We start from the raw sequence: 115343 nt of genomic DNA, 5'->3' as shown, positions 1-115343 counted from the left end.
TCGCCAACAACAAAGAGGACGTATACAAATACACTTCTAAAGGAAACTTAGTTGGTGTGATTTCAAACGGTACGGCTGTCCTTGGTCTGGGAAACATAGGTCCAGAAGCATCCAAGCCAGTGATGGAAGGAAAAGGAGTGCTATTCAAAAAATTTGCAGGAATCGATGTTTTCGATATAGAAGTCGATGAAATGGATGCGGATGAATTCATCAAAATCGTTAAGGCATTGGAACCGACTTTTGGAGGGATCAACCTCGAAGACATCAAGGCTCCCGAGAGTTTCAAGATCGAAACAGAATTGCGTGAGAAGATGAATATTCCTGTCATGCATGATGATCAACATGGTACAGCGATTATTTCAAGTGCGGCATTGCTCAATGCGCTGATCGTAGTAAATAAGAAGATTGAGGAGATCAAAATAGTCGTCAATGGAGCCGGAGGAGCTGCCATAGCCTGTACGGATTTGTATGTCAAGATGGGTGCCAAAAAGGAGAACATCCTGATGCTCGACAGCAAGGGAGTCATCAAAACGAGTCGTGAAAACCTCGATCCTATGAAGGCTAAATATGCAACCGAAACGGAATTGACCACATTATCAGAAGCAGTCAAAGGAGCAGATATGTTTTTGGGACTGTCTATGGGAGATGTGATGACAGCAGAGGACTTGCTGTCGATGGCAGACAACCCGATCGTTTTTGCATTGGCCAACCCAGATCCTGAGATTCCCTATGCTCTCGCGATGAAAACGAGAGAGGATGTGGTAATGGCAACTGGGCGTTCGGATCATCCTAACCAAGTCAATAATGTATTGGGATTCCCGTACATTTTTAGAGGAGCGCTGGACGTACGTGCTACGGCGATCAACGAAGAAATGAAGTTAGCGGCAGTTGAAGCCTTGGCTGAATTGACTAAGTTGCCGGTACCTGATGCTGTAGCCAAAGCATATGGTTCTGAGGTCATCAAGTTTGGTAGAGAATATTTGATTCCAAAACCGCTTGATCCACGTTTGATTTCCAGTATCTCGTCGGCTGTAGCGAAAGCAGCCATTGATTCGGGTGTAGCCCGTGCTACGATCAGTGACTGGGATGAGTACAAAATGAAGCTTGAAGAGCGACTGGGAATGGGACAACGTATCATCTCCCGATTGGCTTCACGTGCCAAGAAAGACCCTCAGCGTTTGGTGTTTACAGAAGGAGATAGATTGTCCATCCTCAAGGCAGCACAGATTGTGATGGATGAGGGAGTCGCAATTCCAATCCTACTCGGCAATGCAGAAAAAATACGAGAAGTCATCAAAGAGAATGACTTAGAACTCGACTGTGAGATCGTAGACACTTATTTGCAACGAGAGAAGAGAATGGAGTACGCTGACGTCTTGTTCGAGAAGAGACAGCGCAAAGGGATGACCCTCCGTGAGGCACAGCGATTGATGATCGATCGCAACTATTTCGGAGCGATGATGGTAGAGAGAGGAGATGCAGATGGTATGATCTCTGGTTTGTCCAACGACTACCCAAATACCATACGTCCTGCATTGCAAATCATAGGTACAGAACCAGGAGTAAAGCGTGTCGCAGGGATGTACATCATCCGGAACCAAAAGGGAACGTACTTTCTCGCTGACACTACGGTCAATGTGAATCCAGATACAGAGGCACTACTCAATATCATAGAATTGTCGAATCGTGCAGTGAAATTCTTTGATTTCGAACCGCGAATGGCCATGTTGTCCTATTCTACTTTTGGTTCGGCCAAGGGAGATACTCCTGCCAAGGGTGCAGAAGCTGTGGCATTGGCCAAGAAAAAATGGCCAGAAATGATTATCGATGGAGAGATTCAGGCCAATGTCGCCTTGAACCCTGAGTTGATGGCTAAAGACTATCCATTCAGCAAACTCAACGGAAAGGGAGCGAATACTTTGATATTTCCTAATCTTTCTTCAGGAAATATCGCCTACAAACTGCTGATGGAAATAGGGTCGAGTGAAGCGATCGGCCCAGTATTGATGGGGATGAACAAGCCCGTACATGTGTTGCAGCGCGGATCGTCTGTGAGGGAGATATTCAATATGGCGACTATCGCAGCTGTGGATGCGATAGAATCCAAGGAGCGAAGTAAAAAATGATATCGTATATCGAAGGAAAACTTGTCGAGATAGATCCGACATATATTATAATAGATAACGGAGGTATTGGCTATCATGTCAATATCTCCTTGAATACATACAGTCTGGTGAAAAACCTGGATCAAGCACACATTTTCACACATTTTCATGTGAAAGAGGATGCACAAACCTTGTACGGTTTTTTTGACCAAGACGAGAAGAAGCGATTCCAACAACTGATTTCTATTTCTGGAGTAGGCCCATCTACCGGTCTGATGATTTTGTCTTCATTGTCGTCGCAGGAGTTGCATGCTGCGATTGTCAATAGTGATGTCAAGACCATCAGTGGTGTGAAAGGGATAGGACAGAAAACTGCCCAAAGAATCATATTGGAATTGAAGGACAAGATGTCCAAAGAAGAATTGGAAGCGGGAGGCCCTCTGCTGACCTTGAAAAAGGAGCACAGTGTCAAGTCAGAAGCATTGGCTGCCCTCACTACTCTAGGGATATCCAAATCAGTCGCTGAGAAAACGCTGGATAAAATCATGAAAGATAGCGATGAAGATCTGGGACTTGAGGATTTAATTAAATTAGCGTTGAAAAGGGCCTAAACAATTTTTAAGAGTTTGATAAGAGTCAAATTCCACATACGTATTTTCCTGATTTTCATTCATGCAGTACTGATGAGTGAGAGCGTATCTGCTTTTCAGCAAATTCCAAATGCTGCAGATACCGTCAAAAAAAAGGAAAAGTATGAGCCTAGTGAACACTCAACTTATCAAGCTACCGACCGATACGGCGACCCTTTTTCGAATCGCCAAAGTCACTCCCCACTACTGCTCAACAATCCCTCCAACATGAACGTGGAAGTGGAGATGGATAGCAACATGAACTATACCATATCTGAGAAAGTAGGGGCATTGAATTATCGTCCCAAATCCACGATGACTTTCGAGCAGTTTCAGGACTATCAGGATGCTCAGATGAAAAAGGATTATTGGCAAGAAAGGTCAGCAGGATTGGATGGAGAGAGTGCGGTGAGTGGTAGACGCTTGATTCCCAAGATCTACATTAGTCCGATGTTTGATAGAGTTTTTGGGGGCAACTATGTGGATATACAACCCAACGGGTTTGTCAACATGGATTTCGGAGGGAGATGGCAGACTGTAGAAAACCCCCAAGTGCCAGTCAGGAACCAACGTACTGGAGGGTTTGACTACAACCAGCAAATCTCAATGAATGTCATCGGCAAGGTGGGGGAAAAACTTGCCGTCACTGCCAACTTTGACAACAACAACTCCTTCGATTTTCAGAACAACATGAAGATCGAGTATACAGGCTATGAGGAAGATATCATCAAAAAAATAGAAATCGGTAATGTGAGCATGCCGATCGCCAATTCGCTGATCACTGGCGGGCAAAGTTTGTTTGGAGTGAAAACTCAAATGCAATTTGGCAAACTCTATGTCACCGCCATAGCATCGAGACAGCAAGGAAGTGCTCAGACCAAGACCTTTACCAACGGAACGGAGGGAACCCCCTTCAATATCAGAGCGTCAGATTATGATCAATACCGCCATTTCTTTTTGGGGCATTTCTTTCGGGACAACTATGAAAAATGGCTTAAAAACTTACCAAACCTTGTGTCTGGAGTCAAAATCTCGCGTTTGGAAGTTTATATCGTCAAGCAACAGACCGAGACAACGGGACTGAGAGGGGTCATCGCACTTAGTGATTTAGGGGAGCCCGTACGCTTGGGCAACAGCACAGGGGTGGTGACAGTTCCTTCTTCTCCCAACGATAATGCTGCCAACAATATTTTTGCCTCGATCGTGGATGCTCCTGAGATCAGGGACATCTCTCAGGCAGGGAGCTACCTGGAGACTGGGCAGTTTCAGATGGTGGAGGGCCGAGATTTTGAAGCACGGCCAAGTGTACGAAAACTTGATCCCTCCGAGTACAAGTGGGATGATAAATTGGGGTATGTGACCCTCAACAGTCGTTTGAGAGAAGGAGAAGTGCTGGCTGTGTCCTATGAGTATACTTACAATGGAAATACAACGCCATACCAAGTAGGGGAACTCTCGGAGAACTATCAAGGGCGGCCTGATGAGGACTTGATCGTTTTGAAACTTTTGTTGCCAGCCAATAATACGGATGCAGATTTGCCGATTTGGGATTTGGCAATGAAAAATATCTATAATCTGGGAGGAGCGAGAATCAACCAAGAGGGATTTGAACTAAGGGTCAAATATCGAGATGATATCAACAACTACGATGCGCCCAATCTGAACGAAGGACAAAACACCAATAATGTGCCCTTGATCGAAGTACTGAAACTAGATCAACTCAACGTCAATGGGGATGATCAGCCTGATGGTAATTTTGATTTCATTCCTGGGATCACATTTGACGCGGATTATGGCAATGTGATTTTTCCGGTACTGGAGCCTTTTGGAACTACTCTAGACAATGCTTTTACGGCTAGTGAACAAGGACTCAAGGACAAGTATGTGTATCAGGAACTTTATGAACGAACCAAGACGCTCGCAGAACAGGTGTCTGCCAAAAACAAGTTTAGATTGGAAGGAACCTACTCCTCTAGTGCGCGAAATGTATACAATTTGGATGGGTTCAATATAGCGGAAGGTTCAGTAAGAGTGACGGCAGGGAGTACACTGCTTGCAGAAGGGACGGACTATCAGGTGAGTTATCTAGGGTCTGGCCAGGTGACAATATTGAATGAGGGAGTGCTCAATTCGGGTAAGACCATCAATATCAGCTATGAGGTAGATGACATGTTTAGTTTTCAGTCCAAGTGGTTGACAGGGACTCGACTGGACTATCAGTTCAGTGATAAGGTCAATGTAGGAGCGACTTTACTTCATTTGAGTCAGCGCCCAGGAGGAGTGTCTCGTTATAGTATCGGCAATGAGCCCATCAAAAACACAAAGTATGGATTTGATGTCAATTTTCAAGAGGACTCGCGCATGCTGACCAAGATGGTAGATGCCCTGCCATTGATTAGTACCAAAGAAAAATCAACGGTAACGTTCAATGGTGAGTTTGCTCAACTTATCCCTGGTACATCCAATCAAGTGGATGGAGAAGGTACTTCTTATATCGACGATTTTGAGAGTGCAGCTACCCCATATTATTTGGGGGGAAATCATACCGCTTGGAGTTTAGGTTCTACGCCACCGGAGTTTGTCCAAGGGACAGACCTGGAGGTAGGGTACAAGCGAGCCAAACTGGCTTGGTATGTGGTCGACAATACCTTCTATGGTAGTCAGCGTCCCAGCCAAATTGACAAAGATGGACTGGAAAACAACTATGTCAAACCTGTCTATGCACAGGATCTTTTTAGACTGCAGGATGTCAATGTGGTGAATGTTCCCTTGCGTGTTTTTGACCTGGCTTATTACCCTTCGGAGCGTGGAGCTTACAATTACAACAGTGCAGAACTGACTCAGGACGGTTTGTTGGAGAATCCACAGGATAAATTTGCCGCAATCACACGAGCTGTGCCGACAAGTGTTGACTTCACCAAAAATAACGTAGAGTATATCGAATTTTGGTTGATGGATCCATTTACAGATGACCCTGTGATGGATGGGATATACAATGTACCCAATGATGATTCGACAGGAGAACTGGTCTTCAACTTAGGGGATGTTTCGGAGGATGTCTTGGCAGACAAAAAGCAGGCTTTTGAAAATGGGTTGCCTGAGGATGGTGGAGACGAAAACACAGAAATCACCCCATGGGGACGAGTGACTACCAACCAGTTTCTGACGCGGTTTTTTTCCAATTCATCTTCTACTGCTCGGAACAATCAAGATGTGGGGCTTGATGGCTATAATTTGACCGGAGAGAGAGATTTTTTTGTGCCCCAAATGGATCAAACGGTGATCAATAGTCTCAATGCAAATGGTCAAAACCGTGTATTGAATGACCCCTCAGCGGACGATTTCAAACACTACCTTGATGAGTCTTATAACCAAAGCAATGCACAGGTACTTGAGCGATATAAGAATTTTAATGGACATGAAGGGAATTCACCGGTAGGCTCTACCAATGACAACTACAGTTCGTCAGCGACCAACGAACCCGAAAATGAGGATTTGAATGAAGACAATTATGTGAGTCAGACGGAATCTTATCTCGAGTACCGCATTCCGATCAACAAAAACATCTTGCATGCAGGTGAGGGCTATGTGGTGGATGAAGTAGAAGATATTGACGGAAGAGCCAAGTGGTATTTGTTTCGAATACCGATCAGCAGTGGGACAGAAGTAGGTTCTCCTGATCTGCAGTTTTTGCGGTACATGAGAATGTATATGACCGGATGGAGAAAACCAGTTGTATTGCGCATGGCGGAGTTTCAGATGGTGGCTAGCCAATGGAGAAAATACGATCAAGACCTGTCGGAAGCAGGACTGGGAGAAATACCAGAAGTGGTCTCTTCGGATTTTGAATTGTCAGTGGTAGGAATTATTGAGAATAGCTCATCGGATGGGGATAGTCCTCCGTACATGGTCCCACCTGGAATCAGTCGAGATTATGACAATACCACGGCTATCCCAGTTCGGAGCAATGAGCAATCATTGAGCCTGTGCGTAGAGGATCTGGAAGACGGAGATGCACGCGCAGCGTACAAAAATTCTTTGAATCTAGACATGATCAACTACGGGAAGCTTAAAATGTTTTTTCATGCGGAAGCCAACCAAGGAGAACCGATTGGAGACGATGAGGTGACAGCTTTCATTCGCTTAGGTTTTGATCAGACGCAAAACTATTATGAAGTAGAGGTCCCGCTCAAGATTACCCCAGACGGCTTGTCCAGTTATACGGCAGAGGACGTTTGGCCATCGGCCAATGAGATCAATATTGCTTTCAACGATCTATATGCTGTAAAGTCCGCTAGAAATGCTGAAGATTATGATGTGACTTCTCGTTATACGCCAAATCCAGATTCGTTGGGGCTGGACTATACAGTGACCATCATCGGTAACCCAAAGTTGAGTGGAGTCACCGATATGATGATCGGTATACGTAACCCGTCGACACCTGATCAGCAGTCCAAGTCAGTTTGTATTTGGGCCAACGAAATGCGTGTTACGGACTTTGACGATGAAAAGGGCTGGGCCGCCAACGCTCAGGTGAATGTGCAGCTAGCTGATTTTGCGACACTCAATGCTGCGACGCGATATACTTCGGTGGGCTTTGGTAGTATTCAGGACCAGATTTCGGAGCGTACCAGAGAAGAAACCTTTGAGTACGACCTTTCGGCCAACATCAATGTGGACAAATTGATTCCTGCAGAGACAGGAATCAAAATTCCGATGTTTGTGAGCACGTCTAAATCCACGCAGACTCCACGTTATGACCCGTTGGACAATGATATTCCTTTGGAGGCATCCCTTCAAAAATACAATACGCAGGAAGAAAAGGATGATTACAAGAAGAAGGTGATTTCTCAGACGACCAACAGAAGTATCAATTTTATCAATGTACACAAAGAAAAGGTGAAGGAGGATGCGAAGAGCCATGTCTACGATATTGAGAATTTCTCTTTCAATTATTCTTTCTCAGAGCAGAAGTCATCCAACGTCAATACAGCCAAAAAAGTAACCAAGCAGTACTCTGGGGGTGTGGCGTACAATTACACCACCAAGGCACCGAGTGTGGAGCCCTTCAAAAAATCGAAGGCCTTTAGTAGTCCGTATTTACAGTTGATCAAGGATATCAATTTTAGCCCCTTGCCTAACAGTTTCTCAGTGAGGGCATCTGTGGATAGGCGTTTTCAAAAGACACAGTTGAGAAATTCTGATTTAACCACTACGGGTATTGACCCTAATTTTGAGAAGTATTTTAATTTTGACCGAACCTATAACCTCCGGTGGAGCTTGTTTCGTAATCTCAGCCTCAACTACAACGCTACTGTCAGAGCTATCATTGACGAACCCGAGGGAGATTTGGACACCAAAGCTAAGAGAGATTCTGTGATCAATAACCTCAAGAGACTTGGGCGGATCAAGACCTTCAATCAAAACATCAGCCTCAACTATCGTTTGCCATTAGACAAGTTGCCTTTGACAGATTGGGTGAGTGCCGATTACCGATATGCCGTAGACTATTCATGGGTTGGGGGCAACATCAATCAAGTAGAGGAGTTTGGTAACGTGATTGAAAATCAGCGCACTCAGGACTTGACGGGGAAAGTCGATTTGGTGCGCCTCTACAATAAATCTAAATACTTGAGTAGTATCAACAAACCACAATCCCGCTCTCGTACTTCACGCTACGATACTGTGCGCACCAGTGGAGGGGTGGATGCGTTCAAGGGTATCCTGCGTATGATTATGGCTGTCCGTTCTATCAATATGACTTTTGGTCTGCGGGAGTCGACTTCTTTGCCAGGGATGTTGCCCACTCCGTATATGCTAGGAATGGACCGTGATTTTAGTGCACCAGGCTGGGGGTTTGTACTGGGAGACCAGGATCCGGACATTAGAATTCGAGCGGCTCGGCAGGAATGGCTAGTCAAAAATGGACTTTTCACTGCGCCTTTTGTCCAGACCAGAACAGAAGACATTAATTTGAGAGCGGCTATCGAGCCATTCAAGGATTTTCGTGTGCAGGTGGATGCCAAGCGCAGCAACAATGCCGAATACCAAGAAATTTATCGTTGGGACAGTACAACTGTCAATACCTACAACTCCCTTACGCCGACTCGATCAGGTAGTTATACGGTTTCATTCCTGCCGATCATGACTGCTTTTGACAAAGATGGCGCAGACAATGTGTCCAAGGTCTTTGAACAGTTTGTAGAGAATCGTGACATCATCTGGGACCGGTGGAGGAGTCAAGGGCAGGAGTATGATACAGGCTCACAGGACGTCTTGATACCGGCCTTTATCGCTGCTTATACGGATAGGAGTGCTCAGACGGTATCGATGTTGCCGTTCCCTAAATTACCGATGCCCAATTGGCGAGTAGATTATGCGGGACTGAGCAAACTAGCTGGGATCAAAGAAGTCTTCACCTCCATCAATCTGACTCATGCCTATACCTCTACATTTAGTATTACCAACTACACCAATTCGCTGAAATATCAAGACGTCAACGTGTTGGACTTGACGAACAATATCCTCGACTATCCGACAGCTACAGTCAAGGACAATGGGTCATTGGTGCCTGTCTATATTATCAATCAAGTAGATGTAATTGAGCGTTTTTCGCCGCTGATTGGGGTGAGTGTTCGGACCAAAGGAATGGTCACGGGTAAAGTTGATTACGCCAAGGAGAGGAGTCTCAAGTTTGATCTATCCAACTCCCAGCTTACCGAAATCAAGAGCAATAATGTTTCCTTTGATATTGGGATTACCAGAGACAAGTTCAAAATTCCTTTTAAAGTACAGGGTAGGACCATCGTCTTGGACAACCAGATTCAGTTTAGAATGACCTTCACAGTAAGAGATACCAAAACAGTTCAGCGCAAAATAGAAGATGTCAGCACGATCACAGATGGAAATATCAACTATCAGGTGAGGCCAACTTTGAGTTTTGTGGCAAATCAAAAGCTCAATTTGACCATGTATTTTGAGAAGAACATCAATGAACCCAAGATTTCTAGTTCGTACAATCGGTCTTCATCCGCATTTGGTGTTCAGATACGCTTCAGTTTGGCACAATAATAATGGATTGGGTGACGTAAGGATTCTGAGGGTGTCAAGCGAATAATTTATAATTAAGGCTTATTTTTGAGACCTTATTAATTGAAAAACAAAAACAATTCAAAAATGAATATTCCGGATCATTTGAAATACACAGCAGATCACGAATGGGTCAGCATAGAAGGGGATGTAGCCACTGTTGGGATTACTGATTTTGCACAAGGAGAGCTAGGAGACATCGTCTATGTCGAGATCGAGACCGAAGGGGAGACGATCGCAAAAGGAGAGCTTTTTGGAACGATCGAAGCGGTCAAGACGGTTTCGGATTTGTTCATGCCCGTATCAGGAGAGGTATTGGAGTTCAACGAAGAGTTGGAAAGTGAACCCGAATTGGTCAACTCTGACCCATACGATGATGGTTGGATGATCAAGATCAAAGTTTCGGATTTGGCTGAGGCGGATGATTTACTGTCTGCAGAGGCTTATAAAGAGTTGATCGGGCAGTAATTGGCACGGGTCAAGTCAAGATATTATAGCATATTATTTATAGGATGGACAGGTGCCATCCTTTTTTTGTTGTTGCGCAAAGATGATGGAGATCATGGTCTGTTGAGCCAAATCCCTCATTTTGATAAAGTTGTCCATTTTGGATTGTTTTTTGTCTGGGCGGCTCTCGGTCAAATCTCTCTATTTTCTCGGGCTACTTGGGGCCGGTTGTGGGTAGTTGGAGGCGTGTTTTTACTGGCCCTTGCTGGAGGCTCAGAGTGGTTGCAGCGCTATGTCGAAGGCCGACAAGCAGACTTCGCGGACTTCATCGTAGATGTGTTGGGAGGAGTAGCTGGAGCATACTTGACAAAGTATTGGAAAATAAATCAATAAATGTGGAATTCTGCATCTGTTGTGTATATTTGAAGTTACTTATTGTTAACTGAATTTGAGAAAACTAAATATAAGAGCATGGAGGTAAAAAAGAACCCGAAGATTGCCCTTGAGAGAAAGAGCGGGATGTTTTTTAACATCGGGCTTGCTATCAGTTTGTTGCTCATCATATCTGCATTCGAATGGAAGTTTTATGATGATGGCGAATTGGTCGACTTAGGGCAGGTGGATGATGATTTTGAAGACATTATGGAGATTCCTCCAACGGAGCAACCCCCTCCACCCCCACCGAAAATCGAATTGCCTAAGATCGTAGAGGTTCCAGATGAGGAAGAGATCGAGGAAGAGATCGAAGTGGAATTGGATGTGGAAATCACGGAAGAAACTGTCATCGAAGATATTGTATTTGAAGAAGAGCCAGAAGAAGAAGTGGCTGATGAAGTATTCGATATCGTAGAGGATCAGCCAGCACCTCCCGGTGGTATGGCGGCATTCTACAAGTACGTAGGTAAGTCTATGAAGTACCCTAACCAAGCGAGAAGAATGGGTATCGAAGGTAGAGTATTCGTACAGTTCGTAGTAGACAAAGACGGTACGATCACTGAGGTGAGAGCGATCAAAGGCATCGGAGCTGGATGTGACGAAGAAGCTGTGAGAGTATTGCAAGGTGCTCCAAAGTGGAAGCCAGGTAAACAAAGAGGTAGAGCAGTGAAGGTGAGAATGATTCTACCTATCACGTTCAAGCTGAGCTAAGGCATAGGCTAGTAAAGGCACAAAAAAAGTGCTGAGGATTTCCTCAGCACTTTTTTTGTGCCTTATTTTTCAAGACGCTAAAGATCTAGATGATATTGAGAACCTGCTCTTTAATTTTTTCAAGTTCATCTTTCATTTCCACAACGAGCTTCTGGATGTCAGAGTTGTTGGCTTTAGAGCCTATGGTGTTGATCTCTCGACCCATTTCTTGACTGATGAACCCTAGTTTTTTGCCTTGAGATTCATGTTCGTCCAACGTGCTGTGAAAAAACTGCAAGTGATTCTCTAGACGTACAATCTCTTCTGAAATATCAAGTTTTTCGATGTAATAGATCAATTCTTGCTCGAAGCGGTTGGGGTCAGATTTTTCTGAGGCGCTCAATTCTTTAAGTCCCTCGTTGATTCGCTCTTTGATGTGTATCATGCGCTCTGGATCTTTGATTTTGATAGCATCTAGACGTAGTGAGATGCTGTCTGCGAATGATTTCAGGGCGATCTCTACAGAGTTGCCTTCTTGTAGACGAAAGGCATCACATTGATCCAGTGCTTGCTCGACGAGGCGGACCATGGTAGCCTTATCTGCGATCTCTTTTTTGTTTTCTGGTTGCTCGTAGATATCTCCGGTTTTCATGATGCTGTAGAGGATGTCGGCATCTGAGAGCGTCATGTCTTGCGTGACACTGAGGATTTGCTCTTTGTAGTGACGAAACAGCTCAGGGTCTATTTTTGGAGCTTGGTTGAGCTTGGACTTGGCCGTGATGTCCACGTTGAAATTGACTTTTCCTCGGATGAGGCGATCGGAGATGATCTTTCTGAGGTCATTTTCCAAGGCTGATATTTCCTTGGGTATCTTGGCTCCAATATCTAAAAATTTGGAATTAAGTGTTCTGATTTCCACTTGTATGCTGATTTGATCGTTTTCAAAACTCGCATGGCCATAGCCTGTCATTGATTTCGTCATGTGCAAAAATCGAGAATTATTGGGAGGATAAAAAATGTAAAACAAGGCTTAGAAATCATACCCTAAGGAGAAGTAGAATTTCATGTCCTTTTGGTGGTAGTCTTCGATCGGTTTGGCCATGTCAAAGCGGAGGTAATAGCCGAATATCACAGTGCGTACACCAAATCCATAGCTTTGTAGCCAAGGGTTGCGGCTGGTTTTGATGATCGCCTCAAAGGGAGAGCCTGGCTCTTTGACGAGCTTGGTGTCTACGGTATTGTCTTCGTTGAAAGGAGAGAGTCCAGTCCAAGCAGAGCCTATGTCGTAGAACCCGATGAATTGTAGGTTTCTGAGGAAATTGGATTTGATGGTGCCTCGTGTGAAATACTTGATGACTGGGAAGCGAAGCTCTGCGTTGGCAGTGAGGACATTGTCACCATTGAATCTATTGAAATTGAAGCCTCTTAGGTTGACAAATTCGGCAAATAAAATGTCGGAGTTGTCTTTGTAGTTGCTGAAGTAGAGTGGGGAACTAGGTTGATTTGTATTGTCCTTGTCGTTGAACATCCAGTTGTCCATGCCTCCGAGCATGTACGTCATTGGGCGGTTGCCAAAGGAGGCGCCATAGTAAACACGCGTTGCGAGGATGAGTTCGCGGTGGATTTTTTGGTAGCGGCGCAAGTCTACGTTGAAATTGCTGAAGGAACGAGAGTTGTCATTGAGGGCCTGGTTGTGCTCAATCGAGACCTTGCCACGCATGCCCTCAAAGAGGTTGAGCCCATTGACTAGCGTGTTGTCAAACACCCACGCTGCTTTGAAGGAGGCATAGGTGTAGTTGGACCCGAGGATGATGCCTTCTGGTACGGGACGTGTGCCTAGGACATTGGGGTTGATGTTGTAGTAGTTGGTAAATATCATTCCACCGTTGATTTCAAATCGGCTGGATACAGATAGGGGTAGGGCCGCTCCTAGTATAAAGGAGTTGAGTTTGTATTTTTGCAGAATATCTCGGTCGTCAGAGGCGTTGGAATTGCGGTAGCCCTCTTCGTGTATGACGTGTCGGTCATACCGAAAGCTGAAATCTACGGTGTGTTTTAAGTAATCGTATTCAGCAAAGAAGTCTCCACTCTTGAAGTCTGTGATAGCAACAAAACCGCCGTTGAATTTGTGGTTTTCAAGTGCGTCGGTCATTTGTGTCTCGACGAGGATGCCAAAGCCTCTTAGTTGGTCAAAAGTAAAAGAAGTAACGAGGTTATCAATCGTAAAACTAGTTTCGTAGGGTAGAGGGCCAGTCACTGTGGGCTCTTTTTGGATTTTTTCGTAGATGGAGAGGAAGGAGAAGCGTTGGTTGCTGTCGTCAGAGCCTTCATCAGGGTCGTCTTCAAATTGGTAATTGTCTGTGTCGATAAACGCTTCATCCATTACCATTTTGGTGCTGTCGAGCGCATCGATCGAATCTTGTTGTTGCTCAGCGAGCAGCATGGCTTGTTGACGCTCTAGTAGCTCCTGTGTTGCACGCTCTTCTCGTTTCTTACGAATGTACTGGACCTGCTCCATCTGGTGTCGTAGTGTTGGTGGAGTGAAGAGTTGTTGGTTAAGGTCAAACTCTTGGTCAAGGTAGATTTTCGATTTTCCATTGTTGAGCATGAGGTAGGTCAAGTCTTTAGTGACAGGGTTGATGTCGTATTGCTGGAGGCTCGTACGAAAATTGGATACTTGATGGTAGAGGTTGTCACTAAAAGAGTATTCGTAGAGGTTGTTGATGCCTTTGAGGTCACTCAAGAAGTAGACTTTGTCTCTGCTGACAGGTACAGGTTGTGTCTCGCTGCTAATGGTGTTGGTCATGCGATGCAATACTTGGTCAGTCGTATCGAGATCGTAGGCAAATAGATTGAGTAGCTCGGGCATTTCATTGATCCCAGGCGTGGTGATGTTGAGGGTGTCTGTGGTTCGGTTTGAGCTGAATACAAAGGCATCCGTGCCTGGAATGAATTCTGGAGTGAGGTCATCCCAACTGTCTTTGGTCAATCGTTTGATGGCGTTTCTGCGCATGCTGATTAGGTACAGGTCTGTTTGACCCTTTACGTCTGCACTGATGATGGCCAATTTACCATTGTCGTTGAAATCTATATGATTGATTTGATTGAAGCGCACCATGGATTTGCGCTGTTTGGAGCGTGTGGGCAGGTCATAGGTTACGAGAAAGTTCTTGCCGTACCATGTTTGTACGATTCCAAGTTGGGTCTCGCTGATCCAGTCGATGAGCGGTAGTTTGTAGGAGACTTCTTGGTCGATGGAGTGATAGCCTCCTTTGAAGGCAACACGCTCTTTGTTTTTCTCGATGTCTCGAATGATGATTTTATATTTGCCTTTGTAGTTTTCGATGTAGGCCATTTTTGTTCCTTGAGGGCTGATTTTCAATCCAGTCAGTTTGGTGATATTTCCAGTCACGCCGACCAATTTGTTGTCTTTGTCAGGTTCAAGATAGCTGTCTTCGAGCTCTTCGTTGGGGATGCCATAGAATTCGGCCCACTCGTACATGAACTGCCTAAAAGAGATACCTAAGGTACTTGCCACACTATGTTCTGTGTTTCGAATGATCCGTGTGAGGTTGAGAATATTACTTAGGTTGCTTGGCCCGTACTTTACAGCGATATAGTTCCAAATGGATTGGCCAACGAGTGTGGCCATTTCCCCTTCGAGTTTGGAAAATTTTTTTATTTTTTTCTCTTTGAGATAGTCTCGCACATAGTCGTCCATGTTGACATCCCAACCGTAGGCAATGTAGTTGACTCCTCCGTCGATGAACCACTGAGGCAAGTTAAGCAGGTAGTTACTTTGAAACATCTCCGTCAAACTACCGCCAAACATCATGTCTTCCAGAAGCATCTTTGAGATTTTGTAGCGTAACTCTCGTTTGAAGTCCATCATATTGCCAGGGTAAGCAATCTCAACGTTGAGTTTGACGAATTTGGTTTCTCCCGCTATCGAGAAGGTAGGAGACCCCACACCAATGTTGCTTTGGAGTAGATCTGTGTGGGAGTTATAGAGGAAGATTTCACTCTTGGAGAAGGGGGCATAGCCAATCATATCGGTGATCACCTCAAATTCCGTTTGCAGATATTCTAGGGCTACTTCGGCGTACTCTTCTCCTTGACTATAGAAATGAATGTCGTAGTTTTCTGTGCCATAGTAGTACCATTCAAACTCTTTGTATTGCACGCGGTTTTGCCCAAAGGTTTGTTTCTTGTACTGGCTGTGAGCCGACAAAACAAACATCAAAAGACATACCGTAAGTAAACTGTATTTCATGCAAATAAAGTAATCTGTATTCTTATGAAGAATAGAGTGAATAGAATCGCGAAACATCGACATCTTGAGACATCGGTTGTTGGTCCTCTACAAACGCAATGAATCGGGATGTAAAATAAGGAATCAAGGATACACCTTTAGACCCAAACCCATTGAAAACATAAATATGTTCATATTCGGGGTGTTTTCCAATGATTGGTCGGCGGTCTTTTGTGGCAGGTCTCACTCCTGCGACAATGTCTATCACTTTTGTAGGTTCGTGGAGGAGGTTGTTCAGTTTTTTTGTGATTTCGGTTTGTGCTGCCTCGGTGGGAGATAGGTCATCGAAGTGGTTTTGATAGTTGGATCCGATTCGTACTTGATGATTTCCGATCGGGATGACAAACACTCCGCGGTTGTAGATGGTGTCTATTTTTTTATGCATCTCTGCTCGGATGATTTCTCCTTTGACGGGACGTAGGGGTATCCACCCAAAGAGCTTGCTTTCAAGGGCCGATACTCCATTGCAGTAGATGAGTTGTCGATAGGACTCTTTCCCGTATTGGACATGGTCTGGTTCGATGGTTAACTGACCTTCGTCAAACTTTTCTTCGCGGTAGCAATTCCGGGTGATCAAGTAGTCTCGACTATCTGCGAGTAGTTGTGGAATACGGATATAGCCAGCAGGCTGCAGATGGATGCCGCCGTAGGGGTCTTGGAGCTGGACGGCTTGGTGGCTTTCCTTATGGATAGATGAGATGAATGGGCGATACTTGCTATCGGACTGTTGGGCATCCCAGTCGTTTTGTTCTTCAAAACTTACAAACGGACGATAAATGCCTATATCGTACAAAAAACGACTGCCCAGTTTGATTTCAAGGGCGCGGTAAAAGGGCTCTATGACAGGAAAATGTTCGTCGGCCATCCAAGTTTTGACCATTTTTCGACCAGTGACGGGGTTGTATAGGCCTGCGGCTACTGTCGAGCTATGGTTGGATTGGGGGGTGTCTAGGACAGTGATTTGGAGGTTTTTGTCGAGCAAAGATTGAGACAATAGTGCGCCCGCCAAGCCGTGACCTATGATGAGGTAGTCCTTCAAAGTGTTAAGATTTTGCGATTGACCAATATTAGGTCAAATTTGCAGATATATAATCACATTTATGATCCAGATACACAATTTCGTTTTTAATCCCTTTTATGAAAACACTTACGTTGTCTTCGATGAGACCAAGGAGGCTTTGATCATCGATCCGGGATGTTATGAAGATACAGAAAAAGAGGAGCTCACGGCATATATCGAGAAGCATGGACTGAAAGTCACCCAGCTCATCAATACACATTGTCACATCGACCATGTCCTTGGCAATGCTTTCGTCAAGAAAAAGTATGGCGTGGAACTGTACATTCACCCAGAGGACGAAGCGACGTTGAGATCGGTGGAGGTTTATGCACCAGCATATGGGTTTACCGATTACCGTACGACCGAGGCGGATCATTTTATCAATGAGGGCGATAAGATCAAATTTGGGGATTCTGCATTGGACGTATTTTTCACTCCAGGGCATGCCCCTGGACATGTGGTGCTGACCAATGCAGAACAGAAAATATGCATTGGTGGAGATGTGCTATTTGACGGCAGTGTGGGACGTACTGATTTGCCCGGGGGGGATTTTGAGGTGCTGATGACGAGTATTCGGGAAAAGCTGTTTGTACTGGCAGATGACATGGTCGTCTACCCTGGGCATGGTGGCACGACGACTATTGGCAAAGAAAAGGAGTCCAACCCATTTTGTGGAGTATCCAAATGAGCATCCGCAATTTTATACCCAACCTGCTGACATGCCTCAATTTGATTTTTGGTTGTTTGGCGATGATAGAGATTTTCGGAGGAGCCTATGATCAAGCGATTTATTATGTTTTTCTGTCTGGGATAGCGGATTTTTTGGATGGTTTCGCTGCGAGACTGCTCAAAGCGACTTCCAATATCGGAAAGGATCTCGATTCCTTGGCTGATATGGTGTCTTTTGGTGTGGTGCCAGCTTTTGTGATGTACAAGATGATTGAAGCGAATACAACCATCGAGTATGTGCCTTATATAGCTTTGATCATCGTAGCATATTCGGCACTTCGTCTGGCAAAATTCAATAATGATGAACGGCAGACAGATACTTTTCATGGATTGCCTGTCCCAGCCAATGCACTTTTCTTGTGCACCTTGCCGTTACTTGCCGAAGAACCTATATTTTTCGATGTGTTGAGCAACCCGTGGTGGTTGGCGCTGATTTCAGTAGGAATGGCCAGTTTGTTGATCACAGATGTGAAATTGCTTGCCCTCAAGTTCAAGCACTTTGGATGGAAGGGAAATGAGGCGAGATACGTCATTTTGGGAGGAGCATTGGTTGCTCTGCTTACATTTCAGCTTTTGGCAATACCTTTTGTGATAGTTTTTTACTTTCTAGGCTCTATTATTGTCAATAGATTGGCAATCTCAAAGGATTGATAGTCAATTGGAAAGGAGTTTGTTTGGATAGAAACAGTAGGGTGAAAAAAAAGATAGAGTATATCGTATGGGGACTCTTTGTATCCATGGGCTTATCGATGCCCGTGCTAGCGCAACAGAATTCGGTGCTGAGCAAGGGGAATTGGTACCAAATGGCGGTGTTGGAAGAAGGAGTATACCGGGTAGATGCAGAGCTGTTGGATCAACTGGGGATTGAGAGGGGCTCTCTAGATCCAGACCGATTGGCAGTATATGGCAATTCGTACAATGGAACCTTGCCTCAAGCCAACGCGATGGATCGTCCAGTGGATTTGCTAGAAAACAGTACCTATGCGGTAGGGTTGGCTGATGGTCAATTCGACAGAGAAGACTACTTGCTTTTTTATGCTAGGTCTTCAGACTTGGTGTATTTTGACACCCTTCGATCTGTTTTTGCATTCGAAAATAATTTTTATAGTGACACTTCCTTTTATTATTTGACGGTAAAAGATGAGGCTGCCAAGCGCATGACTGAGAGGGCTGCGGGAACAGTGTCTGGCTCTGCTTCAGAGACGTATTGGAAACTGTCTACTCATGAACTCGACGACTCGAATCTCCTTAATTCTGGTCGGCTATGGTTGGGCGAAATTTTCAACAATTCGCAACCGAGTAGGACCATAGAATTTGATGCGACAGGTCTGGTACAAGGCTCAGACGCTATGGTACTTAGTGCTGTAGTGACTTATAAGGTAGTTACAGCCTCTTCGTTTCAGTTTGCACTCAATGGCCTGCCTATCGATACGATACAAATGATACCTGTCGGAGGAGGTGAGTATGATACGCAGGCTTTCATTGGCAGAGATACGATTCGTGTAGATGAGGTACAGGGAGACGCACTTTCTTTAGAAGTCACATTCTCTATTTCTTCTGGAAATGCTCGAGGGTACCTCGATTATGCGCATTTGATGAGTCTACATTCTTTGGATGTGCGCAACGGATTTTTGTCCTTTTATCCGAAAGGAGAACAAGCATATCGAATCATTTCTGGAGATGACCCTATGTTGATATGGGATGTGTCTACTCCGACTGATCCGATAGGTCAGCTGTATATGAAGCAGGGAGATGAGGTGGTTTTTGAACGCAGCGTTGGGTCTCGCCAATATGTAGCTTTTGAGGAATCGCAGATAAAGAGTCCCATAGCAGTAGGAGCAATTGCCAATCAAAATCTACACGGGTTAGGCGCGGCAGAGGTGATATATGTCACGACAAGGGCTTTTGAGACTGAGGTGCAGCGATTGGCCAACTACCGTACAGCCCGCGACGGTTTGCTTACCCATGTGGTGACAGTGGATCAGGTTTACCATGAATTTTCATCTGGAAGGCAGGACCTCTCTGCGCTTCGTGATTTTCTCAAGTATCAATACGATCAGTATGGCGTGTTGAAGTATGTGACATTGGTGGGAGATGGGTCCTACGACTACAAGGATAGAGTGAGAGGAAACAACAACTTGGTGCCAATCTATGAATCGCGCAATTCGATTGATCCAATAGATACATATTCCTCGGAAGATTTTTTGGGTTTCATGGAGGAGGATGAGGGCGAATGGGTTGAGTCCTACGGTGGAGACAATACTTTGGAACTTGGTATCGGTCGTATCCCTGCCAAGACAGTAAGTGAGGTCAGTGCCTATGTCAACAAAATCATTCGCTACGAAACGAGCAGCCTAGGCTATGGCAATTGGCGAAACAAATTGGTGTTCGTTGCGGACGATGGAGACAACAACATTCATCAGCGCGATGCAAATCGAATGGCAAATTATGTAGATACCGTCGGGGCTGAACTCAATGTTAGGAAGGTTTTTCTAGATAGCTATGAACAGTTTGGCTTGCATCCAAACCAACGCTCCCCTCAAGCCAATGCAGCATTTTTAGAGGCGATTTCAAACGGGACAGTGATTGTAAATTATACCGGTCATGGCAATGAACAACAGCTGGCTGACGAAAAAATCATGAGCATAGAGATTATAGAGGGATTGTCGAACCGAAATTTATTGCCTTTTTTCGTCACTGCAACCTGTGACTTTGGCAACTATGACAACCCCCTAGTAGTCTCTGGGGGTGAACAAATCTTGTTGAGTGCACAGGGAGGGTCGATAGGACTGCTGGCGTCTACTCGCCCTGTGTTGGCAAGTACCAATTATGCGCTCAACTTAGCCATGTATCAAGCACTCTTGGCAAAAACTCCTGACGGTTACTACCCACGACTTGGAGATATGATTCGAGTGACGAAAAACACCAGTTTGTCAGGAGTTCGCAACCGCAATTATGCGCTACTTGGAGATGCGAGCATGCGCTTGGCCTTTCCGGAGAGGACAGTCCGCCTCACACATATCAACGATAAAGCCCTCGGTGAGCTAGATAGCTTGGGGGCATTGGGCAAGTATAAGATCAGGGGGCAGGTATTGTCTGGAGACGTGACGGATGAGGGGTTTGACGGTCAGGTTACGGTGACGATTCTTGATAAGCCGACGGAGTTTAGAACCTTGGGAGATGAATCCAGTGCTCAGACATACAGTGAGCGAGATGTGGTGCTGTTTCAGGGGAAGGCGACGGTGAATGAAGGGGTATTTGATCTTGAAGTGATTATCCCCAAAAATATTGATTATTCATTTGGCGAAGGGAAAATTAGTTTTTATGCGGTGAATTCCTTCAATACACTGGATGGTCATGGAGTGTTTAGCGAAGTGATAGTAGGCGGGTCAGTCTCGGGGGCCGAAGAAGACCGTCGTGCACCAGAGATGTCGTTGTATCTTGGCAATACAGATTTTAGGGATGGTGGAAAAGTCAATGCAAGCACGATTTTGCTGGCCCGATTGACCGATGAAAATGGTATCAATACGTCCAAGTTAGGGTTTGGAAATGATATCGTTCTATACCTTGATGACAGTACTGGAATCGCCCTCAATGATTACTATACGGCGGATTTGGATACCTATCAGGCTGGTTGGGTGATGTACCCGATGGACAACCTGACCAAAGGGCATCATGAATTGACACTCGTGGCATTTGATTCGTACAACAACCGTGTGGAAGAGACCATCGGATTTTATGTTTCAGAGAAGGACGATATAGAACTGAGTGATGTCATGAACTATCCCAACCCTATGCATGAGGAGACCACCTTTCGTTTTAGTCACGATCGTTTAGGAGAAGATTTGGAAATTTCTCTATCCATTGCGAATTTACAAGGTCAGGTGATACTCTCCCAAGTGTATGATATCATAGACGCTCCGGCTACAATTGACGGCATTATTTGGGACGGAACGGGGGCAAATGGGAGTAAAGTGAAAAAAGGAATCTATATTTATAGCCTAAAAGTGCGAAGCAGAGTGGATGGAGGAAAAGCACAAGCGTTTCGAAAGCTCATGGTTTTGGACTAGTCAGGTCAACAACACAAGATATGAATACTAAAGGGATTATAGGGCTGATGGTGATAGCGACCATGATTGTGCAGTCACAGGGATTTGCCCAATCTGGGTTTTTGAATGGTCAGGATCCAGATCGTAGGGTGATTACTACAGCAGTGCCGTTTGTGGCATTTGCACCGGACTCTAGAGCGTCGGGCATGGGAGATGTGGGGGTGGCTACTTCGGCAGATGCCAATAGCGTCCACTGGAACAATGGGAAGCTGGCTTTCATCGAGACCAAATACGGAGGATCGATCTCGTATTCTCCTTGGCTCGCTACCATCACCAACGACATGTCACTAGTTTACTTGTCAGGTTACTATCAAATTGATCGAGTACAGACTATCGGAGTATCGATGCGTTACTTTGACATGGGTAGTATCCAGTTGACGGGAGATTCTGGAGAAATATTGGGAGAAGACAACCCACGAGAGGGTGCTTTGGATGCGACTTATTCTCGTAAGCTGAGTGAGCATTTGGGAATCGGCGTGTCGGCTAGATACATTTGGTCCAATCTCATAGGTAGTGTGTCTGGTGTGAGCCAAAAAGGGCACAGCTTGGCGGTAGATATAGGGACCTACTACAACAAAGATATTCGTCTCGGAGCGACCAATGCCAACTTGGCCTTGGGAGCACATATTTCCAACATCGGTCAGAAGGTAACCTACAGTACGGATGAATTCAAAGATTTTATTCCAATCAATTTGCGTCTGGGTACAGCACTTACTTTGGAGCTTGACCCATTCAATAGCCTGACCTTTGCCTTGGATTTCAACAAATTGCTTGTCCCGACACCTCCGCTCTATGAATATGATGATCAAGGCAACTATGTTTATGAAAATGGAGAAAGAGTGATTGACAAAGGGGATAGGCCTGGCCAAAATTTAATCAAAGGGATGATTGGTTCATTCAGTGATGCACCAGATGGGTTTCCAGAGGAAATGTCTGAGATCATGATTTCTGCTGGGGCAGAATATTGGTACAGAGAGTTGTTCGCTGCACGTGCAGGATACTTCTACGAAGCAGAATCCAAAGGAGGGAGACAGTATTTCACATTAGGGGTTGGTTTTAGATACCAAGTTTTTGGGGTCGATTTTTCTTATTTGATTCCAAGCAAACAGAACAATCCACTGGCAGAGACGATCCGTTTCTCTTTGTTGTTCAATTTTACAAAGCAAGAAAATAAAGAAGACTTGAATTGATGCTGGATAGGACAATTGCCCCTCTTGCAGGGGAGATAGCCTATTCGCCCTTGCAAGAGGTGACCGAGGATAGGACTATCAATGATATTCCATTGTATACGCTAGATGCAGGTGTACAGCCTGTATTCAAACTAGAGCTGCAGCTTCAGTCAGGGATTTGGTATGAGAGCCAGCGTGCGGTGTCTTGGTGCACGGCGAAGATGCTTCTTGAAGGCACTCCTCACAAATCAGGAAGGGAAATTTCGGAATTGTTTGATGCCTTGGGAGCTTTTGTGGAAGTTTCTGCGGGATTCGACGATGTGTCGATTTCTATCTATGGAGTCAACAAGACCTTTGACCAAGTTTTGGATTTGCTGATGGAGATTTTGACTGAGTCGAATTTTCCAGTAGAAGCGATCGAGAGACTGAAGTCCATTCGGATCGATCAACTCAAGGTCAATGACCAAAAGAATGATATGCTGGCATCTAAAAGGATGCGAGAAGCAGTGTTTGGTTTGGATCACCCATATGGGCATGCCTTGCAGGCTCAAGAGATTGAAGCAATTACTCGTGAAATAGTTGTGGACTATTTCGAACAGTCATTGTTCAACCAACCCAAGATTTATCTTTCAGGGCGTATTGACTCAGTAATGTGGCGAAGTGTCCAAGAAAAATTTGGTAGATTAAACGCCTTGCAAAACGATGGGGAGGTGTTTGTGAAGAAGGGTTCTCATGAAGAGCTCTTTGTGGAGAGGGAGGATAGTTTGCAGTCTTCATTGCGTGTGGCGTGGGATATCCCAGCCAAGGGATCGGAGGGGTACTTTGATTATTTACTTGCCAATACCTTTTTGGGTGGATACTTCGGTTCTCGTTTGATGAAAAACATACGCGAAGAAAAGGGCTACACCTATGGGATCAGTTCTTATCCGATTCATTTGAAGCACGCTTCCTTTGCAGTCATTTCGACGGATATCAAGGCCGAGCATACACGGGATACACTAGACGAAATCCGAAGAGAGATAGAGTTGCTAAGGACCAAAGGAGTATCTGAGGATGAAATGAAATCGGTTTCCAATTATATGGCGGGATCGTTTTTGGCTTCTATTAGTACGCCGTTTCAGTTGATGAAGAAGTTTCAGAAGGTGCATGATTTGGGGTTAGATTATGCTTACTACGAGTCTTATTTTGCCGCGCTGCGGGTAGTGACTAGCGAGCAAGTGCAGCACGCTATGGAGCAGTATTTTGATATGAACAAGCCTTTCCTCTCTATTGTAGGAAAGAAATAGTTTTTAGCTGTGCGATTATTCCAAAATCACTTGGCACAAGAAGCGCCCAGGCGATAGCTCTGCGATTTGCTTGTACTTGAGGGGGATTACATACATGCCTCGCTCATTCATCAACCCTTCTTTGCCTCTGCGGCGTACGATGAACAGCCCGTTGTGGGTTTCTGCAATACGGTCGTAGGATGGGCCGAGTATTTTTTGTCCACCTGCATCGAATAGCCCGTACTTTTGTGCTTGTTTCACCACGAAGAGTTGATGAGATGTTCGCCGTATTGCGTCATATTCTATAGCGACTTTGAGTTCCCCTTGGTCGTTGTAGATGCCATAGTGATCTTCTCTCTTGACGATAGACATATGGTTGGAGAAGTGAGAGACACTGTCTAGATTGGGCTGGATAAGAAGTTCTTCTTTGGGAGAGACAAAGCCCCAGTGTCCATTGAGCTTGACAGGAGCCAGCTGCCCCGAAAATACCCCCACACTGTCGTAACGATGAGCAATATGCAGTTCTTGATCAAAATTGATGAAGCCGTATTTGCCATTTTTTTGGATGGACAACATGCCTTCCGAAATGTCTAAAATGTCTTCAAATCGACTGGTGAAAGGAATCAAGTATGAACCGTCTTTGTAGGAGACAGCTATTTCGTTTCCTCTTTTTAGAATGATGAACTTGTCCTGGATCAAGTCCGAAATGTAGTCGTATTCGGGATGAAAGAGGGTTTTTCCTCGGTGATTCACCAAGCCTATTTTGTTGTTTTCTGTGACTTCCAGATACCCCATCGTGTGTGGTGCCAGGGTGTTGTAGGTTTGGAAGAGCGCGGCTCCATTGTTGTTGAGGATGTCGGTGCGACTTCTACTCCTTGTCACGGCAGTGTTGTTGTTTTTGACCCATATCGAATCATAAGACGCTTCGCCTACGACCTCTCCAAATTGATTGATGAGCTGCTGATAGCCGAGGTATTTGACACGAGCGATTTGACCAACGAAGGGAGTCACTTCATCATACTTATAGGTGATTGCTGTGTTGCCACGGTGGTCTAGGTAACCCCAGTAGCCGTTTCGCTGCACCGGGATCAAGTTGTTGCTTTCGGGAAGGATGTCTTCGATGGATTTTTCATTGAGCTGACGTCCAAAATTGTTGTAGATATTCCAAGCATGGTCCGAATATCCAAATAGGTAGTGTGTGTCTACCTTGATGCTATCAAAGCTCATCTGCGAAAAGGAGTGTTCAGAAGGAGAGATGATGTCGGAGCGATTGGGTCTCTGGAGTATGAGGTGCTCCTTGAAGGCACGAACACGTAGTGGTTGACGTCCTTCGTATATGGTTTCGTTTTGACTGTTTTTCACATCCATCCATCCGTTGGTGTATATGGCAATGAACCGATCTCCGATCCACTGTATAGAGTCCGCAGACCAGGTATTCAAGACTTGATCTGTTGTGTCTTTGATCTCATACTGTGCAAATGGGACGTAGTTGTATTTGTCTATGATAGTTTTGTAGAGGGGAGGCAGGATGACTTGGCCTTGAGCATCGAGCAAGCCTTCTTTTCCAGTACGGTAGGTTTTGATGTATTCTTCGTTGAGTAGGGAGAGACTGTCTAGTTCGGGAGGGAGTTTGATGCTGCCATTTCGGTGGATGACACCTGTGTACCCTAGCGTGTCGGTATAGCTGAATAGGTCACGATGCAGATGCTGGATGTGGTGGTACTGTTTGGGGAGGAGTTCTTGGTTGGATTGATTATAGAGTCCATAGTAGCGTTGGTTGTTTCTTTTTTCGGATAAGATGAGGAGGTCGTGATCGACCTCCAAAGATTGATTCTGAAAGTCAATGATAGTTTGACCCTTTGAATTGATCGTGCCATAGAAGAGGAGGTTGGAGAATCGGCCTTTGAGTGAAGCGATAATTAAGCCGCGATGTACGGCGCGAAGGCTGTAATATTTTGCAGCAGTCACTCGCTTGTTGCTGAGAGAAACAAGTCCCCAGAGCTGACCTTGTTGATACCCGATGACATCATCTGTCGAGAGGTCAGAGCCATCGCTCCAGCCTAGTTTGTCGTAGCGTGGAGTGATGAGGATTTTGCCTGATTTGTTCTTGAGGCCCATTTTTCCATTTTCTTGAAAAAAGGTGTAGGGACTCTGTGCATACAGGGTGAGGACTGAGGTTGGAAGAAAACATATCAATAGAGCCAAGACTCTACTTCTTCGTTGGAGTTTCTTCACTAGTTGTTATTTGTCAATTGTCTCTGTTTGCTCTAGGTTGAAGAGATCGTTGAGAACTTCGATGAGTGATTCTGCTTCTCCTCTTTTGCAAGCTGCTTTGAGTTGTAGGACGGGTAGTTTGATGATTTTTTGCATCATGCTTTTGGTGACCTTATCGATCAACTCAGATTCTTCTTCACTGACCTTTTTGAGGTGCCGGGCTATTTCGTTTTTGCGAATGTCTTCGAGGGCATTTTTGAGTTTATTGATCACAGGAGAGACTTCCATTTCTTGCGACCAATTGGCAAACTCAGAAAGGGCTTCTTGTATGATTTGCTGTACCTGTGGGATAGCAGCGAGCCTTTTTTCCAATGCTTTGGATGTTTTTGCCTGGATGTTGTCGATGTTGTAGAGCAGTAGTCCGTTTACCTTTTCGATGTCTTGCTCTATACTACGGGGGACCGATAGATCGAAGAGGTATTTGTGGCTAAGCACACTACGGTCAGCAAACAGCGACTTGGTGATCAGAGGTTCTTCTACATGGACAGAAGAGATGATCACGTCAGCATGACTGACTGCAGTTTGATATTCTCCAAAAGGAATACTTTGATATCCGAGTTCTTGGGCCAGAGCTGATGCCTTGTCTTCGCTGCGGTTGCAAATGAAGACCTCTTTGCTTTGAATTTTCTCTAGATTTCGAGCGACATCTTCTCCGATCTCACCCAGCCCGAGCACGAGGATTTTAGGAGTACCAATGGCTTGTGTGAGTTCGCTGATCAAGTCGACTGTCGCGTAAGAGACAGAGGCCGCCCCGTCTCTGAACGCCGTTTCTTGTACCACTCTTTTGTTGGTGAAGAAAATAGTGTGTAGCAGGCGGTGAATGAAAGGTCCTGCAAGGTTTTCGTCAGCTGACCATTGGTAGGCGTTTTTGACTTGATTGATGATTTGTAAATCACCGACTACTTGTGCTTCGAGACCTAGTGAGACGTTGAATAATTGTAAGACCGCTACATCATGATCCACATAGTTGATGAAATACTCTCGGTATGCACTGGTGTCAGAGATACCTTGTGCCACGCCCATTAATTTGAGAATCGTATCGAATTGATCATGAGCCGATGAGTAGTAAATTTCGGTCCGGTTGCAAGTCGAGATGACGAGTGCTTCAGATATTTCTGCATATTCATCAAGCAGGCGCAAAAATGCCTTGACGGCTTTTTGATCCATGGAGAAGATCTCTCGTACGTGGAGAGGGGTTTCCTTATATGATAATCCTACTGCTTTAAATTGATTGTGCATAGCTCACTAAACTGTTGGCAAAATTAAGGCAAAAAGGTAATTTTCAATGTCCTAGATGTTTCGAGACGTTTATTTATAATCATTACAAATAATTGATCGTTTTAGGACGAAAAATAATTGTCTATACGATAAAATATTGGGAGAAAATTGACGCGATTAGATGTTTACACAATAGTTTTGCACGGCAAATAAAAACACTTATTTGCCCATGCATTTCGACAGTTCTAAACTCGTTTTTGAGGCGCTCACATATGATGATGTGCTTCTTCTCCCAGGATATTCGGAGGTCTTACCAAGAGATACTGATACCAGTACTTATCTGACAAAGAATATCAAATTAAACATTCCTTTGGTTTCTGCAGCGATGGATACTGTCACGGATTCCGCTTTGGCTATTTCGATGGCGTTGGAAGGCGGTATTGGCATCATTCATAAAAACATGACAATTGAGCAACAAGCGGCTCAAGTGCGAAAGGTCAAGCGATCACAGAGTGGTATGATCCTCGATCCAGTGACTCTGCCTGAGTCAGCCACTATTGGGGACGCGTTGGCTTGTATGAAGGAGTATAAAATCGGCGGCATCCCAGTCATCGATAAGGATCGTAGATTGATTGGTATCGTGACCAATCGTGATTTGCGTTTTCAAAAGAATCCAAAACTGAGCGTGAGAGAGGTCATGACCAGTGAGAATGTCATCACGGCCAACGATGGTGTAGGTCTCAAAGGGGCTGAAGCGATTTTGCAAGAGCACAAAATCGAGAAGTTACCCATTGTCAATGACAAAGGAGTGCTGACAGGGTTGATCACATACAAGGATATTTTGAAAAATATCGACAAGCCGATGGCTTGTAAAGATGAGTTTGGTCGATTGAGAGTCGGAGCAGCAGTAGGAGTCACTCCAGACATCGAGCAGCGAGTAGAGAAACTCCTCGAAGCAGGGGTAGATGTCGTGTCTATTGATACGGCGCACGGACACTCCAAAGGAGTGATTGATACGTGCAAGAAAATCAAAGCGAAATTCCCAAATCTAGATGTGATTGTGGGCAATATTGCTACGGCTGAGGCTGCTGTGGCTCTAGCGGATGCAGGGGCTGATGCCATCAAAGTTGGGGTCGGACCAGGGAGTATCTGTACCACGCGAATCATCGCAGGAGTAGGTATGCCACAGTTGTCGGCTGTCTACGAAGCTGCCAAAGCAGTCGAAGGTCGGGGAGTGCCTATCATCGCAGATGGAGGGATTCGATTTTCTGGAGACTTTGTCAAGGCCATCGCTGCAGGAGCCAACTGCATCATGATTGGTTCATTGTTAGGAGGGACCGAAGAGGCGCCAGGTGAAGTGATCATTTACGAAGGACGAAAATTTAAGACATACCGAGGGATGGGATCTGTAGAAGCCATGGAAGACGGTTCGAAAGATCGCTATTTTCAAGATGCCGAGGACGACATCAAAAAGTTGGTTCCAGAAGGGATCGTAGGTCGTGTGCCATACAAGGGTATGGTGGCAGAGGTACTGTATCAGTTGACAGGAGGCTTGAAGGCAGGTATGGGGTACTGTGGAGCAGGCAATATTGAGGCGCTCAAAACTGCTCGTTTTGTCAAAGTCTCTGGAGCAGGAATGGCGGAATCTCACCCGCATGATATTCAAATCACGAGAGAGGCGCCAAACTACTCTCGATAGTTTTTGTCTAGAAAAAACAGAGGCCTTGTCAGATTATTTCTGATGAGGCCTTTCTTATTTTTAGAAGGGAGGCAATTTGACAATTCTTACTAAATTGCCTCAAATTCTTAATAAGCCTGTATGCTATCACAAAAAAGCATCACTAGACTCAGCGTAATTTTCGGATCTGTATTTTGGTCTCTATTGACAATAGTAGACTTGATGACGCTATTTAGCGAGCAGAACCAGATTGAGTTTGGCTTGCCTGGTTTTGTGGCTAACATGCTTTTGGCTTTCTTTATCATTTCTGTACTGACTTTCTATCGCTACAATATTGGCAAAGCGGAAAGCGTCAATTTTGTGGAATTGCTTTGGCGCGTCTTCGTCTTTGGTCTTATTGCGACATTGGTTGTACTTGCTATTGAATTTTTCCTTACTCTATTTGGGACGCACAAGTTTGCCCAAAATGCCCTCATCAATAATTTCTTTTATCACATCATTCTCGGGTTGATTATTGGGTTTTTGATCTCGACGTATGTCGTGTGGAAGAGATTGATTCTCTATCAAAAATCTAAGTCCTTACTTGCGGCATGGCAGATATTCGAGTACTGTTTGATGTCTACTCTTGCTTTCGATTTATTTACACATACGTATCAGGACACCTCTTTCTTGGTGGTGTATGTGATATTGGCTTTGATAGGCATTGTTTTGTCTTTCAATCTCAAGTGGATCGCGTACCTCAATTTCAAGCAGAAATGGAGAAGCTTGCTGTTCATCCTGTTGGTGGTGATTTATACGTGGTACTTCATTCGGACACTCATGTTTTATGCCGAGCACACGTCATTGGTCAGAGACTTGCTAGACAGTGTGTTTGTGTTGTCGGTGATTACCTTCATAGTCGTTTATGCTTTGATTTCCTTTTTGGTAATATTGTTTAATCTTCCGACTACATCAGTGTTTGAGCGCAAGATCAAAGAAGCGGTCAACTTTCAGCGCCTCAGCCAGTCTATCCCCGCAGGTGAGAGTGAAGAGAAAGTCTATGAAATTTTGCTGGATAGTGCGGTCAGTGCTGTGTTTTCAGATGCGGCTTGGCTGACCATCGATGATGAAGAAAATGGTGTCAAGCTGACGCTCACCTACGAACTACAACAAAAGCAAATAGTAGACCTAGAGAAGGCTCTGAAAAAGAGTCGGTTTAAGAAGGTCCTCAACTCTGAATTTGAAAAGAACATAGAGCACCCTAAGTTGTCAGCCAACCTCAAGAATGCCTTGTACAAATCGATTCTCCATTTCCCAGTCATGGTCAAAGGGAGAAAGATAGGAGATCTCGCACTGCTCAAGCAGGTAGATGATGGATTCAATAAAGAGATGATGGACATCATTGATACCTTTGTCAATCAAGCGAGCATTTCGATCGAAAATTTCCGTTTGCTCAATGAGGCCATCGTGACAGAACGCTACAAGGAAGAGCTCGAGATTGCTAATCGGGTACAGAGCAAGCTGATCCCGCAGCAGCTGGAAGCCAACAGTGCGTTTGATATACACGCCTTTACTGTCGCAGCTGACGAAGTGGGGGGCGACTACTATGATTTTTATCAATTGGATGAGCATAGAACGGCCTTGATCATTGGTGACGTATCTGGCAAAGGGACCTCGGCAGCTTTCAATATGGCGCAAATGAAGGGAATCTTTCAGAGTTTGGTACAGCTTGATTTGAACCCGAAGGACTTTCTTATTCATGCCAACAATGCATTGAGCCGCTGTTTGGAGACGACTTCTTTCATTACGGTTTCCTATTTTGTGATTGATAGCCGGACCAAGAGGATCAACTTCGCTCGTGCAGGACATTGCCCTTCGTTGTTTTATCATGCAGAGATCAAGACAGCAGATTATTTCAAAAATAAAGGACTAGGCTTAGGCATATTAAGAAACTCTAATTTTCATAAATACGTACAAGTCAATGATTTCGGGTATGAACAAGACGATGTCTTGGTGCTCTATACGGACGGAGTGACCGAAGCCTGCAATGCCGACAAAGAGCAATTCGGGACTGATCGATTGCTTCATGCTTTGACAAAACATGCCGACCAATCTCCCGCTGCTATCCAGCAGGGTATTATAAACGAACTATACGGATTCTGCGGAAAGCGATCATTGGATGATGATTACACTTTGGTAATCCTGAAATTTTATTAACAGCAATGGTAAATATTGACAAACATATAGACGAGGAAACAGGCCGCTATGAATTGGTCGTGACAGGTGAGGTAGACGCGTCATCTTCTATTCACTTGGACGAAGCACTGCGTGAAGCGATGGAGAGTAGTCAACAGATTTTGGTGGATTTGAAGGGGTTGGATTACATCTCATCTGCAGGCTTAGGTGTATTCATGTCCAATATTCAGAAGATAGAAACCGAATCGATTCGTTTTGTTCTTTACGGGATGAAAGACAAAGTCTTTGAGGTGTTTGAAATATTGGGATTGGATCAGTTGCTCGTGATCAGAAAAGAAAAGGAAGAAGCTTTAGAAGCACTAAAATAATGCGCCAGTTCAAAACATCATGTGCGAGAGAAAAACTCAAGGAAATCCGAGAGTTCGTGGCAGAAGTGCTCAGTGGGATGGGAGTGGAAGAGAAGGAGTCACACAAGATCATCTTGGCGGTAGACGAGGTCTGTGCCAATCTTATCATCCATTCCAACAAGTGCCAAGCTTCTGAGCGACTGGAGCTGTTTGTCGAAGATCATGGAGAGCATGAAGTGTTTTTCGAGATCATCGATTATGGTCAAGGGTTTGAGTATGACAACTACGAAGAGCCAGACCTGGAAGAAATCATCCGTACCCGCAAAAAAGGAGGCTTAGGCATTATGCTGGTTAGAAATATTATGGATAAAGTAGAGTTCAAAATAGAAAAGAATCGCAACATTTGCCGCATGATGAAGAAGTTCTAAATGTAACAATGAAAGTATCCATAGCCTTAATTTTATCCTTTTCCCTATCTCTATTTGATGTCTACGGACAGACTCCGAGCAAACTGCAAAATAAGACTTTGTTCCGTCTTGGAGACCAATCTTATGATTTGGGCACCTTCGAATACTATTTTCTAAAAAATGCTGACCGACCGACTAGTGACAGTGCTGAATTTAAAATCGATGAGTACTTAAATCTATATGTCAATTTTCGGCTCAAGGTGCAGGAAGCCTTGGATCGTGGAATGGACCAAGATCAAGCTTTCGTGCAAGAGCTCGACGGTTACAAGCAGCAGTTGATCGAGCCCTATTTGACATCTAGCCAGCTCAACGAAGGGCTGGTTGAGCAAGCATACGATCGCTTGCATTACGAGGTGTCTGCCTCACACATTTTACTCAAAGTGGAGGAAAATGCACTGCCTGATGATACGTTGCGTGTGTACAACCGCATAGCCGAGATGAAGGTAGATATTGAAGCTGGAGCCGACTTTGGTGAGATGGCTCAGCGGTATTCTGAGGATCCGAGTGCCCAAACCAACAAGGGTTATTTGGGCTATTTTTCTGCCTTGCAGATGGTATATTCTTTTGAGAATGCTGCTTTTGATAACCCGGTAGGGTCCATTGTCGGTCCGATCAAAACACGCTTTGGTTACCATTTATTGAACATTAGTGACAAGAGACCTGCACGAGGGCAAGTACATGTCGCGCATATCATGATTCGGGCACAGCAAGACACTGCATCGATCGAAAGGGCACGTCGAAAAGCCTATTCAGTTTATCAAAATTTGGAAGAGGGTAAGGCCTGGGACGAGCAATGTGCATTGTACTCCGAGGATCAGAGTTCGGCTAAGAATGGTGGGGAGCTGCGCTGGTTTGGTACAGGAGCCTTGGTGCCAGAGTTTGAGGATGCTGCATTTGCCTTGGAGGAGTCGGGAGATATCAGCGAGCCGATTCAGACACGTTTTGGGTGGCATATCATCTTATTGATAGACAAGAAGCCGCTCGGTTCGTTGGAGGAGATGAGAGCTGATTTAGAAAAGCGCATAGCGCGAGACAGTCGTGCACAAGGCACACGCAAAGAAGCTCTAGCAAAACTCAAAAAGGAACATCAGTATGAACCCAATGAAGCACAGAAGGTCAGCGCCTTGGGAGCGGTGGACTCGACGCTTAGTCTCGGCAAGTGGTCGTACGATACGACGAGTTTGGCTTTGCAAGAAGTGCTTTTTACTTTAGATGATCAGTCATATACGAGAGGAGATTGGTTTCACTTTGTGGTGACGAATCAGCGTGCTCGTAAATCCTCTGATCTCGTGGAATATAAAAAGCAGCTGTACGATCGCTTTGAAGAGGAGAGTGTGTTTGATCTTGAGATGCAGTACATAGAGCAGACTAATGTCAACTATCAGCGGATATTGGACGAGTACAGGAGTGGAATCTTGTTGTTCAACCTGATGGAAAAGGAGGTTTGGGCCAAGGCGCTAGAGGATACGGCAGGTCTGCAGCAGTACTACAAAGCGAATCAGGGAAACTACAGCAAAGGAGAGCGCATCAAGGTAAAGAAATATATATCGGAGGATTCGACGGTGATAGCCTCGGTCTGGACAAAACTCGATTACTCAAATTCCGAGTTGGATAGTCTTTTCAATACCCAAGAAGCTTTAGCTTTGCAGATTGAGGAGTTGACAGTAGCTAAAGGAGAGTCTGTTTTTGCCGACGAGCATTGGACCGAGGATGTCTTTGTCCAAAATGAAAAAGGGTATTTTACGCTCTGGGTAGTGGAAGAAGTACTGCCTCAGGGAGTGACTGAACTTGACAAAATCAAAGGGCTAGTGATTTCGGATTATCAAAATGAATTAGAGCAGAAGTGGTTGGATGCCTTGAAAACCAAGTATCCGTATAAATTGAACAAACAAGTATTGAAGAGTTTTGTTAAGACATTCTAGTAGTCATATTTTAATATTGGTTCTCGCCTTGTTGTTTGGGGGCTGTGACAAATGGTACGCGCCGCTCGAGGAAGAGGAGGAAGTGAAGCGTACGCCCATCGCTCGTGTCAATGATATCTACCTGTATCAGGATGATATCGAAGGTTTAGCTCTGAGTGGGATAGAGAGTAGAGACAGTGTGCAAATGGTGGAAAAATATGTCGATTCATGGATTAGGAAACAATTGACTATTTCTCGTGCTTCGACTGAGATTGATTTTGATGAAGCCAATATAGAACGCAAAGTACTCGATTACCGCTATGCGTTGATGGTTCATGAATTTGAGAAGTATTACGTTAACCAGCGTTTGGACAAAGAGATTTCGGAGGAAGAGATCAAGACTTACTACGAAGAGAAGTTTGAGAACTTCGTGTTGCGTCAAAACATCATTCGTTGCTTGTATGCTGTAGTTCCTGCAGAGGCTCCACAGATTGACAACTTTAGGAAACTCATTCGCTCTTACCCTCAGACAGACTTGGAGGAGATCCAGTCGTATTGCTACCGTTTTGCTAAGCAGTCCTCGCTTGAGACGGAGATGTGGTTGAATTTTGATGAGGTGATAGCCGCTACGCCTTTTGCCAATGTACAGGATAAGGTGACTTTTTTGAAGAACAATAGCTACATCGAGAGCTCGGATGAGGAGAATTATTACTTCATTCGCCTGATGGATTATAAAATTTCCAATCAAATATCGCCTTTGGAATACATCCATGATGATATAGAAAGCATTCTAATCAATAAGAAGAAGGTCGAGCTGCGAAGAGAACTGGAGGAGGACCTATTAAAGAAAGGAAAAGAGAATAATGAATTTGAGATATATTAAAGTATGCGTGGTGCTGGTGCTGTGTATGATGGGCTCTACGGCTTGGGCGCAGCAGACTGACAAGGGAGTGGTGATCGACAAGGTCATTGCCAAGGTGGATGATTATATCGTGCTCAAATCTGAGTTAGAGAAGGGGTACATAGAGTTTCTGTCTCGGGGGCAAATGGCCAACGGAGACGTCAAATGCCAGATTCTGGAAAGTCTAGTCATCAATAAGATGATGGTCGCCAAGGCAGAGATAGATTCGGTACAGGTCTTGGATATACAGGTCGAGCAGAACCTAGATCAGAGGATGTCCTATTTCATCCAGCAGATAGGCTCGGAAGAAAAACTCGAAGAGATCTATGGCAAGACTGTGGCGCAGTTTAGAGAGGAGCTGTTTGATCAGATTAAAGAACAAATGATCGTACAGAAAATGGAAGGGCAAATCAGTGCAGATGTGAGTATTACACCTGCAGAGGTCAAGACTTTCTTTTCTAAAATCCCTCAAGATAGTTTACCGTACTTTTCTACAGAAGTGACCGTAGGACATCTTGTCAAGATCCCCGAGCCAAACGACAAGCGAAAAGACGAGGTGCGTTTGGAGCTATTGGATATCAAGGAACGTATCGAAAGTGGGATAGATTTTGGGGTCATGGCAGAGCGTTATTCGATGGATCCTGGGTCCGCCCGACAAGGGGGGGAACTGGGGTTTTTCAATCGTGGAGAGTTGGCACCTGAGTTTGAGGCTGCAGCCTTGAGTATGAAGCCAGGTGAAATTTCAGATCCTGTCGAGACTCAGTTCGGGTTTCACATAATTCAGTTGATCGAGCGACGAGGGAATACCTACAATTCTAGACATATTCTAATCATACCTGCTCCGACGCAGCAGGACATTCAAGACACCAAAGATTTTTTGGACAGTTTGAGGACTTCGGTATTGAGGGATAGTATGCGGTTTGATATCCTAGCTAAGGAATACTCGGATGATAAGCAGACAAGCGGGAATGGAGGCTATTTTAGTGACGCCTCTGGGGCGATGCGTATCTCTGTAGAAGAACTCGACCCTACGATGTTCTTCACCATCGACACGATGAAGGTCGGTGAGATATCGAAACCTTTCGAATACAAGATGCCAGATGGGAAAGGTGCGGTGAGAATAGTATATTACAAGGCAAAAGTGCCACCACATCAAGCCAATTTGTTGGAGGATTATCAAAAGATACGGTCTGCGGCATTGGCCAACAAGCGGAATGGGATCATGTCCAAATGGTTTAAGGGAGCACAAGGAGAAGTGTATATCAACATAGATGAAGAGTACGAGTATTGTCGTATTCTGGTAGATTGACGAATAAATGAGTGAATTCAAAGATGAAGTAGAGGCAGCCAAGGCATTGCACCAAGCGTTTGCGGACCTCAAAGCAGAAATATCCAAAGTGATCGTAGGGCAAGATGAAGTGGTTCGCTTGCTATTGATCTCGATGTTTTGTGAAGGACACTCGCTGCTTGTGGGCGTACCAGGCTTGGCCAAGACACTTTTGGTGAAGACTATTTCTTCTGCGTTACATCTTGATTTCAATCGAATCCAGTTTACGCCAGACTTGATGCCGTCGGACATCTTGGGAGCGGAGACCTTGGACAAGGATCGAAATTTTAAGTTTATCAAAGGACCAATTTTTTCCAATATCGTCTTGGCCGATGAGATCAACCGGACTCCTCCCAAAACCCAGGCAGCTCTACTTGAGTCGATGCAAGAGTATGCCGTCACTGTAGGAGGGAAAAAATGGGAATTGGATAAGCCGTTCTTTGTGTTGGCTACCCAAAACCCAATCGAACAAGAAGGAACTTACCCCTTGCCAGAAGCGCAACTTGACCGGTTTATGTTTATGATCAGCTTGGACTACCCCTCCTACGAGTCAGAACTCAGTATTGTCAAGCAGGGAGGAGCTCCTATACCCGAGATCAAACCTATCCTCGATGCGAAGCAAATCATGGTTTTTCAGGCTTTGATCAGTAAAGTACCTGTGGCTGACAATGTCATCGAATATGCGGTCAATCTTGTACACAAAACACGTCCCAATACTGAGCGTGCGGCAAATGTCACCCAGTCATATTTGGAATGGGGTGCAGGACCTAGAGCCTCACAGTTTTTGATCAAGGGAGCACAATGTCACGCACTCATCAGCGGCAAGTACTCACCAGATATCGAGGATGTCAAAGCGGTAGCTGAGCCAATATTGAAGCACCGCATCATTCGCAATTTCAAAGCCGAGGCTGACGGTATGAGCATGAGCAAAATCATTGCTGAGCTGTTGTGATTTTCTGATAAGCAGGTCTAGATAGCATGAGTATCTCGGGTTAAAGTGTTTTAGTTCATGATTAAAATCATGAACGGCAGGATTTAATTGTGACTGACTTTTCGTTTTTTTATCTTTGATAGAATTAAACCTCAAAAATCCATGCGTTCACAGCAATCCATTGAAAGTCTCATCAACGAAAATTTTGTCTACGCCAAAGTGTTGGACTTTTTTGGTGTGGAGTTTTATGAGTCTCGTCACAAGACACTGACTCAGGTGTGTCAAGAAAACAATATCAAAGTAGAGACTCTTGTGTCTGTTTTGGAAAACAAAGCCAGCGATCAAGCAATTGATTTTTTAGCCCTAAAAAAGTTTCCCGTACGATTGTTGATCGAGTATCTCAAGCATTCGCATCAGGTTTTTATCAAAGAGTCCCTGCCTTTTTTGCTCAAGCTCAGTAGCAAGTTGGAGACTCCCGTTAGTACTGAGTTGCAGCGCGATCTCAAGGTGATCTTACCCATGTTTGTGGAAGATTTTATTCATCATATCTACGAAGAGGAGGATCGCTTTTTTGCTTACGTCTTGGAACTGGACAATTTTGTGAATCAGCGGAAGTATTCATCCAACGTGTTGTCACGACATGAGTCTTTCTCGATTCAGGAGTTTGCGTTGCATCATAGTGATTCGGACGATGAGATGGCAGGGATCCGAGGGATTACCAATAGCTACGATATAGACGCGGTGAAAGAGGTGCAATTGAGGGTTTTGATGCAAGAACTCAAGGCCTTTGATGACAAGCTGGCACAGCATGCGCGGATCGAAAACGATATCTTGTTTCCCAAGGCGTTGGAATTGGAGAAGGCATCCAAAGCACTGTTTCAATCCAAAGTCGCTATGAACTGATGGGGAGAATTTTGGCCATTGACTATGGCAAAAAACGAACGGGATTAGCTGTGACCGATCCGCTACAAATCATCGCCTCTCCACTCGATACGGTCCCTACCCATGAAGCCATTCGGTATTTGCAAAGCTACCATGAGCAAGAAGGGATAGAAATTTTTGTGATCGGTATGCCCAAGGATTTGATGAATAAGGATACAGATAGTACCGCATCTGTGCGGTCTTTTATAAATTTGCTTCAGAAAAAATTTCCTCAACACAAAATTCACCCGATCGATGAGCGCTTTACAAGCAAAATGGCCAAGAGTGCTATGCTCGCAGGTGGGATGAGAAAGAGTGAGAGGAGGAAAAAAGAGAATGTCGACAAATTGAGTGCGACGATTATTTTGCAATCGTTTTTAGAGTCTAATAGTTTATGATTTATCCGATAGTGGTGTATGGTGACCCGGTTTTGAAAAAGGAAGCCGAGGATATCGAAGAGGGAAGTATGGATGTCAAGCAGTTGGTAGCTGACATGTTTGAGACCATGGAAAATGCTAGTGGAATTGGCCTGGCTGCTCCACAGATTGGGAAGTCTGTTCGCTTGTTTGTGGTGGATGGCACAGTGCTCGAGGACGAAGAGGGAATGGAAGGCTTTCGGAAGGCATTTGTCAATCCAGAGATACTATGGGAAGATGGCGAGGAATGGGCTTTCACAGAAGGATGTCTCAGCATACCAGGGATCCGTGAAGAAATCATGAGACCTTCCCGTCTACGCATCAACTACTTGGATGAAAATTTCGTCGAGCACGAAGAAGAATTCGATGGCATGAAAGCTCGAATCATACAGCACGAATACGATCATATCGAAGGCGTATTGTTTACTGATTATTTGACGCCATTCAAAAAGCGTATCCTTAAAGGTAAATTGGCGAATATCAGCAAGGGGAAATGTGATGCGGATTACAAAATCAAACTTCCTAAGAAATAATAATTTAGATGGAGGACCTGACGATTGCCATGCTACAAGCGGACCTATTTTGGGAAAATGTGGATGGGAATCTAGCGATGTTCGAAGAACAGATTTGGAGCATTTCAGAAGAGGTAGATGTTGTTTTGTTGCCTGAGATGTTCAATACCGGCTTTTCTATGCGGCCAAAATTGCTGGCCGAAGTGCCCGGTTTGAAAACGCAGCGATGGATGCTGCAGATGGCTGCACAGCGCCAAGCATTGGTGGGAGGTAGCTATATCGTACAGCAGGGACAGAGGTATTTCAATCGGTTTGTGTTTGCCTTTCCTGAGGGCAAGATACAGTACTACGACAAGCGCCACCTTTTTTCGCTCGCACAAGAAGAGAATTATTTCGCAGCAGGTGAGACTAGACTTATCGTGAATTACAAAGGATGGAAAATCTGCCCCCTCATTTGTTACGACCTTCGTTTTCCGGTATGGTCGAGAAACCAAACTCGTGAGGGACAATGCGACTATGACCTCTTGCTCTATGTCGCCAATTGGCCCGAAACACGTATTCAAGCTTGGGACACACTGCTCCAAGCTCGTGCCATCGAAAACCAAGCATACGTCGCAGGTGTCAATCGTATAGGAAGAGACGGCAATGATCACTCCTATGTAGGGCATAGTGCGGTTTATGATTATGCAGGAGACTGTATGCAAGGGCTGGTAGAAGAGGTAGGGGTGATTGTACAGACGATTAGTCAAAGCCCGTTGCTGCAATACCGGGAACGGTTTGCTTTTTTGCAAGATGGTGATGACTTTGTCATAAATTAAGCCGCTAGGGCAGGGCGCCAATGCAACGACCCTTTTTTGCTAGAGAGACGCTTGATGTCTGCATCCAAACATTGGTTTGTTATCCGTTGGTCGGGAGATACTCGAACATGTCGGTAAGCTTAATGGGCGTGACCTAGGGGAAACTTGTCAATGGCCTAGCCGAAACCTCAATACATTACTTTAGGATCAGCTTTTGAGAGGTGCTACGCTTGCCGTCGCGGATGTAGGCGATGTAGAGCCCTGGCTGGATATTGGATAGGTCGATTGTGGTGCTTTCCTCTCCTTCCAAAACCACTCCATCCAAGAGCGTTTCGCCCCACAGCGTCAAGAGTTGTAATTCGACTTGGAGATTGGAGCGGAAGCTGACCTGTCGATCGGGTTGTGAAGGGTTTGGATAGACGGTGAGTTCTAGTTTTTCTGGAGAGAGAATGCTACTCTCAAAGAGCCATAGCCCCCCTTGGATCGTACCGAAACTGATTAGCTTTATTCCTTGGTCTTGTCCTAGAGCAGGCTTGGAGTAGCGTCCTAGTCGACTTGTATGACGTGCTTCGTCTCCTTCGTATTGGATCAGTTTGTTTCGGTAGTTTGATTGATTTTCGGGGAACCCAAAATAGATTTTGACCTGTCCAGAGCGGTCCGTGAGGATGAGATCATCTGACCCATCTGTGTCTATGTCACCAATGGCAAGGGCGAGGTTGCCAGGGCCAGTTTCTTGTAGGATGTTGCCTTCAGTGAAGTCGAACGTGAGGTTGCCGTTGTTTCGGAAGTAGTCCAACTCTCCATAAGTGCGACCAATCAGCGCATCGATTTGCCCATCTTGGTCATAGTCATAGAAGTAGATGTCGTCCCCATTGTTGTATGAGAGCGTGAGTGGTGTCAGGTCGTCAGGATTGTATTTGAGACCAGCGTCTGGACTGGTGTTGGGGATGTATTGTATCTGGTTGCGATAGGAGGCATCCACTGAGCTAAATACCAAATCGAGCTTTCCGTCTTGCGTCAAATCTACAAATTGTGGCTTGATATTCTGATGACTGAGTTGGGATAGCCCAAAGGCATCGTTGCTCATGTATTGGAGAGAGCCATCCGCTTGTCGCGCGTAGTAGGAGAGACTGCTGACATAGCCGTCGGGTAGGTGAGAAGCACTGTTGCCCAAAATCAAATCGTCGCGGTTGTCTCCATCTACGTCTACCCAGGCGGGGTACGCCCAGTCTCCAACGTCAATCATGCCATGCTGTAAGAAGGTCTGTGCACTAGGGAAGGCATTGCTGCCTTGGTTGGGGTACACCCAGCTCGATGCTTGCATGTTGTTGCTGCCTTGGGTATTGTCCCGGACGTTGGGAGCTACGATCAGGTCGTCTTGTCCGTCAAAGGTGACATCCATGTAGTAGGCTGCTGGGAAGATGATATAATCCACGGGTTGACTCAGGCTGGGAAAGTCTGTACGGTAGTTGTCAAAGTCAGCAGTTGTGGCCGAGCCAATATTTTGGAGGTAGTTGAGTTGATTACAATCTTCTTCGCTGATGAGTAGATCCATGCGGCCATCCAGATTTTGATCGAGAGCGAGGAGAGCCTTGCCAGCGAGGTGTTTGAGGCGCCCAGCAGTCGTTTTGCAGTCCGTATCAAACACATAGTCTGAGCACTCGCAGACGTGAATACCACCGTAACTGTCAGCACTTTTGATATATGTCAAGTCACACAAACCCTGGTTGTCATAGGAGAGGTTTTGGTGATGCTCGATGGTGATACCTGTAGCAAAATCGAAAACCAGTATATCCAAGTCTCCGTCTCCATCCAAGTCTTCGATCACAGGGATGTCGGTGGAATTGAGGAAGATGTTGATGGGATTGGTGGTCTGGTTGGTGAGTAGCGGATTGGCGATCATCTCCCATGCCAAGCCCTCATCTGTGCCAACGTTTTGATAGACTTGTATGCCCAATTGAGCAGAGGCAAATAGGTCTTGGTCACCATCACAGTCATAGTCCTTGAGAACGATCCAGTTTTGAATCCCCTCTGGGAAAAGGGAGGCAAAGGCGGGATTGTAAAAGTATTGTTGGTCCCGGTTTTCAAAGCAATTGAATTTGTCCGAAGACCGATCAAATATGACCAAGTCTAGGTCTCCGTCTTGATCCATGTCCAAGGGGTAATATTGACCACTATTTAGCCCTCCTGCAAAGGGATGGGATAGGGGATTGTCTTGGTGTATGACGGGGATAGTAGTGGGGGTGAGGACGATCTGTCCTACAAGTGTTGATTGTGGGAGTATGGTGCCTAGGAATAGGAATATTTTTAGAACCCTTTTCATAATTGTAATTGTACCACCTAGTATAAGGCAATACTTTGGATTATTTATTGAATGCCGATTAAATATATTTGTAGATTACGAGAGCAAAGAACAAAAGATTGAAAGAAATCATTTCGAATTTATACAGTAAGTTTTTGGGGAGTACGGGGGTCAATACGGACACGCGTACTGTTGAAGCAGGACAAATATTTTTCGCATTGCGTGGAGATCATTTTGATGGAAATCAATATGCTCAATCGGCCTTGCAAGCGGGGGCGGCATGGGCAGTCATGGATGACCCGCGATTGGCGCTGGAGGGTGGTGAGCGGTGCATCTTGGTAGATGATGTGCTGGAGACGCTTCAGGAGCTGGCACAGCATCATCGTCGACAGTTTGATATCCCGGTTTTAGGGATCACTGGGTCCAATGGTAAGACAACTACAAAGGAGCTTACGGCTAGAGCACTGTCGGAGGAGTATAATGTTCACTATACGCAAGGAAATCTCAACAATCATATTGGGGTTCCGCTTACTCTACTGAGTATGCCCGCGGATACAGAGTTTGCGATCATTGAGATGGGGGCCAATCATCTAGGAGATATTGCGCTGCTATGTACGATTGCCGAACCTACCCATGGTTTGATCACTAATATTGGTACAGCCCATATTGGAGAGTTTGGCGGGAGAGAGAATGTCATCCGTGCCAAGAGCGAACTCTTCGATTACCTGCGCCGGACTGATGGTTTACCTTTTATCAATAAGCTGGATCCGGTTTTGGTCAACATGTCCAAGCGGTTTGGAACAGCCATTGAATTTCCCAACGAGGGATGTAAATTGATCGAAGCGTCTCCATATGTCAACTATGCAGATGAGGAGGATGATGAGCACAGCACGGAGATAATAGGTGAATACAACTACATGAATATCGCTGCGGCGGTGACTGTAGCGAGGTATTTTGAGATCGAATACCCTTACAATGCGATCGATCAGTATGTTCCTGCCAACAACCGTTCACAAATCCTTGAGCTCGGGACCAATACGGTCATACTAGATGCCTATAATGCCAACCCAGACTCTATGAAGGCTGCTTTGGAAAACCTGGCACACATGACAGGTGTACGGAAGATAGCCATGCTGGGAGAGATGAAGGAGCTTGGAGAGTACGCAATAGAGGAACACGAAAAAGTAGTGGAAGTTGCGGAAGGGCTTGGGATAAAGAATTTGTATTTGGTGGGCAATGAATTCAAAAAGGCTTCGGAGTTTGTGCATGTGCTCATGGATGTCGAGCGTCTGATTGAATACCTCAAGGCGGACAAGATCTCAGGGGCGACAGTACTGATCAAAGGCTCAAGAAGCATGCAGATGGAGCGGCTAATTCAAACCAAAGAAATATGGGACTGAGTGGGGTGATTGAGTTTTTGACGGAGCTGAGTCATAACAACAACAAAGAGTGGTTTGATGCGAATCGTAAGAGGTATGAGGCGTGTCGTGCGACCTTTATCTCACTAGTGGGAGAGTTGATCGAGGGGATTGCCGCTTTTGATCCTTCTGTCATCGGAGTGGACCCTAGAAAGTGTGTTTTTCGTATCAATCGAGACATTCGTTTTGCCAAAGACAAGACGCCATATAAAACCAATTTTGGAGCACTTATAGGTGAGCAAGGTAAAAAGACCGAGGGGACCGGGTATTATATTCATATTGCACCTGGGCATCACTTCATCGGTGGGGGTATGTACAAACCACAACCAGACAGCTTGGCTAATATTAGGCAAGAGATCGACTACAATGGGGCTAGCCTGAAAGAGATTCTCGATGAGCCAGATTTCAAACAGACTTTTGGGCAAGTACGAGGGGAGCAATTAAAGACAGCACCAAAGGGCTACCCAAAGGATCACCCCATGATCGAGATATTGCGGTACAAGAGCTTCTATGTGCTACGGGAGATGAGTGAGGGAGAGTTAACGGCTAAGAACTTTGTAGAAGAAGCGGTGAGGACCTATGCAAAGGCGGGTAAATTCAATCAATTCTTAAAAAATGCAATTAATTGAAAATTATTTCTAGAATCATTTGGAATAATACGAATGGTTTCTATTTTTGCACTCCCAAATCAACGGATTTAGGAACAAGTAGTGAAAAAAGCACACACTTGGGCGCTTAGCTCAGCTGGTTCAGAGCACCTCGTTTACACCGAGGGGGTCGGGGGTTCGAATCCCTCAGCGCCCACCAAAGACAGTCAATATTGGCTGTCTTTTTTTGTGTTTATACTTTTGGTGTTGTTATTCTTCAGCATGGCTTCACGGGCATGGTATAGATGGTTGTTTCGTTCAAAAGAAGGATAACGAACTAGGCTGTTGAATTGGCTATTACTCGTTTTTGTAAAAGTACACTGAATGTTTGCCTCTCCTGTCCGATGCATGCTCAGCCTTGAGCGTCCTGCGATTTGGTCTGTAGTTGGGTTACAGTACCTTGATGAGGATGTCGGAGATTTGCTCGGCGGATTTGATAGGCTTGGAGATGAATCCATGGATGCCCTTCTTTTGTGCTGTTTCTAGGTGCTCCCAGTGGGATGTGATCATGATGACAACAGGATCGTAATCTAAAGCCTCCACAAAGGCAAAGCCGTTGATGTCAGGCATATCAATGTCTAAGAATATGATCTCTGGTTTGAGTTGGTCTACCTTGACGAGAGCTGACAAGGGGCTTGTGTAGCAAGCTTGCAGTTCCAAGTAGTCCAATTGATTGATTTTACTGGTTAGAATCTCGATGAATAATCTGTCGTCATCGATACAAACACAACTGTACGTCTCTTTTTTCATAGCTGAATGATAAGGTAGGCGGAAAGGAGGGTTTGTCAATTCAGAAATTTCTGCGAATATATATGTTTTGCCTTTTACTTTTGCGGAATGAAAGTATATCTAGATAATTCTGCCACGACGCCCGTGGATCCCAAAGTGCTAGAGGCGATGATGCCTTATTTTACGGAAGTGTTTGGGAATCCTTCATCTATCCATTCTCATGGTCGTGAGGCTAGGTCGGTGGTGGAGCGTTCTAGAAAAAAAATTGCCGAATTGCTGAATACTTCTCCTGCGGAGATTTTTTTTACATCGGGTGGTACCGAGGCTGACAATACGGCGATTGTGTCTACGGTGCGTTCGCAAAGCGTGCGTGTGGCGATTACTTCAGCTTTGGAGCATCATGCTGTGTTGCATACGTTGCAGGCTTTGGAGAGGGCCGGGGAGGTCAAGGTTCAGTATGTGAGGCTGTTGGAGGATGGGGCCTTGGATATGGTTCATCTGGAGGAGTTGCTCAAAGCGAACCCAAGGTCTCTGGTGTCCTTGATGCATGCCAATAATGAATTGGGGAACCTGAATGATATACATCGTATCGGGCTGCTTTGTCGTGCACATGACGCGGTGTTTCACTCGGATACGGTGCAGGCTATGGGCAAGTATGTGCATGACCTGTCACAGTTGCCTGTGGATTTTGTGGTAGGTGCAGCACACAAGATCTACGGGCCAAAGGGAGTCGGTTTTTTGTATATCAACCACGAGACGAAAATCAACCCACTGATTTATGGAGGTGCTCAGGAGCGCAATATGCGTGGTGGTACGGAGAACCTTGCGGGAATTGTGGGGTTGTCGACGGCACTGGAATTGGCGTATGCAGGTATGGAGTCCAATCGCAGGCATATAGAGGCGTTGAAAGTGCTCTTGATTGATCAGCTCAAAGAAAAGGTGTCTGGAGTGACGTTCAATGGGTTGTCGAGCGATCTTTCGCAGAGTCTCTATTCTGTGGTCAATGTAGGGATACCAGAGTCGGAAGAGAACGATATGCTCTTGTTCAATCTAGATATCAAAGGTGTGTCCGTTTCTGGGGGAAGTGCCTGCTCGAGCGGATCTAGTATAGGTTCACATGTGTTGGAGGCGATCGGTTCTGATCCCAATCGTGGGGCAATCCGTTTTTCTTTCTCCAAATTCACTACCAAGCAAGAAGTGGTTTATGCCGTAGAAGCTCTTGCGGATATTATAAATGGCAGGTAAATAGCGCGGCGTATGTTGTGGTGTTGTTGCTTAGTGTTTTGCCATTTCTGCTACGCAATCAATCCATGACTCTTCGACATTTAGGCTTGGTACCAAATCCCACTGTTCTCCTCCTGCGTTTATGAAGTCTTCCCTATAGGTCTGTCCAACTTCGAAAGTGGTTTCTAGGCAATCAGAAATAAAGGCCGGAGAGAAAGCTAGTACTTTCTTTATTCCTTCTTCTGCTAATTCGACAAGTTTGTGGTCAGTGTAAGGTTGTATCCATGGGTTTTTGCCAAGGCGAGATTGAAACGCAGTGGTGACTTGGCTTTCGTCTAAGTTGAGTTTTTCTATGACGCGCCGTGTGGTTTCGAAACATTGGGCACGGTAGCAGTATTTGTTGGCGGGTCCGTAGTGGTTGCAGCAGCTTCCTAGGGAACATTTGCTGATCTCCGCTTTGTAAATTTGTCTTTCGGGCAACCCATGGTAACTGAAGACGAAATGATCGTAGTTGGTGTCTTTCATTAGTTTTCGGGCATTGGCGGCTATAGTTTCGATGAAGAGTTCCTGGTCTACAAATTGATCCACAATTTCTAATTTTGGAATGACCTGCCATTTAGAAACGATTCGCATGACTTCTTCAATTACAGAGCCGGTAGAGGCAGAGGCATATTGAGGGAATAGCGGGATCACTTTGATTGAATTGACTTTGGCAGCTTTGAGTTGGTTGAGGCCTTTTTGGATTGAGGGGGATTGATACCTCATTGCCAAGACGACTTCATAGTCTTTGCCAAGTTTCTTTTGAGTTGCTTGAGTCAGATCTTCTCCATAGTATTTCAAGGGGGAGCCCCTGTCTTCCCAAAGTTTTTGGTATTCTTTGGCTGATTTAGGTCCACGAAACGGGACAATGATTAGGTTGATCAATAGCCACCGCGAGAGAAAAGGGATGTCAATGACACGGCCGTCCATTAAAAATTCGCGCAGATACTTTCTTACATGTGGGACACTTGGGCTGTCGGGTGTGCCAAGGTTGACTAACAGAACTCCTTTCTTCATGGCGCAAATCTAAAGATGAGTGATGGAATTAGTGAGGTTAGGGCAAAAAAATAGCTCCAGAATGAGAGTTCTGGAGCCAGCAGCATTTTGAGAAAAATTAATTATTATGTACTGGCTAAATAAGGGGGTAATTATTTTAGAATCCTGCCAAATGACTTCATAATCCTGCCAATATGAATGAATTGAATCGTTTTTGCGTGTTTTTGGCGTGAGGAGCTGTAGGTGTCTGGGTTTCCGTGTCGAGTTTTTGTTGTGGTTGGAGGGTGGTATATGTAGGGAAGTGTTGGTCCTATTGTTTCCAATTTTATGAATGAAGACGGATCAGTTCGTGTCTCTAGGGGAGAGATAGTAGGTCACTTCGTTATTCAAGGTTCATTGTTCGAAATTTGTTTTTGAGTTTTTATAGATGTCCACCTATTATCATTCTTTGAGGTAGTGTTTGAATGATTGGAATAATGAGTGCTCTATGTCAGAAGGTTGATTTGTATCCCAACCATACAGGCTGATCTGTATGGCTTCTTGTGGAGGGGTTGGTTTTGAGGTTGGAGAGAAGTGAAATAAAAAAGCCGTTGAAGTTCTTTCAACGGCTTTGCTCCTCTTGTTGGACTCGAACCAACGACCCTCTGATTAACAGTCAGATGCTCTAACCAACTGAGCTAAAGAGGAATGTTCCCAGAGCAACTTTTTGCCCTCTTTTGATTTGGGAATGCAATGTTAGCAGCTATATTTTAAATTCACAATATTAGTGATGGAAAAAGTTTTTTGATTGGGAGTGATGCTTAAGGCGCAGAGACAAATTGTTGTTCTTTTTTGATAAAAACAAGACAAGTTGACATGTTTGTTTGTGTTTGGTGAATATTTACGGCCGTAATGACATGTTTTTTTTATTGAGAACACTGTTGGCATCAAATTCTCTATAAGCAGGGTACAATTGATTATTAAACTAAAAAACTTAAAAAGATGTCACTTATAACATACAATCCAGCAAAAACACGTAGACCAAGTACCTCGAGATTTTTTGAAGATCTATTCAATGACAATTTCTTTCAGAGTGAAGTGTCGGCGAGCAAGTCATTCGTACCTCAAGTAGATGTATCAGAGACGGATGCTGCTTTTGAGCTGCAGTTTGCGCTACCAGGTTTCAAAAAGGGAGATGTCTCCATAGAACTGAACAACGGTGTACTGACTGTGTCGGGAGAAAGAAAATTTGAAGAAGAGAAAACCAAGAAGAATTTTCATAGTGTGGAGACTAGATATGGTTCGTTCAAAAGAGCCTTTCAAATGCCTGATAACATCAATGATGAAAGTGTCGAGGCAAAATTTGAAGATGGAATACTAAACATTATTATTCCGAAGGACGTAAAGAAGGAACAAAAGAAGAACATAGCAATAAAGTAAGTTTAGGTTAGGTTGGTTTAAACCCCGATTCTTGAAGCCTCAGGGTGGAGAGGTCGGGGTTTTGTGTTAAATATTGTTAAGCAGTGGATCCTCTGTATATTTCTTACGTTAATTGTTCAGATTCCACAAAAGAAGAATGATATGAATACTAGAAAAAACTTTATCGGAATGATGATAGCTTCCTTGCTAGGAGGCGTAGTGGCTATTGGAGGCTATGAGTGGTTGGCACAAGATGCCCCTATGACAAATACAGTCCCAACAACACAAGAGGTTCAGTTTTCTAATTACAATACCACATCAAGTGCAGCAGCCCCAGTAGGTATGAATTTCGTAGATGCTGCCAAAGTGGTGACCCCAGGAGTCGTTCATATTCGTAGTACGATAGCTGCACAGACCACGAGTAGGCAGTCGCGCGATCCCTTTGAACAGTACTTTAGAGATTTTTTTGGAGCCCCTGGAGGAGGACAGTATCAGCAGCGCCCTTCGGTAGGTACTGGTAGTGGCGTCATTTTGAGTCCAGATGGCTACATAGCGACCAACAATCATGTGGTAGAGAATGCGGATGATATTGAAATCTTGCTCAACGACAACAGAACCTATAAAGCAGAGCTTATAGGAACAGATCCTACGACAGATTTGGCCTTGTTGAAGATTGACGAAAAGGGTTTGCCTTTCGTAAAAGTTGGAAATTCGGATGTGGTCGAAGTGGGAGAATGGGTTTTGGCTGTGGGAAACCCTTTTGAATTTCGGTCGACTGTCACGGCAGGTATCATTAGTGCTAAGGGGAGGAATATCAATATTCTAAGAAGTAGAGATCGTTTGCAGATCGAGTCCTTTCTGCAAACGGATGCTGCAGTGAACCCGGGTAATTCAGGAGGAGCACTGGTCAACCTAAATGGTGAACTGGTTGGTATCAATACGGCTATCGCTACACCAACAGGCTCTTATGCAGGGTATTCGTTTGCGGTCCCGGCTAACTTGGTCAATAAAGTGATTGGTGATTTGAAGGAATTTGGTGTCGTGCAGCGTGCCTTACTCGGTATAGGCATACAAGATGTCAATGCTCAACTGGCCGAGGAAGAAGATCTAGGCATCTTGCAAGGGGTGTATGTATCTGGTGTAAATCCTAACAGTGGGGCGGAAGAAGCAGGGATAAAAGCGGGAGATGTGATCATTGCGATCAATGGCAAGCGTGTCAACAAGACTTCTGAACTGCAAGAGAAAGTAGCACTTAATCGGCCTGGTGATAAGGTCCAGGTAACCTTGTGGAGAGATGGCAAAGAGAAGACCGTGTCAGCCACTTTGCAAAACACACTGGGAACGACCGCAACAGTCGCTGCGACCAATAATAGTGTGACGATTCAAGGAGCGACTTTTGAGGATCTGTCCAAAGAGGAGCAAGCGAAGTTTGGAGTCAAAGGAGGGGCAAAGCTTGTCGTGTTGGAGAATGGCGTCTGGAAAGAAGCAGGCATACATGAAGGGTTCGTAGTGACACGTATCGATCGTGGAGATATACTCAATGTTGAACAATTGTCTCAAGTTTTGGCCAGTGGATCCAATGGGTCAGGCATCTTGATTGAGGGATATTATGAAAACGGACAAAAGGCTTACTACGGAATAGGGTGGTGACACATCTATTTTCTTTCTTTGTGAACCATACATTTGTCAGTGCGTGGTGCCTTAGACGAGGAAGACCATACAGGAATAGAGGCTGTATGAACGACTCAGTAACTATTCATATAGTTTGATATGTAGGTAAAGATAAAGAATTAGCGTGGCTAACAATTTGGAACGCCCAGTCTGAAAAAGACTGGGCGTTCTTTTTTAGAGACGGTTATGGCTAGATCAAAACGAACGTATTTTTGAGAGGTGTGCTCTGACATTTTACTTACTTTTGAGAAAGTCATATTCAGCGATTCTCGGGTCATTGGACATAAGAATCTGTTGCAGATGAGTGCATATTTATAGTAGGGCGATGGTTCTACTGAGTTAAACAAAAACCCAAAATCATGTCTAAAGAATACGGAATACAGGACGCGCTTAAAAATCTCGATCTCAATACTGCAGAGTTAGGGTCGAGTACAGGGAGCTGCTGGTTGCCTTCTACGGGTACGGCCATTGCCTCTTATTCTCCAGCGGATGGTCAGCTGATCGGTACAGTACAGTCAGCCGATCCATCTACTTACACCAAGATAGTAGAGACTGCTGCTGCTGCTTTCAAAAAATGGAGAGAGATTCCTGCACCCAAACGAGGAGAAGTCGTGAGACAACTCGGAGATGCGCTGAGAGAAAAGAAACAAGCACTCGGTAAGTTAGTGTCCTATGAAATGGGTAAGTCCTATCAGGAAGGGCTTGGCGAAGTGCAGGAAATGATTGATATCTGCGATTTTGCGGTGGGGCTATCTCGTCAGCTTTATGGCTTGACGATGCATTCGGAGAGACCCGGGCACAGGATGTATGAGCAGTACCATCCTTTGGGCATTGTAGGGATTATTTCTGCCTTCAATTTTCCTGTCGCAGTCTGGGCATGGAATACTGCCTTGGCGTGGGTTTGTGGAGATGTTGCCGTGTGGAAGCCGAGTGAAAAAACACCACTGACCGCTATTGCTTGTCAAAAAATCACCGCCAAGGTATTTGCGCACAATGATGTACCAGAGGGAGTCAGCAACCTATTGATTGGCGATGCCCAAATGGGGCAGTTGCTCAGTGCAGATACGAGAGTCCCTTTGGTGTCGGCCACTGGATCTACCCGAATGGGAAAAGCGGTAGGACAGACTGTGGGACAACGACTCGGTAGAGCATTGCTTGAGCTGGGAGGGAACAATGCGATCATCATTACCCCAAATGCAGACTTGGATATGTCTCTAATTGGAGCAGTATTCGGGGCGGTGGGTACATGTGGTCAGCGCTGTACTTCTACACGCAGACTGATCATTCACGAAGATATATTTGACGAGGTTGTGGCCAAGCTGAAAAGTGCCTACGGGCAATTGAAAATAGGTAACCCACTTGATGAGCAGAACCATGTAGGGCCACTGATAGATAAGGAGGCTGTACAGATGTATCAAGAGGCGATAGCCAAGGCCAAAGCAGAAGGTGCCAAAACTGTAGTGGATGGAGAGATCTTGGTAGGGGGCGGTTATGAATCTGAATGCTATGTCAAGCCCGCGATATTCGAAGCTCGCAATGATTTTGAGATTGTACAGCACGAAACCTTTGCCCCGATCTTGTATTTGATTCGCTATGCTACTTTAGATGAGGCGATTGCTCTGCAGAATGATGTGCCCCAAGGGTTGTCTTCTGCGATTATGACACGTGACATGCGTGAGTCAGAGCAATTTTTGTCTTTCGCAGGGTCGGATTGTGGCATAGCCAATGTCAATATCGGAACTTCAGGTGCAGAAATCGGTGGAGCCTTTGGTGGAGAAAAGGAAACTGGAGGAGGACGTGAATCTGGCTCAGACGCTTGGAAAGTGTATATGCGGAGACAGACCAACACGATCAATTACACCAATGACTTGCCATTGGCACAAGGGATTAAATTCGAATTTTAGTGGCTTTGTGATCAATGTAGTAGGGCTTAGGAGCTTTTTATTTTATATTAGAAAATACTTAATCCCTATGTCTCGACAACAGCACCCTCTTTTGTATTCCCTTTGGGTCACTTTTTTTTTCCTTTTTGGAATGCAGGTTGCCGTATGTGGAAATGTGCGATCATCTGATCTTTCTGCTCCTAAGTTAGATTTTCATCATATAGATGGCTTGTACAACAATCAAATCACGGCCTTTTGTCAAGATGATAAAGGCTACATATGGATAGGGACAAACAATGGACTGCACCGCTACGACGGGGAGAAATACCGCCTGTTTTTAAACAATGGGGACTCGTCATCACTCAACTCCAGTCGCGTCAAGTGTCTATTAGAAGATAGCAAGGGGATGTTTTGGATGGGAGCTACTGATGGACTGTGTCGGTATGTGTCAGAGACAGACAAGTTTGAAAACCTAAATGTGGAGGAGAGATACTTTCCAGAATTGTCCTACCCCAATGTAATTATGGATCTTGTGGAGGATACTGTGCTCCGCCAACTGTGGGTTGCGAGTTTGTCCGAAGGATTACTCGTCTATGATTATGAAACCAACCGGTTGACACCTTTTTTTGCCAAAGGAGAGGAGACACCCCTGGCAAATTATCCACTTCACAGTTTGGCTTTGAGGGCGTTGGCTTTGGATGTTCAGAGGCATCAATTGTGGATTGGGCACAATGCCAAGGGGCTAAATTATCTTGATTTGAAAACCAATCAGGTGTATAATTTGCCCTTGCGAGATCAGAATGGACAAGATGTACAGTCCATTGTAGCACTAGAACTGATCGATGCTGATCATTTGTGGGTCGGTACAGCCGAAGATGGGGTTTTCGAGGTTGACCTAAGTCAAGGTTCCCCTGCCGTCGGTCGACAAATGGTACATATGGCTGGACAGAAGTATTCGTTGCGAAACAATTTTATAACCTCAATCTATTTGGATAGAGAGGGTCATGTTTGGGTATGCAATGATAATGGTGGATTGCATCGATACGACTCTTTGGTAGAGGGCTTTTACAACTACGTGCCCGACAACTCTCCCAATTCGATTACCAATATGTCTATACGATGTGTCTACCAAGATCGCCAAAATCGACTTTGGGTAGGGACTGCTCTAGAGGGGGTAGATGTGGTGGACCCGTACCTTAATAAATTTTATCACATCAGAAAGACACACGCAAAGAGCCTCAGCTTGAGCAATAACATCATTCGTGATTTTCATGAAGATGAAAGGGGGAGAATATGGATAGCGACGGATGGAGGAGGGATCAATGTTTACGACCCAAATAATGAATCCGTGGAGTTGATTCGATGGGATGATCATATAGAAACGTCCCTTTCTTCAGATGCTGTATTGACGATGTTGGATATTGGAGAGAGTCAACTTATGGTAGGTACCTGGAATGGAGGAATCAACATCATAGATACCGAGACGTTCGAAGTGAAGCGGTTTTTGCCTGAGAAGACAGCTCTCAACAGTGTTTTTGAATTGATTCAGGACAAAGACGGAATGATTTGGGCAACTGGTTTTGCTTGTGGTGTACAGCGTATCGATATGTCATCAGGAGAGGTCCAGAGCTATCGGTATGATCGGCAAAACCCAAATAGTTTGAAAAGTGATTTGACTTTTGCGTTATACGAAGACAGTCGAGGGGATATTTGGGTAGGTGGGGAAGCGAGTGGCCTGTATTTGCTACGGTATGAAAACAAGAACCGTGGGTATTTCGAGCCGCTTCAGTTCAATGATGATGAGTCATTTGATATTGCCAATGATTGGGTTGCTCAAATTATTGAAGGAAAGGATCGTCGTATATATTGTGCGACTTCCTCAGGGCTCATAAGAGTGGACAGTGAGACCATGGAGTTTGAGCGAGTGTTAGAGGAGAAATTGCCTGCATCTGACATTCGATCGATTGTTCAAGATGATCGGGGAGACTTTTGGTTTGCGACTATTCGGGGATTGAGCAAGTATCTAGTAGAGAGTGACTCTGTGGTGAATTATTCATCCAGAGATGGATTGCAGCAAGGCAAATTCACGAAAAACACCTTCTATAAAAGTCGTACAGGTAGGATATATGTCGGTGGGACTGAGGGGGTCAATTATTTCGATCCAGCTCAAATGCCCTTCAATAGCTTCGCCCCTGAGGTGTATATTTCGGGGTTGAAGCTTTTCAATAAGAAGGTATTGCCAGGGGACTCTACAGGTCTGATCGCACAACATCTCAGTACAGTAGATGAGGTGGTTTTCGATAGCGACCAATGGCAGTTTACGATTGGGTATGTGGCGCTCAACTATACGCGTCCAGAGTACACGACCTATGCTTATCAGCTCGAAGGAATGGATAATCGATGGAATTATGTAGGACACCAAACGGAAGCAACTTATTCTCATCTTCCCTATGGTTCGTATGTATTCAAGGTCAAGGCAGCCAATAATGATGGGGTATGGCAAGAGACTCCTGCATCAATTCGCATTGTGATCTTGCCTCCGTGGTGGCTCAAGTGGTGGGTGATTGTACTGGAAGTGATTGGGGTAGCGTTGGTCGTATATTTGATCGTGAGATGGCGTACACTCAACTTGTACCGACGAGAGCGTAGACTCAAAAACATGGTCAAGGAAAGGACCGCATTGCTCAGTGAGAAGAATATGGAACTGGAAGGACTCAACAAAGCAATCATGGATCAAGCCGATGAATTGAAAGCCTACAATGATGCTCTCAACGAGATGAATGAAAAGCTTGAAGAATTGGTACAGATTCGTACCCATGAGATTCGCGAGAAAAATGAAAAGTTGACCAAGTTTGCATTTGACAATGCGCACAGAGTGCGGGGTCCCCTCACACGTATCATGGGTATGATAGCTTTGGTCAAGAAGACCAGTTCAGAAGAAAAGAAATTTTGGATGGACAAGATCGAGGAATCTTCCTACGAGATGGATGAGATCACCAAAAGTATGGGGAGTGAAATCGAAGAGCATCTGAAGGAGGAATAACCCCCCAAAGGATGACTCTGGGGGATTAAAAGTGTTTGGGAGGTATTATTGTGCTCCCTTGATGATCTCGTCTACGACCTCTGGATTGAGTAGTGTAGAGGTATCACCTAAGCTAGACGTATCATTTTCAGCTACCTTTCGGAGGATTCGACGCATGATTTTGCCAGATCGGGTTTTGGGCAATCCCGACACGATCTGTACCTTGTCTGGTTTGGCGATTGGTCCGATGATTTTGCTGACCGTTGCACGGATCTCTTCTTTGAGGTTTGCCTCTGTACGCCCTTCCATGTCACAGATGACATAAGCATAGATGCCTTGTCCTTTGATGTCATGTGGGAAACCGACTACTGCCGATTCGATGACTTTTGGGTGCTCGTTGATGGCATTTTCTACTTCGGCAGTACCCATTCTGTGACCGGATACATTGATCACATCATCGACTCGCCCAAGGATACGATAGTATCCGTCTTCATCTCGTTTGGCTCCATCTCCAGTGAAATACATGCCTTTGTAGGTGGAGAAGTAGGTATTGATGCAGCGCTCGTGATCACCATAGGTGGTGCGTATCATCGAGGGCCAGGCGTGGCTGATGCACAGATTACCCTGTACTCCATTTCCTTTCAAGATTTTGCCGTCCGCATCTACGATCACAGGTCGTATGCCTGGTAGGGGCAGTGTCGCGTAGGCGGGTTTGGTAGGCGTCAACCCTGCAAGAGGCGAAATCATAATGCCACCCGTCTCGGTCTGCCACCAGGTATCGACAATCGGACATTTGCCTTTGCCGATATGATCGTGGTACCAGTGCCATGCTTCTTCGTTGATGGGTTCTCCTACCGTGCCGAGCACTTTGAGAGAGTCTAGTTTGTAGGGGGTGACAGCTTCTAGACCATAGGCTTGTAAGGCTCGGATGGCTGTCGGAGCAGTATAAAATTGATTGACCTTGTATTTGTCGACGATTTCCCAAAACCTCCCTGGCGTAGGGTAGGTAGGAACTCCCTCAAACATGATTGTAGTCGCCCCTGTCAATAGCGGGCCATAGACAATGTAGGAGTGTCCCGTGATCCACCCCACATCGGCGGTACACCAGTACACATCATCGGTATTGTATTGAAACACGTTTTGGAACGAATACTGGGTGTAGACCATGTAGCCTCCTGTGGTGTGTACGACTCCTTTGGGCTGTCCCGTCGAGCCAGATGTGTACAGGATGAAGAGCATGTCCTCTGAGTCCATTTCCTCGGCCTTATTGTTGGCGTCTACTTTGGCCACTTCGTCATGCCACCATAGGTCTCTGTCTGCCTTCATGACGACAGGCGTCTTGGTGCGCTCTACGACGATGACTTTTTCGACTGTTGTTGTTTTTTCTAGTGCTTCGTCCACGACTGATTTTACGCCGATGGATTTTGCTCCTCTGAAGTTGCCGTCGGAGGTCAAGACCATTTTGGCTTTACAATCGATGATCCGATCGGCAAGTGCTGAGGAGGAAAACCCCGCAAACACAACCGAATGTACAGCACCGATACGTGCACAAGCGAGCATGGCTATGGCCGCCTCTGGGATCATCGGCATGTAAATGATGACGCGATCACCTTTTTGGACCTTGTTGCGGAGTAGCACGTTGGCAAACTCACAGACCTTCTCATGGAGTTGTTTGTAGGTCAAGACAATGTTGTCTTCTTTGGGGTCGTTGGGCTCCCATATGATTGCAGGCTTGTCGCCAATGGTGAATAGGTGGCGTTCGAGGATGTTTTCGGTGATGTTGAGCTTTCCATTGATGAACCACTCTACTTTTCCGTTCTCAAAATCTGATTCTACTACTTTGTCCCATTTTTTTCTCCAGTAAAACTGATTGGCTACTCTCTCCCAAAAGGTGTCTGTATTGGCAACACTTTTTTCGTAGGCCAAAAAGTATTCACTGAGATTTTCTACTTTGCTTAACATGGCATTTTGATTTAGTCTTCTTGTTGGTCTAAATATAATTTTTTTTGCCTCAAGTGGGAGGAAAATTTAGCCGAGAGGCGAATAAAATGCCCTCAATGTCAGTAGAGAATATTCCAAGAACGAATCAATCGACGCAAGAGTAAGTTTATTAGCTTTGCGGCACAATAATATTGCACAATACCATGGACGAAAGATATATGCAGAGAGGCGTGTCGGCCTCTAAAGAAGACGTACACAACGCCATCAAAAACATAGACAAAGGCGTATTCCCAAATGCCTTTTGTAAAATCGTCCCTGATATGCTCGGTGGTAGCGAGGACTACTGCAACATCATGCATGCCGATGGTGCAGGGACCAAGTCGTCTCTGGCCTATATGTATTGGAAAGAAACGGGTGACCTGTCGGTCTGGAAAGGGATCGCACAGGATGCAGTCATCATGAACACCGACGACCTGCTGTGTGTAGGTGCAGTCGACAACATCTTGCTCTCGTCCACGATAGGTAGGAACAAAAATTTGATTCCGGGAGAAGTGCTCACCGCACTGATCGAAGGTACCGAAGAGGTCCTCCAGATGCTCCGTGACAATGGCGTGGATATCAAATCTACGGGTGGTGAAACTGCTGATTTGGGTGATCTCGTACGCACCGTCGTAGTAGACAGTACCGTCATCGGCCGCATGAAAAGAGCCGATGTGATCAGCAATGAGAAAATCAAAGGAGGTGACGTCATCGTCGGACTAGCCTCGTATGGACAGGCCAACTATGAGACCGAGTACAACGGCGGTATGGGTAGCAACGGCTTGACTTCTGCGCGCCATGATGTCTTCGCCAAGAAGTACATGGAGAAGTATCCAGAGTGTTTTGACCCATCTGTACCCGCTGAGCTCATCTACTCAGGGAGCAAGGATTTGCTAGACAAAGTAGAAGGCTCACCGCTAGACGCAGGTAAACTCGTCTTGTCACCGACCAGAACCTACGCGCCTATCATCAAAAAGATACTGGAAAGCTATAGATCACAAATCCATGGTATGGTACACTGTAGCGGTGGCGCCCAAACCAAGGTGCTACACTTCGTCAATGATGTACATGTGATCAAAGACAATCTCTTCGAGATTCCTCCGCTGTTTAAGCTGATCCACGAGGAGAGTGGTACGGACTGGAAAGAAATGTACAAAGTCTTCAACATGGGGCACCGTATGGAACTCTATGTACCAGAAGAGCTAGCAGCAGAGATCATCGCCATTTCGGAATCCTTCGGCGTACCTGCTCAAATCATCGGTCGCGTAGAATCCTCCGAAACCACCAAAGCCACCATCAAAACGGTGAACGGCGAGTTCGAGTATTTGAAGTAATACATGGGTGAACTGTGCTGCTCCATGGGTTTAGAAAAGCCCCATTTTGCTGTATGGAGAATTTTCGGATGGGTAGCGAAAAGGTTAGTGCCCTCATGTTTGGTGTTGGTTTGTGATACACAGCCCCTTTCTACCAACAAAAAATCCCATGGGCGTGAGCCCATGGGATGTGGTGTTTTCAATCTCTAGAAGAACGCCTTAGTCCTGTATCTGGTCTTTCTTAGACTTTCTGTAAAGGTAGGAATTGAAGATGTTTCGTTTGGCAAAGCGGTAGGGCTTGTCTGCGTTGACTAGCTTGGCATACATGTTTTTGTTGACCCCAAAGTATTCGTAGGTCGTGCCATCCATGAACGAGACCTCTAGCAGCAGCCCTTTGTGCTTGAAGTCTGCTATGCCAGATTCGGTAGTCGTGACCGTGTATTCGGCGAGATTGGCCTCTTTGGTTTCTGGTGCGATGCTCACAAGAAAGTGGTACGCATCGATGATTTGCTGACTTTTGAGCTCAGCAGCAGCCTTCTCAGTTTCATCTTGGAACTTGTCTGGGTGCCATTCTTTGACCAGATTTCTATAGGTCGTTTTGAGTTGCTTCAGATCAGTGTCTGGAGCTACATTATACAGTTTTCGATACTCGTTGACGCGCTTCATATGGGGCTTTTTTTCTATCCAGCCGCAAAGCTAGTGATTAAACCCTCATAATGCATCAGAAAATCTAAATCCAACCTAAATACCTTTGAATCAGTTCTTTTATTGCTAGAATTAGCATCATAAAACTCTATTAATGTTTTCAGCTCAGGTCTTGAAAGAAAAGGGATCACTTCGTGATTGTTTTTTATAAAACAATCACCTACTATGAGTCTTTGAGGTAATATTTAAATGATTGGAATAATGAATCTCGAATGCACAATGTCGCATACTGATTTTTATCCCCGACATACCAACTGATCCAAAAAGGGTGAATAGGATATTTCGCGAGAGTAAAGGGCTGTTTTCATGAAGTACCCTTACCTCGCACCAAAGCTTGCGCAACCATTGCCCTGAGCTTGCGCAAGCTCAGGGCAATGGTTGCGCAAGCTCAGAGGTGTTGTTGTACAACGTTTACCTATTTGTTGCGCAACCTTTCAAAACCATTGGGGGAAGCTAGAACTTTTTAAAAAGGAAAAACCTCTGTGGCGAAATGCGTTTTCGATACAGAGGAGGACAGTTATTAGGGGGATTATTTGATTGTCGCAAAGGCCTGATCTAAATCAGCGAGTATATCGTCGATATTTAGAATGGCGTAGTTGGCTGCTGCACTGCCCGTGCTGGGTATTGTCAAATTCGTATGCTACAGTTTGGTAAATCGGTACAGCTACAGATTTTGTAGTGGGTTCGTTTGCATACCCTCCATGGATACTGATGGTTTCTTTTTTTATGCTTGTTTGATTTGCTGAGTCTATAGTGCACAGGTCGAAATCATTTGATGACAACAAACAGACACTTCATAAAGAGTCTGTGGAAGCTACGTGATTCAGATTATAAAGTCGGAAAAAACATTCATTTTCGAATTGACTAGTACATCGTATTCCCATTTGCAGAGACTCTAGGGATTTGTTGGATTGCATCCCAGTGCTCGACGATTTTGCCATGCTCGTCAAAGCGAAAAAAGTCCATGGTGACATATTGGTCGTCATCAGGCCAGACCTGGTGTGTATGTAGCGCGACCAAATCTCCTTCGGCTATGGTGCGGACGAATTCGATGGACTTGTCTGGGTATTCGGCGTGCATTTTTTCGAAGTAGGAGATGAAGGCCTCTTTGCCGTCTCCTACAGCTGGGTTGTGTTGCTTGTATTGTTCTCCCACGTATTGTTCGGTGGCTTTGCGTGGGTTGCCTTCATAGGCCATTTGGTAGAATGCGATGGCGTTGGCTTTGTTGGCCTCTAGTAAATGGGACATGTCGCTTTTTGAGAATAAAGGTTTACCGTAGTATTTTGGTTCCGTTGCTTACATGATTTGATGAATTTTTTCCCTGAGAACGGGCAAGACTTGTTGGTCAAACCATGGATTCTTCGCTCTCCAGATATTGTTGCGCGGCGAAGGGTGTGGCAAGACAAAATACTTCGGCATATACTCTTGATAGTTCTTGACCGTTTCGGTCAGGGATTTTTTAACCTCTTGACCGAGATAGTATCGCTGGGCATATTGACCGATGAGTAGGGTTGTTTTCACGTTTGTCATTTCTTTCCATATCACGTCGTGCCATAGTGGAGCACATTCTTTTCTAGGCGGGAGATCGCCAGACTCGCCAGTGCCGGGGTAGCAGAACCCCATGGGTATCAATGCAATCTGCTCTGGATCGTAGAAAATAGTTTTGTCTATCCCCAACCATTGCCTAAGGTTATCTCCGCTTTGGTCGTCCCATGGTATACCTGATTGATGTACGGCTCTGCCTGGCGCTTGTCCGATGATGACAATTTTACTTTGAGAATGAGCACTCAGCACGGGACGTACTCCTGTAGGCAAGTGTGGTTCACACAGTGTACAATTCTTGATGTCGGAGAGAAGAGCGTCCATGACCGAATATAAAAAAAGGAAGCCATATAGACTTCCTTTGGTGGAGAATATCGGATTCGAACCGATGACCTCTACGCTGCCAGCGTAGCGCTCTAGCCAACTGAGCTAATTCCCCTCGTTGGGGTGGGTATACTCCGTGATTTGAAACCAAATCTAGAAAGCATGCTCCCAAGCAGGTCGCAAATATATCTTTATTTTTCAATTTCTTCCATATTAAAGACTTTCCTACTGAAGGAATTGACAAAAGCTCGTTTGAATCATGGTTTGTCCTCGCGGATCATTCATTATTATTGCATCGAATCATTTTGAATTGACATGTGTGGTGTTACAGGTATATGGGCATTTGATGAAGAAGGTAGACAGGGGATGTCCCGTCTGCAGGAGGCCACGGAGCGGATCGCACACCGCGGACCAGATCATCACGCTACATGGAGCGATCATTCGGTAGGATTAGGTCATCGTCGCTTATCCATCTTGGATACAAGTGAGCATGGACATCAGCCTATGCAGATCATGGAGGGTCGCTATGTGATGGTGTTCAACGGAGAGATTTTTAATTTTCGAGAGCTGCGTCAAGAACTCATCGCCAAAGGAGTCCAGTTTCACTCCGATACCGATACCGAGGTGATCATGCATCTCTATGCGCACGAAGGGAAGTCTTGTCTCGATCGCCTCAACGGTTTTTTTGCTTTGGCCATCTATGACACGCTTGAGAGGTCTCTTTTTATCGCACGGGATCGCATGGGGATCAAACCGTTGTTGTATTGGCAGGATGACTCCAAATTGCTGTTCGCTTCTGAGATGCAATCTCTATTGGCGTTTGACATTGAGTCATCGATTGATCAGCAGGCGTTGCATTATTATTTGCAGCTCAACTATACACCTGCACCGCTGACAATGATCTCAGGGGTCAAAAAACTCATGCCAGGTGAGTATATTGAAATCCGAAACGGAGTAGCTGAGATCAGTACTTATTATGAGCTGGTTCGTTCTAAAGTGCGTCAGGATTTGAGTTATGAGGAGGCTAAAAAGGAATTGGCTGAGCGATTGGAGGCATCGGTAAAAAAACGCATGATAGCGGATGTGCCGCTGGGGACTTTTCTCAGTGGAGGGATTGACAGCAGTGTGATAGCCAGTTTGGCCGCTAGGCATACGGAGCATTTATCGACTTTTTCAATTGGGTTTCAAGACAACCCTTTTTTTGACGAGACAAAGTACGCCGAGCTGGTCGCGCAGAAGTGCGGGAGCCATCATACGACATTCAAATTGAGCAATGAGGAGATGCTCTCCTATATGGGAGATTTTGTGGATCACATTGACGAACCCTTTGCAGATTCGTCGGCTCTACCGGTGTATATATTGAGCAAGAAAACACGCGAACATGTGACAGTGGCCTTGTCTGGAGACGGAGCAGATGAGATTTTTTCGGGTTACAACAAGCACGCTGCTTGGTACAAGATGGAGGAGGATGGACTGTTTGGTAGATTGGTGTCTGCCGCTCGCCCCTTGGCAGAACTCATGCCTCAGTCACGGTCAGGCAAATGGTCCAACATCATGCGTCAGGTACTTCGGTTTGATCGGGCGAAAAAACTTGGCCCTCAGGAACGTTATTGGTTTTTGGCCACTCTGGCAGATCAGGAGTATGCTCAGCGTATGATGCGCTCGCCTCAGCAGCAGGATAGCCACTATGCACAATGGATGAGCCCGCTTGCGAATTATCAAAACATCAATGACATGCTGATGGGTGACACTCACTTCGTCTTGCCCAACGACATGCTCAAAAAAGTCGACCTGATGTCTATGGCGACTAGCCTAGAAGTCCGTGTGCCGTTCCTGGATCACGAGTTGGTAGAGTGGGTTCATGGCTTGCCGATGGAGTACAAAATAAATGGTAAAATGCGCAAACGCCTCTTACAGGATACTTTTCGAGATATTTTGCCTGCGGAGCTGTATCAGCGACCCAAAAAGGGGTTCGAAATGCCACTGCTTGATTGGTTGAAAACCTCTTTGGCACCTGATCTGAACCGTACGCTGTTTGATCGTGATAGGATCGAAGCACAAGGGATGTTTGAATGGAAAGAATTGACCCAGCTCAGAACACAATTGTATTCGTCCAACCCTGGGGATAGCCATGCGCAAGTTTGGGCTTTGTATATTTTTCAGAATTGGTATGAAAAGTACTTTTAAAGTCTAGCTCTAACTTGTTATCCATTGAATTTGCTTTAATTTTATTTCGTACAAAAAAGAATACTTGAATGCGCAATCTTAAGAATATATTAGTTTGTTTGGATGGTACCAATTTGGATGACTCCCTGCTCGAGTATAGCTCGGTGATGGCGGGCTTTTTTTCAGACAAGGCCACCAAAACGACATTTATCCATGTAGCAGAGACCAATGTAGATTCGGGACTTCAAAAAGCACTGGAAGACAAAGTCAACAAGCTCTTTAGTTTGGATTGTGAAAAAGAAGTGGTGATCATCCAAGGAACAGGGGCACATCATATTTTGGGGTGGGATCGTCTCAAAGAAATAGACATCATACTCATGGGGATCAAACCCAAGTCTATATCATCGGGAGTGAATGCCACCAAGGTGCTCAATGGCTCTCTATGTTCGGTACTGTTGGTGCCAGTGACCAATCACTATGAAATCAGTCGAGTGATGATTCCGTTGGACTTTTCGGAGAGTTCGCTTCGCTCTATCAATGCGGCATTGCGTATCAAAGAGCACAACGATATTGAAATCATTCTGCAGCATGTGTATTATGTGCCAATGGGCTATGGCAGTACAGGCAAAACCTACGAGGAGTTTGCGGAAATTATGCACAAAAACCGGATCAAGGAATTTGAGACATTTATGTCGGTCAATAAGTTGGATGCAAGCCAGCTTGAGGTAGTTTATACGCTAGACGAAGACCATGATCCGTCTGACAACATCTACGCATTGGCCAAGGAAAGGGAGGCAGACTTGATTATCATCGCTTCGACTGGCCGTACGAAAGCCGCTTCTATGCTGATCGGGAGTACTGCGGTGAGTTTGGTGCGCTATGACAAGGATATCCCGTGTTTGGTGGTCAAAGACAAAGAAGAAAGCTTAGGGTTTTTTGATGCTTTGCTCAAAATCTAGAGGCTCAGTGTACCACGGATAGTGTACACGTTGGGGTCTAGGCCAATGATTTTTTGAGTTCCGGCTAATTCATAGTGTTTTATGATCCCCGTGATAGGGTCGAAGAGATAGCGTCCAGTATTCTGCATTTGATACAGGTAGTTGTCCCTGGTTTCGATGATTTTGAGTGAGGCCAGGCGGCCTTGGTGATCAAATGTGAGGTCAAGTTGTAGAGGCCCTGCATTTTCACCTTCTTTTCGGTTGTAGGTAGTCGTTTGGTCTGAGGCGGTTTTGTGATAGGCCCCGTTGGTGAAGACGGCACCAAAATTTTTGCTGAACAGCAATTTGAACTCAGAAACAAGAAAGGAGGAATCAGCTGTGATGTGTAGAGATTCTTGGGTGCCGTTGATTTCTGCTTTTTTGTCGATAGATACACCGACCAATGCTTCTTTTTGTAGTGCCATGAGGGAGTCCACCAAAGACAATTGGGCGTCATCTGTAGAGACGATTTCTTCTTGAGAAAGACAAGACGGCAGTGTGACGGAGAGAGTAAGGAAGAAGAGTAAAAGGGGACTTTTCATGTAACAATATTTTGTCGGCAATTTAATTGAAATCTTGATTTTGGGAGAGCGATCGACACGTCTCTTGAAGATAGCAACGTATTTAAGATTTTTTAGACCAATTCCATTCATTAGTTTTGTAGAAAATACGAGTATATGATTGACAAGTTAGAAGAAATAAAGCACAGATTTGAAGAGGTGGGACAGCTGATCGTACAGCCTGAAGCGATGAGTGATATGTCCAATTACTCGAAACTGAGCAAGGAGTACAAGGACCTGGAGAAGATTGTCAAGAAGTATGATGAGTACAGCACGGTACTAGAAAATCTCAAAAATTCTAAGGAGATACTCGAAACCGAAAAGGATCCTGAGTTTAGGGAGATGGCCAAGATGGAGCTTGACGAACTGGAGCCACAGAAAGAGAAGCTGGAAGAGACACTCAAAGAGATGCTGATCCCAAAAGATCCGAATGATGACAAGAACTCGATTTTGGAAATCCGAGCGGGAGCTGGAGGTGACGAAGCAGCGATTTTTGCAGGAGACTTGTTTCGTATGTATCAGCGCTATGCGGAGAAGCAAGGTTGGAAACTCAACGTGATGGACTTGACCGAAGGGACCTCTGGAGGTTATAAAGAGATAATCAGTATGGTCACAGGAGAGGACGTCTATGGCAAGATGAAATTCGAATCGGGTGTACATCGGGTACAGAGAGTGCCAGCTACGGAGACCCAAGGCAGGGTGCACACCTCAGCTGCTACCGTAGCAGTACTGCCGGAGATGGAGGAGGTAGATGTACAGATCGATATGAATGACGTACGGAAGGACACGTTCTGCTCGAGTGGGCCAGGGGGACAGTCGGTCAATACGACCTATTCGGCCATACGTTTGACTCACCTTCCTACTGGACTCGTCGTATCTTGTCAGGACGAAAAAAGTCAAATCAAGAACCTGGAGAAGGCTCTCAAGGTATTGCGCGGTAGAATCTACGATATCGAGCTCAAAAAGCACAACGACGAAGTGGGTGCTCAGCGTAAATCCATGGTGGGTAGTGGTGACCGCTCAGATAAGATCCGTACCTATAACTATGCGCAAGGGCGGGTGACAGATCATCGTATAGGCTACTCACAGCACAATCTACCGACGGTCATGGATGGAGAGATTGGCAATTTCATCGAAGAGTTACGTATCGCCGAAAATGCAACCAAGCTCAAAGACGGGGAGATGTAACGCTTGTGCTAAAACTGCAAATGGTGAAAACAAAGGTTTCTATTGTCGCGCTGATTTTGGGATGGGTATTGGTCCAGTCCTGTGATCCGGTGTACGAAGAGATCTCTACCAATACATCCTCTAAACTGGAATTCTCACAAGACACAGTACGTTTTGATACACTCCTCACCAGTGTGGGCAGTATCACACGTCGCTTTCGGATAGTCAACCCCCATGACAAGGCAATCGAAATCAAGAGATTGGCTTTGGGTAGTACAGATTCGCCCTATATGCTGACGGTCAACGGAGTGAGGGGAGATTCATTTTCAGGCGAAGTGATATTCGGGAAAGATAGCTTACTGGTACTGGTGGATGTGAGGATTGATCCAGAGGATGAAAGTCTACCGTATTTGGTCAAGGATTCTGTCATCATCGAGTATAACCAGAACTCCTCGGATATCAAGCTCGTAGCTTGGGGACAAGATGCGATCTTTCTGGATCGAGAAGTCATCGAGTGCGATGCGGTTTGGACATCAGGCAAACCCTATGTGTTGTATGATACTGTGTTGGTAGCAGCAGGATGTACACTGACTGTTGAGCCAGGGGCACGGATCTTGATCGACAACAATTCGGCCTTGGCGGTGGCAGGTACACTGCAAGCACTCGGGACAGTGGAAGACAAGATAATCATCCGAAACACCCGTTTTGATGCCAGATATGAAGTAGCACCAGGACAGTGGAATGCGATCTTGTTTCTCGAGGGGAGCAAGGACAATATCATCGATCATGCCGAGATACGCAATGGGGTGATTGGACTCAGGGTAGGCAGCCCCGATGAGGATGATGTGTATGACTTGGTCGTCTCCAATACTAGTATTGGACACATGTCTTCTTCAGGAATATTGGCGTTTAGTTCAGACATATATGCGTACAACACGGAGGTGTTTAACTGTCAGTCAGAGTTGGTTGGTAACTACCTGGGAGGCAATTATACATATGAGCATTGTACGTTTAGTAATGCTCCCTCACTGTACACGAGAGACAATCCCTCGGTCGTGTTTTCTGACAATATCCAACTATCGGATGGCTCGGCATTGCTCGAGGACTTGGAGGTGGTATTCACCAATTCGATCATCTGGGGAGAAGAAAAGGAAGAACTACAGCTGTCGGTGTCTGGGCAGGCTAATGTATCCGTGGAACTGCATGACAACATCATCCGCTCGGCCAACGAGGACTGGGTGACACTCGGCAATACGATCAGTCAAGAATCCAATTTCCCAGGTTTCTACGCTCCGGCCTTTTACAATTATCAGTTGGACTCATTGGCCAACGCCAGAGATATAGGCATAGTGTCTACGATACAGTTTGATCTGCTGGGTACACGGAGAGATATGCTCCCGGATTTGGGAGCGTACGAAAGAAAAGATTCTTTGCCTTAGGTTTTTGATAGGGAATTCCTATTTTTAGTATGTGACCAACCCATTTGCTACATTTCTACGGAGATACTTCGGCTTTTCCAGTATGGAAATCAGAGGTTTGTTCGTACTCATTCCCGTTACGCTGTTCATGTTATTTGTGCCACAGCTTTACAAAGCGTATTGGCTAGCCAGTCACCCTACGATGGATGAAGAGGATGCTAGACTACTTGCCGAGTGGAAAGAACAATTGCGTGCCCGTATCAGCGCAGAGGAGGAAGTGTTAGCAATGAACACAGAGCGGTTCGATCCGAACCATATCGATGGAGCGCAATGGAGGGATAGGGGATTCAAGCCGAAGATTGCCGAACGAATCATTCGCTATCGAGACAAAGGAGGGCAGTTTAGGCAAAAGGAGGATGTCATGAAGATTTATGGGATAGACACGGCTTTGGTCAAAGCGTACTTTGACTACATGGTTTTCCCCGTTCGGGAAAAGCCAAAGGCTCAGTGGGCGGAACCTTCCAGACCAAAGGGGCCGACCGAGGAGGTTTATCGAAAGGAAAGCAAGCTGCGTGAGCCTCAGAAGAGAGAAGTGTACAACCTGAGTACTGCGGATACGACACAGCTCCAATCGATTCGTGGGATCGGGTCCTACTGGTCACGATCTGTGGTAGACTATCGTGAAAAGCTAGGTGGGTTTGTGGATCGAATGCAGGTCTACGAGATTTACTATATGAAGGACAGTGTCGCGGATTTGATCCTTACTCACACGAGCTTTGATCCAGTGCCTTTGCGACAAATCAATGTGAATACAGCAACTGTGGATGAGCTAGCTGCTCACCCATACATTCGATTCAAATTGGCGCATGCTGTGGTCAAGTATAGAGAGCAGCACGGAGACTATGAACTGCTCGATGACATCAAAAAGATTGTGATACTGAAGGAGGAGGAGTATTCTAAAATCAGGCCCTATCTAAAAATTTCAGATTAAGGTATGATTCGCATGGAAAGTCAAAGCACTTCACTATTTTAGAAACTCAACAATACTTATGCAAGAGATTCTAAAATCATACCTACGCCGATTGACCAATCTGTCAGGCAACAATCGTTCGCTGTTGCTACTCAAATTGCTGGCTGATCAATTCATTGATATCCATGATTTTGACTTTGCACTCAATGAGCCGTCCTTTAAGATAATGGATGGGGTGATGGCGCGAAAAACCAAGATACCGCTGTGTAGCATACAGGATAGTAGAGACCAAGACAGCAACAAACTCTCGACACGTCTAAAAAAAATGAAACGTATCGATCACCTCTTGTTTGAGGAAAGGGGAGTTCGTGATTTGTATGTGGGGTGGCCTTTCATCAAGGGAAAATTCAACGATGGGACTTTGGTACGGTGTCCGTTGATGTTTTTTCCTGTGACACTAGAGTCTGATGATCAGCAGTGGTATCTCCAGTTTCGCAAGGATGTGAATATCACGCTCAACAAATCTTTTGTATTGGCTTATGCTTTTTACAATACACTGCCTTTGGACGAGAACTTATTGGAGCGAGTATTTGATGATTTTGACAGAGAGAGCACTGGTTTTCGTACGGATCTCTATGAGCTGCTCAAGAAGCACAACATGGAGGTGAATTTCAATCAGGACAATTTTAAGGATGAACTTAGAGCTTTCGCTCACTACAAAAAGACAGACATGGAGTCCTCTGAAAACGAGGGGGAGCTCAAGTTGTTTCCTGAGGCAGTTTTAGGGATTTTCCCACAGGCGGGTTCCTATCTTGTGCCAGACTACATGACTCTCCTTGAGGAGGATAAATATGCCTCGCTGGAGGATTTTTTCTTGGAGAGGAACCTGGATGAGGAGGACGAAGAAAAAGGGTCTTCTTCCTACTACCGGTTTTTGAAACGGGTGAAGGAGGACCAGACTTTCACTCCCTTCAAAATGGATGCTTACCAAGAAAACGCGATCAAAGCCATCAAAAAGGGAAACTCTGCAGTCGTACAAGGGCCTCCGGGTACTGGTAAATCTCAATTGATTTGTAACCTCGTGGCGGATTACATCGCTCGGGGCAAAAACGTACTGGTCGTGAGCCAAAAGCGTGCTGCATTGGATGTGGTGTTTGAGCGGTTGAAAGAAAAGCAGCTGAATGATTTCATCGGGCTCTTGCATGATTTTAAGAATGACAGGAAGCCAATCTACGAACAACTCGAGGGGCAAGTCAATAGACTCAATGACTACAGTGGGATGAATAACTCACTGGATGCGCTGCAAATAGAGAGAAACTTCCTCAAAACGAGTCGGCGCATTGATCAGTTAGAGGAGGAGCTGGAGGAGTTTAAGGACGCCTTGTTTGATGAGTCAGAATGTGGGCTTTCGGTCAAAGAGCTCTACCTCACATCCAACCCACACGAAGGGTTTTTTGCCCTCAATCAAGAGTATCGTCGTTTTCAATTTGATGATGTCGATGATTTTGTCAAAAAAATAAGAACCTATAGTCGCTATGCGAGCCATTTTCTCAACGAAGGCTATGCGTGGTACAAACGGCTATCGTTTGCAGCATATACTGTGTCGGACTTGTCCATGATTACCAAGCACCTGGAGGAGATGCATAGCTATATCCATGTATTGGAGACGGTCACAGAGAAGGCTGTGGGAAAGAAATTGAAATTCGAAGATGCTGTAGAGATTATCGATAAGCGGGAGGACTTGTCACACTTGTCAGAGTTGCTGAATGAGCAGTTGGTCTACCATGGAGTCTTGAAATTGCATAAAATAGGTCATCGGCCGATCACAAAGAAGGAAGTGGTCGAGGTAGAGAAAAATACGATGCAATTCTTTAAAGGAAAGGGCCCAGAATTGTCTCTGCAAAGCGCAGAGTTGGGGAGATTCCAGGAGGTGTTAGAGCGTGGGATCAGTGCACGTGAGAATATCTTCAAGTGGTTTTTATGGAAGTTTTTTTCCAAGGATAAAATATTCATCACGCGGGTGTTGGTAGCGAACCAACTCAAAAACAACAAGGAAGATTTTTCCACATTGGTGACCATGGTGGACAATCGTCTCAATCTCGAACATAATCTGTCCCAGTTCAAAAGCAGAGAAGGGCTCAATCGGCTACCAGAAGTCTATGACCGCATCAATGTACAGAACTGGTTTTTTTATCAAAAGCAGGCGATCGAAGCGAGAGATTTGCTCAATGGCGTCAGGCCGTTGAGAGATTATATCTCCGTCGAGACCCATGATGAGATTACATATACGACGAAGCTCAAAAAGCTAGTGACTGCACTGGAGCCTATCGCAGATAAGCTCAGCAATTGGTTGGAATACTTCTCTATTCCTCAGATGCGGGAGATTTTTTCCAAGCAAATGGAAACGGACTTTTTGTTGTCAACGCTCAAGAAGGATTTTGATTCCTTATGTGAGTTTGATAAGCTGACCGATACGCTGTCTGTGGAGGAAAAAAGTATCATCGAGAAACTCAAGGATTCGAACGTAGAGGAGGACGAATGGGAGGGTATGTTTTTGAATTCACTCAAACTCGCATGGATAGAGCATATCGAACTAAAGTATCCGATACTGCGTGCTGTCAGCTCCAACAAGCTAGAGGATATGCAGTCCGAATTGCAGGAGTGTGTGCGAGAAAAACTTCGAATCAGCAATGAAATCTTACTGATCAAAGCACGCGAGCGAGTGTACAAAAATGCCGAATACAACCGTCTCAATAACATGGTGACGTATCGAGACTTGTATCATCAGGTGACCAAGAAGCGAAGAATATGGCCTGTGCGAAAGTTGATTGCGAGTTTTCCTAGGGAGATATTTGATTTGATGCCGTGCTGGCTGGCTTCTCCCGAATCGGTGTCCGCGATTTTTCCGATGGAAAAGATGTTTGATCTTGTGATTTTTGACGAAGCTTCTCAGTGTTTTGTGGAAAAAGGATTGCCAGCGATGTATCGAGGCAAGCAAGTGGTGATCGCAGGAGATGACAAGCAGCTCAAACCCAATGATCTCTACCAGATTCGTTGGGAAGAAGAAAACGAAGAGGAATTGCCAGAGTTGGATTATGATTCGTTGCTGAATCTGGCGTCACAGCACATCATGCAGGTGCAGCTCAATGGTCACTATCGCAGCAAAAGTGTAGATCTTATCCGTTTTTCTAATGAGCACTTCTACGACAAGCGTCTAAAAATGCTGCCAGATTTTGAAGAGGTCAATCAACACCAAGTGGCCATCGAATATATGAAGGTCGATGGGGTGTGGGAGAAGAATCATAATCATATCGAAGCGGTACATGTCGTGAGGTTGGTCAAGAGGCTATTGGAAGAGCGCCCTTCTTTGGAAATAGGAATAGTGACTTTCAATGCACGGCAACAACTCTACATTATGGAGTACCTCGAGAAGTATGCCATGGATCATAATTTCTTGATCCCAGAGACACTGATTGTCAAAAACATTGAAAATATTCAAGGGGATGAAAAGGATGTGATCATCTTTTCGACAGTATATGCGCCAGATGCATCGGGCAAGCTAAACATGCAGTTTGGTAGTCTCAATGCCGAAGGGGGAGAAAATCGCCTCAACGTGGCGGTGACTCGTTCGCGTGAGAAAATCTATCTCGTGTCAAGTATATTGCCGCAGCAGCTCCGTGTGGAAGATAGTAAAAATGAGGGGCCGAAGCTTCTCAAAAAGTATCTCGAATATGCACATCAGGTGTCTGAGGGCAAGCTGATCAAGTATGATTCTTCGGACACTGGGCATACTCAGGAGTGGTATTTGAAAAGCCGAATTGCCAAATTGGGCTATGAGCATTTTGAGAACATTGATCTTGTCGAGGAGTTTCCCGACATTGATCTGACAATCAAAGAAGGAGAGGATTATGCTGGAGCAGTGATCACTGACGATATGTATTATCATCAGTCTGTATCGGTCAAAGATGCGCATGTCTACCGAGACTTTACACTTCGCCAAAAGAAGTGGCCGTTTACTAGAGTATATAGTAGGCAGCTCTGGATGGACCCGCAGCACGTCAAAGAGCGAATCAATAGACTCATCTCCCGAAACATCAAAGAGTAGTCGTGTTACAGTTCTGTTTGTTGCACTTTGAGACCGAAGGACATGATGCCAGGGAGTTCTTCCATTCTCATAAATTGCTTGATCTTGAAGGTGTAAGTGCCGCTGTAATCAAATTTTTTGTTTTTGAAAACTAGGATTTCATTGTCGAAGAGATCTCCCATTCCTTCGCCAAGTGGTTGGCCACTTTTTTTGTCAAATAAAATAAGTTCTTGAAGCTTTGAATCCAAAATGTTGGCAGCTGAGTCTTCGAGATAATAGGTCACATACAGGTTGTAAAACGGGTAATTGACTGCATTGCGAACGTGATAGGAGATGTTGTATTGGTTGGTCGAATCTGGGATCTCAAAAGTAAAAGAGGCCAAGGAGTCTACGTGCCAAATACCTTGGCTGATATCTTGGTTTTGGTTGATGACTACATCATCAGTACAGGACCACAGGAGTAGGCAGCCAAGAGCTACGGCAAGAGATATAAGGCGAGTTTTCATGACTTATTGGGTTTCTTTTTTTGAGGGTTAGGTTTCTTGTTCTCGTTTTGAGCCTGCTGAGGGTTGTTAGGTCCCTTTCTTTTTTTGTTTCGCCTTTTTCTGTTGGCATTTTTCGGCTTGGACTTCTTCGTGTATTTTTTGTCCATTTGCTCCAAATCACTATTGAGTGATTGAAACTCAGCACGCTCTCCCCCTTTGATGTCTTCGATGAGAGTCTCTGGGGTTTTGCCTTGCGCATTCATTTTTTGTACTTCTACCACGCGAGCCGTATCGAGTGCGATCCATGCATTGTCATTTTTATACCCAAACCACATGATCTTGCGAAAGATGTCAGTTTTTTGTAGCCTAGCTTCGCCTTTTTGTGTCAAGAGTCCCTTTTCTACTTTTGGTATGTCCTTGAGCGCATCCATATAGGTGTCAAGTTCGTAGTTGAGGCAGCACTTGAGGCGACCACATTGCCCAGAGAGTTTGCTGGGGTTGAGAGATAGGTTTTGGTAGCGTGCGGCAGAGGTCGAGACACTTTTGAACTCAGATAGCCAAGTCGAACAACATAGCTCACGACCGCATGAGCCAATTCCTCCTAGGCGGCTGGCCTCTTGCCGGAGACTGATTTGGCGCATCTCCACGCGAATCTTAAATTCAGAGGCGAGTTGCTTGATCAATTCCCTAAAATCTACCCTTTCGTCTGCTGAGTAATAAAAGGTTGCTTTTGAATTGTCCGCTTGGTACTCAATGTCTGTCAACTTCATGTTGAGTTTGAGACTGTTGATGATCTCTCGGGTCCTAAACAAAGTGGGGTTCTCACGTTTTTTTACCGATTCAAACTTTTCCAAATCCTTTTCGGTAGCTAGTCTGTAGATGCTTCGAATGTCGTCATCGTTTTTGACTTTTTTCTTTTGCATCTGGAGCCGTACGAGTTCGCCTTGGAGAGACACGTATCCTACGTGATGCCCATTGGGCACATCCACAACGACTGCATCGCCTGGGTAGAGGTCCAAGTCGTTGCTGTTGCGATGAAACTCCTTTCGTCCATTTTTGAACCGAATCTCTAAGATGTCAAAGCGGTCTACGGTCGGCATATCCATGTTGGATAGCCAATCAAATACGTTCATCTTGTTGCAGCCACCGCTACTACACCCTCCATTGCTCTGACAGCCTTTGACGCTTCCGTCAGCGGCAGTGAGCACTCCACATGAACTACATCCTGACATATATATTTCTTTAGAAAGCCCTAAATATAATCAAGAAATACGATGATATGGATAGGGTCGATCACTGATGCTACGAGAAGTTATGAAATGTATTTTAGGAGATCTTGACCGATATCTTTTCTGTAATTCATTCCTTCCCATTGGATCTTGTTTAGGTTAGCATAGGATAGGTCGAGAGCGTCTTGAATAGAGCTGCCTAGAGCAGTAGAAGTCAATACTCGTCCTCCATTGGTCAAAATGGCATTTCCTTCTGGTATAGTCCCTGCATGGAATATGATGCCTTCGGTCACAGAGTCGATTCCCGAGATTGGTAGCCCCTTGGGGTACGAACCCGGATATCCTGCAGATACGGCGACTACTGTGGTAGCCGTTTCGTTACCGATTTCGATTTTTTCGTTTTTGAGTTCTTTTTTCCCAGCGGCAATGAGGTGCTGGAGCAGATCAGATTTGATGCGTGGCAATACAGCTTCTGTTTCTGGGTCACCCATGCGTACATTGTATTCGATGACATTAGGCTCACCGTCTTTATTCATCAGTCCGATGAAGATGAAACCGACATAGTCGATGTTGTCTTTTTCTAAGCCTTCGACGGTAGGTTTGATGACTTTTTCTTCGACATTTTTCATGAAAGCTGCATCTGCGAAAGGTACAGGAGAGACAGCGCCCATTCCACCTGTATTAGGGCCAGTATCGCCTTCGCCGATACGCTTGTAGTCCTTTGCTTCGGGTAGGATAAGATAGTCTTTGCCATCGGTCAGTACAAAAACCGACAGTTCAATACCGTGAAGATATTCTTCGATGAGGACTTTGCTACTTGCCTCGCCAAATTTGCCCGCGAGCATTTCATCGAGTGTGTTTTCTGCTTCTTGGATGTCTTCTGTAATGATGACGCCTTTGCCTGCGGCGAGTCCATCGGCTTTGAGGACATAAGGTGCCTCTACTTCTTTGAGGAATGCCTTTCCCTCTGCGATGTTGTCTTTTGTGATGGTTTTGGATCCCGCAGTGGGGACTCCATGTCGCTGCATGAACTCCTTGGAGAAGTCTTTGCTGCCTTCCAATCGAGCGCCCGTCTCGTCAGGCCCTACGAGGAGGATGTCTTGGAGAGCTTCGGTAGTGGCAAAATAGTTTCGAATGCCCTTGACGAGTGGCTCTTCTGGTCCAACTACTACGAGTTCAATGTTGTGTTCTAGTACAGCTTGACCTATTTTTTCAAAATCATTGACGCCATATGGCAAGTTGGTGGCAAGATCTTGTGTGCCTGCATTGCCGGGTGCAGCATAGACTTGACCACAAAGTGGACTTTGTTTGATCTTCCAGATTAGTGTGTGTTCTCTGCCTCCAGCTCCTATGACAAGTACATTCATATTCTATGTTTCTTTGTATCAATGCCACAAAATTAATTGAAATAACTTATCGGAGACTAGACGTGCCGATTATTACAAAGATTTAATTGGCATATTCGGAGATGAACTTAATACGCATCAACCTCACTTCATCTTCGGAGTACCCATCATCTTCGAGCTCATCCATGGCGACCTCCAAATCATCAGTGTCAGCAGTAAGGAAGTAGTCCAAAAGATCATCCTGACGATCTTCATCAATGAACGAATCGATATAGTAGTCCAAGTTCAATTTGGTGCCTGAGAAGCAGATATGCTCGATCTCGTCAAGTACTTTGTCAAAGGACATGTTTTTGATTTCTGCTATTTCTTCCAAATCCACTTTTCGGTCAATTTGCTGGATCAAGAATATCTTGATTTTGGATTTGTTGACGGCTGACTTGATGACAACATCTGAGGCCGTCGTGAGGTCATTGTCGCTCACATACGTGGAAATGAGATCTATGAATGGCTTTCCAAATTTCATCACCTTACCCATACCTACTCCGTTGATTTGGGCCAAATCTTCGTTGCTGGTAGGATAAGTAGTGGCCATTTCTTCTAGCGATGGGTCCTGAAAGATGACATAGGGCGGAAGGTTTTTTTGTTTGGCGACTTTTTTTCGCAAGTTTTTGAGCAATTCGAAAAGCTCAGCGTCGTGAGCCTTGCCTGCAGGCTCTTCTTTGCTTTCTAGTTCTTCTACCATGTAGTCATGGTCTTTGGATAGCTCGATGGAGTAGGGAGTGTTTAAGAAATCATGTCCCTTGGCAGTGACTTTGAGTACCCCTATGTTTTCAATGTCTTTTTCTAGAAATTCATTGATGAGCGTTTGTCTTACGACTGACCTCCAAAACACCTCTGTCTCACTGCTGCCCACTCCAAATACATCGAGAGTGTTGTGATCATAGCTTTTGACATACTGGCTCTCGATACCTCTGGCTACATCTACGATATGCTTGATACCAAAGCGCTCTTCTGTTTTGAGAGCAATGTCAATCGCATGTTTGATAAATTCCTGTCCTTCAAAAAGCTCTTTGGGATGCGAACAGTTGTCACAGAGCCCCTTGTCTGTACAGTCAGAGTCCGTATATTCTTCGCCAAAATAATGTAGGAGTTGTCGTCGGCGGCAGACGGATGATTCTGCATAAGAAGACATTTCCTCCAAGAGCAATTTGGCGTTTTCTCGTTCGGTGACAGGTTTGTCTTTGTTGAATTTTTCTAGTTTGATGATGTCGTCAAGGCTGTAAAACATGATGCACTTACCTTCTAGTCCATCACGGCCGGCCCTTCCTGTTTCTTGGTAATAACCTTCTAGTGACTTGGGAGTGTCATAGTGAATCACGAAACGGACATCTGGCTTGTCAATTCCCATCCCAAAAGCGATTGTTGCTACGATTACGTCGACATCCTCGTTGAGGAAGTCATCTTGATTTTTCATTCGGACAGAGGCGTCTAGACCGGCATGATAGGGTGCTGCATTGATGTCATTGACTTTCAGCAACTCTGCGATTTCTTCTACTTTTTTGCGACTCAAGCAATAGATGACACCAGATTTGTTTTTGTGTTCTTTGACGAAGCGTATGAGCTGCTTCTTGACATCCACTTTGGGGCGAATCTCGTAATAAAGGTTTTGCCTGTTAAACGAGGATTTGAAAACATCGGCATCCTCCATTTGTAGGTTTTTTTGGATGTCAAGCTGGACCTTTGGTGTCGCAGTGGCAGTGAGTGCTATCACGGGGATAGAACCAAGCTGTTCGACGATGGATTTGATACGTCTATATTCTGGACGGAAATCATGTCCCCATTCTGAAATGCAGTGCGCTTCGTCTATCGCTACGAAGGATATTTTGGCTTGACTCAAAAACGCCACATTTTCCTCTTTGGTGAGAGATTCTGGAGCGACATATAGGAGCTTGATTTCTCCAGCTAGTGTTTCTTTTTTGACGCGTTTGATTTCGGTCTTGTTGAGCGTCGAATTCAAAAACTGGGCATTGATCCCAAAAGCATTCAACTGATCTACCTGATTTTTCATCAGAGCAATGAGGGGAGAGATGACTATCGCTGTACCCTCTTGTATGATCGCAGGGAGTTGGTAGCACAATGATTTGCCAGCACCCGTTGGCATCAACACAAACGTGTTTCGGCCACTCATGATGTTTTTGATGATTTCTGCCTGATTCCCTCGGAAATTACTGAATCCGAAAGTCTCTTTCAGTTGCTCACGAAGCAGTTCCTCCTGATTAACAACCATTTGTCTTCACTATTTGTCATTCATAATTTAACTAAAATCGACGTGGTTTGGTCAATCTAGGGTCAATTATGTTTGGGTTAACAATTATTAAACTCTATTCCAATAAAATAATTTGTCTTTCAGAGACTCATTAATACGTGACTGGTATATTTGCGTTTAAGAAAACGGATTTAACTCATGAACGCAAACGTACACATCGTCATAATGGCTGGTGGGGTTGGAAGCAGATTTTGGCCTTACAGTAGAAACTCAAGACCCAAACAATTCATTGACGTCATGGGTATAGGGAAGTCGCTATTGCAAATGACCTACGAGAGGTTTTTGTCAGTTTCAAACAAAGATAATATAATCGTAGTTACAAACCATGACTATGCAGACTTAGTCAAAGAGCAATTGCCGGAACTGTCTGAGGATCAAATTCTATGTGAGCCTAAGCGCCGAAATACTGCCCCTTGCATTGCCTATGCTGCATATAAGATTCATAAGAAGGATCCCAAAGCTGTGATGGTAGTGACGCCAGCAGATCATGTGGTGCTTCAAGAGGAGCGATTTAGCCGAGTAGCCACTGTGGCGATAGATGCCGCGACCGATACGGACAAGATTGTCACAGTAGGAATCAAGCCTACCCGGCCCGAGACGGGATATGGGTATATTCAATACATCGAAAAGAGTGAAGGGGCTGTCAAGCCTGTCAAAACTTTTACGGAAAAGCCCGAACTTGAACTAGCCAAAACATTTTTGGAAAGCGGAGATTTTGTATGGAATGCGGGAATTTTTGTCTGGTCTACCGAGACTATTACGGATGCCTTTTCGGCCTTTTTACCAGACATAGCTGATACTTTCGAAGAGGGGAGTAGTGTGTACTATACCGCGGACGAACAAGATTTCATCAACCGTGTGTACCCTTCTTGTCAAAACATTTCTATCGATTATGGTATTTTAGAAAAATCCTCTAATGTACATGTCATTGAGGGGGATTTCGATTGGTCGGATTTGGGTACTTGGAACTCTTTGCACGAGGCTCGAGAGAAAGATGAATCGGAGAATGTCATCGATGGTGAGGTTATGGTTTTTGACTGCAAGGACTCGATCATCAAAAGTGAATCGGGTAGACTGGTGGTGCTGGATAATCTTGATGGCTATCTAGTAGGGGATTTCAAAGATGTACTGATTGTTTGCAAAAAAGATAACGAGGGTAAGTTTAGAGAGTATGTAGCTCAAGTAAAAACAGAAAAGGGAGAGAAGTACTTATAGTACTTTAACCTCTTTGTCTCATACTCTCAAACAATACGACTCCAGCTGCTACAGATACGTTGAGGGATTGGATACTGCCTATGATTGGGATTTTGAGTTTGAGGTCTGCTGCTTCTAATAACTCATCCGAAATACCGTCTTCTTCAGATCCCATGATGATAGCTGTAGGGATGCTCAAATCTGATTCATAAATTAGCTGGTCAGACTTTTCTGTACAGGCAATGACTTGAAAACCACTATCCTTGAGGTACTTTATGGATTCTAGAAGGTTATTTTCCTTAGCGATAGAGAGGTAGTTCATCGCACCTGCAGAGGTTTTGACCGCATCACTGTTGATTGCTGCGCCACCTTTGGACGGTACTACGATTCCATTGACACCTGCACATTCGGCTGTCCGACAGATGGCTCCAAAGTTGCGTACATCAGTGATTCGGTCGAGGATCAAGACGAGCGGAGCGAGTCCGTTTTCATAGCTGGTCGCCACGATATTGTGAAGAGCTACAAAATCGACTGGAGAGATAAAAGCGACAACTCCTTGATGATTTTTTTTAGTGAAGCGATCGAGTTTTTCGGCAGGTACCCGAGCGATACTAATCATGGTCCCACGGACAAGGGATAGCAACTCTTTGACAAGCTCATTGTCAATTCCTTTTTGGAGAAACAATTTGTCAATTGTTTTGCCAGCTTTGATTGTTTCAATCACAGCACGGGTGCCGAAGATCATGTTTTCATCTTTGGGTGCTGAGGGCTTTTTGTAGGTTATGAATTTCCTGTTCTCCATTTTTTTATTTCGCTATACCAGACACCCGAATACTCCATGGCTCGAATGAGCACATAGTGATGTTGAGTGAATAAATTAACTTGTTTGGCAAAAGTAAAGCTAATCTCCCCCTCAAAGCGTTGATATTTCCAAATTTCTTCCTGTTCACTTCGGCTTACTTGGTCCGGAGGTCCATATACCGTATAGATCATGCCTGGATCTGTTTTCCACCCTGTTTTGTAGGTGGTAAACAAGGTATTGGCTTCTTCGATCCGGTCGTAGTATTTTTTGATAGTCTCAGAGGCCTTTTTTTTGGAGGGAATGATCTTTAACCAAAAGTCCTCAAAGGCCTTTTTGCGGTTTTCTGCGGAGAGGATGTTTTGATATTCTTCACGTGTGCAGATGTAGACGAGAGGTTGGACGATGTCTTCGATGGTTTTGAGGTTAGGGAATCCTACGATTTGGCTCAGGCAGGATTGTCCTCTGTTTGAGCTAGAATCCTTTTGTACGAAGTACAAGGTGTTTTCAAGCGAGAGAGCAAAAGTAGATGGAATTGTAGAGTACTGGTGTATTTCGAGACTATTGGCAGCAGAGTCTGGCGGACGAGTAGCCATAGGAGGCAAAGCATGACTGAAGGCGTCATGGTACTCATACAAGTGAAAGAGCGGGGAGTTGTCGAGACTGACAATCTCAATGGTGTCACCAGTAGTCATGACGTCCAAGATCGAGGTAGTGTCTTGTGGAGTCAAGACGAAGCTGGCCAATGGTATGTCGCAGGCTGCATGAACGGGGAGGTCAAAATAGTAGGACTTGTCGTGGTAGTCGAAAGCAATGATAAGGTAATTGTGGGTCTGAGGGATGTGCACCGTCAGGTCGTGAGATTCTCCGAGGACTAACCTATGTGATTTTGAAACTGTAGAAGTAAGTACACGATGTTTGGACGAGGTGAATTTCTCTTGAGAGAGCAAGCGGAAATTTTCAAGCTGGTCTCTCCCTGAGTTTCTTTTGTATCGTGCCGAGAGGATGATACGGTGTAGTGTGTCTTGTTTGGCGATTTGGTAACTGAATCGCACGCCTGATTTTTTATAGTATGGACTGTAGTCCATTTTAGAAAGATCGATTCCTTGGGAGAGGAGTGGAGTGAGGACTAGAAAAAAGAGAGTCAGATGTTTGGCTATTGGCATGCTCTAAATATATGATTTTTTCATGTTTTGAGATCATTAATACTTTAGTTTTGCTGGATGTCGACATTCACAACAGAAATAGCTTCGGACAAAATTGTTTCGGACAACCCGATACATCAGCGCCTATTGAAGGCTTATTATGAAGCCATGCCTTTCGTGTCAGGCAAGGTGCTCGAGCCCGGATGTGGAGAAGGGAGAGGGATAGAATTGCTCTCACCACAAGCGGAAGAATATGTAGCTTTGGATAAGATACAAGAGGTGATTGACGTGCTGAAGGAGAAGTACACAGGAGTGGATTTTCGTCAAGCAGTTTTTCCGCCTTTCGATGGGGTCGCTTCGGACAGCTTTGATGTGGTGATTAGTTTTCAAGTCATTGAGCATATTCAAAATGATAAGCTTTTCTTGGAGGAGATTCATCGTGTGCTTAGACCAGGAGGAATAGCGATCATTACCACTCCCAACATTAAAATGTCGCTTTCGAGAAACCCATGGCACATTCGCGAATACACCAGTACCGAGCTGAAAGAATTGGCTCTGGGGGTTTTTTCGAAGGTGGAAATGAAAGGAATTGCGGGGAACGAAAAAGTGATGACTTATCATGAGCAAAATAGGGCTTCTGTCAATCGGATCATGCGCTTCGATGTTTTCAATTTGCAGCACAAATTACCTGCACAGCTGTTGAGGATTCCTTATGAAATACTCAACCGATTCAACCGAAACAAGCTCCAAGGGCAAGATGCAGGCCTAGTGGCTGAAATCCACCATGATGATTATTTTTTGGCGGATGAGTCGGATCAAAATTTAGATTTGTTTTGTGTCTTGACTAAGTGAGCAACTAAAGCCAATTTGAACCAGATAGTCCACTCAACAAGAAGTTTGGAGATGTGCTTCTATTAATTATTATTTTGGGGCTGCCCTATTTGTTATTCAAATTGTTTGGGTGATATTTGCGGCTCGGTTACCGAAACTAAATGGGGTATTAGCTCAGCTGGTTTAGAGCGCTGCCTTGACAGGGCAGAGGTCACTGGTTCGAATCCAGTATGTCCCACACCTTTCTTTTGCCAACCACTATTCGATGGTTGGCATTTTTATTTTAACCCTACCTGTCTTTGGATCTCAATGTTTTGTTTCTGTAAAGCAGGGATGACTAAAATCGTTTTGAAAATCATTAATTTGTAGGATGAAACAATTGCTGGCAGTTCTTTTATGTTCTTTCTCCATGGCGCAAGCACAAACGGTGGTCGATTCGACTGCTTCATTGCGGGGTATATCGGTGTATAGTCAAGATATTATCTGGGTCGGAGGGAGTGGTGGTACGCTTGCCAAAACCACAGATGGCGGGAGTACATGGACTAGAGTAGTAATCCCAGACACGGATACCATGGATTTTAGAGACGTAGAAGTACTGACTCCTACAGAGATCGTGGTGATGAGTGCAGGAGAGGGCACTAAGTCCAACTTGTACCGTAGCGAAGATGGTGGGGAGTCTTGGGACCTTGTATATGCCAATCGTTTTCCACAGGGTTTTTTCAATGGATTTTCATTCTCTGATTCCAAAAATGGTGTATTGACTGGAGACCCGGTAGATGGCAAGCTATTTGTGCTTAAAACAACCAATGGTGGAAAAACATGGAAGCGTGTGAACCCAAGCAAATTGCCGTTGATGGCTCAAGGTGAAATCGGAGGGTTTTCTGGAAGTGGGAGCCATTTGTACCTAGGAGATGATTTTTTTGTGAATGGTACGGGAGGGCGTATGGCGAGAGTATTGAAAGCGAATAAGAGTTTGACAATGTGGAAGCCGATTTATGTGCCATTTATACAAGGAGAATCCAGCCAAGGAATTTATTCAATGGATTTTTGTGATGATCTACATGGAGTAGCCGTAGGAGGGGATTATACAAAAGAGCATGAGGGAATTGACAATGTGATGGTGACAGAGGATGGAGGAGAAGTATGGGTGCCTGCTGATAATTTTCCTGTATATCAGTCTTCGGTTCGCTTTGTGACTTGCGAGATGGTTGTATCTACGGGACCAGGAGGGAGCTATCAGTCGGCTGATGGAGGGTTTGTTTGGCACAAGATGGACTATGACGGGTATCATACGCTAGATGTAGGGCAGGACGGAAGTATATGGGCTGCTGGAAGCAACGGCAGGGTAGAGAAGATAGAATTAAAGTGACCAAGAAAGAACAAGTGTACCGCGCCTGTATGGATATGCTGGCAGGAAAGATAGAGATTGCCCAATCAGGAATGAAAGCGGCACAGGACTCTGCCAATAACGAAACCAAGTCTTCGGCAGGGGATAAATATGAGACCGGGAGAGCCATGAGTCAAAATGAGCGAGACATGTACGCCAAGCAGCTCACCGAACTCTTGCACCAGCAAAAGATGCTCAAAACGATTGATCCCCAAAAAAGAAATCAGACCGTTGAATCAGGGACTTTGCTTCGAACAGAAAAGGGGATATTCTTTTTGTCAGTTGGTTTGGGGTTGGTCAAAGTAGGGTCACTACAGGTCATGGCCATATCACCCTTGTCTCCGATTGCGCAGTTGATTTTGGGTAAAACCACTGGAGATGATTTTGAGTGGATGAGCCAGGTTCAGACGATTCTGGAGTTGGAATAAAAAAGTAACGGCACCATGAACATGGTACCGTCAGCAGCATTTATTCGAGAAAAATTATCTTTAAAACCTAGGTTTAGGTGTTGTTTAATGACAATTCAAAGGTGGGTATAATGCCTCCCAGGTTCAATACCCATAATTGGGTATATTTGTTTTAGCGCCTTTGTTTTGCTTCTGATCGACTAGATCTCAAAGCGTTATTTCGTGTATTCATGCCATTCTTGTTTTTAGTATGGCATACTTCTTGTCTACCTCCATCTCACATAATAGTTAATCGAAAAACACCAGTGAGATGAATGTATATAAGAAACAAATAATAGGATGGGCTTTGTCTACGGTATTGGTAGTGGGCTTGTTTTCATGTGATGACGAAATTGACGCTTCGTCAACAGTCACCACAGAGGAAATTACGGTAGGGGATTTTCATGAAGTGGAAGTATCCAATGATTTTGATGTAGAAATTTTTGATGCAGAGGATAGTGATGAGTATGTCTTGATCGAATCCAACGAGAATTTGCACAAATATATCCAGGCATTTCAGGAAGAAGGGCGTCTCGTGATCCGAATGGATAAAGGGACGAACATTAGTGGACGTACTATTTTGAAAGCACGAGTCTATACGAATAAGCCCATAGAATATATTTCCGTATCAGGTGCTTCACGCTTGACTGCTAGTGACGTGATGTATGGAGACGATGTGACCTTTGAGTTGTCCGGAGCTAGTTTTTTACGAACCAATGTGGATTCGGTAAGTACGATGATTGCTCAAGTGACAGGAGGTTCCAATTTCGAAGTACAGGGCCAGGCCAATTCTATCGATGTGGAAGTGACTGGAGGGAGCCGTATTCAAGATGCTAGGTTGGAAGTGAATATGGCGAATGTGATATTGTCTGGAGGAAGTACGGCCGAAATGGCTATCCTCAAAGAAATCAGGTTGAGTGCCTCTGGGGCAAGTGTCCTAAAGTATGCAGGAGATGCGACGATTAAGGCTATCGATCTGACTAGTGGATCTACGATAGAGAAGTTGGATCAATGAGAGTAGAGCATGTCATAGAAAAGGTGCTCTCTATTGGGGTATGCCATAGGGAGCACCTTTTTTGATTCGAGTTCTTCTTTTAGCTTACTTGTGTCGTTCGTCCAATACCTTTACGACATCCTCTAGCGAGTAGCCTTTGGCTCTGAGGAGTATCAGGTAGTGGTACATCAAATCTGCCGACTCGTTGAGGAACAGGCCTTCGTCATTGTCTTTTGCCTCGATGACGACTTCTACAGCTTCTTCTCCTACTTTCTGAGCCACCTTATTGATGCCTTTTTTGAACAGAGAGGAGGTGTATGATTTTTCGTCTGGGTTGTCGTGACGGTCTTTGATGACTGCTTCTAGTTGAGAGAGAAAACCATAGCTTGCTTTGTTTTCTTCGCCCCAGCACGTGTCTGTTCCTTTGTGACAGGTAGGTCCGACTGGATTGACAGCTATCAATAGCGTATCATTGTCACAGTCTAGCTTGATGTCTTTTAGCTCTAGGAAGTTGCCACTTTCTTCGCCTTTGGTCCAGAGCCTTTGTTTGCTACGGCTGTAGAAGGTTACCTTGCCCGTTTCTTGGGTTTTAGTCAGTGCTTCTTGATTCATGTAGCCTAGCATCAGGACATTCTTTGTCTTAGCATCTTGAATGATCGCAGGTACTAGTCCATCAGTTTTTTCGAAATCTATATTCATAAGTATGTAGTCGTTAGTCGGAGTGTGTAGTCAATTGCCCTTTGGGTTTTTGTCTATTGTTCCAGACTGATTTATATTCTCATCGCTATTCCTTGCGATTTTAGTTCCTGTTTTAGTGTTGGGATTTCAATTTCTTTGAAATGAAATACGCTGGCGGCCAGTGCTGCATCTGCTTTGCCATGCACAAAGGTATCCGCAAAATCTTGAATACTCCCCGCTCCGCCTGAAGCGATGATCGGGATGTTGACCATATCGGACATTTTAGCCAGAGCTTCGTTGGCAAAGCCGGCTTTCGACCCATCGTGATCCATCGAGGTGAACAATATTTCGCCTGCACCACGGCTTTCTGCTTCGCGCACCCAGTCAAATAAATCCATCTCGGTAGGGACTTTCCCTCCTACCAAATGCACCTTCCAGTTGCCATCTATCTGTTTGGCATCCACGGCGAGTACGACGCACTGACTCCCAAACTGTGCAGCGAGTTCGTCGAGTACTTTGGGTTCTTTGACCGCCCACGAGTTGATCGATATCTTGTCTGCGCCACGATGCAACAGTGTGTATACATCTTCCACAGATTTGATTCCACCACCGACGGTGAATGGGATGTTGACTTTCTCGGCGACTTTCTCCACGAGCTCTGCGGTGGTTTTTCGGCCATCTCCAGTGGCGGTGATATCGAGGAAGACGAGTTCGTCGGCTCCTTGCTCCGAGTAGATCGCAGCAAGTTCGACAGGGTCTCCAGCGTCACGTAGGTTGACGAAGTTGACGCCCTTGACGGTACGGCCATCTTTGATGTCCAGACATGGGACGATTCTTTTAGTCAGCATATGCTTCGAGTTGTTTCAGTGAGATCTTGTTTTCGTAGATGGCTTTGCCGATGATGATGCCGTCCATTTTTAGTGCAGCTGCAGCCTCTACATCTGTGATGTCTTTGACACCACCGCTAGCGACTATCTTTTGTTTTGGAAATTCACGCATCAGGTCTTCGTACAAATCTACGGCGATTCCTTGCAACATACCGTCTTTGCTGATGTCTGTACAGACCATATACTGGTTGCCCATTGCTTCGTATTCTTTGATCAGGTCAAAAAGGTCTACTTGAGATTCTTCTTGCCAGCCGTTGATGGCGATCTTGCGATTGGTGGAGTCGGCACTGAGGATGATTTTTTCACTCCCAAACTTTTGGAGCCACTCACCGAATAAGTTTTTGTTTTCTAAGGCTACACTGCCGAGGTTGACCTGAGCAGCACCCGCATCAAAAGCGATATTGATGTCCTTGTCCGAACGAATACCTCCCCCAAAATCGACGATCAGCCCTGTGTGAGCAGTGATGCTTTCAAGTACTGCTGCATTTTTGATTTCACGAGCTTTCGACCCATCCAGATCTACGAGGTGGAGGTATTTGATGCCCGCCGCTTCGAATTTCTTAGCCACTTCGAGTGGATTTTCGTTGTATATTTTTTTCTGATCATAGTCACCCTTGGTGAGTCGGACACACTTGCCATCTATTAGATCTATTGCGGGTATTATTCTCATGGTTTAAAAAAGGCAATGGTCAATAGACCATAGTCCGTAGTTATTTCAGTGAATTTTTTAGTCCGAAAACATCTTGATGATTTCGGTTGCTCGTACATATATTTCATTAAACATTTTGTGATCAACTAATTCCCTTACTAGTGCCAGGTACAGGCAGTTGATAAGCTCTAATGTGGATCTACATCTCAATAAAATTCTTTAAAATCTGCTGGCCAAATGTCCCACTCTTTTCGGGGTGAAACTGGCAGCCATAGAAGTTGTCTTTGTGAAGTGCCGCACTGAAGGGGGTTGGATAGCTGGCTTTGGCAATGGTCCATTCCGAATCCGGTACGTAGTAGGAGTGCACAAAATACATGTACTCTTTCTCTTCCAGTCCGTTGAATATCGGTGTTTTCAACGCTTCGATTTGGTTCCATCCCATGTGTGGCACTTTCACTGTTCCTCCAGCGAACAACTTCACAGGCAAAGGAAATATACCGAGTCCTTGGGTGTTATTTTCTTCGGATGACTCACACATCATCTGCATGCCGAGACAGATACCTAGGAAGGGCTGCTTGGCGTTTTGGATCACCTCGATCAATCCGTAGTTTTCCAGTGCTTTCATCGAGCTACTTGCCTCACCTACGCCAGGGAAGATGATTTTGTCTGCGGATTGGATCTCTGCGGCATCTCGGCTTAGCATCGGCGTGATGCCCATGCGCTCCAGCGCAAACTTGACCGAGCGAACATTGCCAGCTCCGTAATCTATTATTACTACTTTACTCATAGCATCCCTTTGGTTGATGGCAGGATCATTTTGTCTTTGTCTTGTTTGACGGACATTTTGATGGCTTTCGCAAAAGCCTTGAAAATGCCTTCGATCTTGTGGTGTTCGTTGTCTCCTTCTGCTTTGATGTTGAGGTTGCACTTGGCTGCATCAGAGAAGGATTTGAAGAAGTGGAAGAACATCTCGGTAGGCATCTTGCCGACCATTTCGCGTTTGAACTCCGCATCCCATTCGATCCAGTTTCGTCCTCCGAAATCTAAGGCTACCTGACAGAGGCAATCGTCCATCGGTAGGCAGAAGCCGTACCTTTCGATTCCTTTTTTGTTGCCTAGCGCTTCGGCGATCGCCTCGCCGAGGGCTATGCCAGTGTCTTCGATCGTGTGGTGTTCGTCTACTTCGAGATCACCTTTGACTTGGATTTTGAGATCCAATAGTCCGTGTTTGGCGATCTGATCCAGCATGTGATCAAAGAACTTGATGCCCGTGTCGATATCGGCTTGGCCTGTGCCGTCTAGTTCCACTTCGATATCGATATCGGTTTCTTTGGTGGTACGCTTGACGGTACCCTTGCGTGAACCGCGACTGACGAGGTTGTAGATATCTTCCCAATCAGTGGTTGTCAGCGCGATGGAGGGTTGCAATTCTTCTACCTTGGTAGATATTTCATCAGCGCCCAGCCCTTCTTCTTGTTGGATGAAAATCGCCTTTGCACCCAAGTTTTTTGCCAATTCTACGTCTGTGATACGGTCACCGATCACGTATGAGTTGGTCAAGTCATAACTGCCATCCATGTACTCGGTGAGCATGCCAGTGCGCGGCTTGCGTGTCGGAGCATTGTCAGCAGGGAAGCTGCGGTCGATTTTGACTGCATCGAACTTTACTCCTTCGTTTTCAAATGCCTGCAGGCATTTGTTGTGCGCTGGCCAGAAGGTGTCTTCTGGAAAAGAGTCCGTGCCCAAACCGTCTTGGTTGGTGACCATGACGAGTTCATAACCGAGCTTGGCGATTTTGGCCATCCACTGGAATGCCCCAGGGTAGAATTCCAGTTTTTCCAGAGAGTCTAGTTGGTAGTCCACTGGAGGCTCCAATACGAGGGTGCCGTCTCTGTCGATGAATAGTACTTTTTTCATAATAGATATTTGGTCAACTTAGGTAGTCAACGGTTTCTTTATTTCTTTTCGTAGGCTGTTATTCCGTCCAGCAATCGCAGGTTTTCCTCGGGTGTACCGATGGTGAAACGAAGACAGCTGGCACACAAATGTTCTTTGGAGCGATTTCTTACGATCACTTTTCTCTCTAGTAAAAAATCATACAAAGCGTTGGCATTTTCGACCCGAGCGAGTACAAAGTTGGAGTCCGATGGGAACAACTCTTGGACACAAGGCGACTGAGCCAGTGCCGCTTCTACTTTCTTCTTTTCGTCCAGGATAATCGCCAGTTGCTTTTTGAATTCGTCCTCTTGGTTTAGCGCCTTCAGTGCCGCTTCTTGGGATAGCACATTGACGTTGTACGGAGGTTTGATGGCGTTGAGTACACGGACGATTTCTTCGGATGCAAAACACATACCTACTCTCAGGCCTGCCAACCCCCAAGCTTTGGACAGGGTCTGGCATACGATGAGGTTGGGGTAGCGGTCTAGCTCGGTGAGCCAAGAATCCGTCTCTGCAAAATCTATATATGCCTCATCAATCACGACGATTCCCTTTTTCAAATCCAGAATCTGACGAATCTCCTCTTTGTTGAGCAGATTGCCCGATGGGTTGTTAGGCGAGCAGATGAAGAACAGCTTGGTATGCTCGTCTGACGCAGCGATCATTTTTTTTGCGTCAAGCGAAAATCCTGCATCCAAATTGACTTTTCGAAGTTCCACGTCATTGATCTCTGACAAGACGGGGTACATGCCGTAGCTCGGATTGTGTGAGATGACATTGTCCACTTTGGGTTCGCAGAATGCGCGATAGATGAGATCCAGCACTTCATCGCTCCCATTTCCGAGTAGGATTTTCTCTGGTGCGATGTTTTTGATCTCACTTAGGCGTGCCTTGACGGGTTTTTGATAGGGGTCAGGGTAGCGATTGACGCCATTGTCAAACGGGTTTTCGTTGGCATCTAGATAGACCTCTGCTACGCTATCAAATTCGTCACGTGCCGAGCTGTAGGGCGTCAGCGACTGTATGTTCTTTCGTAAAAGACTTCTTATGTTCATGGCTTTTTATTCGCCTCGTGTTTTTAAATAATCTAACCGTACGGTGACGGCATTTTTGTGTGCGTCTAGCAGTTCGGCTGCCGCCATGTGTTCGATGGCAGGGCCTATATTTTGTATGCCTGTGGCCGTGATTTTCTGGAAGGTGATTTTCTTCATGAACGAATCCAAATTCACGCCGCTGTATGACTTGGCATAGCCATTGGTTGGTAGGGTATGATTGGTGCCCGAAGCATAATCTCCCGCGCTCTCCGGGGTGTAGTTGCCGATGAATACCGACCCTGCGTTCCGAACCTGATCAAGGTAGAAGTCCTCGTTTTGGACACAAAGGATGTAGTGCTCTGGCGCGTATTCGTTGATGAAGTCCACACAGTCCTGATCCTCTGCGATGCAGATGATTTTGGAGTTGGCGATGGCTTTTTGGGCGATCTCTTTGCGGGGCAGTACGGCGAGTTGCGCTTCCAATTCGGATTGGATCGCTGTGACTTGGCTCTCGCTTTTGATTACACAAATCACTTGACTATCGATCCCATGCTCGGCTTGGGATAGCAAATCAGATACGACGAAAGCCGGTACAGCGGTTTCATCTGCCATGACGAGCAGTTCTGATGGACCTGCAGGCATGTCTATTGCGACACCTAGTTGTGCGGCTCGCTGTTTGGCAGCTGTGACGTATTGGTTGCCTGGCCCGAAAATCTTGTCCACTTTTGGGATACTCTCTGTGCCGAAAGTCATCGCGCCGATGGCTTGGATGCCGCCGACTTTGTACACTTGCTTGACGCCCGCGTATTGCGCGGCGAAGAGAATCGCCGGGTTGACCGACCCGTCGGGTCCTGGGGGGGTGCAGAGTACGATTTCGTCGCATCCTGCTATTGTAGCGGGGATGGCAAGCATCAGTACGGTCGAAAACAAAGGGGCTGTCCCACCAGGGATGTATATTCCTACTTTTTGGATGCCTTTGGCTTCTTGCCAGCACACTACGCCAGGAGCCGTTTCGACTTCTACACGTCCAGGTTTTTGGGCGGCATGAAAGGTCTCGATGTTTTGGGCAGCCAATTGAATGGCCGCTTTGAGTTCGTCAGAGATGCGCTGCTCGGCCGTTTCGATTTCTTGATCCGAGACAACAGATGAAGACAACTGTGCCTTGTCGAACCGCTCGGTAAACGACAAGACAGCTTGGTCGCCATTTGCCTTGATCGCATCAAATACACCATCAACCGTGGACTGCAAGTTTTGCTGCTCGAGTACAGGGCGCTGTGTCAGTGCTGCCCATTCTGATTTTTTGGGATAGAGAGAGACAATCATAGTACCATTTTTTCGATTGGGACGATGAGGATTCCTTCTGCACCGGCAGCTTTCAGTTGGTCGATCACTTCCCAGAATTTTCCTTCCTCGATCACGGTGTGTACTGAGCTCCATCCTGCTTCTGCCAAGGGCAGTACCGTAGGGCTTCTCATCCCTGGGAGCATGTTGATCACACCATCGATTTTGTCATTGGGTACGTTCATGAGGACATACTTCGATTTTTTACCTTTTTGTACCGCATCCAGTCTGAATAGAAGGGTGTCCAGTAGTTCTTCTTGCTCTGGGGTTAATTTTTTGCTTTTGACCAAAACGGCTTCAGATATCAAGATTTGATCCGCTTCCTTGAGGCCGTTTTTAAACAAAGTACTGCCTGAGCTGACCAAGTCACAAATCCCTTCGGCCAAGCCGATGTTGGGAGCGATCTCTACGGATCCTTTGATGACGTGGATGTCGGCTTTCACGTTGTGTTGGTCAAGGTATTGCTGAAGGGTGTTGGGGTAGGAGGTAGCGATACGTTTGCCGTCGAAGTATTGTACGCCTTCATAGTCCAGTTCTTTGGGTACAGCAAGAGAGAGCTTACACTTAGAGAAACCGAGTTTTCTCACTACTTCTATATCGTTGCCTGCCTCGACCAGGAGGTTTTCGCCGACGATAGCAATGTCTGCCACACCATCTTCTACATATTGGGGGATATCACCATTTCTCAAATACAAAACATCCATCGGGAAGTTAGACGCGCTGGCCTTCAATTGATCTTTGCCATTGTCAATGTGAATGCCGCAGTTCTTCAATAGACCAATAGAGTCGTCGTTTAATCTTCCGGATTTCTGAACTGCGATTTTTAATGTGCTCATGTTTCTGTTTTTAAAGTCTGGGTGTTCTGGAAAGGGCAAAAAAAATCCCGTCCAAAATTAATCAGACGGGATTGATAAAAGTATTTTTTAGACACAACTATATCACCTCGCCTGAGCGTTTCATTGTATGGTGATGATGTTGTCTGTTTGTTGTCATAACTATTGCCGCAAATGTAGGAAAAATAACGGGTTTGCAAACGGCTCGATCGTGAATTATTTCAGAGAGTTTGTCGAGCAAGGATAGGTTTTGGATTGCCATTATATGGTTTTAAAAGATCATTTCTGAAAGGACAGCCAAGCCTGCACCAAAAAGGCTGATGATGAGTTTGCGTGAACTCCAGCGGTGTCCGGGGCTCGATTCCAAGAATATCGTCGTAGAGATATGGAGGAAGTTTCCCGAAACGAATGCAAACAATAGGACCATGCCTGTCGAGTCGAGCAATCCGAAATCTCCTAGAAAATGCCCCGTAAATACCCCGATTGGTGAGGCCAAAGCAAAGATCGTCAGCAAGATCAGTTGCGTCTTGCGAGACTTGTATTGGCAAGCGAGTACCGAGATCAGCGCCAAAGCTGCAGGGATTTTGTGAAAGATGATGCCTGCTAGTAGAGTGCCTTCGGTATGATCGGCATGTACGCTCCCGGGATGAGCGAGTAGCGTACCCTCGAGAAAACCGTGGACGCTGAGTGCGACCATGAGCGAGATGCTTTTGAGGGTCGTATGCCCTTCTTGCCCTTTGTGATGATGGTGCATGTGCCCGTGCTCTACGCCATCGGTGAAGTATTCTAGTACTTGTTGAAAAAAGAACCCTAGGAGTATGAATCCGCCTACGTGCAGGTGGTCTTCTCCTGCTTCGAATATCTCAGGTAGGATGTGGATGATGGTGACCGAAAATAGAAACGAGCCCGCAAACACGAGCAAGTGCTTGATGTTTTTGCTGATGATGTCTATGGAGTTGATCGCAAGGATACCTCCGAGGAAGGCGGACAAGAATAGGATTACGGCGCTTTTGATCATGCGGGTTTTTGGATCACAAAGATGAGACGATCGGATTTTTCTTTTTCGTAAGGAGCCAAACTATAGTCTCCGAATAAATCTAACACCTTAAGCCCATTTGCGTCGAAATAGTTCAAAAAATCTGTGCGGCGAATGGCTTTTACTTTTTCCATGTAATCAAAGTGCTGGCCGTGATCATCCACGGAGATGTTTTTGACGATGTATTGATCGTTGGTGTATTCGCGGCTGATCTTGAAGTGTATGTTGTCGATGGTTTTATCTTCTGCCTCGACGAGGTGATTGACCACCACATAGGGATTCAGGAAGTCGATCAGCAGTTTGCCTCCAGGCTTGAGTGAAGCAACCGTGGCACGGATCACGTCCAAGTTTTCGTCGATCGAGTCAAAATACCCAAAGGATGTGAACAGATTGAAGACATAATCAAAGGCCTCTGGTCGATAGATGTCTCGCATGTCGTGGATGTCGAAGTGCAGCGTGTTGTTCTCCTTTGTCTTGGCAAAGGTTATATTTTGCTCGGAGAGATCGACTCCAGTCACGTCAAAACCCTTTTCGTTGAGATAGATCGAATGACGGCCTTTGCCACAGGCTAGGTCTAGGATTTTGGCATTGGCCGAAAGGTCAAAGTATGTGATGAGGTTGTCTAGGAAACGACCTGCTTCAGTATAATCTCTGTTTTTGTATAAAATGTGGTAATAGATGGTGTCAAACCATTCATCAAACCATTCTTTTTTCTGCGCTTGTTTCTCCATTCGAGCGCAATATTAATGCGCAGGGCTAAGAAGACCTAGTCTTGCTAAGGATCGGCGTGTCGAAAAGCTGCTGAAAGCTTGTCATATGGTGGTGTTGATGAGAATATAATCACCTGATTAGATGATTCACATCATGTGGCTTGGCTCAAGGCACGTCAAAGAGTGCCCTAGTTTTGTGTGCTAAATCAGTTGATGTATTATGACAGAAAAAGTAACGCAAGTAAAGCTTAGCTATGGTCGGTGTGCTGTTTCACCTAAGTTTTTTGAAGATTTCTATGATGATTTTATGGACTCGTCACCTTTGATTCGGGCACGGTTTGAAAATACTGACATGGAGGCACAAAGAGCACTGCTGAGGCACGGGTTGTCTCATCTCATCATGTATGCAGCAGGGAGTCATGCTGCAGGCATGAAAGTAGACCGGCTAGCCGACTCTCATGCCAAAGGAAAGTTGGATATCCAACCTTGGATGTATCGACACTGGATTGATTCCCTCCTCCGTACTGTCCAAAACCATGACAGGAAAGCGGATGATTTACTGCTTTTGGTTTGGAAGGAAACAGTACAGCACGGGGTTGACAAGATGGTTGCTGGACATGGAGGGGGGAGAATTTAGGGGAGTACCTCGATGAGGGACTGTACTCCTTTGGAAGCATAGGTCGCCAAGCTCCCGTCTTCAGCAGAAAAGATTAAGAACCCTTCTAGTTCCTTGTTGTCCTCGATCATCTGGATGGAGCGGTCTACGCCGAGCACCATACATGCGGTAGCATAGCCGTCGGCTAGGGCACAGTTTGGCGCGTAGATCGATGCACTCAAGAGGTTGTGACGAATTGGAAACCCTGTGTATGGACTAATTGTGTGAGAGATGATTTGCCCGTTTTCTTTGTAGTAGTTGCGGTAATTGCCTGAAGTGGCAAGGGCGGTGTTTTTGACAAACGTCGTTGCAAATAATGTCCCCGCTTGGCGGTTCATTTCTGGTTTTTCTATGCCAATTTTCCAGTAAGTTCCTTTTTCGTTTTTGCCTCGACAGACGACTTCACCACCGATCTCTACCATGTAGTTGCGGATACCTTGGGCATAGAGGAAGTCTGCGACTATGTCCACGCCATATCCTTTGGCTGTCGCGCTAAAGTCGAGGTAGGTATTGGCAGGCTTGCTGGCTCTCTGCTGGTCAAATTTGACTTTGTCAAATCCTACGATCTGAATAAGTGAATCTACCAGACTACTGTCTAGACTTAGTTTTTGTTGTGGACCAAAGCCCCACACATTGACCAATGGACCGATGGTTGGGTCAAAAGCGCCATGGCTTTTTTGGTAAATCTCCTGACTGATACGCAGCATGGGGTAGAGATAGGCAGTTTCATAGTTGGCGTGATTGGTTTCATTGAAGGTAGAGATTTCAGAACTCGGGATGTAAGTCGAGAGGGATTCGTTGAAATCCACCAAGAGTGAATCGATTTCAAGTTGATAGTCACGACCAGCTAAGTCGATATATTTAATCGAATAGGGGACAACTCCCATCGTCGTGCCTTTGAGATGGGTGATTTTTGCTTCTTCATCTTTATGAAGCTGGCGCCAAACAACCAGTATACCTATGGCCAAAACGATTAATAATATTCTTCTTTTTTGCATGTGTGAGGATCGATATCGGAGCGCAAAGAAATCGAAGAAAGACTAGAATGTGAAACAACGTCAAAACTTGTTGATTCCTTTCTATCAGAGAATCACTAATTTTGCTTCGAATGTCCCTATTTTTAGTTGTTGATTAGAGATCCTAGATGAGAGAAGATTATTTGAATTCAGACGGTGAAGACATGGTGCCCGAAGAGGTAGAGTTTGAAAAAGCACTGCGACCCTTGTCGTTTGATGATTTTTCGGGGCAGCAAAAAGTGGTGGACAATATCAAAATATTTGTGCAGGCGGCCAAACAGCGATCCGAACCATTGGACCATGTGCTCTTGCATGGCCCTCCAGGCCTGGGTAAGACTACCTTGTCTCATATCATTTCCAACGAACTGGATGCGAGTATCAAGATCACTTCTGGTCCAGTACTGGATAAGCCAGGAGATTTGGCAGGGTTGCTCACCAACTTAGAGCCAAACGACGTGCTTTTTATCGATGAGATCCACCGACTCAATTCTGTGGTGGAGGAGTATCTCTACTCTGCGATGGAGGATTACCGCATCGATATCATGCTCGATTCGGGTCCCAATGCACGATCCGTTCAGATCGGATTGAATCCCTTCACGCTTATTGGAGCGACGACTCGTTCGGGATTGTTGACCTCTCCATTGCGTGCTCGGTTTGGGATCAATGCACGATTGGAATATTATGATTCGACGTTGTTGTCCAAGATTGTCAAGCGTTCGTCGGCGATACTCAATACCCCGATAGATGAAAATGCAGCCTTCGAGCTGGCACGCAGGAGTCGAGGTACTCCTAGGATTGCCAATAATCTGCTGCGTCGTACGCGAGATTTTGCTCAGATCAAAGGGAATGGCACCATCACAAAAGAAATAACCAACATGGCACTCGACGCATTGGATGTAGACGCAAACGGGTTGGATGTGATGGACAATCGTATCTTGTCGACAATTATCAATAAGTTCAAAGGAGGGCCAGTAGGGATCTCTACTATTGCCACGGCGTGTGGGGAGGAGGCCGATACAATCGAAGAAGTATATGAGCCTTTTCTGATACAGGAGGGCTATATCAAGCGTACTAGCCGCGGCAGGGAGTGCACCGAACTCGCTTATAAGCATCTGAAAATCGTACCTCCTTCGCGGATGGGGACTTTGTTTGACTGATTTGGATAGGGTTAAACTCACACATCTCATCAAACAAAAGGCTCTTCAGGAGGGGTTCATGGCCTGTGGGATTGCCAAAGCGGATTTTCTAGCTGAGGAGGCACCCAAGCTGGAACGCTGGCTCAACCAAGGGATGCATGGAGAGATGGGGTATATGGCCAATCATTTTGACAAGCGCCTCGATCCCCGCAAACTTGTTGAAGGGGCAAAGACGGTGATTTCATTGAGTTACAATTATTTCCCCGAAAGTAATCTAGCGAAGGAGGACAACTACAAAATCGCCAAATATGCCTACGGCAAGGATTATCACTACATCATCAAGCCAAAACTCAAGACAGTGCTCCAGGAGGTCATCGAGCAGGTCGGGGAGGTCAATGCACGTGTTTTTGTGGATTCGGCACCCGTCCATGAGCGAGCTTGGGCCGCCAAGGCAGGCATCGGTTGGGTGGGAAAGAACTCTTTGTTGCTCAATAAGAAGAGCGGATCTTTTTTCTTTTTGGCAGAGATCATCTTGGATGTAGAACTGGATTATGACAGTCCGGTCAAAGACTATTGCGGGACATGTACCAAGTGTATGGATGCTTGTCCGACGGATGCTATTCCAGAGCCTTATGTGGTGGACGGGAGTCGCTGTATCTCATACTTGACGATCGAGCTCAGAGATCAGATTCCGAGTGAGTTTCAAGGCAAAATGGAGAATTGGGTGTTTGGGTGTGACATTTGTCAGGATGTGTGCCCATGGAATCGGTTTTCAAAACCGCATCAAGAGGAGAGTTTCATGCCACATGCTCAGCTGGATGAATGGTCCAAGTCGGACTGGGAAGAAATGACGGAGGAGGTGTTTCGGGAGGTATTCAGAGGGTCGGCTGTGAAGCGAGCCAAATACGAAGGCTTGAAGAAGAACGTCGCTTTCGCGAAAAGTAGGAATACCTAACACCTTTGAAAACAAAAGTGTTAGGTTGGTTTTTTATTGTTTGAACGTATAGTAAATACCTACGTTGAACATCGACTGTGGAGACATGTTGGCATCCAAAGTGAAGCTCTCGTTGATCAAGCCAACCGAAACGATTCGACCGACCATGCCCCATCTCGGCGCGATAGCGAAAGCGAAACCTCCGTCAGCAAAAACATCTACGTTTGTATCAGAGTCTCCAGGGTCAGAGGATACAGAATTGATTCTTATATTGGCGCCTGCATACAAAGAGAATTTCTCTGAGATAGGCCACCAGTATCTACCGTAGACATGTGGAGCGATGGTTGTCACATCAGTAGCGCCAGTATTGTCCCCTTCGAGGTGCAATACAAGACCCAACTGGAGGTTGTCCTGTAACCAGTATCCTGCTTCTGGAGCGAATTTCCAATAGTCTTCGGCAAAACCGATTCCACCACCAGCATACATGCTGCCCTGCTGTGCGTACATTGTGTTAGCGGCAAATAACAGTACCGCGATTGCTAAAAGTTTTTTCATGTGTTTAAAAAATTATGTTCAGTATAAAATTTGTCATAAAAGAGACAGTATGCAACAGCTGTAGATGATTTTTTTGTGAAAAGAAATTAGGAAAATCAATATTGGTTCACAATCCTATAATTTAGCATTCCAAAATTTTGAATAAGACTATGTCAGATAAGAATCCTTTGTTGGAGCCCTTCACAGGCCCTTTTGGTGTGGCGCCATTTGCTGCCATTGAGTTAATACATTATGAATCAGCGGTCAAGCAATTGATCGAGGAGTCCTTGGCAGAGATCGATGCACTGGCGAATAGTTCGGATGCAGCGACTTTCGAAAATACACTCGTCGCTCTGGACCGTAGTGGCAAGCAATTGTCTGCAGTAGCAGAAGTGTTTTTTAATCTCAACTCGGCAGAGACGTCTGACGAGATGCAGGCACTCGCTTCGAAGTTGTCACCTCTCTTGACCGACTACAGCAATGCTATCATGCAAAACCAAGAGCTATTTGATCGAGTCAAATCTGTATACGATACGATAGATCAGTCGATACTCGATGCGGAGGATCAGATGCTGCTGGAGAAGACCTACAAGGGGTTTATCCGCAGTGGTGCTAACCTCAGTGATGAAGAGAAGAAGATCTATGGTGAGAATGCCAAAGAGCTGGCACAGCTTCAACTCAAATTTGGAGAGAATGTACTTGCCGAAACCAATGCTTACGAACTCATCCTCGAACACGAGGACGATTTAGCAGGACTCCCCGAGGGTGTACGTGATGCTGCAGCTCTAGCAGCAGAGCAAAAGGGCTACAAAAATCAATGGTTGATTACACTACAAGCACCGAGTTTTGTTCCTTTCATGGAGTATGCTGATCGTCGAGAGTTGAGGGAAAAACTCTACCGCGCTTACATGTCCAAGGCTTCTAAGGGTGACGCCCATGACAATCAGGAGAACGTCAAAAAAATAGTGGCTCTTCGCTATGCGCAGGCAAAATTACTGGGGTATGACAGTTATGCGGATTATGTATTGGAAGAGCGGATGGCAGAGTCTCCAGACAAGGTCAATTCGTTTTTGAATGACTTATTGGAAAAAGCCACTCCGAAAGCCAAGGAAGAAGTCGAAGAGGTCAAAGCTTTCGCAAAAGCGCAAGGACTCAAAGGAGAACTCGAACGATGGGATTGGTCGTATTATGCGCAGAAACTCAAAAACGAAAAGTTTCAGATCAATGATGAAATGTTGCGGCCGTACTTCAAGTTGGAGAATGCGGTGCAAGGAATATTCGAAGTGGCGAAGCGTTTGTATGGTTTGACTTTCAAGAAGAACGTCGAGATACCGGTCTATCATGAGGAAGTGAGCGCCTACGAAGTGCTCGATGAATCGGGCAAGCATATTGCGGTGTTTTTTGAGGACTACTTTCCTCGAGAAGGTAAGCGTGGCGGGGCATGGATGACCTCCTATAAGAGTCAGTACAATGATGGAGTAGATCATCGGCCGATTGTATCGATTGTGTGCAACTTCACACCAGCTACGGGGACGAAGCCTTCGCTGCTGACATACAACGAGGTGGAAACTTTGTTTCACGAGTTTGGACATGCACTCCACGGAATGCTAGCCAATAGCAAATATGCGTCACTGAGTGGGACGAGTGTGTACTGGGACTTTGTGGAATTGCCTTCTCAGGTCTTAGAAAACTGGGTTCAGGAGAAGGAATGCCTGGATTTGTTTGCCAAGCATTACGAGACAGGAGAGACCATCCCAGAGGAATACATCCAAAAGATAAAGCAGTCGTCCAATTTCAACGAAGGTTATCAGACCATGCGTCAGTTGAGTTTTGGATTGATGGATATGGCTTGGCACTCGCTGCGAGGCGAAGAGTTGGAGGTAGAGAGTGTGGTGGGGTTTGAGCGCCAAGCCATGTCACGTACCGAGCTTTTCAAGCCCATAGATGGAGCTTGTATGAGTACGCAGTTTAGCCATATTTTTCAAGGAGGCTATGCTGCAGGATATTATAGCTACAAATGGGCGGAGGTTTTGGATGCTGATGCATTCTCTTTGTTCAAGGAAAAGGGCATTTTCAACAAAGAAGTTGCGACTTCCTTTCGTGATCACATCTTGTCTAGAGGAGGGAGTGAGCATCCGATGGACTTGTACAAGCGATTTAGAGGACAGGAACCAACCGTGGACGCACTGCTTGAGCGGAGTGGTTTGAAATAATGAGACTATTCAAGGTTTTTTGTGACAAGCAACTCTACGGTAGTGGGGTTGCTTGTTTTATTTGTAGTGGGCCAGTGGTCTACCCATACGACTTGAGTCAAGGAGACTGTGTATCCAGAGACTTGTGCCGAGTTTGGAAGGACTGAGCCGATGGATAGGTTGAATTTTTGCTGATTGAATGCGCACTGTATGGTGAAGGAACCTTGGCGTATGCATAGTGCGGTGTCTGGGCACAAAGAGTCCTCAAGTACTTCTTCAAATCTGATGCTGTCTTTTTCTACGTGTAGATAAACCACCTCGTCTAGGGAGAGTACAAAGGTGTCGGAGAGAGAGACATAGCGAGGCGGCTCGTCCTGCTGGCAACTGCTCATCCATAGTACGATGAGCAAGAGGCCTACCACTGAGCCTACGGTTAGAATGATTTTTTTCTTCATATGCTATAGACACAGTTTGAGAGGGATAGGTTGGAAGAAAATTGTACGCGGTGTGCGCTACCAAATCCGAAATCTACGTAGATTGCATGACCAAAAATCCGAATGGAGTCATGTTAACAAGAAGAAAGAATCCCGTCGTCTGTCAGTACGCCTAACTCTAGGCCTCACAATCACTTCTTTTACTTTACGCTTAACTACAATTCTCATGACTTCTATGTTCGATCAAATCAATAAGATATATAAGTATTTTTTGCTCGCTTTGCGAGGCAAAGAGACCGAGTTTACGACAGGGAGTATCAATCGTGCGATTTTCTTGCTGTCTGTACCGATGGTGCTCGAGATGATCATGGAAGCACTGTTTGCAGTGGTGGATGTGTATTTTGTGGGGAAAGTCAGTGTAGATGCTGTCGCGACAGTTGGGCTGACGGAGTCTGTGATGATGATGGTCTACGCCATAGGCATTGGATTGAGTATGGCTGCTACAGCTGTCGTGTCTCGCCGCATTGGAGAAAAGAAACCAAAGAAAGCAGCGGACGCGGCGTTTCAGGCGATCATGGTGGCCGTCGTGTTTTCTATCGGGATATCGATCGTCGGGATAGGGTATGCGGAAGATATACTGCGCTTGATGGGAGGTTCGGAAAAGCTCATTGCCAATGGTCATGGATATACCAAGGTCATGCTCGGGGGCAATTTGTGTATTATGCTTTTGTTTCTGATCAATGCCATCTATCGTGGAGCTGGTGATGCGTCCATGGCGATGCGTTCGCTTTGGATTGCCAACGGGCTCAATATCCTGCTGGACCCGTTGTTTATTTTTGGGTTGGGTCCTATTCCTGCTTTTGGAGTGGAAGGGGCCGCTATTGCGACGACTATTGGCCGCTCGATGGGCGTGTTTTATCAAGTCTTTGGATTGATGAGTGGCCGGCGTATCATTACTTTGACGATTGACAATCTCAAGTTCAAATGGAGGACCCTTCAGCGTATTGTTCGGATTGGGGCAGGAGGTATGGGACAGTTTCTCATCGAGTCAGCCAGTTGGCTTTTGTTGGTGCGTATCATTTCAGAATTTGGCTCGGCGGCCTTGGCGGGGTATACGATTGCGTTTCGAATCATCGTGTTTACAATCTTGCCCTCATGGGGGATGGCCAATGCAGCGGCGACCCTTGTAGGGCAAAATCTAGGAGCGGGAAAACCTGACCGGGCGGAGCGATCGGTGTGGGTAACTGCTCATGTCAATACGGTGTTTTTGTTTTCGGTTTCGATCTTGTTTTTTATAATGGCACCGGAGTTTGTGAGTATCTTTTCGGATGATGTGGTCACAGGAGAGTATGGAGCTTTGGCGCTGAGGATTATTTGTGTGGGGTACATCACTTTTGCTTACGGGATGGTCATCAGCCAGGGTTTCAATGGGGCGGGAGACACCAAAACGCCTACTTTGATGAATATTGTTTTCTTTTGGTTGATTCAAATTCCGCTGGCATACTTGTTGGCAATGGAATGGGACTTTGGATTTTCGGGGGCGATTGTGTCTGTATCGATTGCTTTTGCCTTGCACGCTGTAGCTTGTGTGTGGCTGTTTAAAAGAGGCAAATGGAAGGATACAAGGGTTTGATAGAAATCATCTATGTTCTGTAGAGCCAGAAAGGCAGAAGAGACCAGAGGCTTTGTGTGGGATAATTCTAAGGGCTTTCATGGCTTGGGTTGTTGCCTATTTTGGAACTTAATCTGTATCTTTTCAGCATGAAGAGATATCTCTTGTTTTTATCCTTCCTCCTGTTGACTTTTTTGGATATGATGGGTCAATCCCATAAGGTGGACAGCCTTAAGGCGCTATTGTCTGCTAGTAAGGAAGATACCAACAAGGTTCAGCTTCTCAACGAACTGATTTTTGAGTTGTCGTACGGAAACAAACACGAAGCGCTAGATCGTGTATGGGAATCTGTCGCTCTGTCTATCAAGCTGCAGTATGATGAAGGGATCTATGAAGCATACGATTTGCTAGGCATTATATATCTGGACAAAGGGGATTTGGATTCTGCGGAGATGTTTTTGCTCAAGGCGATGGTTTATTTTGAGGACCAAGAAGATGAGCGTAAATTATTCAATGTATACCAAAAATTGGGGCAGGTACATGTGGATCGAAAGAGTTACAAAATCGCCTCGAATTATTACAAAAAGGAGCTAACGATTGCGATGAGATTGGATGATCCTCAGATGATTGGTAGTGCCTATAATGACAAGGCATCACTACTGATCAGCAAGGGATGGGATCGGCGCAACAGTGTCAGAGACACAGCGAACTACATCTCTTATTTTTATGATGCGGTTCCTTATATCTATCAGTCCATCGAGTATTTCAAAAAAGCAGATCACCCAAAAGGAGTGGCGTTGGCGTATGGCAATTTAGCGATTCTACAGGAGGAGTTGTATGAGTTGGACGCTTCGATGCACAGTATGAGTCATGCTATTTCTTATTTCGAAAGGATGAACTATAAAAGCTATCTAGTCACAGCGTACAATCATCTCAATCGAATTCATCAAAAACTGAATCAGTATGATTCTGCTTTGTACTACTTGGATTATAGTTTGGCTCTAGCCATCGAGCTTGAGAGTAAGATCGATGAGCGCAATGCCTATGCTCAATTGAGTGATGTGTACTATAGTTTGGGGAATTACAAACTTGCGTATGGGTACCATCGTGAATTTGACGAAATCAACAATCAGATCTTGGCACGAAACAAACAAGCGACAATTGACGAGCTGGAGGTGCAATATGCAAGCCGAAGGCAGCAGCATGATTTGGAGATACAGGAAGTCGAAAATCGCCACCAAAAGATCATTATATTCTCGGGAGTAGTATTGTTGACGGCTATGCTTGTGGTGATTTTGATCTTTTGGAGAAAGAATCAAAACGAACGCCAACTCAATGTCCTATTGGCCCAGAAGTCTGGTGAATTGAGGAAGAGTAACTTACTCACTGCACAACAAAACGCGCAGTTGACGGAGTCTTACAATGAACAAAAGAATCTAATGGCAGTCGTGGCGCATGATTTGCGAGCCCCTCTCAATAACCTCAAGGCGCTGATCGGTTTGGTCGGTGCGGTAGGTCAACTCACCGAGGAGCAGGACGAGCTGAATCAAAAGGCACTGCAAGTGATTGAGGGGGGAGAATCGTTGATCTCAGATATGGTCAATCTGACACGGTTTGAAAACACTATTGAGTTGCGAAAAGAAGAGCTACACCTCAATAGTTTTTTGGCGGAGATCTTGGAGATCCACACCTCGTATGCGGAGCGAAAGGGGATACGTTTTCGTATGAATGCTGACTCTCACTTCATCTATGTAGAGACGGATAAAAATCATTTGACACGGATCATGGACAATTTGATTTCTAATGCGATCAAGTTTTCTCCTCACGATAGTTTGGTAGAGGTGCAGGTCATGACTGGATTGGATCATGTGATGATCAGTGTCGTGGATCAAGGACCTGGGATGTCTTCAGAGGATTTGAATCAAGCATTTCAGCGATTCAAAAAACTATCGGCACGTCCGACAGGAGGCGAAAACTCAACGGGGCTCGGACTGTCTATCGTCAAGACGCTGATCGAAAAATTGGGAGGTGAGATCACGATAGAATCAAACATGGGAATGGGTACGAGTTTTTTGATCAAGCTACCCTGCTCAGAAGTACTCATAGAAAGAAGTCAAAAAAAAACCGGATCTATGTCTGACCCGGCTTAGTTTGTCTGTGTTGTATTCAGGAGTCTAAATCAATAGGTCCCCAGTCATTTCCTCTGGAATCTCTACACCTATCATTTTGAGAATTGTAGGAGCTAGATCTCCCAGTTTTCCATCTTTGACAGGTTCCTTGATGTCCTCATCGACAAATATACAGGGTACCAAGTTGGTAGTGTGCGCTGTGTTAGGAGACCCGTCTGCATTGACCATGATGTCTGAGTTGCCGTGATCTGCGATGATGATGGCTGAGTAGCCGTTGGCTTGAGCGGTCTCTACGACAGATTGTGTACAAGCATCTACGGCTTCACAAGCCTTGACAGCTGCTTCGAACACACCTGTGTGACCGACCATGTCAGCATTGGCAAAATTGAGACAGATGAAGTCTGCTTCGCCTTTTTCTAATTCAGGGTTGATTTTGTCACGGATATCTGCTGCGCTCATTTCAGGCTGTAGGTCATAGGTCGCGACTTTTGGCGATGGAGCGAGTAGTCTTGTTTCTCCTTCGAATACTTCTTCACGCCCTCCAGAGAAAAAGAAGGTTACGTGAGGGTATTTTTCGGTTTCTGCAATTCGGATTTGTTTTTTCCCAGCTGCTGCGAGTACTTCTCCGAGTGTGTTGACCAAGTTGTCCTTGTCATACATGACAGTGACACCTTCGAAGGTATGGTCATAGTTGGTCATTGTGTAGTACTTGAGAGAGAGTTTTTTCATGCCTGCCTCTGGGAAGTCCTGTTGAGTGAGTGCTTCAGTGATTTGGCGTCCTCTATCCGTACGGAAGTTGAAACAAATCACCACATCGTCTTCTTCGATAGTTGCCAATGGCTTTCCCTCTTCGTCGACATGTATGATCGGCTTGATGAATTCGTCTGTGACTCCTTCGTTGTAGGATTTTTCTAGGGTGGCGATTACATCATTGGTTTGCTCTCCTATACCATTGACCATGGCGTCATAGGCGAGTTTGACGCGCTCCCATCGCTTGTCTCTATCCATGGCGTAGTATCGACCTGTGACAGAGGCGATTTGGCCTGTGGTTTTGTCCAAGTGGTCCTGTAGTTCGGTCAGAAATTGCTTGCCGCTTTTGGGATCAGTGTCTCTACCGTCTGTGAAGGCATGGATGTAGACATTGTTGAGGCCTTGCTGTGCAGCGCCATCGCTGAGCGCTTTGACGTGGTTGATGTGAGCATGGATCCCCCCGTTGGATACTAGGCCGATGAGGTGGACTTTCTTGTTGTTTTCTTTCGCGTAGGCAAATGCTTCCAACAAGGTTTCGTTTTGGGCCAAAGACCCATCTTCAGCTGCTTTATTGAGACGGACGAGGTCTTGGTAGACGACTCGGCCTGCACCGATGTTCATGTGACCAACTTCAGAGTTGCCCATTTGTCCTTCGGGTAGACCTACTGCTAGCCCAGATGCTTCTAGTGTGCTGTTGGCATACTTGGCATACATCGAGTCCACGAAAGGAGTTTTTGCACTATTAATCGCTGAAACCTCAGGGTTTGTCCCTAGCCCCCAGCCGTCGAGTATCATTAATATAACCTTCTTGTTCATCGGGCAAATATAGAATTTGCGCTGCTTGTATTGAAGGGTTAGAGACTAAAACAGGTTAAGTTAAGTAGTGATTTGTGTTATTTCTTGTACAACCACTTCTCTGGATCGAGCTTGACGTTGTTTTTCCAAACTTGAAACTGCAATTCTGAGATTCCATCTTTGTTGGTGTAGACGGACCCGAGACTTTGTTTGGCTTGGATGACCTGCCCTTTTTTGACGTTGACGGTTTTGAGCTTGGCGTAGAGCGTGTAGTAGTCTCCGTGTTGGATGATCACGACGCTATTCATACCAGGGACGAAGGCAGTGGTAGCGACTTTTCCGCTAAATACCGCGTGGACTGTCGCATCCTTTTGGGTTTGGATGTCTACTCCTTGATTTTCGACGGTGATGTTTTTGAGCACCGGATGTGGGTGTTTGCCAAATTTTTCTGATACAAACCCTGAAGTCACTGGCCAAGGTAGTTTGTTTTTGTTTTCTTCGAATGAAGAGGATAACACAGCCCCTTCTGCGGTAAGAGCGATGGTGTTGGATTTAGACTCTTTGCCTTCGTTGGATTTTTTGATTTCCTTTTGGATGATTTCGGCGAGTAGTTTGTCCAGTTGTTGGATGGACCTTTGTCGGTCTGTGAGTTCCCGTTTAAGCTCTTTCTCACGCTTGCTTAGGTCTTGAATTAGCTTGTCTTGTTTGGTTTTTAGACCGAGGAGGTTTTTGTTTTCCTTGATTTTGGAATCCAAGAGGTGGCTTTGTTCTTCCTTCTTGGCGAGTAAGCTTGATTTTTGACCGTTGAGCGCTTCTGCGACTTTTTCTATTTGTTGTACTTGTCGCTGACGGGCAGTGGCGTATTGTTCCAAGTATTTCAATCTCAAAAAGAGCTGATTGAAAGTGCTTGCCGAAAACAGGAAAGTCAGTTGGCCAAACCCCATATTGGCTTTGTAGGCATTGTAGATCATGTCTGCATATTCTTCTTTGAGTTGATTGAGATCAGACTCTAGAGATTGGGTCACGATGGTCAAGTCACGGATTTCACTATTGATCATCGACACCTCTTGGTTGATGGATTGGATGAGCTCCTTACGGATGCCGATTTGGTGGTTGATGGCCTGTAGTTGGCCGAGTGACGCTGTTTTTTCTGTAGCGGTCTCTTTTAGGATTTTTTGGGCCTCATTGATCCTTTTGAGGTTTTCTTGTTTTTCCTTCTCGATTTCAGCTTTGCTTTTTTGTCCCGAGACTTGTAGGGATACGAGCAGTAGTAGGCAGACAAGAATGGGGTTAATTTTTCTTGCGAGCATATTTGGATGGAATACTGATAGAGTAGTTGTAGTTGTTTTGATCAATTTCGACTTTGACGTGATTTATTGTAATGTTAGCAATTTTTTTCTTTTGATACTTCGTGTCAAAGTAGTCTGCATTGATCTCTACCTTTTTTGGGTATACCATTAGACTATCGAGCTTCTCAAAATTGTCATAGGAGATGTCAAGACGGTTGGGGGTATTGATGCTTTGCGCTTCGAGTCGTTCGAGTTTCATGGTTTTGAAACCCACGTAGCTGATGAGTCTTAGGTCCCCTTGCTCTTGGGTGATGACGTAGTAGCCGTTGCGTTTAGTGACTTGATTGTTTTTTTTGACTGGCCAGACGAGGTTGCCGACGATGATAGATTCTATCATCCCGATTTGAAAATCAAAATTAAAACCTTTGAAGAGGTTTTCGAGATTTCGATGTGTGTACTCTTTGTGGATCTTGTCGAGCAACAGGATTGAATCTGAATCAATCAAACCTCGTGCGGCTTCTATGCCAAGGCCAGGAGAGAGCGAAAACCAAATGGCGCTGTCTTTGCGCATACGGATATTGGCAGTGAACTTGAGGTTGTCATCCCCTTTGTACTTCATTTTCGACTTGATCGCGATGTTCTCGTATTTCAGATCATTGAGATTGAATTTGTCGTTGGTGCTATTAAATAAAGTGAAGTTCTTGTTGCAGCCTGTCAGTAAGACGGCACAGGCGATGCACATCAGTAATTTATTCATAAAGCTGTCTATCCGCTATTTTTTTGTCAAGGGTACTGCTGTCCTCTACCAAATCTCGTGCCCGTTTCCATTGGGTGACTGCTTCGTCGATTTTTCCGGATTGGAACAATGCGTCACCGTAGTGCTCGATGATGACGGCTCCCGAGTCATATTTGATGGCTTCTTCGAGGTATTTGACCGCTCCCTCATAGTCTTTCATCATGTAGAGTACCCAGGCATGAGTGTCGAGATAGGTCGGGTTGGTGGGGTAGTCTTTGACCAATTTGGAAGACATAGCCTTGGCTTTCTCTAGGTCTTTTTTTCGCAAGGACAAAAAGTAACTGTAGTTGTTGAGGACATGGTCGTTGTCTGGCTTGGACTTTAGTGCTGCTTCGTAGGCTGCATCGGATTTGCTATGATCGCCTAGGCTATTGTAGGCATCTCCAAGTTGTCCATAAAATAGGCTATTGAGGTTTGCGTCACTAGCTGCGTAGACTTTCCCTGCGTTGAAGGATTGGACGGCTCCTTGGTAGTCTTTGTTGATCAGATGAGCTGTACCATTGTAATAGTAGAGAGAGGCTTGGTTGGGGAAGCTTTCCATCGCCAATTCCGTGTGCTTGATGACGGCATCATAGTCTTGGAGTTCCATGTCTATGTTGAGGATGTTTTGCCACACGTTGAAATTCGAACCATCGAGAGTGAGAGTTTGTAGGTAGTATTCGCGAGCCTCTTTGAGTTTGCCTAAATTGTAATAAAGATCACCAGTCATCGCTAGCGCTTGGTACGAGTCTGGGTGTGTTTCTACTAGCGTGCCTGCTAGTGCGAGGAGCGGTTCATTGAGCTGCTGGTCTGGGAGCATGCCGAGGTAGCCAGCGAGTGTTCGGATTTTGGCTGTGACATCCACACTGGAGCTTTCGAATGGCACTTGTAGCGCATTTAGAGCCTCGACCGTTTTCCCTTGTTTGCGGTAGACTTCAGACAGCATGATGTAGAGACTTTCATTTTTTTTGCGGGTTTTGATTTGTTCGTTAAGGAAAGCCTCAGCCTCGGTGAGGCGTTCGTTGGAGAGCAATATTTTGGCTTGAGTCATGACATATGACTCTTCGTCAGGATTGAGCTGTATGAGTTTATTGCCCTCTCGGATGGCTTCATCCAGATTGTTTTCTTTGAGGTATACGTGTTGTTTTTGTACGGAAATTTCTTCCATAGGGCCAAGAGCCTTTTCCGCTTGTTCGTAGCTAGCGATGGCTTCTGGATATTTCTTTTGATAGATCTGTACAGCAGCCAAGTCAAAGAGGTAGTTTTCTGTGCCAGGGATGTTTTGTACAAGGTCACTGTAGGTGATTTCAGCTTGATCCAATTCGCCAAGGCTTGTTTGTACACTGGCGAGGTATAGATAGTAGAACTTGTTGTCAGGATCTAGATTTCGTGCATTGGTAGCATATGGGAGGGATTTGGCGAGATCTCCTTCGGCATTGAATATTTCTGCGATCTTGTAGTGTGCTGCAGCGTTTTGTGGGTCTATCTCGAGTGCTCGCTCAAAAAACATGTAGGATTTTACATAGTCCTTGAGGATGTAGAATTTTTCTCCTTCGAGGAAGTAGTGATCAAGTTCGGTACGTTTTTCTTCGGATAGCTCGTTTTTGGAAGATTTGGATTTGTCGTTTCGACGGTTTTTTCGCTGTGCAGAGGCTCCTTGACTGAGTAGAAGGATACACATGGCAAAGGCTAGATATCGAGCGAGCGAGGGAATGTGAAACGGAAAATTCATAGATCAGTTTGAAACGAAAAACAAAATTAACTAAAAAGAAGAGTTACTTATCAATTTTGATGCCTTTCTAGCTAAGGCTGAGTGCATTCATGGTGTTTAGGGGATTTTGAACCCAAAGATGATGCGGCCTGATAGGTGTTTCTTTTCTCTAAAGTAGATGTACGTGATGAAAAGCAATACTGCTGTGTTTTTAACCAAAAAATTGACCGCCCAATGTCCTAGGTTCAACTCAAACAATGCGACACTACCTATACTGGAGAGTAGGAGGTATTCCAGAGCTTTGGGGAGGTCGTATGGGATCGGATAGTATTTTCGTCCCAGCAGATAGCTAATCATAGTCATGCTAAAAAAGGTTGCCAATGTAGCGAGAGCACTTCCAAAGTACCCCATGGTCGGGATTAGAAGATAGTTGAGCCCGAAAGTTAGTAGAGCGCCAAACCCTGTGATGATTGCACCATATTTGGTTCGATCGGTGATTTTGTACCACACGGATAGGTTGTAGTTGATCCCACTAAAAAGATACGCTAGTAGTAGGATGGGGACGATGTAGATTGCTTCGCGATAGTCAGGGTTCGTCAAGAAGATCACGCTGATGGGTTGGAGGTTGACTGATACGGCGAGGAGTACCACTGAGTTGAATACAACGAATCCGCTCATCACTCGTGCAAAGAGTTGGGGAGAGTTTTTGCTCTCTGCATTAGAAAAAAAGAAGGGCTCTGCGGCATAGCGGAATGCTTGGATTCCTAAAAGCATGAATACAGACAGTTTGTAGCATGCGCCAAATATTCCGAGTATATCCATGTTGCTCTTGTCAGGGTAAAATCCTTCGGGGAGCCAATATTTGAGCATGGCACGAGATAGCATTTCGTTGGTGACAACTGCGAGACTCATGATGAGCAAGGGTGAGGCGTAGCTGAGTATCGGTTTGAGTTTATGAAGGTCTATTTTGAACTTGAAATCGCGGAGCTCTTTGTGTAGCAGGATGAGGACGGTTGCATTGGCTAGGACGTTGGACAAGAAGATATATTTGACTTTGAAGGTCATGTCATAGTGTCGTGCCACGGTGTCTTGTAGTTCAGGCCAGAGTGTGCCTTGTATGATTTGGTAGCATATCACATAGAAAAACACGTTGAGCAGGACTGTGAGGATCACATTGAAGAGCCGAATGAAGGCGAATTTTTTGGCTTTTTTCTCTAGGCGAAGCCTTGCATAGGGGATCGCGACGATGGCGTCTATGGCGATGATCATTGCCAGCCAGTAGATGACTGTTTCGTGTCCAGCATAGCCCAGTACAGCAGCGACCGGATGAGCGAATACGCAGATGATCGCAGAGAGGGTCAAGCTGGATAAGATAATCGAACTGAGAGACAGGTTGTAGATTTCTGAACTACTTTGATCTGCTTTGGAGGCAAAGCGAAAATAGGCAGTTTCCATGCCATAGGTGTAGATGGCATAGAGAAACCCCACATAGACGTAGAGCTCTGTATAGATGCCAAATTCGTCGGTGAGCAACACTGCGGTGTAAAGGGGGGTTAGAAAATAGGTAATCATCCGCCCGATGATACTACTGAGTCCATACCACACAGTATCGCCTGCCAATCCTTTTAGCCCTGCCATGTTAGTTTGTGATTTAGATTATTCGCCAATGAAATTGGGCTTCCTTTTCTCTAAGAAAGCTTGTGTGCCTTCTTTGAAATCTTGGGTGCCACAGCATTTGCTGAACGCATTGGCTTCTGTTTGGTAGCCGTTTTCTCCACTTGTATGTACGGCATTGATGCTGTCGATGATGAGGCCCACTGCGATGGGGGCCTTTTCTTTGATTTTGTTGAGGATTTCTAGAGCCTTGTCCATCATGCTGTCTTTGGACTCACAGACATAGTTGACCAACCGGAGTCGGTAGGCTTCTTCTGCGTCGATCATGTCTGCGGTGAGGAGGAGTTCGATGGCTTTTCCTTTTCCTACCAGACGAGTCATACGCTGTGTGCCGCCATAGCCTGGGATAATACCCAGATTGATTTCGGGCTGACCGAATTTGGCAGTTTTGACCGCTATCCTGATGTGGCAAGCCATCGCCAACTCACACCCCCCACCAAGGGCGAAACCATTGACTGCAGCGATCACGGGTTTGGAGAGGCGTTCGATTTTTTCAAACAATTCTTGGCCTCTTTCGGCCATACTGCGTCCATTGACTTCATTGACTTGAGAAAACTCTTTGATGTCTGCGCCCGCTACGAAGGCTTTTTCGCCTGCACCAGTGAGGATGACTCCTTTGATAGATGGGTCATCGTCAATCTCTGAAAACACCGTGTCCAGTTCATCCAATGTCTCGCGATTGAGGGCGTTGAGTGCTGGTTCTCTTTGGATAGTGACGATTAGAATCTCGTCTCGTTTTTCGATGTGTAGGTTTTTAAGTTCCTCCATTATTTTGATTAAAGGCTTGGCCAAATGTATTTAATGCGGACAATAATTACTAGCTAAGCGAGAAATTATCATCCGCAGGTCAGCTTCATGCCTAGGCTTGTGTTACCAGCATGGGCACCATCTATCGTTGGATTAGAGGTTGGCCAAAATCACTTCAGTCATGCGCTGAAGGTCGTACGCTGGTTCCCAGCCCCATTCGGCACGGGCCACAGAGTCATCGATGCTTTGTGGCCAGGATGCGGCGATATGCTGCCGTTCGTCTGGACGATAGCTTATTTGGAAGGATGGATAGTGTTTTTTGATCTCTTCGTAGATTTCACTTGGCGTGAAACTCATGCCAGAGAGGTTGTAGCTAGATCTGACGGATATGCGATTTGCAGGTGCATCCATGAGCTCTATGGTGGCACGAACAGCATCATCCATATACATCATGGGTAGACGAGTGTCTTCTTTGAGAAAACATTCAAAGTCCAGCCCAGCCTTGGCTTTGTGGTAGATGTCTACAGCATAATCCGTGGTGCCACCGCCAGGTAGAGATTTGTAGCCTATCAGACCTGGATAGCGGATGCTTCGCACGTCGACATCATGCTTCTCATGGTAGTATTCACACCAGCGTTCTCCGGCTAGCTTACTGATGCCATAGATCGAGTTGGGATCCATGAAAGTCTCTTGGGGCGTGTTGAGTTTGGGAGTGCTCGGTCCGAAGACTGCGATGGAGCTCGGCCAGTATAATCTTTTGAAATGCCCCTCTTTTGCCAAGTCGAGGATGTTGACAAGGCTGTTCATGTTAAGTTCCCAAGCGAAGCGTGGACTGGCTTCAGCTGTGGCAGACAGCAGTGCTACCAGATGGTAGACTTCTGTGATTTTGTACTTGTGGAGGACTTCTTTGACACGGCTCATGTCCATGACGTCCAGCACTTCGAATGGCCCGTTTTGAAGAGCCTCTAAGGGTTCTTTTTTGTCTGTAGCGATGACACGATCATCACCGTACAGCTCACGCAAACGGAGGGTGAGCTCTGCGCCCAATTGACCGCATGCACCGATCACTAATATGTTGTTCATAAGGGTTCAATGTTGTGAGCCAAAGGTAGGAAGATTTCCATTTCAAAAACTGCGATTTTGGTCGTCAAAAGCCATAAATTGCCCACTAACTCAATTTGTTTGTCTACGGATATGGAAAATCATCAAAGCTTTGAGTCGTATTTAATTTCGAAAAAAATTGATTCGGCAAAATTTAAATTGGCAGAGCAGTCGCTCTATGAGGCATTAGCGTCTGATTTTGAGCAGATGCATCCCGATAGTTTTACTCAGCAAAAGTTGTTTTTAATCAATCCGTTGAGACGAAAATATTTGGCTCAAGAGCCAAGTGTATCTCCTCCTATATCTCCTAGAAAGATTTTCAAACCCAAAATCCAAAAATGATATGTACAAAGCATTAAAGAGCAAGCTCACTGTCGCACTCAGTGAGCTCGAAGAGCAAGGGCTTTTCAAAAAGGAAAGAATCATTACGACCCCTCAAGGAGCAGATATCCAGACCTCTGAGGGCAAAGCAGTGATTAATTTTTGTGCGAACAACTACCTTGGACTGTCCTCTCACCCACAGGTGATCGAGGCTGCCAAAGCTACGATCGATAGTCATGGGTTTGGGATGTCTTCAGTGCGTTTTATATGTGGGACACAGGATATTCACAAAGAACTGGAACAGAAGATATCTGCATTTTTAGGCATGGAAGACACCATTCTCTATGCTGCTGCGTTTGATGCCAATGGAGGGGTTTTTGAGCCTTTGCTTGGGCCAGAGGATGCGATCATTTCTGACGCACTCAATCATGCTTCGATCATCGACGGTGTGCGTCTGTGTAAGGCGCAGCGGTTTAGATATCTGCACAATGATATGGTTGATCTAGAAAAGCAATTGATAGCAGCACAGGATGCCAAGTGCAAAATCATCGTGACCGACGGGGTGTTCTCTATGGACGGTACCGTAGCGCAATTGGACAAAATCTGTGAACTGGCGGAGCAGTATGATGCGATGGTCATGTCCGACGAATGTCATTCGACAGGGTTTATGGGCAAGACAGGTCGTGGTGTACATGAGTACAGAGACGTCATGGGACGTGTAGATATCATCACCGGGACGTTGGGTAAGGCACTGGGCGGGGCTTCTGGAGGTTTTACTTCAGGACCCAAAGAAGTCATTGAGATGTTGAGACAGAAGTCTCGTCCGTATCTTTTTTCGAATACGTTGGCGCCTTCTATAGTCGGGGCATCTATCGCTGTGATCGATATGCTCAGTGAGACGACTGAGTTGCGTGACAAACTGGAGAGTAACACGGCCTATTTTCGCAAAGGAATGGTAGAGGCGGGTTTTGATATCAAACCAGGAGATTCGGCGATCGTACCTATCATGCTCTACGATGCAGTGCTATCGCAGGAGTTTGCGGCCAAATTGCTCGACGAAGGCATCTATGTGATTGGGTTTTATTATCCTGTCGTCCCACAGGGGCAAGCCCGAATCAGGGTACAGCTCTCTGCTGTGCATGAACAGTCGCATTTGGATCAAGCCATAGCGGCCTTTACGAAAATTGGCAAAGAACTCGGAGTGATTCAATAATTGATGCGTTATTTTTTAGAAATCTCATATGATGGCACGGCTTACCACGGCTGGCAGGTCCAAAACAATGCGGCAACTGTGCAACAGGTGCTCAATGATGCCTTGTCTACGATATTGCGTCAAGAGATTTCTACGATAGGAAGTGGGCGGACAGATACAGGTGTCCATGCACTCAATCAAGTAGTGCACTTCGATTTGCCTGCAGAAGTACAGGTACAGAACCTTTGTTACAAACTCAATCGCCTCCTGCCTTGGGATATCTCGGCCAACGAGATCCGGAGGGTACAGGATGATGCGAGCGCACGTTTTGCAGCGGTGTCTCGATCGTACCTTTATCGGATGCATCAGCGCAAAAACCCGTTTTTGGAAAAACGCTCCTACCAGTATTCATTTCCAGTTGATTTAGAGGCGATGAATGCGAGTTGTGAAATAGTAAAGCAATGGATGGATTTTGAGAGTTTGAGCAAAGTACAGACAGAGGTCAAGACTTTTCAGTGTGAAATATTTGATGCAAAATGGGAAGAGTACAACGATGAATTCCATTTTCACGTTAGTGCGAATAGATTTTTGCGAGGGATGATTCGTGCGATGGTGGGTA

Annotated in this window: 89 protein-coding genes, 4 tRNA genes and 1 pseudogene (2 of these 94 running past the window's edge); 52 read left to right on the top strand and 42 right to left on the bottom strand. The window is 45.4% G+C overall.

Going from position 1 to position 115343, the window contains the following annotated elements:
- The 6 genes from BFP72_RS16315 to BFP72_RS16290 all read left to right on the top strand — a co-directional run.
- On the top strand, positions 1 to 2126 hold the 3' portion of the coding sequence (locus BFP72_RS16315; protein WP_099600151.1) for an NADP-dependent malic enzyme. The gene continues 148 nt to the left of window position 1, outside the view; the window shows 2126 of its 2274 coding nt (coding positions 149-2274); its start codon lies beyond the left edge, outside the window; it ends in the stop codon at positions 2124 to 2126.
- Positions 2123 to 2716 carry a Holliday junction branch migration protein RuvA gene (gene ruvA, locus BFP72_RS16310; RefSeq protein WP_099600150.1) on the top strand — a complete coding sequence of 198 codons (594 nt, stop codon included), beginning with the start codon at positions 2123 to 2125 and terminating at the stop codon, positions 2714 to 2716. The genes BFP72_RS16315 and ruvA overlap by 4 nt, the downstream gene beginning before the upstream one ends.
- A 72-nt stretch (positions 2717 to 2788) precedes the next feature.
- On the top strand, positions 2789 to 9805 hold the full coding sequence (sprA, locus tag BFP72_RS16305) for a cell surface protein SprA (protein ID WP_099600149.1): 7017 nt from the start codon (positions 2789 to 2791) through the stop codon (positions 9803 to 9805).
- Positions 9806 to 9910: 105 nt separating this feature from the next.
- Positions 9911 to 10291 (top strand): glycine cleavage system protein GcvH, encoded by a 381-nt coding sequence (gcvH, locus tag BFP72_RS16300; protein ID WP_099600821.1) that lies wholly within the window; start codon positions 9911 to 9913, stop codon positions 10289 to 10291.
- Positions 10292 to 10360: 69 nt separating this feature from the next.
- A complete protein-coding gene (locus tag BFP72_RS16295; protein ID WP_158233442.1) occupies positions 10361 to 10663 on the top strand; it encodes a VanZ family protein in 303 nt (100 codons plus the stop codon).
- Between the two features lie 78 nt (positions 10664 to 10741).
- Complete coding sequence (locus BFP72_RS16290; protein ID WP_099600147.1) at positions 10742 to 11416, top strand: energy transducer TonB; 675 nt, start codon at positions 10742 to 10744, stop codon at positions 11414 to 11416.
- A gap of 85 nt (positions 11417 to 11501) precedes the next feature.
- Here BFP72_RS16290 and BFP72_RS16285 read toward each other — a convergent pair whose 3' ends face one another.
- Genes BFP72_RS16285 through BFP72_RS16275 form a run of 3 tightly spaced genes read right to left on the bottom strand, consistent with a single transcriptional unit; the run spans position 11502 to position 16746 of the window.
- Positions 11502 to 12377: a YicC/YloC family endoribonuclease gene (locus BFP72_RS16285; RefSeq protein ID WP_099600146.1), complete on the bottom strand. Its 876-nt coding sequence runs from the start codon at positions 12375 to 12377 to the stop codon at positions 11502 to 11504.
- Between the two features lie 48 nt (positions 12378 to 12425).
- Entirely contained in the window at positions 12426 to 15668 is a 3243-nt protein-coding gene (locus tag BFP72_RS16280; RefSeq protein WP_143520106.1) for a translocation protein TolB, read from the bottom strand.
- 22 nt (positions 15669 to 15690) lie between these two features.
- Positions 15691 to 16746: an FAD-binding oxidoreductase gene (locus tag BFP72_RS16275; protein ID WP_158233441.1), complete on the bottom strand. Its 1056-nt coding sequence runs from the start codon at positions 16744 to 16746 to the stop codon at positions 15691 to 15693.
- Between the two features lie 61 nt (positions 16747 to 16807).
- Between BFP72_RS16275 and BFP72_RS16270 the strand changes: the two genes are divergently transcribed.
- Genes BFP72_RS16270 through BFP72_RS16250 form a run of 5 tightly spaced genes read left to right on the top strand, consistent with a single transcriptional unit; the run spans position 16808 to position 24060 of the window.
- On the top strand, positions 16808 to 17455 hold the full coding sequence (locus BFP72_RS16270) for an MBL fold metallo-hydrolase (RefSeq protein ID WP_099600143.1): 648 nt from the start codon (positions 16808 to 16810) through the stop codon (positions 17453 to 17455).
- Positions 17452 to 18147, top strand: coding sequence for a CDP-diacylglycerol--serine O-phosphatidyltransferase (gene pssA, locus BFP72_RS16265; RefSeq protein WP_099600142.1), 696 nt, complete (start codon positions 17452 to 17454; stop codon positions 18145 to 18147). The genes BFP72_RS16270 and pssA overlap by 4 nt, the downstream gene beginning before the upstream one ends.
- A gap of 41 nt (positions 18148 to 18188) precedes the next feature.
- Positions 18189 to 21566, top strand: coding sequence for a type IX secretion system sortase PorU (gene porU / locus BFP72_RS16260; protein WP_143520105.1), 3378 nt, complete (start codon positions 18189 to 18191; stop codon positions 21564 to 21566).
- Between the two features lie 20 nt (positions 21567 to 21586).
- Complete coding sequence (porV, locus tag BFP72_RS16255; protein WP_255397239.1) at positions 21587 to 22795, top strand: type IX secretion system outer membrane channel protein PorV; 1209 nt, start codon at positions 21587 to 21589, stop codon at positions 22793 to 22795.
- The gene (locus BFP72_RS16250; protein ID WP_099600140.1) at positions 22795 to 24060 is read left to right on the top strand and encodes a pitrilysin family protein; all 1266 of its coding nucleotides are present in this window, start codon (positions 22795 to 22797) and stop codon (positions 24058 to 24060) included. Before porV ends, BFP72_RS16250 begins: the two co-directional genes overlap by 1 nt.
- Positions 24061 to 24075: 15 nt before the next feature.
- Here BFP72_RS16250 and BFP72_RS16245 read toward each other — a convergent pair whose 3' ends face one another.
- Both BFP72_RS16245 and hemA read right to left on the bottom strand, forming a co-directional pair.
- Complete coding sequence (locus tag BFP72_RS16245) at positions 24076 to 26157, bottom strand: WG repeat-containing protein (RefSeq protein ID WP_143520104.1); 2082 nt, start codon at positions 26155 to 26157, stop codon at positions 24076 to 24078.
- A 123-nt stretch (positions 26158 to 26280) separates the two neighbouring features.
- Positions 26281 to 27552: a glutamyl-tRNA reductase gene (gene hemA / locus BFP72_RS16240; RefSeq protein ID WP_099600138.1), complete on the bottom strand. Its 1272-nt coding sequence runs from the start codon at positions 27550 to 27552 to the stop codon at positions 26281 to 26283.
- A gap of 208 nt (positions 27553 to 27760) precedes the next feature.
- Here hemA and guaB point away from each other — a divergent pair, with 208 nt between their 5' ends.
- The 12 genes from guaB (at position 27761) to BFP72_RS16180 (ending at position 39925) form a co-directional block, all read left to right on the top strand.
- On the top strand, positions 27761 to 29230 hold the full coding sequence (guaB, locus tag BFP72_RS16235; RefSeq protein ID WP_099600137.1) for an IMP dehydrogenase: 1470 nt from the start codon (positions 27761 to 27763) through the stop codon (positions 29228 to 29230).
- 120 nt (positions 29231 to 29350) lie between these two features.
- Positions 29351 to 31405, top strand: a complete 2055-nt coding sequence (locus BFP72_RS16230) for a GAF domain-containing SpoIIE family protein phosphatase (protein WP_099600136.1) — start codon at positions 29351 to 29353, stop codon at positions 31403 to 31405.
- 5 nt (positions 31406 to 31410) lie between these two features.
- On the top strand, positions 31411 to 31752 hold the full coding sequence (locus BFP72_RS16225; RefSeq protein WP_099600135.1) for an STAS domain-containing protein: 342 nt from the start codon (positions 31411 to 31413) through the stop codon (positions 31750 to 31752).
- A complete protein-coding gene (locus BFP72_RS16220; RefSeq protein ID WP_099600134.1) occupies positions 31752 to 32159 on the top strand; it encodes an ATP-binding protein in 408 nt (135 codons plus the stop codon). Before BFP72_RS16225 ends, BFP72_RS16220 begins: the two co-directional genes overlap by 1 nt.
- Positions 32160 to 32167: 8 nt before the next feature.
- Entirely contained in the window at positions 32168 to 34120 is a 1953-nt protein-coding gene (locus BFP72_RS16215; RefSeq protein WP_099600133.1) for a peptidylprolyl isomerase, read from the top strand.
- Positions 34104 to 34982, top strand: coding sequence for a peptidyl-prolyl cis-trans isomerase (locus tag BFP72_RS16210; RefSeq protein WP_158233440.1), 879 nt, complete (start codon positions 34104 to 34106; stop codon positions 34980 to 34982). The genes BFP72_RS16215 and BFP72_RS16210 overlap by 17 nt, the downstream gene beginning before the upstream one ends.
- Positions 34963 to 36309, top strand: coding sequence for a peptidylprolyl isomerase (locus tag BFP72_RS16205; RefSeq protein WP_099600131.1), 1347 nt, complete (start codon positions 34963 to 34965; stop codon positions 36307 to 36309). Before BFP72_RS16210 ends, BFP72_RS16205 begins: the two co-directional genes overlap by 20 nt.
- Before the next feature lie 7 nt (positions 36310 to 36316).
- Complete coding sequence (locus BFP72_RS16200) at positions 36317 to 37279, top strand: MoxR family ATPase (RefSeq protein WP_099600130.1); 963 nt, start codon at positions 36317 to 36319, stop codon at positions 37277 to 37279.
- Between the two features lie 141 nt (positions 37280 to 37420).
- Positions 37421 to 38161, top strand: coding sequence for an iron-sulfur cluster repair di-iron protein (locus BFP72_RS16195; protein ID WP_099600129.1), 741 nt, complete (start codon positions 37421 to 37423; stop codon positions 38159 to 38161).
- Positions 38161 to 38577, top strand: a complete 417-nt coding sequence (ruvX, locus tag BFP72_RS16190) for a Holliday junction resolvase RuvX (RefSeq protein ID WP_099600128.1) — start codon at positions 38161 to 38163, stop codon at positions 38575 to 38577. Before BFP72_RS16195 ends, ruvX begins: the two co-directional genes overlap by 1 nt.
- Complete coding sequence (def, locus tag BFP72_RS16185) at positions 38574 to 39128, top strand: peptide deformylase (RefSeq protein ID WP_099600127.1); 555 nt, start codon at positions 38574 to 38576, stop codon at positions 39126 to 39128. Before ruvX ends, def begins: the two co-directional genes overlap by 4 nt.
- An 8-nt stretch (positions 39129 to 39136) precedes the next feature.
- Positions 39137 to 39925 carry an amidohydrolase gene (locus BFP72_RS16180; protein WP_099600126.1) on the top strand — a complete coding sequence of 263 codons (789 nt, stop codon included), beginning with the start codon at positions 39137 to 39139 and terminating at the stop codon, positions 39923 to 39925.
- A gap of 175 nt (positions 39926 to 40100) precedes the next feature.
- Here BFP72_RS16180 and BFP72_RS16175 read toward each other — a convergent pair whose 3' ends face one another.
- The gene (locus BFP72_RS16175; RefSeq protein WP_099600125.1) at positions 40101 to 42227 is read right to left on the bottom strand and encodes a T9SS type A sorting domain-containing protein; all 2127 of its coding nucleotides are present in this window, start codon (positions 42225 to 42227) and stop codon (positions 40101 to 40103) included.
- A 98-nt stretch (positions 42228 to 42325) separates the two neighbouring features.
- On the opposite strand from BFP72_RS16175, the gene murF reads away from it, so the two are divergent.
- The 3 genes from murF (at position 42326) to BFP72_RS16160 (ending at position 44431) form a co-directional block, all read left to right on the top strand.
- Entirely contained in the window at positions 42326 to 43606 is a 1281-nt protein-coding gene (gene murF / locus BFP72_RS16170) for a UDP-N-acetylmuramoyl-tripeptide--D-alanyl-D-alanine ligase (protein ID WP_255397238.1), read from the top strand.
- A complete protein-coding gene (locus BFP72_RS16165) occupies positions 43597 to 44253 on the top strand; it encodes a DUF2461 domain-containing protein (RefSeq protein WP_099600124.1) in 657 nt (218 codons plus the stop codon). The genes murF and BFP72_RS16165 overlap by 10 nt, the downstream gene beginning before the upstream one ends.
- Positions 44254 to 44353: 100 nt before the next feature.
- Positions 44354 to 44431: transfer RNA gene (locus BFP72_RS16160), tRNA-Val, on the top strand.
- Positions 44432 to 44661: 230 nt separating this feature from the next.
- Here the strand turns inward: BFP72_RS16160 and BFP72_RS16155 are convergent.
- Positions 44662 to 45021: a LytTR family DNA-binding domain-containing protein gene (locus tag BFP72_RS16155; protein ID WP_099600123.1), complete on the bottom strand. Its 360-nt coding sequence runs from the start codon at positions 45019 to 45021 to the stop codon at positions 44662 to 44664.
- Positions 45022 to 45108: 87 nt separating this feature from the next.
- Here BFP72_RS16155 and BFP72_RS16150 point away from each other — a divergent pair, with 87 nt between their 5' ends.
- Positions 45109 to 46245: a cysteine desulfurase family protein gene (locus BFP72_RS16150; RefSeq protein ID WP_099600122.1), complete on the top strand. Its 1137-nt coding sequence runs from the start codon at positions 45109 to 45111 to the stop codon at positions 46243 to 46245.
- Between the two features lie 30 nt (positions 46246 to 46275).
- On the opposite strand, the gene hemH is transcribed toward BFP72_RS16150, so the two are convergent.
- Together hemH and BFP72_RS16140 are read right to left on the bottom strand one after the other, a co-directional pair.
- The gene (gene hemH / locus BFP72_RS16145) at positions 46276 to 47280 is read right to left on the bottom strand and encodes a ferrochelatase (protein ID WP_099600121.1); all 1005 of its coding nucleotides are present in this window, start codon (positions 47278 to 47280) and stop codon (positions 46276 to 46278) included.
- Positions 47281 to 47872: 592 nt separating this feature from the next.
- A tRNA-Asn gene (locus BFP72_RS16140) sits at positions 47873 to 47946 on the bottom strand.
- 294 nt (positions 47947 to 48240) lie between these two features.
- On the opposite strand from BFP72_RS16140, the gene BFP72_RS16135 reads away from it, so the two are divergent.
- From BFP72_RS16135 to BFP72_RS16120, 4 genes are all read left to right on the top strand, one after another.
- Positions 48241 to 48678: an Hsp20/alpha crystallin family protein gene (locus BFP72_RS16135; protein WP_099600120.1), complete on the top strand. Its 438-nt coding sequence runs from the start codon at positions 48241 to 48243 to the stop codon at positions 48676 to 48678.
- A 141-nt stretch (positions 48679 to 48819) separates the two neighbouring features.
- Positions 48820 to 50307: a Do family serine endopeptidase gene (locus BFP72_RS16130; RefSeq protein ID WP_099600119.1), complete on the top strand. Its 1488-nt coding sequence runs from the start codon at positions 48820 to 48822 to the stop codon at positions 50305 to 50307.
- A 380-nt stretch (positions 50308 to 50687) separates the two neighbouring features.
- Positions 50688 to 52232, top strand: a complete 1545-nt coding sequence (locus tag BFP72_RS16125; protein ID WP_099600118.1) for an aldehyde dehydrogenase family protein — start codon at positions 50688 to 50690, stop codon at positions 52230 to 52232.
- Between the two features lie 130 nt (positions 52233 to 52362).
- Positions 52363 to 55254 (top strand): two-component regulator propeller domain-containing protein, encoded by a 2892-nt coding sequence (locus BFP72_RS16120; RefSeq protein WP_158233439.1) that lies wholly within the window; start codon positions 52363 to 52365, stop codon positions 55252 to 55254.
- A 45-nt stretch (positions 55255 to 55299) separates the two neighbouring features.
- On the opposite strand, the gene acs is transcribed toward BFP72_RS16120, so the two are convergent.
- Positions 55300 to 57231: an acetate--CoA ligase gene (gene acs / locus BFP72_RS16115; RefSeq protein WP_255397277.1), complete on the bottom strand. Its 1932-nt coding sequence runs from the start codon at positions 57229 to 57231 to the stop codon at positions 55300 to 55302.
- Between the two features lie 146 nt (positions 57232 to 57377).
- On the opposite strand from acs, the gene BFP72_RS16110 reads away from it, so the two are divergent.
- Positions 57378 to 58547, top strand: coding sequence for an AIR synthase related protein (locus tag BFP72_RS16110; protein ID WP_099600115.1), 1170 nt, complete (start codon positions 57378 to 57380; stop codon positions 58545 to 58547).
- Between the two features lie 198 nt (positions 58548 to 58745).
- On the opposite strand, the gene BFP72_RS16105 is transcribed toward BFP72_RS16110, so the two are convergent.
- The 5 genes and pseudogenes from BFP72_RS16105 to BFP72_RS16085 form a co-directional block, all read right to left on the bottom strand.
- The gene (locus BFP72_RS16105; protein ID WP_099600114.1) at positions 58746 to 59192 is read right to left on the bottom strand and encodes a KTSC domain-containing protein; all 447 of its coding nucleotides are present in this window, start codon (positions 59190 to 59192) and stop codon (positions 58746 to 58748) included.
- A gap of 668 nt (positions 59193 to 59860) precedes the next feature.
- Positions 59861 to 60013, bottom strand: a pseudogene (locus BFP72_RS19470) (hypothetical protein); the annotation flags it as partial.
- An 82-nt stretch (positions 60014 to 60095) separates the two neighbouring features.
- Positions 60096 to 60479 carry a nuclear transport factor 2 family protein gene (locus BFP72_RS16095; RefSeq protein ID WP_099600112.1) on the bottom strand — a complete coding sequence of 128 codons (384 nt, stop codon included), beginning with the start codon at positions 60477 to 60479 and terminating at the stop codon, positions 60096 to 60098.
- Between the two features lie 48 nt (positions 60480 to 60527).
- Positions 60528 to 61097: a uracil-DNA glycosylase family protein gene (locus BFP72_RS16090; RefSeq protein ID WP_099600111.1), complete on the bottom strand. Its 570-nt coding sequence runs from the start codon at positions 61095 to 61097 to the stop codon at positions 60528 to 60530.
- Positions 61098 to 61135: 38 nt separating this feature from the next.
- Positions 61136 to 61212, bottom strand: a tRNA-Ala gene (locus BFP72_RS16085).
- A 200-nt stretch (positions 61213 to 61412) separates the two neighbouring features.
- Here BFP72_RS16085 and asnB point away from each other — a divergent pair.
- Both asnB and BFP72_RS16075 read left to right on the top strand, forming a co-directional pair.
- Positions 61413 to 63284, top strand: coding sequence for an asparagine synthase (glutamine-hydrolyzing) (gene asnB / locus BFP72_RS16080; protein ID WP_099600110.1), 1872 nt, complete (start codon positions 61413 to 61415; stop codon positions 63282 to 63284).
- 68 nt (positions 63285 to 63352) lie between these two features.
- Positions 63353 to 64222, top strand: a complete 870-nt coding sequence (locus BFP72_RS16075) for a universal stress protein (protein WP_099600109.1) — start codon at positions 63353 to 63355, stop codon at positions 64220 to 64222.
- On the opposite strand, the gene BFP72_RS16070 is transcribed toward BFP72_RS16075, so the two are convergent.
- Positions 64219 to 64782 (bottom strand): hypothetical protein, encoded by a 564-nt coding sequence (locus BFP72_RS16070; RefSeq protein WP_099600108.1) that lies wholly within the window; start codon positions 64780 to 64782, stop codon positions 64219 to 64221. The two genes, BFP72_RS16075 and BFP72_RS16070, sit on opposite strands and share 4 nt — an antisense overlap.
- Before the next feature lie 135 nt (positions 64783 to 64917).
- On the opposite strand from BFP72_RS16070, the gene prfA reads away from it, so the two are divergent.
- The 4 genes from prfA to BFP72_RS16050 all read left to right on the top strand — a co-directional run bounded on the left by prfA (position 64918) and on the right by BFP72_RS16050 (position 72460).
- On the top strand, positions 64918 to 65988 hold the full coding sequence (prfA, locus tag BFP72_RS16065; RefSeq protein WP_099600107.1) for a peptide chain release factor 1: 1071 nt from the start codon (positions 64918 to 64920) through the stop codon (positions 65986 to 65988).
- Between the two features lie 20 nt (positions 65989 to 66008).
- Positions 66009 to 67406 carry a hypothetical protein gene (locus BFP72_RS16060; protein WP_099600106.1) on the top strand — a complete coding sequence of 466 codons (1398 nt, stop codon included), beginning with the start codon at positions 66009 to 66011 and terminating at the stop codon, positions 67404 to 67406.
- Between the two features lie 82 nt (positions 67407 to 67488).
- Complete coding sequence (locus BFP72_RS16055) at positions 67489 to 68376, top strand: helix-hairpin-helix domain-containing protein (RefSeq protein WP_099600105.1); 888 nt, start codon at positions 67489 to 67491, stop codon at positions 68374 to 68376.
- 58 nt (positions 68377 to 68434) lie between these two features.
- On the top strand, positions 68435 to 72460 hold the full coding sequence (locus BFP72_RS16050) for an AAA domain-containing protein (protein WP_099600104.1): 4026 nt from the start codon (positions 68435 to 68437) through the stop codon (positions 72458 to 72460).
- A 5-nt stretch (positions 72461 to 72465) separates the two neighbouring features.
- Here BFP72_RS16050 and BFP72_RS16045 read toward each other — a convergent pair whose 3' ends face one another.
- The 4 genes from BFP72_RS16045 to recQ all read right to left on the bottom strand — a co-directional run bounded on the left by BFP72_RS16045 (position 72466) and on the right by recQ (position 77786).
- On the bottom strand, positions 72466 to 72945 hold the full coding sequence (locus BFP72_RS16045) for a gliding motility lipoprotein GldH (protein ID WP_099600103.1): 480 nt from the start codon (positions 72943 to 72945) through the stop codon (positions 72466 to 72468).
- Positions 72942 to 74156, bottom strand: a complete 1215-nt coding sequence (locus tag BFP72_RS16040) for a regulatory iron-sulfur-containing complex subunit RicT (RefSeq protein ID WP_099600102.1) — start codon at positions 74154 to 74156, stop codon at positions 72942 to 72944. The genes BFP72_RS16045 and BFP72_RS16040 overlap by 4 nt, the downstream gene beginning before the upstream one ends.
- A gap of 80 nt (positions 74157 to 74236) precedes the next feature.
- On the bottom strand, positions 74237 to 75520 hold the full coding sequence (gene purD, locus BFP72_RS16035; protein ID WP_099600101.1) for a phosphoribosylamine--glycine ligase: 1284 nt from the start codon (positions 75518 to 75520) through the stop codon (positions 74237 to 74239).
- Between the two features lie 82 nt (positions 75521 to 75602).
- Positions 75603 to 77786: a DNA helicase RecQ gene (recQ, locus tag BFP72_RS16030; RefSeq protein WP_099600100.1), complete on the bottom strand. Its 2184-nt coding sequence runs from the start codon at positions 77784 to 77786 to the stop codon at positions 75603 to 75605.
- A 177-nt stretch (positions 77787 to 77963) separates the two neighbouring features.
- Here recQ and BFP72_RS16025 point away from each other — a divergent pair, with 177 nt between their 5' ends.
- Positions 77964 to 79040: a mannose-1-phosphate guanylyltransferase gene (locus BFP72_RS16025; protein WP_099600099.1), complete on the top strand. Its 1077-nt coding sequence runs from the start codon at positions 77964 to 77966 to the stop codon at positions 79038 to 79040.
- A gap of 4 nt (positions 79041 to 79044) precedes the next feature.
- On the opposite strand, the gene rlmB is transcribed toward BFP72_RS16025, so the two are convergent.
- Both rlmB and BFP72_RS16015 read right to left on the bottom strand, forming a co-directional pair.
- The gene (gene rlmB / locus BFP72_RS16020) at positions 79045 to 79821 is read right to left on the bottom strand and encodes a 23S rRNA (guanosine(2251)-2'-O)-methyltransferase RlmB (protein WP_099600098.1); all 777 of its coding nucleotides are present in this window, start codon (positions 79819 to 79821) and stop codon (positions 79045 to 79047) included.
- On the bottom strand, positions 79800 to 80984 hold the full coding sequence (locus tag BFP72_RS16015) for a GWxTD domain-containing protein (RefSeq protein WP_099600097.1): 1185 nt from the start codon (positions 80982 to 80984) through the stop codon (positions 79800 to 79802). Before BFP72_RS16015 ends, rlmB begins: the two co-directional genes overlap by 22 nt.
- Positions 80985 to 81041: 57 nt before the next feature.
- On the opposite strand from BFP72_RS16015, the gene BFP72_RS16010 reads away from it, so the two are divergent.
- The 5 genes from BFP72_RS16010 (at position 81042) to BFP72_RS15990 (ending at position 84642) form a co-directional block, all read left to right on the top strand.
- Positions 81042 to 81815 (top strand): bifunctional 2-polyprenyl-6-hydroxyphenol methylase/3-demethylubiquinol 3-O-methyltransferase UbiG, encoded by a 774-nt coding sequence (locus BFP72_RS16010; protein ID WP_099600096.1) that lies wholly within the window; start codon positions 81042 to 81044, stop codon positions 81813 to 81815.
- A gap of 142 nt (positions 81816 to 81957) precedes the next feature.
- Positions 81958 to 82032: transfer RNA gene (locus BFP72_RS16005), tRNA-Val, on the top strand.
- A 171-nt stretch (positions 82033 to 82203) separates the two neighbouring features.
- The gene (locus BFP72_RS16000) at positions 82204 to 83163 is read left to right on the top strand and encodes a hypothetical protein (protein ID WP_099600095.1); all 960 of its coding nucleotides are present in this window, start codon (positions 82204 to 82206) and stop codon (positions 83161 to 83163) included.
- Positions 83160 to 83609 (top strand): GreA/GreB family elongation factor, encoded by a 450-nt coding sequence (locus tag BFP72_RS15995; RefSeq protein WP_143520103.1) that lies wholly within the window; start codon positions 83160 to 83162, stop codon positions 83607 to 83609. Before BFP72_RS16000 ends, BFP72_RS15995 begins: the two co-directional genes overlap by 4 nt.
- Positions 83610 to 83898: 289 nt before the next feature.
- On the top strand, positions 83899 to 84642 hold the full coding sequence (locus BFP72_RS15990; RefSeq protein ID WP_099600093.1) for a GIN domain-containing protein: 744 nt from the start codon (positions 83899 to 83901) through the stop codon (positions 84640 to 84642).
- An 84-nt stretch (positions 84643 to 84726) separates the two neighbouring features.
- On the opposite strand, the gene hisIE is transcribed toward BFP72_RS15990, so the two are convergent.
- The 10 genes from hisIE to BFP72_RS15940 all read right to left on the bottom strand — a co-directional run bounded on the left by hisIE (position 84727) and on the right by BFP72_RS15940 (position 93748).
- Positions 84727 to 85320: a bifunctional phosphoribosyl-AMP cyclohydrolase/phosphoribosyl-ATP diphosphatase HisIE gene (gene hisIE, locus BFP72_RS15985; RefSeq protein ID WP_073121202.1), complete on the bottom strand. Its 594-nt coding sequence runs from the start codon at positions 85318 to 85320 to the stop codon at positions 84727 to 84729.
- A 71-nt stretch (positions 85321 to 85391) separates the two neighbouring features.
- On the bottom strand, positions 85392 to 86147 hold the full coding sequence (gene hisF / locus BFP72_RS15980; RefSeq protein ID WP_099600092.1) for an imidazole glycerol phosphate synthase subunit HisF: 756 nt from the start codon (positions 86145 to 86147) through the stop codon (positions 85392 to 85394).
- Positions 86137 to 86856 carry a 1-(5-phosphoribosyl)-5-[(5-phosphoribosylamino)methylideneamino]imidazole-4-carboxamide isomerase gene (gene hisA, locus BFP72_RS15975; RefSeq protein WP_099600091.1) on the bottom strand — a complete coding sequence of 240 codons (720 nt, stop codon included), beginning with the start codon at positions 86854 to 86856 and terminating at the stop codon, positions 86137 to 86139. The genes hisF and hisA overlap by 11 nt, the downstream gene beginning before the upstream one ends.
- A gap of 178 nt (positions 86857 to 87034) precedes the next feature.
- On the bottom strand, positions 87035 to 87622 hold the full coding sequence (gene hisH / locus BFP72_RS15970) for an imidazole glycerol phosphate synthase subunit HisH (RefSeq protein WP_099600090.1): 588 nt from the start codon (positions 87620 to 87622) through the stop codon (positions 87035 to 87037).
- Positions 87619 to 88752: a bifunctional histidinol-phosphatase/imidazoleglycerol-phosphate dehydratase HisB gene (hisB, locus tag BFP72_RS15965; protein ID WP_099600089.1), complete on the bottom strand. Its 1134-nt coding sequence runs from the start codon at positions 88750 to 88752 to the stop codon at positions 87619 to 87621. The genes hisH and hisB overlap by 4 nt, the downstream gene beginning before the upstream one ends.
- Positions 88753 to 88790: 38 nt before the next feature.
- Positions 88791 to 89828, bottom strand: a complete 1038-nt coding sequence (hisC, locus tag BFP72_RS15960; protein WP_099600088.1) for a histidinol-phosphate transaminase — start codon at positions 89826 to 89828, stop codon at positions 88791 to 88793.
- Between the two features lie 6 nt (positions 89829 to 89834).
- Positions 89835 to 91130, bottom strand: coding sequence for a histidinol dehydrogenase (hisD, locus tag BFP72_RS15955; RefSeq protein ID WP_099600087.1), 1296 nt, complete (start codon positions 91128 to 91130; stop codon positions 89835 to 89837).
- A complete protein-coding gene (hisG, locus tag BFP72_RS15950) occupies positions 91127 to 91984 on the bottom strand; it encodes an ATP phosphoribosyltransferase (protein ID WP_073121800.1) in 858 nt (285 codons plus the stop codon). The genes hisD and hisG overlap by 4 nt, the downstream gene beginning before the upstream one ends.
- Before the next feature lie 268 nt (positions 91985 to 92252).
- Positions 92253 to 92999 carry a ZIP family metal transporter gene (locus BFP72_RS15945; protein ID WP_099600086.1) on the bottom strand — a complete coding sequence of 249 codons (747 nt, stop codon included), beginning with the start codon at positions 92997 to 92999 and terminating at the stop codon, positions 92253 to 92255.
- Positions 92996 to 93748 carry a bifunctional 2-polyprenyl-6-hydroxyphenol methylase/3-demethylubiquinol 3-O-methyltransferase UbiG gene (locus tag BFP72_RS15940; protein ID WP_099600085.1) on the bottom strand — a complete coding sequence of 251 codons (753 nt, stop codon included), beginning with the start codon at positions 93746 to 93748 and terminating at the stop codon, positions 92996 to 92998. The genes BFP72_RS15945 and BFP72_RS15940 overlap by 4 nt, the downstream gene beginning before the upstream one ends.
- 199 nt (positions 93749 to 93947) lie before the next feature.
- Between BFP72_RS15940 and BFP72_RS15935 the strand changes: the two genes are divergently transcribed.
- A complete protein-coding gene (locus BFP72_RS15935; RefSeq protein WP_099600084.1) occupies positions 93948 to 94364 on the top strand; it encodes a globin in 417 nt (138 codons plus the stop codon).
- Here the strand turns inward: BFP72_RS15935 and BFP72_RS15930 are convergent.
- Positions 94361 to 95380, bottom strand: a complete 1020-nt coding sequence (locus tag BFP72_RS15930; protein ID WP_099600083.1) for an FAD:protein FMN transferase — start codon at positions 95378 to 95380, stop codon at positions 94361 to 94363. The two genes, BFP72_RS15935 and BFP72_RS15930, sit on opposite strands and share 4 nt — an antisense overlap.
- A gap of 146 nt (positions 95381 to 95526) precedes the next feature.
- Between BFP72_RS15930 and ruvB the strand changes: the two genes are divergently transcribed.
- Positions 95527 to 96555, top strand: coding sequence for a Holliday junction branch migration DNA helicase RuvB (ruvB, locus tag BFP72_RS15925; protein ID WP_099600082.1), 1029 nt, complete (start codon positions 95527 to 95529; stop codon positions 96553 to 96555).
- A 1-nt stretch (position 96556) separates the two neighbouring features.
- Complete coding sequence (gene queG / locus BFP72_RS15920; RefSeq protein WP_369824135.1) at positions 96557 to 97489, top strand: tRNA epoxyqueuosine(34) reductase QueG; 933 nt, start codon at positions 96557 to 96559, stop codon at positions 97487 to 97489.
- A 33-nt stretch (positions 97490 to 97522) separates the two neighbouring features.
- On the opposite strand, the gene BFP72_RS15915 is transcribed toward queG, so the two are convergent.
- A complete protein-coding gene (locus BFP72_RS15915; RefSeq protein WP_099600080.1) occupies positions 97523 to 98023 on the bottom strand; it encodes an outer membrane beta-barrel protein in 501 nt (166 codons plus the stop codon).
- 149 nt (positions 98024 to 98172) lie between these two features.
- On the opposite strand from BFP72_RS15915, the gene BFP72_RS15910 reads away from it, so the two are divergent.
- A complete protein-coding gene (locus BFP72_RS15910) occupies positions 98173 to 100215 on the top strand; it encodes a M3 family metallopeptidase (RefSeq protein ID WP_099600079.1) in 2043 nt (680 codons plus the stop codon).
- Positions 100216 to 100220: 5 nt separating this feature from the next.
- On the opposite strand, the gene BFP72_RS15905 is transcribed toward BFP72_RS15910, so the two are convergent.
- Positions 100221 to 100649, bottom strand: coding sequence for a hypothetical protein (locus BFP72_RS15905; RefSeq protein WP_099600078.1), 429 nt, complete (start codon positions 100647 to 100649; stop codon positions 100221 to 100223).
- A gap of 205 nt (positions 100650 to 100854) precedes the next feature.
- Here BFP72_RS15905 and BFP72_RS15900 point away from each other — a divergent pair, with 205 nt between their 5' ends.
- Both BFP72_RS15900 and BFP72_RS15895 read left to right on the top strand, forming a co-directional pair.
- A complete protein-coding gene (locus tag BFP72_RS15900) occupies positions 100855 to 102261 on the top strand; it encodes an MATE family efflux transporter (protein ID WP_099600077.1) in 1407 nt (468 codons plus the stop codon).
- 128 nt (positions 102262 to 102389) lie between these two features.
- Positions 102390 to 104390 (top strand): HAMP domain-containing sensor histidine kinase, encoded by a 2001-nt coding sequence (locus BFP72_RS15895; protein WP_099600076.1) that lies wholly within the window; start codon positions 102390 to 102392, stop codon positions 104388 to 104390.
- A 24-nt stretch (positions 104391 to 104414) separates the two neighbouring features.
- Here BFP72_RS15895 and gpmI read toward each other — a convergent pair whose 3' ends face one another.
- The 7 genes from gpmI to BFP72_RS15860 all read right to left on the bottom strand — a co-directional run bounded on the left by gpmI (position 104415) and on the right by BFP72_RS15860 (position 113193).
- The gene (gpmI, locus tag BFP72_RS15890) at positions 104415 to 105935 is read right to left on the bottom strand and encodes a 2,3-bisphosphoglycerate-independent phosphoglycerate mutase (protein ID WP_099600075.1); all 1521 of its coding nucleotides are present in this window, start codon (positions 105933 to 105935) and stop codon (positions 104415 to 104417) included.
- A gap of 77 nt (positions 105936 to 106012) precedes the next feature.
- Positions 106013 to 107224 carry a murein hydrolase activator EnvC gene (locus tag BFP72_RS15885; protein ID WP_099600074.1) on the bottom strand — a complete coding sequence of 404 codons (1212 nt, stop codon included), beginning with the start codon at positions 107222 to 107224 and terminating at the stop codon, positions 106013 to 106015.
- Positions 107205 to 107960, bottom strand: a complete 756-nt coding sequence (locus tag BFP72_RS15880) for a DUF4292 domain-containing protein (protein WP_099600073.1) — start codon at positions 107958 to 107960, stop codon at positions 107205 to 107207. Before BFP72_RS15880 ends, BFP72_RS15885 begins: the two co-directional genes overlap by 20 nt.
- The gene (locus BFP72_RS15875; RefSeq protein ID WP_099600072.1) at positions 107953 to 109710 is read right to left on the bottom strand and encodes a tetratricopeptide repeat protein; all 1758 of its coding nucleotides are present in this window, start codon (positions 109708 to 109710) and stop codon (positions 107953 to 107955) included. Before BFP72_RS15875 ends, BFP72_RS15880 begins: the two co-directional genes overlap by 8 nt.
- A gap of 96 nt (positions 109711 to 109806) precedes the next feature.
- Positions 109807 to 111327, bottom strand: coding sequence for a lipopolysaccharide biosynthesis protein (locus BFP72_RS15870; protein WP_099600071.1), 1521 nt, complete (start codon positions 111325 to 111327; stop codon positions 109807 to 109809).
- An 18-nt stretch (positions 111328 to 111345) separates the two neighbouring features.
- Positions 111346 to 112131, bottom strand: a complete 786-nt coding sequence (locus tag BFP72_RS15865; protein ID WP_099600070.1) for an enoyl-CoA hydratase-related protein — start codon at positions 112129 to 112131, stop codon at positions 111346 to 111348.
- Between the two features lie 132 nt (positions 112132 to 112263).
- Complete coding sequence (locus tag BFP72_RS15860) at positions 112264 to 113193, bottom strand: NAD-dependent epimerase/dehydratase family protein (RefSeq protein WP_099600069.1); 930 nt, start codon at positions 113191 to 113193, stop codon at positions 112264 to 112266.
- Between the two features lie 361 nt (positions 113194 to 113554).
- On the opposite strand from BFP72_RS15860, the gene kbl reads away from it, so the two are divergent.
- Positions 113555 to 114745 (top strand): glycine C-acetyltransferase, encoded by a 1191-nt coding sequence (gene kbl / locus BFP72_RS15850; protein ID WP_099600067.1) that lies wholly within the window; start codon positions 113555 to 113557, stop codon positions 114743 to 114745.
- A gap of 3 nt (positions 114746 to 114748) precedes the next feature.
- Positions 114749 to 115343: the 5' portion of a tRNA pseudouridine(38-40) synthase TruA gene (truA, locus tag BFP72_RS15845; protein WP_099600066.1), read on the top strand. 149 nt of this gene lie beyond the right edge of the window; 595 of the gene's 744 nt are visible here — the first part of the coding sequence; it begins with the start codon at positions 114749 to 114751; the stop codon falls past the right edge of the window.

Source organism: Reichenbachiella sp. 5M10 (assembly GCF_002742335.1).
In the GTDB taxonomy this organism is placed as follows: Bacteria; Bacteroidota; Bacteroidia; order Cytophagales; family Cyclobacteriaceae; genus Reichenbachiella.
The sequence above is the reverse complement of the archived record's forward strand: the minus strand, read 5'-3'. Positions and strand labels throughout refer to the sequence as shown.

Coding starts and splice junctions, on each gene's coding strand:
- ruvA (WP_099600150.1), top strand. CDS start 2,123: ATGATATCGTATATCGAAGGAAAACTTGTCGAGATAGATCCGACATAT.
- sprA (WP_099600149.1), top strand. CDS start 2,789: ATGAGTGAGAGCGTATCTGCTTTTCAGCAAATTCCAAATGCTGCAGAT.
- gcvH (WP_099600821.1), top strand. CDS start 9,911: ATGAATATTCCGGATCATTTGAAATACACAGCAGATCACGAATGGGTC.
- BFP72_RS16290 (WP_099600147.1), top strand. CDS start 10,742: ATGGAGGTAAAAAAGAACCCGAAGATTGCCCTTGAGAGAAAGAGCGGG.
- BFP72_RS16285 (WP_099600146.1), bottom strand. CDS start 12,377: ATGACGAAATCAATGACAGGCTATGGCCATGCGAGTTTTGAAAACGAT.
- BFP72_RS16280 (WP_143520106.1), bottom strand. CDS start 15,668: ATGAAATACAGTTTACTTACGGTATGTCTTTTGATGTTTGTTTTGTCG.
- BFP72_RS16270 (WP_099600143.1), top strand. CDS start 16,808: ATGATCCAGATACACAATTTCGTTTTTAATCCCTTTTATGAAAACACT.
- pssA (WP_099600142.1), top strand. CDS start 17,452: ATGAGCATCCGCAATTTTATACCCAACCTGCTGACATGCCTCAATTTG.
- porV (WP_255397239.1), top strand. CDS start 21,587: ATGAATACTAAAGGGATTATAGGGCTGATGGTGATAGCGACCATGATT.
- BFP72_RS16250 (WP_099600140.1), top strand. CDS start 22,795: ATGCTGGATAGGACAATTGCCCCTCTTGCAGGGGAGATAGCCTATTCG.
- BFP72_RS16245 (WP_143520104.1), bottom strand. CDS start 26,157: ATGGGCCTCAAGAACAAATCAGGCAAAATCCTCATCACTCCACGCTAC.
- hemA (WP_099600138.1), bottom strand. CDS start 27,552: ATGCACAATCAATTTAAAGCAGTAGGATTATCATATAAGGAAACCCCT.
- guaB (WP_099600137.1), top strand. CDS start 27,761: ATGCATTTCGACAGTTCTAAACTCGTTTTTGAGGCGCTCACATATGAT.
- BFP72_RS16230 (WP_099600136.1), top strand. CDS start 29,351: ATGCTATCACAAAAAAGCATCACTAGACTCAGCGTAATTTTCGGATCT.
- BFP72_RS16225 (WP_099600135.1), top strand. CDS start 31,411: ATGGTAAATATTGACAAACATATAGACGAGGAAACAGGCCGCTATGAA.
- BFP72_RS16220 (WP_099600134.1), top strand. CDS start 31,752: ATGCGCCAGTTCAAAACATCATGTGCGAGAGAAAAACTCAAGGAAATC.
- BFP72_RS16215 (WP_099600133.1), top strand. CDS start 32,168: ATGAAAGTATCCATAGCCTTAATTTTATCCTTTTCCCTATCTCTATTT.
- BFP72_RS16205 (WP_099600131.1), top strand. CDS start 34,963: ATGAATTTGAGATATATTAAAGTATGCGTGGTGCTGGTGCTGTGTATG.
- BFP72_RS16200 (WP_099600130.1), top strand. CDS start 36,317: ATGAGTGAATTCAAAGATGAAGTAGAGGCAGCCAAGGCATTGCACCAA.
- BFP72_RS16195 (WP_099600129.1), top strand. CDS start 37,421: ATGCGTTCACAGCAATCCATTGAAAGTCTCATCAACGAAAATTTTGTC.
- ruvX (WP_099600128.1), top strand. CDS start 38,161: ATGGGGAGAATTTTGGCCATTGACTATGGCAAAAAACGAACGGGATTA.
- def (WP_099600127.1), top strand. CDS start 38,574: ATGATTTATCCGATAGTGGTGTATGGTGACCCGGTTTTGAAAAAGGAA.
- BFP72_RS16180 (WP_099600126.1), top strand. CDS start 39,137: ATGGAGGACCTGACGATTGCCATGCTACAAGCGGACCTATTTTGGGAA.
- BFP72_RS16175 (WP_099600125.1), bottom strand. CDS start 42,227: ATGAAAAGGGTTCTAAAAATATTCCTATTCCTAGGCACCATACTCCCA.
- BFP72_RS16165 (WP_099600124.1), top strand. CDS start 43,597: ATGGGACTGAGTGGGGTGATTGAGTTTTTGACGGAGCTGAGTCATAAC.
- BFP72_RS16155 (WP_099600123.1), bottom strand. CDS start 45,021: ATGAAAAAAGAGACGTACAGTTGTGTTTGTATCGATGACGACAGATTA.
- BFP72_RS16150 (WP_099600122.1), top strand. CDS start 45,109: ATGAAAGTATATCTAGATAATTCTGCCACGACGCCCGTGGATCCCAAA.
- hemH (WP_099600121.1), bottom strand. CDS start 47,280: ATGAAGAAAGGAGTTCTGTTAGTCAACCTTGGCACACCCGACAGCCCA.
- BFP72_RS16135 (WP_099600120.1), top strand. CDS start 48,241: ATGTCACTTATAACATACAATCCAGCAAAAACACGTAGACCAAGTACC.
- BFP72_RS16130 (WP_099600119.1), top strand. CDS start 48,820: ATGAATACTAGAAAAAACTTTATCGGAATGATGATAGCTTCCTTGCTA.
- BFP72_RS16125 (WP_099600118.1), top strand. CDS start 50,688: ATGTCTAAAGAATACGGAATACAGGACGCGCTTAAAAATCTCGATCTC.
- BFP72_RS16120 (WP_158233439.1), top strand. CDS start 52,363: ATGCAGGTTGCCGTATGTGGAAATGTGCGATCATCTGATCTTTCTGCT.
- BFP72_RS16110 (WP_099600115.1), top strand. CDS start 57,378: ATGGACGAAAGATATATGCAGAGAGGCGTGTCGGCCTCTAAAGAAGAC.
- BFP72_RS16105 (WP_099600114.1), bottom strand. CDS start 59,192: ATGAAGCGCGTCAACGAGTATCGAAAACTGTATAATGTAGCTCCAGAC.
- BFP72_RS16095 (WP_099600112.1), bottom strand. CDS start 60,479: ATGTCCCATTTACTAGAGGCCAACAAAGCCAACGCCATCGCATTCTAC.
- BFP72_RS16090 (WP_099600111.1), bottom strand. CDS start 61,097: ATGGACGCTCTTCTCTCCGACATCAAGAATTGTACACTGTGTGAACCA.
- asnB (WP_099600110.1), top strand. CDS start 61,413: ATGTGTGGTGTTACAGGTATATGGGCATTTGATGAAGAAGGTAGACAG.
- BFP72_RS16075 (WP_099600109.1), top strand. CDS start 63,353: ATGCGCAATCTTAAGAATATATTAGTTTGTTTGGATGGTACCAATTTG.
- BFP72_RS16070 (WP_099600108.1), bottom strand. CDS start 64,782: ATGAAAAGTCCCCTTTTACTCTTCTTCCTTACTCTCTCCGTCACACTG.
- prfA (WP_099600107.1), top strand. CDS start 64,918: ATGATTGACAAGTTAGAAGAAATAAAGCACAGATTTGAAGAGGTGGGA.
- BFP72_RS16060 (WP_099600106.1), top strand. CDS start 66,009: ATGGTGAAAACAAAGGTTTCTATTGTCGCGCTGATTTTGGGATGGGTA.
- BFP72_RS16055 (WP_099600105.1), top strand. CDS start 67,489: ATGGAAATCAGAGGTTTGTTCGTACTCATTCCCGTTACGCTGTTCATG.
- BFP72_RS16050 (WP_099600104.1), top strand. CDS start 68,435: ATGCAAGAGATTCTAAAATCATACCTACGCCGATTGACCAATCTGTCA.
- BFP72_RS16045 (WP_099600103.1), bottom strand. CDS start 72,945: ATGAAAACTCGCCTTATATCTCTTGCCGTAGCTCTTGGCTGCCTACTC.
- BFP72_RS16040 (WP_099600102.1), bottom strand. CDS start 74,156: ATGTCAGGATGTAGTTCATGTGGAGTGCTCACTGCCGCTGACGGAAGC.
- purD (WP_099600101.1), bottom strand. CDS start 75,520: ATGAATGTACTTGTCATAGGAGCTGGAGGCAGAGAACACACACTAATC.
- recQ (WP_099600100.1), bottom strand. CDS start 77,786: ATGGTTGTTAATCAGGAGGAACTGCTTCGTGAGCAACTGAAAGAGACT.
- BFP72_RS16025 (WP_099600099.1), top strand. CDS start 77,964: ATGAACGCAAACGTACACATCGTCATAATGGCTGGTGGGGTTGGAAGC.
- rlmB (WP_099600098.1), bottom strand. CDS start 79,821: ATGGAGAACAGGAAATTCATAACCTACAAAAAGCCCTCAGCACCCAAA.
- BFP72_RS16015 (WP_099600097.1), bottom strand. CDS start 80,984: ATGCCAATAGCCAAACATCTGACTCTCTTTTTTCTAGTCCTCACTCCA.
- BFP72_RS16010 (WP_099600096.1), top strand. CDS start 81,042: ATGTCGACATTCACAACAGAAATAGCTTCGGACAAAATTGTTTCGGAC.
- BFP72_RS16000 (WP_099600095.1), top strand. CDS start 82,204: ATGGCGCAAGCACAAACGGTGGTCGATTCGACTGCTTCATTGCGGGGT.
- BFP72_RS15990 (WP_099600093.1), top strand. CDS start 83,899: ATGAATGTATATAAGAAACAAATAATAGGATGGGCTTTGTCTACGGTA.
- hisIE (WP_073121202.1), bottom strand. CDS start 85,320: ATGAATATAGATTTCGAAAAAACTGATGGACTAGTACCTGCGATCATT.
- hisF (WP_099600092.1), bottom strand. CDS start 86,147: ATGCTGACTAAAAGAATCGTCCCATGTCTGGACATCAAAGATGGCCGT.
- hisA (WP_099600091.1), bottom strand. CDS start 86,856: ATGAGAATAATACCCGCAATAGATCTAATAGATGGCAAGTGTGTCCGA.
- hisH (WP_099600090.1), bottom strand. CDS start 87,622: ATGAGTAAAGTAGTAATAATAGATTACGGAGCTGGCAATGTTCGCTCG.
- hisB (WP_099600089.1), bottom strand. CDS start 88,752: ATGAAAAAAGTACTATTCATCGACAGAGACGGCACCCTCGTATTGGAG.
- hisC (WP_099600088.1), bottom strand. CDS start 89,828: ATGAACATAAGAAGTCTTTTACGAAAGAACATACAGTCGCTGACGCCC.
- hisD (WP_099600087.1), bottom strand. CDS start 91,130: ATGATTGTCTCTCTCTATCCCAAAAAATCAGAATGGGCAGCACTGACA.
- hisG (WP_073121800.1), bottom strand. CDS start 91,984: ATGAGCACATTAAAAATCGCAGTTCAGAAATCCGGAAGATTAAACGAC.
- BFP72_RS15945 (WP_099600086.1), bottom strand. CDS start 92,999: ATGATCAAAAGCGCCGTAATCCTATTCTTGTCCGCCTTCCTCGGAGGT.
- BFP72_RS15940 (WP_099600085.1), bottom strand. CDS start 93,748: ATGGAGAAACAAGCGCAGAAAAAAGAATGGTTTGATGAATGGTTTGAC.
- BFP72_RS15935 (WP_099600084.1), top strand. CDS start 93,948: ATGACAGAAAAAGTAACGCAAGTAAAGCTTAGCTATGGTCGGTGTGCT.
- BFP72_RS15930 (WP_099600083.1), bottom strand. CDS start 95,380: ATGCAAAAAAGAAGAATATTATTAATCGTTTTGGCCATAGGTATACTG.
- ruvB (WP_099600082.1), top strand. CDS start 95,527: ATGAGAGAAGATTATTTGAATTCAGACGGTGAAGACATGGTGCCCGAA.
- BFP72_RS15915 (WP_099600080.1), bottom strand. CDS start 98,023: ATGAAAAAACTTTTAGCAATCGCGGTACTGTTATTTGCCGCTAACACA.
- BFP72_RS15910 (WP_099600079.1), top strand. CDS start 98,173: ATGTCAGATAAGAATCCTTTGTTGGAGCCCTTCACAGGCCCTTTTGGT.
- BFP72_RS15905 (WP_099600078.1), bottom strand. CDS start 100,649: ATGAAGAAAAAAATCATTCTAACCGTAGGCTCAGTGGTAGGCCTCTTG.
- BFP72_RS15900 (WP_099600077.1), top strand. CDS start 100,855: ATGACTTCTATGTTCGATCAAATCAATAAGATATATAAGTATTTTTTG.
- BFP72_RS15895 (WP_099600076.1), top strand. CDS start 102,390: ATGAAGAGATATCTCTTGTTTTTATCCTTCCTCCTGTTGACTTTTTTG.
- gpmI (WP_099600075.1), bottom strand. CDS start 105,935: ATGAACAAGAAGGTTATATTAATGATACTCGACGGCTGGGGGCTAGGG.
- BFP72_RS15885 (WP_099600074.1), bottom strand. CDS start 107,224: ATGCTCGCAAGAAAAATTAACCCCATTCTTGTCTGCCTACTACTGCTC.
- BFP72_RS15880 (WP_099600073.1), bottom strand. CDS start 107,960: ATGAATAAATTACTGATGTGCATCGCCTGTGCCGTCTTACTGACAGGC.
- BFP72_RS15875 (WP_099600072.1), bottom strand. CDS start 109,710: ATGAATTTTCCGTTTCACATTCCCTCGCTCGCTCGATATCTAGCCTTT.
- BFP72_RS15870 (WP_099600071.1), bottom strand. CDS start 111,327: ATGGCAGGGCTAAAAGGATTGGCAGGCGATACTGTGTGGTATGGACTC.
- BFP72_RS15865 (WP_099600070.1), bottom strand. CDS start 112,131: ATGGAGGAACTTAAAAACCTACACATCGAAAAACGAGACGAGATTCTA.
- BFP72_RS15860 (WP_099600069.1), bottom strand. CDS start 113,193: ATGAACAACATATTAGTGATCGGTGCATGCGGTCAATTGGGCGCAGAG.
- kbl (WP_099600067.1), top strand. CDS start 113,555: ATGTACAAAGCATTAAAGAGCAAGCTCACTGTCGCACTCAGTGAGCTC.